At 64.8% G+C, this 115343-nt stretch carries 58 protein-coding genes and 1 pseudogene (1 of these 59 only partly in view); 21 read left to right on the top strand and 38 right to left on the bottom strand.

Annotation, left to right across the window (positions count from 1 at the left end; genetic code table 11):
* Positions 1-551, top strand: the 3' portion of a protein-coding gene (locus LVJ94_33185; protein WXB01758.1) for a serine/threonine protein kinase. Its footprint begins 445 nt before the window's first position; the window shows 551 of its 996 coding nt (coding positions 446-996); its start codon lies beyond the left edge, outside the window; it ends in the stop codon at positions 549-551.
* Here LVJ94_33185 and LVJ94_33180 read toward each other — a convergent pair.
* Entirely contained in the window at positions 548-1897 is a 1350-nt protein-coding gene (locus LVJ94_33180; protein ID WXB01757.1) for a hypothetical protein, read from the bottom strand. The genes LVJ94_33185 and LVJ94_33180 overlap by 4 nt on opposite strands.
* Positions 1898-1918: 21 nt before the next feature.
* On the bottom strand, positions 1919-3370 hold the full coding sequence (locus LVJ94_33175) for a hypothetical protein (GenBank protein WXB01756.1): 1452 nt from the start codon (positions 3368-3370) through the stop codon (positions 1919-1921).
* A 1025-nt stretch (positions 3371-4395) separates the two neighbouring features.
* On the opposite strand from LVJ94_33175, the gene LVJ94_33170 reads away from it, so the two are divergent.
* Positions 4396-4752 carry a four helix bundle protein gene (locus LVJ94_33170; GenBank protein ID WXB01755.1) on the top strand — a complete coding sequence of 119 codons (357 nt, stop codon included), beginning with the start codon at positions 4396-4398 and terminating at the stop codon, positions 4750-4752.
* Between the two features lie 81 nt (positions 4753-4833).
* Here the strand turns inward: LVJ94_33170 and LVJ94_33165 are convergent, their stop codons facing one another.
* The 3 genes from LVJ94_33165 to LVJ94_33155 are packed head-to-tail and all read right to left on the bottom strand — an operon-like array spanning position 4834 to position 7038.
* Complete coding sequence (locus LVJ94_33165; GenBank protein WXB01754.1) at positions 4834-5205, bottom strand: nuclear transport factor 2 family protein; 372 nt, start codon at positions 5203-5205, stop codon at positions 4834-4836.
* Positions 5206-5224: 19 nt separating this feature from the next.
* A complete protein-coding gene (locus LVJ94_33160; protein ID WXB01753.1) occupies positions 5225-6028 on the bottom strand; it encodes an SDR family oxidoreductase in 804 nt (267 codons plus the stop codon).
* Entirely contained in the window at positions 6025-7038 is a 1014-nt protein-coding gene (locus tag LVJ94_33155; GenBank protein ID WXB01752.1) for an alpha/beta hydrolase family protein, read from the bottom strand. The genes LVJ94_33160 and LVJ94_33155 overlap by 4 nt, the downstream gene beginning before the upstream one ends.
* Positions 7039-7080: 42 nt before the next feature.
* Between LVJ94_33155 and LVJ94_33150 the strand changes: the two genes are divergently transcribed.
* Positions 7081-7692 (top strand): TetR/AcrR family transcriptional regulator, encoded by a 612-nt coding sequence (locus tag LVJ94_33150; protein WXB01751.1) that lies wholly within the window; start codon positions 7081-7083, stop codon positions 7690-7692.
* 1360 nt (positions 7693-9052) lie between these two features.
* On the opposite strand, the gene LVJ94_33145 is transcribed toward LVJ94_33150, so the two are convergent.
* Positions 9053-9367: a hypothetical protein gene (locus tag LVJ94_33145; protein WXB01750.1), complete on the bottom strand. Its 315-nt coding sequence runs from the start codon at positions 9365-9367 to the stop codon at positions 9053-9055.
* 665 nt (positions 9368-10032) lie between these two features.
* Between LVJ94_33145 and LVJ94_33140 the strand changes: the two genes are divergently transcribed.
* Complete coding sequence (locus tag LVJ94_33140) at positions 10033-10482, top strand: DUF4145 domain-containing protein (protein ID WXB01749.1); 450 nt, start codon at positions 10033-10035, stop codon at positions 10480-10482.
* A 1788-nt stretch (positions 10483-12270) separates the two neighbouring features.
* Here LVJ94_33140 and LVJ94_33135 read toward each other — a convergent pair.
* Entirely contained in the window at positions 12271-19971 is a 7701-nt protein-coding gene (locus LVJ94_33135; protein WXB01748.1) for a hypothetical protein, read from the bottom strand.
* Positions 19972-21021: 1050 nt separating this feature from the next.
* Between LVJ94_33135 and LVJ94_33130 the strand changes: the two genes are divergently transcribed.
* Complete coding sequence (locus LVJ94_33130) at positions 21022-22176, top strand: VWA domain-containing protein (protein WXB01747.1); 1155 nt, start codon at positions 21022-21024, stop codon at positions 22174-22176.
* Between the two features lie 36 nt (positions 22177-22212).
* On the opposite strand, the gene LVJ94_33125 is transcribed toward LVJ94_33130, so the two are convergent.
* On the bottom strand, positions 22213-22782 hold the full coding sequence (locus tag LVJ94_33125; GenBank protein ID WXB01746.1) for a GNAT family N-acetyltransferase: 570 nt from the start codon (positions 22780-22782) through the stop codon (positions 22213-22215).
* Positions 22783-22904: 122 nt separating this feature from the next.
* On the opposite strand from LVJ94_33125, the gene LVJ94_33120 reads away from it, so the two are divergent.
* Positions 22905-24524, top strand: coding sequence for an inorganic phosphate transporter (locus tag LVJ94_33120; protein ID WXB01745.1), 1620 nt, complete (start codon positions 22905-22907; stop codon positions 24522-24524).
* On the opposite strand, the gene LVJ94_33115 is transcribed toward LVJ94_33120, so the two are convergent.
* On the bottom strand, positions 24499-25140 hold the full coding sequence (locus tag LVJ94_33115) for a PQQ-binding-like beta-propeller repeat protein (protein WXB01744.1): 642 nt from the start codon (positions 25138-25140) through the stop codon (positions 24499-24501). The two genes, LVJ94_33120 and LVJ94_33115, sit on opposite strands and share 26 nt — an antisense overlap.
* Before the next feature lie 11 nt (positions 25141-25151).
* Positions 25152-26384, bottom strand: a complete 1233-nt coding sequence (locus LVJ94_33110) for a helix-turn-helix domain-containing protein (protein ID WXB01743.1) — start codon at positions 26382-26384, stop codon at positions 25152-25154.
* 58 nt (positions 26385-26442) lie between these two features.
* Here LVJ94_33110 and LVJ94_33105 point away from each other — a divergent pair, with 58 nt between their 5' ends.
* From LVJ94_33105 to LVJ94_33085, 5 genes are all read left to right on the top strand, one after another.
* Positions 26443-27159, top strand: coding sequence for a DUF899 domain-containing protein (locus tag LVJ94_33105; GenBank protein WXB01742.1), 717 nt, complete (start codon positions 26443-26445; stop codon positions 27157-27159).
* Positions 27156-27398, top strand: a complete 243-nt coding sequence (locus LVJ94_33100) for a hypothetical protein (GenBank protein WXB01741.1) — start codon at positions 27156-27158, stop codon at positions 27396-27398. The genes LVJ94_33105 and LVJ94_33100 overlap by 4 nt, the downstream gene beginning before the upstream one ends.
* Before the next feature lie 65 nt (positions 27399-27463).
* Positions 27464-27775: a hypothetical protein gene (locus LVJ94_33095; protein WXB01740.1), complete on the top strand. Its 312-nt coding sequence runs from the start codon at positions 27464-27466 to the stop codon at positions 27773-27775.
* A 255-nt stretch (positions 27776-28030) separates the two neighbouring features.
* Positions 28031-30406, top strand: a complete 2376-nt coding sequence (locus LVJ94_33090) for a heparinase II/III family protein (protein ID WXB01739.1) — start codon at positions 28031-28033, stop codon at positions 30404-30406.
* A 33-nt stretch (positions 30407-30439) separates the two neighbouring features.
* Complete coding sequence (locus tag LVJ94_33085) at positions 30440-31594, top strand: phytanoyl-CoA dioxygenase family protein (GenBank protein WXB01738.1); 1155 nt, start codon at positions 30440-30442, stop codon at positions 31592-31594.
* Here LVJ94_33085 and LVJ94_33080 read toward each other — a convergent pair.
* The 15 genes from LVJ94_33080 to LVJ94_33010 form a co-directional block, all read right to left on the bottom strand.
* Positions 31591-32361, bottom strand: a complete 771-nt coding sequence (locus LVJ94_33080) for an enoyl-CoA hydratase (protein WXB01737.1) — start codon at positions 32359-32361, stop codon at positions 31591-31593. The genes LVJ94_33085 and LVJ94_33080 overlap by 4 nt on opposite strands.
* A complete protein-coding gene (locus tag LVJ94_33075) occupies positions 32358-32792 on the bottom strand; it encodes a MarR family winged helix-turn-helix transcriptional regulator (protein ID WXB01736.1) in 435 nt (144 codons plus the stop codon). The genes LVJ94_33080 and LVJ94_33075 overlap by 4 nt, the downstream gene beginning before the upstream one ends.
* A 101-nt stretch (positions 32793-32893) precedes the next feature.
* Positions 32894-34033: a hypothetical protein gene (locus tag LVJ94_33070; protein ID WXB01735.1), complete on the bottom strand. Its 1140-nt coding sequence runs from the start codon at positions 34031-34033 to the stop codon at positions 32894-32896.
* Positions 34034-34327: 294 nt separating this feature from the next.
* Entirely contained in the window at positions 34328-34660 is a 333-nt protein-coding gene (locus tag LVJ94_33065; GenBank protein WXB01734.1) for a hypothetical protein, read from the bottom strand.
* Positions 34661-34751: 91 nt separating this feature from the next.
* Positions 34752-35291 (bottom strand): HD domain-containing protein, encoded by a 540-nt coding sequence (locus LVJ94_33060; GenBank protein ID WXB01733.1) that lies wholly within the window; start codon positions 35289-35291, stop codon positions 34752-34754.
* Positions 35292-35321: 30 nt separating this feature from the next.
* The gene (locus LVJ94_33055) at positions 35322-41201 is read right to left on the bottom strand and encodes an amino acid adenylation domain-containing protein (GenBank protein ID WXB01732.1); all 5880 of its coding nucleotides are present in this window, start codon (positions 41199-41201) and stop codon (positions 35322-35324) included.
* A 7-nt stretch (positions 41202-41208) separates the two neighbouring features.
* The gene (locus LVJ94_33050) at positions 41209-44319 is read right to left on the bottom strand and encodes an acyltransferase domain-containing protein (protein ID WXB01731.1); all 3111 of its coding nucleotides are present in this window, start codon (positions 44317-44319) and stop codon (positions 41209-41211) included.
* Positions 44303-48157, bottom strand: a complete 3855-nt coding sequence (locus tag LVJ94_33045; GenBank protein WXB01730.1) for a type I polyketide synthase — start codon at positions 48155-48157, stop codon at positions 44303-44305. Before LVJ94_33045 ends, LVJ94_33050 begins: the two co-directional genes overlap by 17 nt.
* A gap of 35 nt (positions 48158-48192) precedes the next feature.
* Positions 48193-49653, bottom strand: coding sequence for a polyketide synthase docking domain-containing protein (locus LVJ94_33040; GenBank protein ID WXB01729.1), 1461 nt, complete (start codon positions 49651-49653; stop codon positions 48193-48195).
* The gene (locus LVJ94_33035) at positions 49650-54914 is read right to left on the bottom strand and encodes a type I polyketide synthase (GenBank protein WXB01728.1); all 5265 of its coding nucleotides are present in this window, start codon (positions 54912-54914) and stop codon (positions 49650-49652) included. Before LVJ94_33035 ends, LVJ94_33040 begins: the two co-directional genes overlap by 4 nt.
* Complete coding sequence (locus tag LVJ94_33030; GenBank protein WXB01727.1) at positions 54911-67558, bottom strand: SDR family NAD(P)-dependent oxidoreductase; 12648 nt, start codon at positions 67556-67558, stop codon at positions 54911-54913. Before LVJ94_33030 ends, LVJ94_33035 begins: the two co-directional genes overlap by 4 nt.
* A complete protein-coding gene (locus tag LVJ94_33025; protein WXB01726.1) occupies positions 67555-68844 on the bottom strand; it encodes a LeuA family protein in 1290 nt (429 codons plus the stop codon). The genes LVJ94_33030 and LVJ94_33025 overlap by 4 nt, the downstream gene beginning before the upstream one ends.
* 55 nt (positions 68845-68899) lie before the next feature.
* Complete coding sequence (locus LVJ94_33020) at positions 68900-69997, bottom strand: zinc-binding dehydrogenase (GenBank protein WXB01725.1); 1098 nt, start codon at positions 69995-69997, stop codon at positions 68900-68902.
* Between the two features lie 6 nt (positions 69998-70003).
* Positions 70004-70255, bottom strand: a complete 252-nt coding sequence (locus LVJ94_33015) for an acyl carrier protein (protein WXB01724.1) — start codon at positions 70253-70255, stop codon at positions 70004-70006.
* A gap of 12 nt (positions 70256-70267) precedes the next feature.
* Positions 70268-71209: a ketoacyl-ACP synthase III gene (locus tag LVJ94_33010; protein ID WXB01723.1), complete on the bottom strand. Its 942-nt coding sequence runs from the start codon at positions 71207-71209 to the stop codon at positions 70268-70270.
* Positions 71210-71999: 790 nt separating this feature from the next.
* Between LVJ94_33010 and LVJ94_33005 the strand changes: the two genes are divergently transcribed.
* Positions 72000-72959 (top strand): phosphodiester glycosidase family protein, encoded by a 960-nt coding sequence (locus tag LVJ94_33005; protein ID WXB01722.1) that lies wholly within the window; start codon positions 72000-72002, stop codon positions 72957-72959.
* Here LVJ94_33005 and LVJ94_33000 read toward each other — a convergent pair.
* The 6 genes from LVJ94_33000 to LVJ94_32975 form a co-directional block, all read right to left on the bottom strand.
* Positions 72902-75040: an FkbM family methyltransferase gene (locus LVJ94_33000; protein ID WXB01721.1), complete on the bottom strand. Its 2139-nt coding sequence runs from the start codon at positions 75038-75040 to the stop codon at positions 72902-72904. The genes LVJ94_33005 and LVJ94_33000 overlap by 58 nt on opposite strands.
* Positions 75037-76194 (bottom strand): acyl-CoA dehydrogenase family protein, encoded by a 1158-nt coding sequence (locus LVJ94_32995; protein ID WXB01720.1) that lies wholly within the window; start codon positions 76192-76194, stop codon positions 75037-75039. Before LVJ94_32995 ends, LVJ94_33000 begins: the two co-directional genes overlap by 4 nt.
* Positions 76195-76374: 180 nt before the next feature.
* A complete protein-coding gene (locus LVJ94_32990) occupies positions 76375-82239 on the bottom strand; it encodes an amino acid adenylation domain-containing protein (protein WXB01719.1) in 5865 nt (1954 codons plus the stop codon).
* Positions 82240-82250: 11 nt separating this feature from the next.
* Positions 82251-85154 carry an acyltransferase domain-containing protein gene (locus tag LVJ94_32985; GenBank protein WXB01718.1) on the bottom strand — a complete coding sequence of 968 codons (2904 nt, stop codon included), beginning with the start codon at positions 85152-85154 and terminating at the stop codon, positions 82251-82253.
* A 29-nt stretch (positions 85155-85183) separates the two neighbouring features.
* Positions 85184-91354, bottom strand: a complete 6171-nt coding sequence (locus LVJ94_32980; GenBank protein ID WXB01717.1) for an amino acid adenylation domain-containing protein — start codon at positions 91352-91354, stop codon at positions 85184-85186.
* Between the two features lie 19 nt (positions 91355-91373).
* On the bottom strand, positions 91374-93521 hold the full coding sequence (locus LVJ94_32975) for an AMP-binding protein (GenBank protein WXB01716.1): 2148 nt from the start codon (positions 93519-93521) through the stop codon (positions 91374-91376).
* Between the two features lie 466 nt (positions 93522-93987).
* On the opposite strand from LVJ94_32975, the gene LVJ94_32970 reads away from it, so the two are divergent.
* Positions 93988-94572 (top strand): TMEM165/GDT1 family protein, encoded by a 585-nt coding sequence (locus LVJ94_32970; GenBank protein WXB01715.1) that lies wholly within the window; start codon positions 93988-93990, stop codon positions 94570-94572.
* 42 nt (positions 94573-94614) lie between these two features.
* Positions 94615-95706, top strand: coding sequence for a hypothetical protein (locus LVJ94_32965; GenBank protein ID WXB01714.1), 1092 nt, complete (start codon positions 94615-94617; stop codon positions 95704-95706).
* A gap of 155 nt (positions 95707-95861) precedes the next feature.
* Here the strand turns inward: LVJ94_32965 and LVJ94_32960 are convergent, their stop codons facing one another.
* Entirely contained in the window at positions 95862-97427 is a 1566-nt protein-coding gene (locus tag LVJ94_32960) for a sigma 54-interacting transcriptional regulator (protein WXB01713.1), read from the bottom strand.
* Between the two features lie 204 nt (positions 97428-97631).
* Here LVJ94_32960 and LVJ94_32955 point away from each other — a divergent pair, with 204 nt between their 5' ends.
* Both LVJ94_32955 and LVJ94_32950 read left to right on the top strand, forming a co-directional pair.
* A complete protein-coding gene (locus tag LVJ94_32955) occupies positions 97632-99068 on the top strand; it encodes a catalase (GenBank protein ID WXB10769.1) in 1437 nt (478 codons plus the stop codon).
* Between the two features lie 4 nt (positions 99069-99072).
* A complete protein-coding gene (locus LVJ94_32950; GenBank protein WXB01712.1) occupies positions 99073-99660 on the top strand; it encodes an ankyrin repeat domain-containing protein in 588 nt (195 codons plus the stop codon).
* On the opposite strand, the gene LVJ94_32945 is transcribed toward LVJ94_32950, so the two are convergent.
* Entirely contained in the window at positions 99654-100001 is a 348-nt protein-coding gene (locus LVJ94_32945) for a hypothetical protein (protein ID WXB01711.1), read from the bottom strand. The two genes, LVJ94_32950 and LVJ94_32945, sit on opposite strands and share 7 nt — an antisense overlap.
* Here LVJ94_32945 and LVJ94_32940 point away from each other — a divergent pair.
* On the top strand, positions 100000-100386 hold the full coding sequence (locus tag LVJ94_32940) for a LysR substrate-binding domain-containing protein (GenBank protein WXB10768.1): 387 nt from the start codon (positions 100000-100002) through the stop codon (positions 100384-100386). The two genes, LVJ94_32945 and LVJ94_32940, sit on opposite strands and share 2 nt — an antisense overlap.
* A 204-nt stretch (positions 100387-100590) precedes the next feature.
* On the opposite strand, the gene LVJ94_32935 is transcribed toward LVJ94_32940, so the two are convergent.
* The 3 genes from LVJ94_32935 to LVJ94_32925 all read right to left on the bottom strand — a co-directional run bounded on the left by LVJ94_32935 (position 100591) and on the right by LVJ94_32925 (position 108260).
* Entirely contained in the window at positions 100591-100752 is a 162-nt protein-coding gene (locus LVJ94_32935) for a Flp family type IVb pilin (GenBank protein WXB01710.1), read from the bottom strand.
* Between the two features lie 304 nt (positions 100753-101056).
* The gene (locus LVJ94_32930) at positions 101057-104989 is read right to left on the bottom strand and encodes a protein kinase (GenBank protein ID WXB01709.1); all 3933 of its coding nucleotides are present in this window, start codon (positions 104987-104989) and stop codon (positions 101057-101059) included.
* A gap of 1459 nt (positions 104990-106448) precedes the next feature.
* The gene (locus tag LVJ94_32925; protein WXB01708.1) at positions 106449-108260 is read right to left on the bottom strand and encodes an FG-GAP-like repeat-containing protein; all 1812 of its coding nucleotides are present in this window, start codon (positions 108258-108260) and stop codon (positions 106449-106451) included.
* Positions 108261-109203: 943 nt separating this feature from the next.
* Between LVJ94_32925 and LVJ94_32920 the strand changes: the two genes are divergently transcribed.
* Positions 109204-109830: a transposase gene (locus tag LVJ94_32920; GenBank protein ID WXB01707.1), complete on the top strand. Its 627-nt coding sequence runs from the start codon at positions 109204-109206 to the stop codon at positions 109828-109830.
* Positions 109831-109882: 52 nt separating this feature from the next.
* Complete coding sequence (locus LVJ94_32915) at positions 109883-110494, top strand: hypothetical protein (protein WXB01706.1); 612 nt, start codon at positions 109883-109885, stop codon at positions 110492-110494.
* Between the two features lie 674 nt (positions 110495-111168).
* Here the strand turns inward: LVJ94_32915 and LVJ94_32910 are convergent.
* Complete coding sequence (locus tag LVJ94_32910) at positions 111169-112203, bottom strand: hypothetical protein (GenBank protein ID WXB01705.1); 1035 nt, start codon at positions 112201-112203, stop codon at positions 111169-111171.
* Between the two features lie 1088 nt (positions 112204-113291).
* Between LVJ94_32910 and LVJ94_32905 the strand changes: the two genes are divergently transcribed.
* Complete coding sequence (locus LVJ94_32905) at positions 113292-114185, top strand: hypothetical protein (protein ID WXB01704.1); 894 nt, start codon at positions 113292-113294, stop codon at positions 114183-114185.
* Positions 114186-114242: 57 nt separating this feature from the next.
* A pseudogene (locus LVJ94_32900) lies at positions 114243-114605 on the top strand (hypothetical protein).
* 56 nt (positions 114606-114661) lie between these two features.
* On the opposite strand, the gene LVJ94_32895 reads toward LVJ94_32900, so the two are convergent.
* Positions 114662-115300 (bottom strand): NAD(P)H-dependent oxidoreductase, encoded by a 639-nt coding sequence (locus tag LVJ94_32895; GenBank protein WXB01703.1) that lies wholly within the window; start codon positions 115298-115300, stop codon positions 114662-114664.
* Between the last annotated feature and the right edge of the window lie 43 nt (positions 115301-115343).

Here is a 115343-nt window from a genome sequence, read left to right as displayed (position 1 = left end):
TCGATTTCGGCGTGGTCAAGCGCATGTCCTCGCTCGCAAATATCTCCAATGCGACCGATCCCATGGAAAAGACGCGGACCGGCATCGTCATGGGAACTCCGCTCTACATGGCGCCCGAACAAGCGTTGGGCGATGCCGTGGACGGGCGAAGCGATCAATTCGCGTGGGGTACGCTGGCCTACGAGCTTCTCAGTGGGGGAATTCATCCCACGACGACCAACAATCCGCGCCGTCTTCCCGTCGCATTCGCGATCTTGCGCGAGCAACCGCGGCCGCTGTCCGAGGTGGCGTCTCGTCTTCCCGACGGCGTGGCGGCCATCGTCATGAAAGCCCTCGCCAAGGCGCCGTCATCCCGATTCGCCACCATGGCGGAAATCTATTCGGCCCTCGATGCGATCATCCTCAGAATGGACGGCGCCTCGAGCCGCACGACCCCGACGACTCCGATCCAGCGTGTGCGAAGAAGCCGTTTCCGGCAATTGGGCCTGGCGGCCGCCGCCCTGGGGCTCGTGGCGGTGGTGCTCTTTTTGAGCCACATCTTCGGTCCCTAAAAGACAATGGCCGAACCCAAATAGGGCACGAACTCGTAAAAGACGACGTCCGTCGACTTCGGAACGAAGCCTGCTGATTGGATATCGTACGTGCGCGCCTCGCCGATTCCGACGGCGGCGCGGATGGCCAGGGTCGTGGTCAGCACCAGGGGCTCATTTTCCGCCTTTCCGCTCATGCCGATGAAGGTGCGAAGTTGGCCTCCGGCGGTGATTCCGTAATAGTCGATGCGATCGGCGGAAAGGCCGAGGGCCAAAGGGCTCATGGCGCGATCGCTGAAAAGCCCCGCGCCGAGCGACATCGTCGACGAAACGGGGGCGATGCCGCCGATCCGCGCGTTGAACGTGGTTTCGCGGTCGATCTGTTGCGACACGATGCGCAGCGGCGGTTGCACGTCGACCTCGGCCGAAACGAAACCGCGGTCGAATTTGTGGGCAATCGACGCGAGGAAATGGGGCGGTCTGCTCAAGGTCACCGAGTTGGCCGCATCGTCCTCCGTGACGACGAAGGTCGGCGGTGAGGCCTCGTTCGTGACCGAACTGCCCGTCGAAACCACGCTGAGTTGAGAACCCCACGCGATGAGTTGCACTTCCGGGCTGCGGGCGACGGCCGCGAGGGTCCACGATGGAAGGAAGTCCCACTGCATGCCCACCGTGGCGCGTGCACCAATGCTCGAAAGGCTCCCGCGGGAGTGAAAGAAGAGATAGGCAACTTCGCCATTGCCCCCGGCCTGTCGCGATTCATCGAGAAAGATGCGCCCGCCGGCGGTCTCCGTCGCGTACGTACCGTAAACGCCGACGCCCAAACGAAGCCCGGGCACGAGCTGCCATCCGATGGCCGGCCCCACGAGGTATTTGCTTCGTTGCAGATCGAGGTCGACATGGTGGCGAAGTGGATTCCCATTCTGCGGGTTGGTTTGCGTCGTCGTATCTTGGCCCGTGCGAACGTCGTAATCGATGACGTAGATGCCAAAGCCCGCCGACGTGTGTTCGCCGAAGCGGCGGGTGATGCCTGCAGCGTGGGGCGTGGAAATGATGTCCACCGTGCGAAGCCGCACGGACGGGTTGCCCTCCACCAGCCGGTTGGCCATGATGGGATCGATCGACCGAATGCGCACCCCGAGGGCCGATGCATTGAGGTCCGCATGCGAACGCCGATTGAGGGAAAGGCCCGCTGGGTTGTAATAGATTGCCCCCGAATCGTCGGAGGTCGCCGCGACCGCCCCGCCGGCGAGCGCCGCGTCGTCGGAGAAGAAGAACTGGTGGTCGTGCTCCTGTGCACGCAGCGTCCGCACGGACGACACCGTCATGAGAAGGGCCCCCACCGTCGCGCCAAGTCGCCTGCTCACCAGCTGATGGATATCATCGTTTCATTCTACGTGCGGAGGAAGTTCGACGCGGTCGAAGCACGCAAACGGTGAAGCTACGATCTTGCGGGCCCGTTCGATGCCGCCGAGGCGCGCGAGGTCGGCCTCGAAGTTGTCCATCTCCTCGGTCAGTCCCAGGTAGTAGTGGGCGAGCGGCGAGAGGGCGAAGGGCTCGCGGGCGCGCTCGCCGGAGCGAATCTCTGCGATTACGCGGAAGATGCCCGGATCCTCGCGGAGCCATTGCTCTTCGAGAATGGCCGAACACGTTTTGGTTCCAATGCGGTTTGCCGACTCCAAGGTAATCGAGAGAACCTCGGCGCATGTTGCCGATTCCATGGTTTGAATACGTGCCGTCGAGCGCTTGTATGCTTCGGCGAGGTTGCGTATATCGAACTTCGTCACACCCTCTCGGACCAGCGCATCGTCGCCCGGGGGCGTGAATGGATCGGTCATGCGGCAGGGCACGCCGAATCTCAGGGTGCCCCGCTCGGCGAGGGCCTTCCACTCGTCGCGGTCCGGCCGGAGGTCCGAACGGTCCTCCGCCAGGGTAGGGGGGCGTTTTGGCATCGTGTCCCGCGCGAGGCATTTGTACTCGACATAAGGGTCCACGGGCCGGCCGAGCCGGCGATAAAGCCGTCTCGAGAGGCGCCTCGTTTCGGCTTCCGCCTCCATCACCTGGTCCCGGCAGCGAAGGGTCAGCTCGTTGGCGGAGGCGGAAGCGTACCGCCGCGGGTGCGGATTTCGAGGGCCCCTGCAGAACGAACCCGAGCGCGCGACGATGCGCGCCGTGTCGCTGCCGATGCGGCGCGAGAGGTCACCCTCGAAACGATTGGCTTCGTCCAGCCGGGCCAGAACGTATCGGCCAAGCGCGGAAACGTAATCCGTGGCCATCTCCGAGGGGATGCGCCCTCGGACTTCCGCCACGTAGCGTAGAAGGTTGGGATCTTCGCGCGCCTGCGCGTCGAGCACTTCGGAACAATGGGTGAGGCCGAGACGATCGGCCGCATTGGGGCCGATGCTCAGGGCCTCGGCACAAATCGGTTTTACCTTGGCCCAGAGCCGCACACTCGAGGCCCGATACATCTCGCCCAAGGCCTGGGTCTCCGCGGGGGAGAGGCCGAGCTCGGCGCGGTCGCGATCGTCGGGTATCCAATCTTCCCGCACGGGGCATGGCAGATAGAATTGGACGTGTTCCTGTCTTGCGAAGGCTTTCCACTCGTCCCTGGTGGGCTCGGAGATATCCTCGGGTGCCTCGATGCGCGTGCAGGTGAAGGATTGGCACTTTGGCGAGGCGGACGCGTCACCCTCCTGGAGAAACTCCAGCAAACAGGCATTGTTCGTCGTCTTTTCGAGAAGCTCCTCCTGGCAACGGGTCGTGGTGTCATTCACGGAGCCCGCGTCGGGGGCTACCGATAGGCGAGGGCGCGCCCGAGGCTTGCCGGGTATCGAACCCATGCCTACACCAACGGCCAACCCCACGATTGCCCCGGACAAGACCAGGATGAAATGACGAAATGTCATGGAGTCCCCTACGCCCCCCGGGAGAGACCTGACGACTGCATGTGCGTGGCCGCGGTTGTGCGCGAAAGTTCGCTGCAAGGCGGCGACTCTCAGTTTGGTGGTGGTTGGGCTTCCATCGAAAAGGCCCCCTTTTCGTGGATGCAAAGCAGCATGAAGCATACCACTTGAAAACCACATTCAACTAAGAGCCTGTCCCGCTAAGAGGGAGTCTCGCGAGATGGACTCCTAAGCCTGAATGGCCGGCGCGGTCGCCCGAGTCATAAAAGTACCGTGATCAGGTGGATCGCACTTCGGTCGCGGATGGATAACGGACGAATCAGGCGATGCCGTCCCGTTCTTCGTTTTTCCATCGCACGTGCTTACTTGCGCGTCGACACTGTCCCGAAATTCGAATTGGTCGACGAGCGCCACGATGCTGCATTCGGCAACGATAGGGCGGGGCCGAGCATGGCGAGCTCGAAAGCATCGAAGGCGTCGAAGGGGACGCCTCGGGGCGAGACGGCTGGGCCAGTCGGGGGGCGCGAGTGCCGGACGCTCGAGGGCAATGACATCGCGTGGCCATCGTGCAGTGCGCGCGCGGCCAGTGTCGCGTCGCCCAACTTGGCGTTGACGAGTCGTGGGCAGAGGTTCGATGTCGGTCGGGTAGACGGCGAGCGCCGATTCCGAGCGCCGACGCCGAGCGCCGACGCCGAGCGCCGACGCGGATTCCGATTCCGATTCCGATTCCGATTCCGATTCCGATTCCGATTCCGATTCCGATTCCGATTCCGATTCCGATTCTGACGTCGGCGTCGGCGTCGGTCTTCGGAATTGCCGTCGAAATCCGCCGCGAGAAACTGCACCCGGTGCGGTGGGGTGGTTTTGCTTGCCTGCCGAACGCGAAAGAAGCGCGCCAGCGCCAGTCGGTGGTCGGCATTCGAAAGCGAGGGCGCTGTCACGCTTCTTTCGCTTGAAGGGGCATGCAAGCAAAACCACCCCACCGCCCCTCTGGCTTTCACGTCCTCGAACTCACGATTCAAGCCATCGAGCTTCTTCGCCCCACGGTGGCTCGCATCCGGTGCTGCGATCGCGATCTGGGCGAACAGCTTCGAAGAGCCCTCAGCTCCATCGCTCTCAACATTGCCGAGGGCAACCGCAGCCAAGGTGGTCATCGCATCGCCCGTTTCTCCACGGCGGCGGGCTCCAACGGCGAATCGCGCGCTGCTTTGCGCGTGGCCGTCGCGTGGGGCTACGTCGACGCGCGTGAGATCGAAACCGGTGACGAACGGCTCGATCGCGTCGCCGCCATGCTTCACCGTCTTGGCGCGAGAGGCTAGTGCACACGGCAGGAGCTGGACGACGGCGTCCGGCTCCTTGCCGGTGTCCCACCGGCGCACGTGGCCTGGGCGAGCCTCGCGTTAAGACGTGAGTCCGAGCTCTTTGCCGACGGCGGCGGCGAGGGCTTGGGCGGCGGAGAGGGGGCGGACGAAGACGGTGAGGTGGGTGACCAGATCGGTGGAGGGATCGGCGGTGAGCAAGTCGATGCCCTCGAGTTCGAGGGTGCCGACTTTGGCGCGGAAGACCAGGGCGGTCTCGCCGCCGCCGTGCAGTTCGTTGGTGTAGTGGAAGTCTTTGAAGACGCGCATCACGGCGCGAAGAACGGTGCCGACCGTTTCGCGCCCCTCGAAGGCGTGGAAACGCACGGGGCTGTGAAAGACGACGTCGGGGGAGAGGCTTTGCACGAGGGCTTCGATGTCCGAGGCTTCGACGGCTTGGCGAAATCGTTTCATGGAGAACTCCTTTTCTTGATTATCCGAGGACGGCGGCGGTTCCGAATCCGGCTTGGGCGTGCCCGCCGTCGACGGCGAGGACGGTGCCGTGGATGTACGCGGCGGCGGGGCTCGCGAGAAAGAGCGCGACCTCCGCAATTTCGGCGCGCGTGGCAAAGCGCCGCAGCGGGATGCTCTCGGTGTGCTTGGCCAGGATCTCGGGCGTGGGGGCGAGGCGACGCATGCCCTCGGTGTCCTCGACGCCGCCCGGCGCAATGGCATTGACGCGAACGCCGGCGGCGCCCCACTCGAGGGCGAGCACCTTGGTGAGCATTTCGATGCCCGCTTTGGCGGCGCACACGTGCGCTTGCATCATCGATGGGACGCTGCCTTGCGTGGCCGAGATGGATAGGACGCGCGCGCCCGGCTTGCGAAGGTAGTCGAAGGCCGCGCGGCAGGCGTTGAAGGTGCCAATGAGGTCGATGTCGACGACCGCCTTGAAACCGTTCGAGGAGATCCCCATGGCGGGTGCGGGGAAGTTGCCCGCGGCGCCATTGATGAGAATGTCGATGGGGCCATGCGCATCCATGCTGGTGCGGATGGTACCTTCCAAGGCGGCGTAATCGCGCACGTCGGCCGTGACGGCGAGCACGTGGGGGCCAAAGGCGCGCACTTCGTCGGCGGCGCGTGCGGCCTTTTCCGGATTGCGCCCCAAGATGGTGACCTTGGCTCCAGCCTCGGCGAATCGGCACGCGATGCCGAGGTTGATACCGCTGGTGCCGCCGGTGATGAAGGCCGATTGGCCAGCCAAGAGTCCGTCGCGGAAGATACTTTGTGTGCTCATGGTCTCCTCGTGTCGTTGGGCAGGCGTTCGAACGCGTCGCGGACGGCGGCGCGAAGGGCCCGCCGCTCGGTGAACAAGGCGGAGATATGCCCGGCGTCGATCCAGCGAAGGACGCTCTTGGGCCAGTGGGCGTGAAGGGCCCGCGTCTCGCTCGCGGGGACGTAGCCATCGCGCCGGCAGCCGAGCAAGATGGTGCTCTCGGCATGCACCGGTGCGGGCCACTGGGTGATGCGCGCGGTGTCGAACAGCGCGTAGAGTCGTTCCCGGGCGCGGGCGTCGCCCAGGCTCGGTGCGCCGAGCTTTGCGAAATCGATGGAGTGGGACAACCCACCGCGGACGAACACCGGTGCGGGTGATGAACCCGCGGCCAATGCCGCCACGGCCAGCGGCGCGTCCGTGAACACGGCCGTGAGGGCCGCCATATAGCCGCCCATGCTGTAGCCCGCGATGCCCAGCCGCGCGTAACCCTCCGCCCGTAGCGCTGCAAGCAGGGCATGCGCTTCGGCGACGATGGCGACATTCATGAGTCCATGCTCGGCCACGGTGCGCAGGTTGGCGCCGTCTTGCCCTGCCGGACGCCGCAATCCGTAAAAGGGATTCTCGAGCAGCACCAGGTCGATGCCTTCCGTGGTGAGCGGGCGGTAAATGGACTCGCGCAGCGCGAAGCCTTCCTCGCGCGAGCCCGCGAGCAGGACGCACGCCGTTCGCCTCGGCGAGCCTGCGGCGCGCAACCGACGCACCCGCGCCGTGCGCACCTCCGCCGGCAACGCGTCGGCAAGCGGGGAGGCGAAATGTCCGTGGTCGCCCTCCCAGGTGATGGTGACGTTGGCCGGCGAGGGACGAAAGACGTCGGCACTCAGCCGCTCGAGCAACGCGTCGTCGCCCCAGCCGTGCGCGAAGAGGCGCTCGCCGCGGCGTCCGAAGCGCGCATAGAGCCGGTCGACGATGTGCCCGGAGATGACACTGTCATCTGCATGGACCGTCGAAAATTTCGCATCGATATCGATCAAAGTGCGATACAGTATACATCGAAAGTAGACAGTGTAAACTCCATGGAACGAACCCGTGCAGCTCTGCTTCAGGCCGCAATCGAAATTGCCGAGGAGGACGGCGTAGGTGCCATTGGCTTGCGCGAGGCCGCGCGGCGGGCGGGGCTGACGCATGGCGCGCCCTACCGGCACTTCGACAACCGCGAGGCCTTGGTGGCCGCGGTCGCCGAGGAAGGTTTTCGCGAGCTGCTCGCCCGCGCCACGGAGGTGCAGGCCAGCGCGGGGGACGATCCTCTGGCGCGGTTTCAGGCCCTCGGCGTGGCGTACTTCACATTCGCCTTTTCACATCCAGGGCAATTTCGCGTGATGTTCGGCGTGGAGGCCGCGGGCAAGGCGGCCCACACGGAGGCCATCCGCGCCGCCGAGGCCGCCGTCTTTGCCATTGCCGTAAACGCGATAGCCTCGGCCCAGAGGGAAGGGGCGGTGGAGGCGGGCGATCCGCAGGAGCTGGCCATGCTGGCCTGGTCGTCCATCCACGGTCTCGCGGTGCTGGTGCTCGACGGCCTCGCCCAATGGGTGGGGCTCGATGCTTCGTCGCCGGAGAAGCTTGCCCGCCGCTACACGTCGCTCATGTTCGACGGCCTGCGCCCGCGGAAGCGAAGTCGTAACGCATGACCGGCCGCGTGTTCATGGCCAATCGAACCAGTGGCATTGGCCTTTGACGCAACCGCAGTGTATGCCATCCGCCGAGGCACCCCGCGACCCATAATCCGGAGAGGCGGAGGCAACTTCAACGCTCACGCACTCTCCGTTGAGCGACGTGCATTCGCCGTCGTAGGTGCACGAGCCGCGGGGGTGCACTCGGAGCCCGCTCATCCCGAGGAACACGGACACCGGCCGCCGCGTCCAGGTACGTGTGGCAGCCAACGATGCACACTCGGAGATTTCATCATCCACGCTCCGGCCAGCGGGGATAGGTCCACAATTCGGATCGTTCGGTGTACACCGCGCGTCGCTTGGACCACCGACGAAGAGATACCTCAGGCCCACCCGTGCGCCCATGAGGTCGCGACTGGCGAGACTCCGTTCGAGGACCTCCGCGAGCTCGTCTGGGGCCGTGTTTCTGGTCGAGCGATCGATGACGAGACACGCTCTGCCTGGAGGCTGCCCGATGAGTGAGCCGCAACATGCGTCGGGCTTTACTTGCCATGCGGTGTCGAGCTTCACCAGCTCCCTTTCGACCTGCATAGCCCACGCATGGAACGCTTTGGAATCCGCATCATGGTTTCCTGAGCGCCACATGAAAGAACTATGACTTTCAGGGCACTCGGCTCGTTCGAATTCCATCGCCTTCAATCTCGCGTTAAGCCGATTGAACGCGGTCCTATCGATGGGGGCTCGATACGCGCAAGGCACGAGCGGAGGCCTTCCGTGCCCACACGCCGCAGACAGTATCGAGATCGCGACCCCGGCCAATGCGAATATCACGATATTTCTCGACGTCGCATGAAGGCCGGCGCCACGATTCACCGAGGTCATGTGGGATAGAATGGCAGTTCACCCGTGAGTCGCAATCCTCGATTCGAAGGGTTGGTGGCGCGAGCCGCGAGCGCTTCGCAAACGCGCGCGATGGTGGTGGTGGCTCGTTCCCCTTCAGCCCCCCGCGAGCTAGCGGCGCCGGACAAGGGAGAGGCGGTGCTCGAGGTGACTGCTGAGCCGCCGCACCCGATGTGTCGATTCCAACATATCCAGTCTACGGGTATCGGCACTCGACTACCTCGGCTTGCTCGCACGGTGGTATCCCGCGGCCATCGAACGCGCCAAGCACGGCGATGCGCTCGGCTTGCCTCTCCGGCCGTCGTTCACCGCTCGACGGCCTACGCGTGGTTCGTGTGGTCGGAGGGCGGCGGCGGGCGGTGGGAAATTCTCGATCTCGATGATGGAGAAGCATGTCGCCCCTACGCGAAGGCGTGCAGCCGCCGCGAACCGCGCGAGCCAGAGAGTCCGCGGCTTCGCGTCTCTCCGCTCTAGCGAGTCATAGAAGGCGCGCGTGCGGAAACCGCTCTAGGAGAGCCTGGAAGGCTTCATTCATGCGGTCAATACCTTGCCCACCACCCGTCGCGACATCTGCGATACGTAGTTTGACCTCTGTTGCGGCGGCCTTGTCGTCAGGGTCCCTAGACACAAACTCGACCACCATAGAAGCGACTGCCTTGGCGCGTGCGGCGGACGCGTTGATGGCGGCAGTTCCCTGCTCCTGCGCCGTGCCTTCGCGAAAGTGAGATTGTAAGATCAATAGTTCCTGTTTCAGAGACGTGAGTAGAAACGCATGGCTCGGTAGATCTGACATGTTTTCCTCCCCAAAGTGGACGGCGGTTGGCGACGATGCATCGTATATCTCGGTGGCAGGCAAAGGGAAGCGGGCATACGGCCCAACCGCAGGCGGGCCGTCAGTCCTTGGCTGTCAATCCGTAGCCGGTTCAGCTCGATCTTCATCGAGTGTGGCAGAGTTTAACCATGGCGCGCGATCCATTTACCGAGCTCTCTGAACAATTCCAGCGAGAATACCGTGAAGGACTTCCGATCGGAACGAAACCTTACCACGCTTGCAAGTGCGGCACCGGCTACGCGTTGACGGCGTCCTCTCTAACGATGCGCGACAAAGACGAAATTCGCTGTCACGTATGCCCGGAGATCTTGGTTTCGTGGAACGGGGCCTGTATGTGGAGAGCGACGCGCATCGGGCCGTTCCTGGCTCTTCACGCGAATAGCTGAAAAGCTTCCCCTCCGTTTCCATCCCAGCGCGGCGTGAATGCAACGGACGGGTATGTGCCAGCGGTGTACGATGCTGCAATGCTGACATATATCAACTGTGGTCATTGTGGCGGGAGGACTTCGCCGACACCGGCGCGACACCCTCACAATGGTGGCTCTGAAGCCGTATGGCGCTGGGACGATCGCAACAATAATGAGGAATTTTACAGGATTGCGACTTGCACGAAGTGCATGCGGCCGATGTTGTACCTAGACGGCGATCCGCCGGTCGTCTACCCGCCTGCCATGCCGCGGCAGGTGAGCGAGCACGTGCCCGCGGCGATTCGCGAAGAGGCCCACGACGCGCAAAGGTGTCTCGTAAATGGCATTTGGCGACCGGCCGCACTAATGGCGCGTAGGGCGCTTGAAGCCGCATGCGACGACAAGAGCGGGGGCCAGGCTACGGGGATGCTCGCCGCCAAGCTCAAATGGCTCAAAGAAAATGCCCTCATCACGAACCGCCTGTATGAACAGGCCGAACCCTTGCGGGTCGTCGGCAATTCTGCCGCGCACGGCGGTCCCGAGATCACGGAGGATGATGCCATCACCACCCTTGAGGTGCTGCGCCGCGTGCTAGAAGCGCTCTACGACGACGAGAAGATCGGTGACGATGTAAAGGCGAAACACGCATACGTGAAGAAGAAGCCTTAGAATCCTCTCAATCGAGTACCGAAAAACATGTACGGCCGCCCTACTCAAGGGCCCCGGCGTGTCTATCTATTTTGACTGTTCTTCGCGTATTCGTCGATCTCGCTCTTTCATAACTCCCGACACGACTCCGAACCTCTTTTCATCACCTAGAGGTCGCGACCCTCGATAGGGTGGTGACCGTAGGCGATGACATGTTTTATTAATTATCGCAAGCGCTTAGGCGGCTCTGTCAACGCCATCATCGCCCAAGTGCCCCCTTAACCCTGTATGATGTAATATGCATATAGTATTGACCTGGTTATAGGTAGTGACGGGTGGTGACAGGGAGAGGGGGAGCGACGCCATCGTTCGGCGCTGGCGACTTCTCCGATTCTGGCTGCACGACGCCGCTGGCCGTTCAGTACAAGGCCGCATGCCTTCCCGACGCTCGTTTTCCATATCGCCTGACGAGCCCGACCTCATGCGGGCAGGGCAAGTCGATCTACCGAGTGACCAGCGTGCACGCGGGGCCGGTCTACCTAGGCGACCCGTCATCGTGTCGGCAGGACACAACGTCGAGTCAAACCTACCGCTTCTTCAATGTCGGCGCCGAGTCCGCGCCGGGCACGTTCGTCGCTGGCTCTCGCGAATAGCCGATGACCAGCACGTCGCCGGCGAAGTGCACCGCTCTCTGGTCTCAGTTTGAAGCGCATCACCCCATCCTCGCGCACTCTATCGAGGGTGGAGCTCTTCCTAAGAGGCGAAGGCAGGCATCAGTCACCACGTAGGCCTATCGACCGCCCTACTTTGCAGCTACCATTCATCAATGACGAAAAGGGTTCCAGCTAAGGTCACGCCAAAAAGCCTAAAGAAGATAGCGAAGAAAACTGTGGTAAAAAAACAGACTGCCAAAAAAACAACCGCGAAGCCCGCAAAGGAGAAAGCTGTCAGTCATACAACAAAGAAAGCAGCCGCGAGGCCCGCAAAGAAAGCGGCCGTGAGAAAGGTGGCATTCAAAAAAGCGGCGAAAAAGCCCCTTACGCGCGCCATGGCTAGTAGAGCGTGTCCCGAGATTTGCCAAGAGGACCGCACTACGTGCATTCGCGCGAGCAGCCACGCGCGCCACGAGTGCAAGCACGGACACCGATGGGAGGAATAAACCACGTTGCGATAAACGTCCCCTCGGCGCCGGTTACAGCATGGGGGTAATTGAGGTAACGCATTACTGGCCAAGGAAATAGAGTCGTTCCGTCGTTGCTCGGTCACGTAGAGTGTTTAGTGTCGGGGACCACTGGTCTTTTTGACTAAGGAGATGCTGGAGCTCATTGAGGTCTCGCCGCTGCCGAGCGACTTCGCTAAGGAGGACTTCATGATTGGTGACCTGCTCCGCGTATTTCGGATCATCTGGCTGAATTCCGACGTGTCGGGCAATATAACGATCCAAGGCGTCTGTGACGTGACGCGCGGCGGACACGGGCCCCTCAACGTCACTCGGATTGCTTGGGGCCAGTGAAAGAAGAGCGTAAAGGATCGAGATTGCAGCGTCCTGCGCGTACTCGGTTCCGCGCTGATCTGGTGGTATCAACGATTGCGAGTCGCTCTCGAACATGGCTTGGATTTGGCTGGCGGGCGGAGCGGGTTTCGTGCCCAATACAAAAGACCAAACGAGTTCAAGGCGCTGCTCAAGGAGCCGCGGGAGCTTTAGTCGCGCACAGTACAGATGGTATGCAGGAAGCAGCCTCTCGGCACAGCACGCCGCGAAAGCGGCCCGAAGCCGAACGGGGAATTGTTGAAGTTGGTTCTCTATGCTCATAGGCTGCCCGGGAAGGAGAAGGTCCTATCTCCGGTAACCATACCGCCAATCTGCTCAATATGGGCACTACAACCACTGCAGATGTCCCGGCTGGTGGCACCCCGAAGCGGGGTCAGGCCTCGACGGGCTGCCTCCTGTATAACCGTGATCTCGGCGTCTTCGCCGGGAAGGGCTACCGGAACCCATCCGCGTGCGGTTGCAAATGCGCGCTGAGCAGGCGTTAGGTCGACAGCGCCGCCACCCACGAGTGTAATTCCCTCTCTCGTTTCCAGGATCGCCGCTGTTCTCTGGTCGGCGGCGATTCTGCCGGCGACGGCATTGAGTTCGGTGGCCGCAGCTTCGGTTGCTAAAACGCCTTCGACAGCTAGCTCACATGGGTTGCTGTTGTGCACGAGCACGTGCATCGGGCCGACGAAGTACGAATGATTCGCCTCGACCGCAAAGTTGTAGACGAGGGCGGACGCCGATTTCCTTGGCGCTTCGCGCAGCCCGACCACAGACGCGCCATCGTGTACGCGGATGTGGTCCCCTACGGCAAGGTCGCCCGCAGCGGTCCAGCCCTTCTCCTCCACCCAGAAAGGATGGTCCGCGGTGGCATGAATGACGTCATTGGGCCCGTCCGAATCAGCTACCGCAACGTCGACGAGCGCGTTCGATGCTCGCACCCACGATCGGAGCACGTCGCGGCACTCGGCTTGCCCGGTCGCTTCGTTCCAGGAGAGCACTGAATCCCCGGCACGAATCGTTTCGATGGGTTGCGTACTCCCATCGCAGGTGGCGACGAGCGTTCCCGCAGTAAAGCATCCTCCGTTGAGCAGCGTGCTTGCCGTCGGGTTGCCATTCAAGCCACTTGCGACGGTCGTAGTAGCGGTGGCTGCCGTTGCGGTCCACGGCAATCTCGCTGCGACCCATTGGCCCGCCGATGTCCACGTGCGCCCCGCGGCCGAAAGCGAGGACGTGACGAAGGCTCCTAGTTCTGAAGCCCCCGCAATGACGAGCGTCTGCAGCCCGGCGAGAATGCCGGCTCCTGCGATAACGGTCGAGTGCTTGTCGATGCCGGCCCGAAGGTTGTCGCGGGCCGCTTCGAAGTCTTTGGTCGAGCCTCCGGCCATCGTGAGATCGATATAGCCGCGCGCGCTACCCGGGACGGGTGCCGGGGCGCGCACACCCGGTCGGCTCTTGACTCCGGATCCGCCAATGGGGTTGCCTTCGCCACTGCCGCTCCCACCGCCGCCGCCACCTGTGCCGCCGCCGATGATTGGCAACGGCGGTAGTCTCCAATTGCACCCTAGCTCGTCATTGCAAAGGCCGATGCTGTCGGTGCCCTCCATCGGCGAGCCATTGACGTAGGCGTACGGATTCAGATCGCCCGCAGCTTGATGCACCGTAAGCGGGTCTGCGCTCATCCAGCGCCCGATCCCGGTGTTGTAGTAGCGTGCGCCGAAGTACGTGAGTCCTAGCTCGATATCGGCTTCTTTACCCGTGAATTGGTACAGCTCACGATGGTGCCCCCAGCGTTCCGGCCGGTAGTCGGAGTCGACGGTGCCGTACGGGTGGTACTGGATGCTCTCTGCAAGCTCGCCGGACTCGTGGTCGATGACCACGTTCGTGGAACCAAGCCGGTCGCCCATCGCTAGGAAGACATGGCGTTTGGAGCCTGACATCGAGGGAAGGTCCTCCTCGGTCACCACGACATGAGCCATCCCGCCGAGGTAGGCACTTTCGGTCGCGGCCGTGCGCTCGTAGTCCTTCGCGTGGCTCTCGAAGTCGTACTCCCAGTCGGCGTTGTCGAGCCGGAGCGAGCCGAACACTTCGACGGAGTGTTTCTCGCCCGCGCGTTCTCCTTGGATCGACTTCAAAACGCGCTGCCCCTGGCTGTACGCGTAGCGCACGTCCACATTCAGATTGAAGGACGAGGGAATGGCGGGGTAACGCGGCTCGTTCGCGGGGATCGTTTTGTAGTCCCACCGACGTGCGCGCACCAACTGCCCGACTTCGTCCCAATTGAAGATGAAGTGATGGGAGCACTTCTCGTCGAAGGTCGTGCATTCCCCGGTGCGTGGCACGAGCATCTCGATCACGTTGCCCGCATCGTCGTATTTCACTTCGACGCCGACCGTTGCGCCGGTGAGACGATTAGGGTGACCCTCGCTATCGCCGTTCGTGATGGTTCCGAGGGCCGCCCGGTCGAACACCGTCGCGTCCGAGTCGTTGAGCGAAACGGTGTTTCCGCTGAAGTCGTAGGCGATGTCAAACTTGGTAGAGCGGCTCGTACGCCCAAGCCGCGGCATCACCGGCGAAAACGAATCCTCGTGCTCCGGTGCGAACGGGGACACCTGTTGGTCCTTTTTGCTCGCCGTCGCGTATTCGGATCGTTCCGACGTAAGCCGATACAGTCCATCGTACGTGAGCGTTTGCGTTCGCGGACGAGCGCCATCGGGCCACGCGGCAGGGGCGCGGTTGTCGATGATCTTGGTCGCGTTGCCTACAAGATCGTACTCGAACGACAGATCGGCGAGCACTTCGGTGACGGCGGGAGGTGCGCGCCAGATCTTGTAACTCTTGACGTCGTGCCGATCGTAGGTTGTCTTGACGTGCGTGCTCGACTTATCGCCGTAGATCGCCTCATCGAGTCGTTCATCGGCGTTGTACGTGACGTTCGCGAGGAGCGGCCCGTAGCTGCTCGAAACGCTCTTGAGCATGCCGCGCGTCGCATACGCGTAGCTGACGCGGCTCTGGCCGTTCTGGAGCAACTCGTCGACGTCAGCGCCCGAGTCTTCGCCGATCACCCGGTTGACAAGATCGTACGATGTGGACTTTCGGTACAGGTGCGGGGCGTAACGGTCGCCCGAGACCTGCGGCCCTCCGGCATCGGCTCCCGCATCACCGCCGGAACCACCACCACCAGCGCCGCCGCCGATCACGATGACGATTGGGCCGAGGCCCACCTCGATGTCCAATCCCCCGAAATCGCGCGAGCTTGACGGCCCGCTCGAGGCCGGGCGCGTGATGCGTCGAGCGGTTTCGCTCACACGTCCTCGGCCGTCGTAACTCAGGTACGTCACGGCGCCGCGGTCGGCCACCGTGGTCATGCGGCCGAGGGAATTGGGGGACTGAAGCAACCCCGGCTCATCATACAGATAGACCGCCTCGAACCCCTTTCCGTTCTCGACCTTCGTGTAGAGCTCGTGATGTGCGAGGCAGGGCGAGTAGTCCTCGGCCAGAAGGCGTCCCATGCCATCGTAGAAGCGGTTTTTGCCGCACCCCCTCGGATCCGACGTGCCGACGAGTCGACCCGCATCGTCGTAGGCATAGCGCCAAGCCCGCATCGAGGTGAGGGCCGCACCATCTTGCGGGTTTGGGACGAAATTCTTCGCCGTATTCGGTTCGGCGTTGAGCACCATCCGCCCCATCGAGTCGTATTGCATCCAACGAACAATCTCCTCGGGGCCGAGGCTGTGATGCCGTCGAATGCGCAGGACTTGGCCCGCCGCGTTGTAGTCGTAGCTCGTGAAAATCGCGTCGGTCTTGTCACCGACGGTGTTCACCTCGCGCACTTGCGACACGCGCCCATGGCCGTCGCGGAACACGGTCGTGGGCGTGTTCTTGTTCGGGCCGCTGCCAACGTCCTCGCTGTCGTAGTAATCCGTCGACAGCGCGTGATGCCGAAGGAACGTTGTCCGACCGCGATCCGCGATGTCGAGGACGCGTCCGAGACCGTCCAGAGCGTAGTGCGCATCCGGTTCTGTGGAGGGGTAGTTGAATGCAAGTTGCGCAGGATCGCCCTGGCTCCAGTACGGCTGAAAGCCCGAAACGGGAAGGCCATAGGCGTAGCGGGTCGCCCGGCGGACGACCCACGGCGCGCCATCTCCCTCGGCGGGATCGGCTTGACTGATCGTGGCGAGGGCCTGACCAAAGGCGTCGGTGTACTTCCAGCTCGTGACGCTTCGATCGGCACTCGTCGGGAACGTGGCGGAGACGCCGGTGATGTTGCCTCGAGGAAGAGGATACGCAAAGCTCGCCGAGCGCTGCGACAGCATGCCCATCACGTCGGGATCGGGGGCGGTCGTCGAGGCGACGCGGCCGAACATGTCGTAGTCGATCTGGCTGCGCGTGCCATCGGGGAGCATCATGAGCCGAGGCACATCGAAGCGCGGGTCGTAGACGATCGATTCGGCGAGCGAGGCTCCGCTGCAACCGGAGATGTATTGCGTTGTCGTGTCGAGAAGCTGCGCGTAGTCCTTATCGTATTGGCGCACAAGGCACGACGTCTGCGCGGCGCCGTGTGATTTTACGAGATTTCCCAGCGGATCGTAGTCGAAGTGCGCGATGAAGACCGTGCCCGCGCTCGAGGCGCCCGGGGGAGGTGGCGCGAGCGCCGCGCCGCTCGTCTCGTGCGAGCGAACGAGCGGCAAGGTCCCCTCTAAGTTGGTCCGGATGTCCGTGACATCGCCTTGGTTGTTGTACACGTAAGCCACGGTGCGATCGGGATCGAACGCAAGGCCGGGGCGGTTCCCGAAACCGGTCGTCACCTGCGAGCTCGGACCGAACATGTAGAGATCGGGGTTACCGGCGAAGCCCATGCCAATCGTGTGCATCTCGAGCATGGGGTCGACGGCCGTGCCATCGTTCTTAATGCGCCCATGGTCGCGGCGGGCGATGACGTTGCCGTAGACATCGCGATCTTCTTCGACACGCAGATGTTCTCGGCCCTGAAAGGCGGCCAAGGTGACGCTGACCTTCGAGACGCGCGAATCGTCCACGAGCTCGACGGCATCCGTTTGCGGGGCGGGAATGAACGGGTGCGTGTCGTACAGGTACGAATCCACCCGATCGGCGTAGGCGAAGCTGGCGTCGCGCTCGGAGTTCGGTTCCTTATAGAGACGGACGGTCTTGTAATGGCGGAGGACCGTAGAAACGGTGTACTCCGGGCCCAACGATTTGGTGTCGACTTGATAGGGCAGGCCCGAAAGGGGCTTTTCATAGTCGATATCGCTGGTCCCGTCGCACGCCTGGATGGACTCCTGGCAACGACCAAAGAAGTATTTGCTCACCGTAGCCGCGTAGTCGCTGCGTGCTTCAATCTCGCGGAAGCCCAACAGCCGCTGTTCCCACGCGTCGAACGCGGGATTGCGGTACGTGTAGTGGGTGTTGATCGAGTCGACGGTTCCGTCCGGGCGCGTTTGGGACTGGACGGCATCGGTCACGACATAGTCGACAGCTGCCGAGTGCTGGCTCCACGGCCTGCGTCCCTTGGCGGCCTGCCCATCGAGCGAGTGAACGCTCGAATAGGTGAGCTTCGTGGTGGCTCCCGCTCCAGAGTGAACCTCGGTGAGCAAGCCAGGGAAGATGTGGAAGTGCTCGGAGAAGGACAGGCCCGGAACACGTCCATCGCGTGAGGCAAAGATTAGATCGGGTGTGCCGTTACCATTGATGTCTCCGATGGCCACACGGACGTGATCGCGAAACATCGCAGTATCTTTGCCCGCGTGGTGAAAGCGGTGCCCGTCGTCGTTGACCCAGACGTCTGCCTCAACGTCTGTTCCGCCGTCGTGCGGAGTGAGCTGGATGATATCGGTCAAGCCATCTTGCGTGACGTCCGCGAGGAGGGTGGGGCGATCCGCGGAGCGGTTGAACAAGGGGGCTGACGGAAGCTCGATCCATGGACTCGGACACGTCTCATTTGGCTCGCCAGACGCTCTCCAGCAAGGAGGATTTGGCGTCGTGCAGGTGTCGGAGCCCTTGTCGCATGCGAAGAATCCGGTGTTGTTTCCGGGCACGTAGATCAGCGTGTCCGGCGACGGCGCGTTAGGATCGACGCCCGGCATCCACGAGATCTGCTGGCGCACCGTGACGAAATCCTCGGTGCCGTCGCCGTTCATGTCTGCGAAGGCATAGAACGGCACGTCCTTGCGGAAGGTGGTCGTGTACGTTCTCTTTGTCGGATCAAACGGCTCTTTGATGACGTTCTGGGCCGGAAACGCGTTTGGATCTTGGGGCGACGTGAAACGGTTGAAGAGCCGAAATTGGCCGTTGTAGACGACGACCTGCTGTCCAGTTTGGGGATCGATGGCGATTTGTTGCGTAAACTCGAACAAATCCACGGCGCCATTGGAATCGAAGTCTCCCGCCGCGACGATGGCGTCGGGCAGCTGCCCCACCTCGGCGGAGGTCTCCATCGTCCAGCGTGGGGGCCGGATGGGGCCTTGCGTATCCCGCACGCGGGCCTGCGAGACGCGGAAGCGCTTGGTCGCGTCGTCCCACCGCGACCAGTACGCCGAAACCACCCCCGTGGTGTCGAGGGGCTTGAGGAGGGTCAGATCACCCGACGTCCGGAAGATGTTCGAATTGGGCGAATAGAGATTGGCGACATCGATGAAGACGTTTCCTCCTAGGGGGAGGTTGGATGTAAAATAGACGCGCCCCTCGCCGCCTTCGCCGGGTGGGGGCTGCGAGATGACGTCGATCGAGCCGTCGTGGTCCACGTCGGCGAAGGAGACGGTACCCAAGTCCCCGAAGAGCGATCCCGGTGGAGGCGGCGAAGTTTCGCCGTCATACACCCCCAACGAAGGTCCGAAGAAGGGCTGCGGGCGGGTGTACTCGAAGGTCGTGGCCGGAAGCCGCGGGCAGTTGGTTTCGGGGGCCTCGTTGGGGGGCGATGGGTTCTCCTCGGTCACCGCGCACGCGCCTTCCTCGGCGATCGATGTCAGTAAAGATCGATGAAGGTAGGACTCGTACGTCAAGTGATAGCGGCGCACGACCGCGCGATTCTTGGAGGCATTGTGGCCATTGGCGGTGATGTCGATGCGCTTGACCCGCGCATTCGGTTTGCGCTGCCACGGTTGGGCGTAGCGGCTGCCCCAGTTGATCGCCTTGTCGTCGTGCGCCTCGTAGACGATGTGCGTGCGATGGGCGGCTTTCGACAAATCTTTGGACAGAGGTACCGTGTCGTAGATGTCGGTCAAGACTTCGCGACCGCCGCTGGAAAGCGACCACTGGTAGATCACGGCGTTGCACACGCCGCCGTCCGGTTGGCAATGGCCATCGTTTTGCTGCGTGAGCCGCCATGCAGACCCCAGCCAGGTAAAGGTGAGGTCGATCCCATCACCGTTCTGAACGATCCAGGTGCCTTGGTCGGCGCTGCGGAAAAAGCGCATGCGCCCACCGCCCGCTTGCAGTCGGTAATAGCGAAACCCCGTGGCCCACGAGGGCATCGGTTCGACCGTGCCGTCGAGCATCGCCATAGAGGGCGAATTCACCTCGCCGATGAAGACAAGCGGCTCGCCGTTGTACACGACGCGTTCGTCCTGATCGCCTGTCGGATTGCCGCCCTGGATGGGTTTACGCTCGATGGCCGGCAGATCGAAGCCCCAATTGGCCCCCGCTTCGCGCACCTCGTTCGAGATCGACGAGGTGTATGAAAGGCTCAATCCGGGTTGGACGCGCCCCCGAGCCGCCGGAAGCTGGAAGGTGTACGATGCCGAGCCCCGACCGGCCGCCCCCACCCCGGCGGTGACGGAGCCGCCGAAGGTGCCCGTGCCTGCGAAGTTCGAGAGAATGATTGCTTGGTCGGCCCCGGCGAGCAGAGGGGTGAGCAGGAGAAACAACGTGGCCACGAGCCATGCGGGCATGCGCACACGTCGCGATTCGGGAGGCACGCTCCGTGGGTTCTGGCCGAAGATGTTGCCTACTGACATGACCGCTCCATTTGCTCCGTTGCATGAACGCACTTGGTCCTTAGTTCCGCGAGCTCGCCCTCTCCGCCGCCGGCCTTGTGAGCCATCGAGGTGCGCGCCGCTGCGAGTCGTGTTGCGATTTGGTCTGGGCTCATTTGCGTTTTGGAAAGGCACCTTCGATAGGCCTCGACGTAGGAATCGCACGACGCAATTCCGGTGGTCTCTTCCGACCGAGAGGAACATCCGAGCGCCAGAAGGAGCGCGGCGCAAACGGGGCCAATCATCCGCCGTTTCCCAGGCGCAAGTCTGGCGCGACAACGCAGACCAAGCACTTCTCCCACACGGGTTGAAGCTACATGCTGTTGCATCGACTAACCCTCAAAACGATGTTTCAGTGCGCCCTTCTCGGGTAGGGACCGGGCGCACGGGTTTCTCAAGCGACGCGGGCAAGGTAAGCGCGTGCGTAATGCGACTCTAGCCGGTCCATCGCACGCGGGCTCGGCGCAGTCAATCGCGAATTATTCCCGCAACACTTCATCCTTCCCGGCCGAAATGGAACGAATGCGGTTTGCCGCCGCTTACTCGCGGATACTGTCGGGGACCGTGTGCCTCGAGCGCCAGGTTGCTGCGTGTGCCTATCGCGTTCCCACCACGTCACGTGCTCGTGGCGCTCGCGTTCAGCATGGCATTGTGCGAAACGCGGTCCTTTTCAATCAAAGCCTGATGCTCAATCCAGTTTACTATTCGCTTTTCCGACTGTCGGCGGCCGGTTTCCTTGCCGACCGGAAGTCCAGAATGACGGCGTAGAAGTAGTCGGCGTCTCCCATACAGCGGTCAAATCCGACGGTACCGCGCCGACTACGGATATGCGGCGTGCGGCATATCGCTCATGCCGAACTTTCAGGCTGCGCATGTTCTCTTTGGACTATCGCCGCCACTGCGCCATTCATCGGAGCTGACCGGCAAATCGCGTCATAATTGTCGTGCCTGGATTCTTCATGATGGACCAGTCGTGCGCTCGAATTGACTAGATTCTCGTCGACCCCGTCTATCGCGAAGAGGAACCACTCCATGAGCAAACGCATGGCCGCAGCCGCTGGCGTATTCTTGGCATCTACATGCATCCTCGTCGCCGCGTGCGCGGAGGACGCACCGTCACCGAACGGAGAGCCACCTGGACCGGATAGGGAAGATTCAGGCAGCGGGCCGACGCCGGACGGCGGTGCCGGGGTCGGTGATGTCGATGGAGGTGGTCCGGGAGGAAGCGACATCTGCGCACACTCCGAAGCAGGGGGCCCATCGGCTTCCGTGAGTGCCGTCTTCATGCTGGATCGCTCTGGAAGCATGGGCGATACGTCGGGCGGCGAGCAAAACATGCAGACGCGCTGGATACCGGCCACGCGTGCGTTGAATTCGTTCTTCGCCGATGCGCGCACGGTCGGTTTGAAGGGGACCCTTCGCGATTTTCCGCAAATGGATGCGACGTATCCCCGTGAGCCTGTGTGCGAGCCCGACGTCTACAAGATGCCCAAGGTGGGGCTCACGGCTTTGCCAAACAAGTCCTCATTCAAGGCGGCCATCGAGCAGATGGGAAAGCCCGCGGGCTCCAGCACGGTCCATTCCGCACTACAAGGCGCGATTCTTCAGGCGAAAGAGATCGCACGGGCACGTCCGAGCGAACGGGTCGCCGTCGTCTTCGTCACCGACGGCCTACCGGAGGATACGAACCCTCCGCGCGATCCCTGTCAGAACGCCACGTACGACCAAATCCAGGCGGCAGCCAAAGCCGCCCACGACCAGAGGCCGTCGATTTCGACGTACGTCGTCGGTGTGGGCACGACCCGCTACCGCGACCAAATCGAGGGCATCGCCGTCGCCGGAGGAACGGGGCGGGCGTTCTGGGTCGACGTCCGTGACCCCACCAAGCTCACGGGCGAGCTTTTGAGCGCGATGAATCAGGGCCGACAAACACTCCCCTGCGATTTCGGCCTTCCCGTACCACCCGCCGGAAAAAAACTCGACATCGATGCGGTCCAAGTAACGTACACCAACGGAAATGGCGCGGCGAGTGCGCTCGCCCGCAACGATGCGTGCACCGGAAACCAAGGTTGGCATTACGACAATGCCCAAAAACCGACCCGCGTCGTGCTGTGCGCCGGCTCCTGCACGACCGCTCAGAAAGACAATGGCGCCAAGATCGCGATCGACGCGAAGTGCACGCCCTAAGCGCCGCGCGGTCGAACCTTGCAACGGGTTCGTCGCTCACGTTCGACCGCCTGCGGAAGCGAAGTCGTAACGCATGACCGGCCGCGCGGGTCTGCGCCGCGCGATCTCGCGAAAGCCGAGTCGCTCGAAGGTCGATAGGAAGCCGGTGAACGGATCGGACTGCACCGACTTCGAGGCATCCCACGGATAGGCCTCGACGGCGGGCGCGCCCGCGGTTTTGGCGGCCTTCAAGGCTGCCTCGATGAGCGCGCCCGTGACGCCGCGCTTGCGGTGGCCGCGGCGAATGTAAAAGCAGGAGATGGCCCACACGGGCATGTCGTCCACCCGTGCGAACTGGCCACGATCGAGCCATGGCAGATCGTCCCTCGAGGTGAGTTGGCACCAGCCCACGGCCGTATCTCCGTCGAACGCGAGAAGCCCTGGGGGCGGTCCGCGTTTCACGAGCTGCCGCAGCGCCTTCTTGTTCTCCTCGCGCGGCCTTTGCCGATAGAGGCTGCCGATCCGCCAGTACATGCACCAGCAACCGTTCGAGGCGCCGCTCTTTCCGAAAAGATCTTCCAGGACAGGCCATAAATCCGGCGTCACGGGACGGATTGCGAGATCCATGTCCCATTCTTACGCCCAACCGACCTCGAGGTGGGGAAGAGTTCACAGACTTGCCACCGTGCGCCACGCTCAATGCGCGCGATGCTCCGCCCTTCGCGATTGGCGCGATTGGGAGGCATGTCATGGCCGTTTCGGCACCCGAAGAATTCGTCGACTCGACGCTCGAATCGAAATTGAAGGTCTCGAAAGGGCCCGGTAGGGCAGGGGCCATCGGTTTTGCCGTTGCGCTCGTGGGTGGGGCGACCTACGTGCTCGCGCAGCTCGTGGGCGATCTGGCCGGCGATAGGACGTCGTCCATGGTGTCCTACGTATTTCTGGGCATCGCGCTGTTGATTGCGCTCGGCTTCGAGTTCGTCAATGGCTTTCACGACACCGCCAATGCCGTCGCGACGGTCATCTACACGCACACCTTGCCGCCGCATGCTGCGGTGATTTGGTCGGGCATTTGGAACTTCATCGGCGTGCTCGTTTCCAGTGGCGTGGTGGCCTTCGGCATCATCTCGCTCCTGCCCGTCGAGCTCATTCTCCAGGTGGGCAGCGGTGCGGGTTTCGCCATGGTGTTTGCGCTCCTCACGGCCGCCATCCTTTGGAATCTCGGGACATGGTATTTCGGCCTGCCATCGTCGAGCTCGCACACGCTGATTGGATCGATCATCGGCCTGGGCATCGCCAATCAGCTCATGGGCAACCGGAGCGGCACCAGCGGCGTCGATTGGGGGCAGGCCAAACACATCGGTGAATCGCTGCTCATCTCGCCCCTCGTCGGGTTTGCATGTGCCGCCGGGCTGCTCGTTCTCATGAAGGTGCTCGTGAAAAACAGGCGCCTTTACGAGGCCCCCGAAGGCACCAAGCCTCCGCCGTTTTGGATCCGCGCGCTGCTGCTCTTCACCTGCACCGGCGTGAGTTTCGCCCACGGCTCCAACGATGGGCAAAAGGGCATGGGGCTCATCATGCTGATCCTCATCGGCACCGTCCCCACGGCCTATGCGTTGAACCATGCCATTCCCGCGAGCCACACGCAGGATTTCATCGCGGTTTCGCACCAGGCCGTCGAATCCCTAGAACATTACGCGCCGGTCGACACAGTCGTCGAAGATGCCCGCGGCGAGGTGGCCAGTTACATTCGCACGCGCAAGGTGACGCCCACCACCGTCTTGGCGACGCAAAAGATGGTGGGCGACATTTCGGCGGACATGGGCCTCTTTCAAGAATTGGCCAAGGTGCCCGCCGACAAGACGCGCAATTTCCGCAACGACATGTACCTCGTCAGCGAGGCGTTGCGTCTCTTCGAAAAGACGGGGCAGCCCGCCATCAACGCGCGCGACAAGGCCGTTTTGAAGAATTACAAAAAGCATATCGACGATGCGACCAAGTTCATTCCCACGTGGGTCAAGGTCGCGGTGGCCATCGCCCTCGGCCTCGGGACCATGGTCGGATGGAAACGCATCGTCGTGACGGTGGGCGAGAAGATCGGCAAAGACCACCTCACCTATGCCCAGGGCGCCTCCGCAGAATTGGTGGCCATGGCCACCATCGGTGCGGCCGACGCATTCGGGCTTCCCGTCAGCACCACCCACGTTTTGTCCTCCGGCGTGGCGGGCACGATGACGGCGAACAAATCCGGTTTGCAGGTTTCCACGGTTCGCAATCTTCTCATGGCCTGGGTGCTCACCCTGCCCATTTCGATTGTGCTCTCGGGCACGCTCTTTTGGCTCTTCACCCGTCTTGGCGGTGGCGTTTGACCGCGCGTATTTTGCCAGTGGGGCCGCCGCCGCAATAAAAGAGATCGGCCCCGTTCGACTCCAGGCCCGATACCGCGGTTCCCTTCGGCATGTCGAGGCGTTCGAGCACCTCGCCGGTCGTCGGGTCGATGCGTCGAATGTCGCTGTCGTCACCTTCCCAGGTGCCGTGCCACAAGTCGTGGTCGACCCAGGTGACGCCGGTGACGAAGCGATCGGACTCGATGGTGCGGAGGATTTTTCCGGTCTCGGGGTCGATGCGGTGGATCTTTTTTCCGCGGTACTGACCCACCCAGAGCGTGCCCTCGGCCCAGGCGAGGCCCGAGTCGGCGCCGCCGCCGGGGGCGGGGATGCTCGCGAGCACGTTCCCCGTTTTGGGATCGATCTTGTGAATGCGATCTTCGGAGATTTGATAGAGATGCTGCCCATCGAAGGCGGTGCCCGCATTGGCGGGGACGTCGAGGGTGCGCTCTTCGTGCCCCGTTTTCGGGTCGAACGCGATCAGTTTTTCGCCGGTCGCGAACCAGACGCGCTCTCCGTCGAAGGTGACGCCGTGCACCTGGGGGGAACCTTCGAACGGGCCATATTCTCGGACGATGTCTGCGGTTTGTCGTTTCATGGGAAATAGTCTTAATCGATGGGCAATCGAACGGGGAGTAACAAGGGCGGCGTGAATCCCGCCATGCCTGCCAGGGGCGAGGCCATCCAGCGACGCGCCCGCGCGCTGCCCACCGATTGCACCTTTCCGGCGGCGGCCAAGGTGCCCAGCGTGCGCTGCAAGGTGCGTTGACTCCTTCCCAGCGCGAGCGCGAGCGACGAGGTCGACCACGATTCGCCGTCGGAAAGCAAGGCCAGCACGACGGTGTCCTCGGCGTCGGTGGCGCGCGCCAAGACGACGACTTCGCGCGCGGCCAGCTGCGGCGAGAGCGCGAACCCACGCGCTGTCGCGCGAATGTCGGCGAGCTCCTCGAGCACGCGGCGCAACCGGCCCATTTCGACCCGCAGGCGCACCCGATGCGACTCGTTGATTCGCTTCGCGCCGAACACGCGCGCCAGCAGATCCTCACGGGGCACGTCGTCGGGCCATGCTTCGGCCAGCGTGCGCGCAATGCCGAACAGCACCGGGCGCCGTGCGAGCTCCACCCGCGTGCGGCCCTGCCGAACCTCGTGGCGCCATGCATCGATCACCAGATCGTTCGAGGAGAGGACGGCCTCCACCTCGGCGAACGAGAGCGCCCGTTCCCCGGCTCGTGCGATGAGCCGCCCCACCGGCTGCTCGAGGATGCGAAAGGCCTTTTCGGCTTCCGCGAGGAGCGCAGGAATGCGTGCGCGCATGGCCGCGGTTCGTGCGCGCTCGAGCGCGGCGCGAAGCTCGTTGGCCCGAAGGCGGCGCATGGCGATGTCGGCCGTCAGCAGCTCGTGCACGGCACCCATCGCCGGGGGCAAGCCCGACGGGTCGATGGCGTCGAGCGCGCGTGCGGCCTCGTGCACGTGGCCGGTGAGCAGGAGCCAGCGCACCTCCAGTTGCTGCGCGTGCGCGGCATTGATGCGGTCTCCGTGCGCCTCCAAGGTGGCGCGGGCCGCGCGCAAGGCGGCCGGCGAGCGCACGAGATCGCGCGAGGCCAGCGCAATTTCGGCCTCGGCGGCGACGCAGCGCGCCCGGGCCACGGCCTCACGCGGGCCAAAGGCACGGGCCGCCTTGCGCAAGAGCTCCTTGGCGCGTGCGAACTCGCCGAGCTGCGCCATCGCGATGCCCCGCAGGGCCAGGGCCGGTGGATCGTCTCGCAGAGCCACGCGCTGCAGCGCGCCGAGGACATCGCCCGCCGCCAGTGCCAGCGCTGCCGCCGTGATCAACGAGTCCATCGGAATCCCGCCACCCTTGTAACTCTCTCCTTCGAACGCACGGCGCTAAGCCTTGGACATGAACCTCGAGCAACACGAAATCGTATCGCGAGACGAATGGCAGAAGGCACGCAAAGAGCTCCTGGCGAAGGAAAAGGAGTTCACGCGCCTTCGCGACGAGCTGAGTGCCGAGCGGCGGCAGCTGCCCTGGGAGCGGGTGGAGACCCCCTACCTCTTCGAGGGGGCCGACGGTCCGGAGACGCTGGTCGATCTCTTCGGGGGAAAGAGCCAGCTGGTGGTCTACCACTTCATGTTCCGACCGGAGGCCGACCAAGGGTGCAAGAACTGCTCGTTCTGGGCGGACAACTTCAACGGCATCGTCACCCACCTGGAGCATCGCGACATCCGCTTCGTGGCCATCTCCCGCGCGCCGGTGGCCAAGCTGCTCTCCTTTCGAAACCGCCTCGGGTGGAGCTTCAAGTGGGTTTCCTCCGGCGGTACCACGTTCAATCAGGATTATGCCGTTTCGTTCTCCGAGGAGGCCGTCGCCAAAGGCCATTATCGGTACAATTACGACGACGCGCACCGCGCCTACCATGTCGACATGCCGGGGATCAGCGTCTTTTACAAGGACGCCAACGGCACGGTCTTTCATACGTATTCCACGTATTCGCGCGGTATCGATATGATGAATACGGCCTACCACTATTTGGATCTCGTCCCCAAGGGCCGGGACGAGGAAACGGGCGGCGGCATGTCCTGGCTGCGCTATCGCGATCGGTACGGCCGGCCATGAATGCGAAATGTGCATGCCGGACCGGCTCGCGGGCCGCGTTCGTCACCGGTGTTCTCGCCATGATCGCGCCGAAATGCCCGCTGTGTCTCGCGGGTTATCTGGCCTTTCTGGGCCTCGGCGGCGCTGCGGCACGATCGATCGCGCCATTCCTTTTGCCGATGGCCATCGTATTTCTCGTAGCCAGCGTGGCCATGTTCGGTATTTATCGTGCCAAATCCGATCGTGTGCGCCAAAGTTGAATAAAAATAGAGGTGCGACGCAACATCGAATACCGACCCGCGTCCTAAAGGGCATGGAGGTATTCATGAAGAAATCGGTATGGGCCCTTGCTTTCGTCTTCGCCGCTCCTCTCTTCGCGTGTGCTGCACAATCCGACGACGAATCGCGTGATGATTCGGCCAAGGTGAATCAATCGGTCGATGTGGAGTCCGCGGCGGCGTCGTGCGGTCAGGTCACCCTCGACTTTTGTCGGGATCCGAGTTTCCCCTCGCAGATCACGGCAACCTGCCATCCGCAGCAGCGATGCAGCTGCGCAGAGGAGAGGTCCATCTGTGAGAGCCTCGTTCGCGAGAACTGCGGGCCAGTCGAGAACATCGTCGTTTCGAACTGCAATTGATCTGATCGCGAGAAAGGTCGACGGAATTGGTGCGCGTGCGCAATGAACAAATGCGCACGACACCTCCTCTGATCCGGCAAAACGCGTCAACGTGCCGCAAAAGGCGACATTTCATGGGGGCGCCTTTCTTTATCCTGGGCGGATGTCATTCACGGTAAAGGTCTACAAGCGCGCTACGCGTGGAGGAACTTCTGCATGACATCGTCGAGCCGTCGACACCGTCTTTTCTCTTTCCTGTCTCTTATTCCATTGTCCGTGTTGGGCGCCGCCCATTGCTCGAGTGAGCCGCAAACTCGAGACGAGGCGCCCGCACCGCGGACTCGCATCTCGCAGAGCGATGCGACGCTGCGGGAGGTCGACATTCCGAAAGGGCCCGTCGACCCGATGTTCCTGGCGGCGCTCGATGCGACGCCGCCGCCGCACGCAGGCGGCCCTCACCCGCGGCTCCTTTTCTCGGAGGCCGATCTGCCGGCGCTCCGAGCCAGGGTGAACGAAGCCGGCTCGATGCGCAAACAGGCGCTCGAGCGGTCCAAACAAGGGATGGACGAGTACGTCGTTCCGGTGGTGAACAATGCCATCGAAGGGCAGGGGAAATTCGGGCGCGAAAACATGGCCGGCGCCGCACTTCTCTGGCTTTTGACCGAGGATTCGCGATACCTCGACAAGGCAAAGGCCATTTTGGCCCAGCAGATGAAGGCCGCACCCGCGTACGGCGCGACGGTCCTGTTCGATGCGCAAGAGTATTACACCGAGCGCTCGTTCATCGTGAGCGGACTCTCGCTGGCGTACGACTGGCTGTACTCTGCACTTGGTGCGGACGAACGGAAGCAGCTGCACGATGCCATCGTTGGCTTGGGTTCCGAGCTTTACCTGCATGCCAACACGGCCTGGTGGGCAATCGTCACGACGGCGTCGAACTTCACGGGAAACAACGGGACCGGGTTCGGGACCGCAGGTCTCGCGCTTTGGGGCGAGGAGAACGCGGCACCGCAATGGGTGGCGCGCGCGACCCAGCTTTTGCGTAGCTATGGGCAGAGCGGCTTCGATGCGGCGGGCGCGTCGAACGAAGGCGCCCTTTATGGCAATTATGGCCTGCACAACCCTGCCATTTTCTCGCAGGCGCTCGAACGCGCCGGCGGACCCAATCCGTTGCGGGAGGGCCATCTGGCGCACCACGACGAGTGGTTCGCGTACGAGGTTCTTCCCGGCGGCGGCGCGCTGAATCCCATGAACGATGCCCGTTACGAGGAATTGGACGAGACGTACGTCGCCTGGGCATCTTCCCATGGCGCCAATCCTCCTCTCGCGCAGTGGATCCAGAAACAATGGCGCAAGCCCGACGTCGGGCCGCCGAACGTGGACGATCTTTCGTCGCTCAGCGAACTGTTGTTCTACGAGGAGCCGTCCGCATCGTTTTCGCCGGAGCAGCAGCTGCCGCTCGCGAAGTTCTTCCCCGGACGCGGCTTGGTGCACGTTCGCAGCGGCTTTTCCGACAAGAATGACTTCATGGCCGCGTTCGAGGCGCGCCAGACCAACGTCGGCCAAGGGGTGCATCAGCAGGCCGACATTGGCAACTTCGTTCTTTATGCGCAGGGCGCGCGCTTCGCCATCGACAGCGGGTATTGCAACTATGTCGATGCCATTCTCGCGGGCAATGCCAACGCCGTGCGTTCGTGCGAAACCAAAGGGCACAACGCCGTGGAGGCCGACGGGCGCAGCCAGGACTACCTTGGCCGCGGTACCGTCCGCACCTACGCGAGCACCGCCGCCGTGGGCGAGCCCGGTGCACTCGACGTGGCGGTGAGCGATGCTCGAACGGCGTATTTGCTCCTTGGCCCGGCCCGCGCGGATCGCTTCTTCCTGCACGTGCGTGCGGAGGGGGCATATCCCGAGTACCTCGTGGTATCCGATGCCTTTCGGCAAGATGGTCTCTTGCAACACGATTACGCGTCGTACCTCCACACCGACAAAGCCAACCAGGTCACCACGTCGGGCGGCGGCGCCGCGGTGTCGGCGCGCATCCTCGCGCCGGGTGGTGCGGCGCTGAGCGGCACCTGGGTTGGTGCCGGGCTCGGCATCGGCGTGGACCAATTCGTGGCGGACTACGAGGGGGCGGGTACGCATCCGCGGGTCATCGTGTCGTCGAAATCGGTGGAGTACGACGCGATTGGCGTGCTGATTCCGGCGCCCGCAGGCCAGAACGCACCGCCGGTGGGATCCGTCGCGGCGACCGGTGGCGTCGGCGCGAAGGTCGCACTGGATGCATCGACGGGCGACGTCGTGTTGGAGCGCACCAGCGGCGAAGCTGTGACCGCTCAGGGCGTCAAGGCCGTTGGCGCATTCGCATGGCTGCGTCTCCCTTCCTCGGGATTGCCGCGGCGCTATGCGCTCGTCGAAGGCACCCGCCTGGAGGTCAATGGGCAGGTGGTCGCCAGCACCAATGGCAAATTGGGAACGGTGCTCGTCGGCGCCGGTGCCGTCGCGGTCAGTGGGAAAGACGTCGACGCGTTTCGCGTTCAGGTCGGCTCGGTGCCGTCGCGCGTGACCCTCAATGGAAGCGTGGTGAGCGTTCGCGATTGTGGCCAAGGCGTGGTGGTCTATCCCGCGAGCGCCAGCTGCACCTCCCCGTAGACGCTCCCGGCGTGGGCTGCAAGAATGGCGGATATGTCCGACATTCGCTGGTTCACGGACGACGCCTGCAAGTTGGACGAGTTTCGCGCGCTCGTCGAGCAAACGCCCGATCCGCGCGATTACCCGTATGCGGAGGCCTTCGCCCAGAAGGCCATCGTGTACGACTGCGCGCACGTGCGCGGCGTTCTGGAGACGGCGTCGGGGCGCGAGGGGGTGGCGCGCGAATGGGTTTCCGCGCTGAGCGATGGGCCGGGACTCATCCTGCTGCACGGCGCATTCTCCGCGGAGGTCATCGATCGGGCCACGGAATCGTTCTTCGCGATGATTGCCGATCAGCGTGCGCGCGGCGTGGCCGCGGGCGATCACTTCGGCAAGCCAGGGGACAACGATCGCGTCTGGAATGCGCTGGAGAAGCTGGCGGTATCGTCGCCCGAGGTCTTCGCGGACTACTACGCGAACGACATGCTGGCACTCGTGTCCCTGGCGTGGCTCGGGCCGAACTACCAGGTGACGTCGCAGATCAACGTGGTGAATCCCGGCGGGCAGGCCCAGCTTCCCCATCGGGATTACCATCTAGGTTTCCAATCGGACGATTTTACGGCCCGATGCCCGCCGCACGTGCACCGTCTCTCCCCGGTGCTGACGTTGCAGGGGGCGGTGGCCCATGGACCTATGCCGTTGAAGAGCGGGCCTACGCTGTATTTGCCCTATTCGCAGAAATACGAATTGGGGTATCTCGCCTGGCGCCGGCCAGAGTTTCGCGCGTATTTCGACGAGCACCGTGCCCAGTGGCCGCTGGAAAAGGGGGATGCGGTGTTCTTCAATCCGGCCTTGTTCCACGCGGCGGGGCACAATCGCTCGGCGGACATCCGCCGCATGGCGAACCTGCTGCAGGTGTCGTCCGCGTTCGGGCGCGCCATGGAGAGCGTGAACCGCGAGCGCATGGTGAATGCGCTCTACCCGGTGCTTTTGCAGCGCAAGGCGGCGGGCGCAGGCGCGCTGCACAACGTCATCGCGGCCTCCGCGGAGGGGTATCCCTTTCCCACGAACCTGGATCGCGATCCGCCGATCGGCGGTCTCGCGCCTGCATCGCAAGCCGAGTTGGTCTCACGGGCCCTCGACGAGGGGTGGGAGCCTGCACGATTGCGCAGCGAGCTCGCGTCGGCCCGAGAGCGCACGGATCCTTAGGAGAAATTCGCGAAGTTGGCCGGGCGTCGTTCGATGAAGGCGGTGAAGGCTTCGCGCGCTTCGTCCGAGGTGAGGCGGTCGGCGAAGTGTTTCGCTTCTTCGTGAACGCGGGCGAGGACCTCGGCTTGCGGGCTGCGCGTGAGGGCCTTGGTGAGGCGGACGGCGCGCGGTGGTTTGGCTGCGACGTCGTTGGCGCGTTCGCGTGCGACGGCGAGAAGGTCCGCGGGGGCGCGCACCACTTCGTTCACCAGGCCGATCGCGGCGGCGCGCACGGCATCGATGACGGTGCCGCGCAGCAGCAGGTCGCTCGCCGCGGCCGGGCCAACGCGCCGGGGCAAGAGGAGGCTCGATGCGGCCTCGGGGACGAGGCCCAGGCCGACGAACGGCACGGAGAAACGGGCGCTTTCGTGGGCGTACACGAGATCGGCATGCAGGAGCATGGTCGTGCCGATGCCCACGGCCGCCCCTTGCACTGCGGCGACCAGCGGCTTGTCGAGGGCCACCAGGGCCTCGATGAAGCGAATCGTCGGCGCGGTCGTTGGGTCGAGGTTCGTGCCGGAGAGAAAGTCGTTGATGTCGTTGCCGGAGCAAAACGAATCGCCCGTAGCGTGCAATAGGACGACGCGCACGGCGGGGTTCTTTTGCGCGGATTGCAGCGCCTCGGCCAGCGCTTCGTACATGGCAAAGCTCAGTGCATTCTTCTTCTTTGGACGATCGAGCGTCAGCTCGAGAACATGGTCATTCTGCGTGACGATGATATCGCTCATGGTTCTTCCTCCGCATCCGCGCACTTGTCGATGATGGCATTCAAGAATCGGTAAATGACGTCCACTTCTTCCGGGGTGAAGCCTTCGGTCATCTCCGCCGTGGCGCGCCGCACGAGTGGCATCGACTCCGCCCGCACCGACTCCCCCTTCGGCGTCAGCCACAAGAGGGTGGCCCGCCCATCCCGCGGACTAGGTTCCCGCTTCACGAGCCCCGCCCGCTCGAGCCGCGCCACCATGCCACTGACCCCCGACTTGTTCAAATCGAACAAGTTGGCCACATCCGTCATCGTCGACCCCGGCTTCTTGGCCAAATACGCCAACGTCGCCAACTGGGCCGACGACACCCCGAGCACCCGAATCGTCGCGTCGTTGGCCCGCGCCATCACCATGCGGGCCGCCCGCGGCAGAAGAAAAAAGAGCCTCCGATCCATCGCCACACGAACAGCGTGACAGAAATGGTTCGCATGCGCAATAAATAGTGCGCATGCGTACTAAATTTCCTTAGCAAGGCCTCGATCAGCGGTGCGATCCCTTACGTCAAGAGGGAGATCGTCTCACGGAGCACGGTTTCGAGCGGTGGAGGCATGTCGGCCCACCGCTCTTTGACCCGTGCGAGCGCGCGGCGCGCTTGCTGCTCCTTGAAGCCCAAGGAGGTCAACGCTCCGAGGGCCATGTCGGACTCGTAGTCGCGCTGGCGCGGTGCCATTCTCTTCTCGGCTATCTTCTTCGCGATATGTTCACGTCCGAAGTCCAGTTCGGCGGCAAGAGCGTTATGCGCTTTGCACCGTATTCTCAGGTTTGTTGCCCCATTGCTGCCGCCGAGGGCACGTGCTTTCACGTGATCGAGCTCCAGGAAGGCACGCGACTCGCAACGACGGCCAATCTCGTCGCGGAAGGTGCATTGCGCGCCATCGCGTTCGAACACTTGGCGGCGTACCTCCCTCGTCACGTAACCCGGCCGGGCGTTTCGGTTGGTCGTCGTCGATGACGGGCGATTGACTTTGCCGAGCCTGCGCTTCTCGAGTTCTCCGATGAGAAGATCGAGTGCGCGCTCGACGATAACCGAAATATCCCCATTCGGGTTTACGTGTCGCATCAGGTTCGTGGCATGGTCGAGTTTTTCCTGCAGCTCCTTGCTCGCGGTGAACTGCACCTTGTACCGTTCCGGCGAGAGCGGCTCGACGAGACCCGCCTTCGCGGCCACCGCGGGAGTGCTTCCAGCGGTCGGTGGGGTTGACTCGCTGGGCAGCGCGCGAATTCGCGAAGGGACATCGGGGCGCGGAAAGCGTTCGGCAAGAAGCTCTTGGACCTGAATTTTCGTCTTGCCTGCCGCGGCCTGAAGAAGCTCCTCGTGATTCGCTTCCGTCAAGTGCTCTCGAAGTAAGAGAAACGCCGTAAGGTGAATCTCTCCCCGCTCCAGCATCCCAAGCGCGATAGGAAATCGTCGTGCAAGGCGCGAGGCCATCACGCGGCGCCCGGCCTCATCGTCGCTCATTCCGAGTCTGTGAACGCAGAAATCGAAAAGTGACGAGCACGCCGCCTTCAGATCCAACCGGCGTTCCTCGACTTCACCAAGGTATGCCAGCAGCCTCGCAAGAATCACGCGCCCACGGCCGACCAGGGCGTGCAAACCCGATAGCACCTGTTCGTTCGAGAGATCGGCGAGCTTCATGAAGCCATTCTATCATCGACATATTTGCCCTTCGTATTGCCTCACTATCGCGCAATTCGAAGCTTCGGAGGCCTTGTCGCCCACAGCGCCCAGGATCTCGCGGTGGTGCGACGCAAGGGGGCCCGCGGGCGCCTGAATTTATCTGCCTCGGCGAGATGCGAAATGTCGACTGCTAGAATGTGTCAAACGAATTCGTCGGTATTTCCGTAATGGACGCTCGAGCTAGTGCTTTGGTGGCTTGCCGAGCGCGCATGTCTTGCGCACAGTGACCGGTGTGCCTTCGAAGGGGGATTTTCACTTTTTCGATGTAGGCGTAGTCGTTGGTTGCGGCGACTCGTTCGACCAACTCGTACTTCCCACTCGCCTCCAGAAGGGCCGCCATCGCGCAGCGCACGCCGTCCTCGTCGACGAAGATGGGGTGGACTCGCTCTTGGTGCGATTGGTGGGATACCGTTCCGCAGCGATGTACGCGTGCAAGTTGTCGATCACGATGGCGCGCCGCTCCAGCTGATCGAACGTGAGCCCGGCGGGCGTTTGCGCTTTCAATTCGCGTTCGACCCGCGCGAGATGCGCGTGAATTCGCCCCACTTCGCGCGGGCGTGCATCGTCGTCGCTTTGGACGGCCATGGATCGAGCGGATTCACGAATGGCGTCTTCGGAAGCATCGATGTGCGAAGCGTACGGCGCACTCGCCCGCGGTCACCGGACCAACGGCACCTCAATACGAGGGCGGGGGATAGTCGGCAATCTTACGGGAAAGCCGCTCCGCGAGAGTCGCATGCGCCGCGCCGAGACTCGCGAGGATGCGAGCGGCTTCGTCACGGTAGGCTTCCACCTTGTCGGCTCGCCAGTGAGGCGGGGGCGGGCCCAAATTGGTGATTCGATCGGCCAACTTGACGGCCCATACTTCGACGGGCTGCTCGCGAATGCGACGTAGGCTGTCGTCCATGGCCTCGGCCTTCGGCAGAGAGGCATCCTTCGTCAAGGCGCGAACGCCCGCAACGACCGCCGGATCGAAATGCGCCAAGAGGGCCTTCTCGTCGACGTCGGTATCTTCCAACGTGTCGTGAAGCAACGCGCATTGCACCGCCAACCCCGGTCGTGCAAACGGCGAGCTCTGATGGGCGGCAAGCACCTCCATCCCGACCGCGCCGAGATGGATGAGATACGGTAGCTCGGTTCCAGGCACCTTCTGGCCCGCGTGGGCCTGCGCGGCAAAGTACCAAGCCTGCAACCATCGTTCCTGTATCTCGTCCATTTCGTCGGTAAGATTATTCCCCTTTCGTCGTCACCCCAAGCGAATCGACGCGAGCACGTCGGCTACGGGGGCCTGTTCGCATTGGCCGAGGCGCTCCAGAAGATCGCACGTGGCCTCGATGAGCGGCTCCAGGACGGAGTTGGGCAGTTGGGCCTCGTAGTGGAGAAACTGCAAGGTCAGGCTGGGGCCTAGGGCGAAGCATACGAAGCGGAGGGGGTGCTCGGTCTGGGTTTGGCCGTCCATGAATTCGAGCGATGGGCGCTGATCGCCCGGCGCCACGTCGGCGCTCGTGGGCCAGTTGACGAAGACGAAGCACGAGTCGTAGAGCGGCGCGTCTTCGGGGCGGCCGGACCAACGCCGGATGTCCGAGAGGGACGCGTGGTGGTGCGTGTTCAGATCGGCCTGGATGCGGGGTAGCTCCTGCAGCCAATCCACCAAAGATTGCTCGCCGGCGACGGGAACGAGCATGGGCAGGGCGCTGGTGAAGATGCCCACCATGCGCTCGTAGCCGGCGAGGCTCGCGGAGCGGCCGGACATCATGCTTCCGAACGACACGCGCGTGCGGCCCGTGAATCGCGCGAGGATGAGCGCCCACGCGGCCTGCACCAGGTTGTTCAAGGTGATGTGCGCGCGCTTGGCGAGTGCGCGGAGTGCGGCGCTGGCCTCGGGCGAGATTGCGCGATCCTTGCGCACGTAGGCACCGCCCTGCGAAGGCGCCAAGCGTGTGCCGCCGAGCGAGACGACCAGCGGCGTCGCCCCGTCGAACGAGGACATGGTGCGGCGCCAGAAGGCCTCGGTCTCGGTGAGGTCCAAACCGCGCTGGTATTCGATGTAGCGGCGATACGGATTGGCGGGGGGCAGCTCCACGGGAACGCCGCGCAAAATCGCATCGTAATGAACGACGAAGTCGCCCAGGACGAACGACGTGCTCCAGCCATCCGAGAACATGTAGTTGTACAACCAGACCATGACCGCTTCGTCCGGTGCCGTCTGGAATACGCCGATGCGGACGTGGCCCGGCTGATCCAGGACGAAGCCCTCCTTTTGACCGGCGCGGATCCACTCCTTCCAGTTCGAGCCCTGGTGGCGTTCGACCTGGATCGGTGCCGGGCGGTGAACCACCTGGAACGGCTCCGGGAGTCCTTCCCATTGCAGCGACGCGCGAAACGTCGGGTGGCGCTCGGCCACGGCTTGCCACGCGGCGTCGACGGCGTCGAGATCCAGCACGCCGCCCGGCGCCGCCCGGAGCCGAGTCACCATGAATTGCACGTAGAGCCCCGCGGAAGGATTCGCGCGCCGGTGGAGCAGCAGCTCACGCTGGTACGCGGAAAGCGGAAACCCGTATTCGGCCGGCCGCGTCCGCGCGGAGATGGCCTCGAGCTCCGCGGGCGAGAGCTCGACGAAGGGTCGCGACGGCACCGCCGGCGCCGCGGCTTCCTTGCTGCTCGCGGCGGCGGCGAGCTGTCGGATCGATTGGTACCGAACGATGTCGCCCGGCGTGACCGCGAGGCCCGCCTCGTTGGCGCGGGCCACCACCTGGATGCTGAGCACCGAATCGCCACCCAGCTCGAAGAAGCTCGCCTCGACCCCGACGCGCTCCAGTCCGAGAATTTGCGCCCAGATGGCCGCCAGCGTCTCCTCGGCGGCGGTGCTCGGCGCATCGCCCGCGGTCGCCTCGGGCAGCACGCGGATGGGCGGCGGCAGCGCCTCGCGATCCAGCTTGCCGTTCGGCGACACCGGCAGCCGATCCAGGAGCATGAAGGCATTGGGGATCATGAACTCGGGCAGCTTGTCCCCGAGGTAGCTGCGCAACTCCGGCACCAGCCGGCGTGCCAGCTTCGCGTGCAGCGGATTGTTGCTTCGCGCAATGCGCGAGGTGTTCTCGCGGCCCGGCACGGAGAGAACGCTCGCGGCAACGACGCTCCCCGCGTGCCGTCCGCGTGGCGTCAGCACGACGTCGAAATGCTCGGGGCCATCGAAGCCCGTCCACAGCACGTCGACCTCGTAGGGAAGGCGCCCGGCCAACTCGAAGAACGCCTCGGGCTCCTCGCCATCCGCATCCCCCGCGCGCGCCGGCTCGAGCACCGCGTCAAGGTGCGCATCGCCGTCGGCCTTCTTCAGCGCGTCGAGCGCGCGTGCGTCGCGGGCCAATCGCCGGTTGATCACGCGTCGCACATGAATGGGGCCCTGGGCGTCCGCGAGGATCTGCTCGAGCTTCCCCAGGTTCAGCCCGTCCTCGGACCAGTCGAGCGGTACCACATCGGCCGCCGCGTGCTCTTTCTGGTCATTTCGCCCCACATCGATGCGCACGTCGTACCGGAAGCGCGTGAGCTCGTTGGTGGCGCGCCCGCGCTTGAGCAGAATGCGCACGCCCGCCGCTCGCGGCAGTTGCTTCACCAGCTCGAGGAAGAACAACGGCGAGACCGCGAGCTCGTTGTCCTGGAACGAGCGGCGGTCGATGCGCTGACGAAGGTGCTCGATCTCGGCCTCGGGATCGGCATTCGCGATCTCCACCGACGCGTGGAACGTCTCCAACCGCGCGTGGTCGCGGATGTCGCCGAGGAAAATGGTCCCCCCGTCCTGCACCAAATCGATGCACCCTTCGAGCACGCGGGAGAGGTAGTCCGCGCTCGGGAAGTATTGCACCACCGAGTTCAACACCACGGTGTCGAAGCTGCCGGCCTGCATCCCTTCGAAGCGCTCGGCCGCGCGGTGTTCCAGGGTCACGTTGGACAGCCCCGCCACGTGCGGACGCAGGTAGTGCAGCGCCTGCGCCGACGCATCGGTCCCCGCGAAGTGCTCGCAGTGGGGCGCGATGCGCAGCAGCAAGAGCCCCGTACCGCACCCGATTTCCAGCACGCGGCGCGGCTTGGTCTCCAGGATGCGCTCCACGGTGCGTTCGACCCACTCGCGCATCTCCTCCGTGGGAATGGGCTTGCCGTCGTAGCTGCTGTTCCAGCCCGCCAGATTCAACGCTGCGTCGACGGGGGTCTCCCCCGCGGTGTACGCCTCGTTGAAAACGCCCTCCCATTGCGCCACATGCTCCTCGGTCGCGGTCAGTCCCTCGAGCGTCTCGTGCGTCGGCACCAGGTAGGCCGCGAGCTGTTTGCCCCGCACCACCACCGCCGCATCGGCGACATGGTCATGCTTGCGCAGCGCATGCTCGATCTCCCCGAGCTCGATGCGCAGCCCGCGCAGTTTGACCTGCGAGTCGAGCCGGCCCATGAATTCCACGTCGCCCGAGGGCAGCCACCGCGCGCGATCGCCGGTGCGATACATCTTCGACACACCGTTTAGGAATGGATCGCGCACGAACCGCTCGGCATCGAGCTCCGCCCGATTCAAATACCCGCGCCCGACGTTCGTACCACCGATGTAAAGCTCCCCGGGAACACCGACCGGTACCGGCTCTCCGTGCGTATCCAGAATGTAAATCTGGGTGTTCGCAATTGGCTTGCCGATCGGAACCACCGGCGACGTGTCCTCTCTGCGGCATTGCCAGAACGTGACGTCCACCGCCGCCTCCGTCGGCCCGTACAGATTGTGTAGCTCACTCGAGGGAAGCTTCGCGAAGAAGCGGTCGCGGAACTCCGCCGGCAACGCCTCGCCGCTGCACACGACGCGCACGAGCGAGGTGCACTCCGACACCCTGGGGTGATCCAAGGTGGCCTGGAGCATCGACGGAACGAAGTGCATCGTGGTGATGCGCTCGCGCAGGATCGTCTCCACGAGGTAGCCCGGATCTTTGTGCCCCTCGGGGCGCGCCACGACCAGGCGAGCGCCGGTCATCAAGGGCCAGAAGAACTCCCACACGGAGACGTCGAAGCTGAAAGGCGTCTTCTGAAGCACGCTGTCTTCGTGGGTCAGGGCGTAGGCCTCTTGCATCCAGAGCAACCGATTGCAGATCCCCCGGTGCGTGTTCATTGCCCCCTTGGGCAGGCCCGTGGAGCCCGAGGTGAAAATCGTGTACGCCAATCGATCCATTGGCATGCGCACCGCCGGACGGTGCCGCGGCTGCTTGGCAATCTCCGTCCAATCGTCGAGGCTCACCGTGTGCGTGGTGACGTCTGCGAGGCGCGCGCTCAGTCTCGCCGGCAGGCCGCGATCGGTCAGCAGCACCGGCACGGCGGTATCGCGGATCATGTGCTCGATGCGCTCGTCGGGGTACGACGGGTCGAGCGGCACGTAGGCGCCACCGCTCTTGAGGATCGCGAGCAACGCGACGACCAGCTTCGTCGAGCGCTCCGCGTAGACGCCCACCAAGGTGTCGGGCTTCACGCCCGCGGCGATCAGGTAGTGCGCCAGCTGATTGGCGCGTTCGTCGAGGGCGGCGTACGTCAAGGTTTGCTCTTCGAACGACACCGCGATCCGGTGGGGCGAGCGCTCGACTTGCTCTTCGATGTGCTCGTGGAGCAGGCGCTCGGTGCCATAATCGCGCGCCGTATCGTTGAACGCCGTCAGCACCACGTGCCGTTCGGCCTCGTCCAACAAGGGAATGCGCGACAGCGCGAGTTCGGGCTGCGTGGAAACGGCTTCGAGCACGGTCAGCAGGTGCTTGGACATGCGCGCGAGGGTCGCCTCGTCGAACAGATCCGTGGCGTATTCGAAGGTCGCCTGCCACGTCCCCGCGACCGGCAGCAATTGAAGCCAGATATCGAACTTCGACGTGCCCGACGGCGTCTCTTCGAAGGTGGATTCGAGCCCGGCGAACGGAACCCGCTCGCTCACCGAGTTTTGCAGCACCATCATGACCTGGAAGATCGGATTGCGGCTCGTATCCCGTTTGGTCTCCAGCTCGTTCACCAGCTGCTCGAAGGGCAGATCCTGGTGCTGAAAGGCGCCGAGGGAGCGGTTGCGGATGCGTGCGAGCAACTCCCGAAAGGAAGGATCATTGGACAGATCCGTGCGCAGCACGATGGTGTTCGAGAAGAAGCCAATGAGCCCCTCGGTCTCCACCCTCCCGCGGTTCGCGATGGGCGAGCCCACCGCAATGTCATCCTGGCCCGAGTAGCGCGACAGCAGCGCAGTGAAGGCGCCGAGGAAGAACATGTACGGCGTGACGTCCTCGCGCTTGCACGCCTCGCGCACCGCGGAGGTGATGCCCTCGGGCACCACGAACTCCATTCGGGCACCGCGGAAGGTCTGCACCGCCGGGCGCGGACGGTCCGTCGGCAGCGACAGCGGCGAAAGTCCCTCGAGCTCGCGCTTCCAGAAGTCGAGATCCGGTTTGCAGGCATGGTCGGCGAGCCGTTGCTGCTGCCACGCCGCGAAGTCGCCATATTGAATGGGCAGCTCGCCCAGCGGGCTCGGTTGGCCTTGTGTGTAAGCTGCATACAATGCCGCGAGCTCTCGATTGAAGATGCCCAGCGACCACCCGTCGGAGACGATATGGTGAATCGTAATGAGGAAGAGATGCTCGTCGGCGGAGAGACGCACGAGGCGCGCGGCGAAGAGCGGTCCGCGCTCGAGCGAGAAGATCTGCTGCGCCTCCTCGTGGACGACGGCCTGGGCCCGCGTGTCGCGCTGGGCGGCGGTCAGGTCGCTGAAGTCCTCGATGGGGAGCTCCACGCGAAACGGTGCGCCGATGATTTGCTTGGCGCGACCCCCGACGGTGGGGAACGTCGTCCGCAGGGTCTCGTGGCGGCGAACCATCTCGGTCAGCGCGCGCTGGAGTGCCCCCGCATCGAGATGGCCCGTGAGCCGGCCCACGAACGGCACGTTGTACGCAGGGCTGTTCGGGACGAGCTGATCGAGGTACCAGAGACGCTGCTGCGTCGAGGAAAGCGGTGCCTCGTGCAGGGTGGCGCCGTTTCGCTTCATGCGCGGGATATCCGTCTTCGCGGCCTCCGCGCCTCCGCGCTTCCATCGTTCGAGCAAGGCGCGTTTCGTGGCGGACATTTCCTGAGTCATGGGGTCCTCAATGGGGGGCTGGGTTGTAGGTCGCCAGGAGCCGCTCCGCTTCGTCTTCCGGGAGCTCTTCGAGGGCCGCGATGAGGCGCTCCTCGATGCGGGGTGCCAAGGCGGCGATGGTCGGGTTGCCGAAGAAGAGGTCGAAGCGAATTTGGATCGGGAAAGATCTCTTGAGGCGCGAGAGCACTTGGCCCGCGATGACCGAGTTGCCGCCGAGCTCGAAGAAGTCGTCGTGGACGCCGACCTCGCGGATGCCCAGCACTTGCCCCCACGCGTCGGCGAGCACGCGCTCGATGTCCGTCGAGGGCGCCACGTACGCGCTGGACAAGGGCGGTCGCGGGTGCAGGTGCTCGGCCGACGTGGACGCCCTCGTCTCGGGGGCGCTCTGCACGTCGCCGTCGACCATGTCCGGCCAAAAGCGGCGTCGCTGAAACGCGTACGTGGGAAGGGCGACGCTTCGCGCGGGCGGTAGGACGCTCGGCCAATCGAGGGGATGCCCGTGCGCGTGGAGTTCGCCGGCCGAGAGAAGCAGTCGATCGAGCGTGCCCTGGCTCCGCTGCACGGAGTCGACGACGGCGCCGGAGATGCGATGCGTCTCGAGGGCCTCTTGCAGCACCAGCTTGAGCACGGGGTGAGGGCTCACTTCGACGAAGAAGCGATGCTCGTCGGCGAGCAGCTTCTGGACCGCCGCGTCGAAGGAGACGGGCTGCCGCAAATTTTGGTACCAGTATTCGCCATCGAGCGAGGCACCCTCGACGCGCGCTCCGGTGACGCTCGAATAGAGCGGGACGGTGCCCGCTCGCGGCGTGAGGCCTCGGAGCGCGTCGGCGAGCCCTTCGCGAAGGGACTCGATTTGCGGGCTGTGCGAGGCGCAGTCGACGCCGATTTTGACCGAGTAGACCCCTGCGGGCAGCTCGGCGAGGAGCTCGTCGATGGCATCGGGATCGCCCGAGACGACGGTGGAGTGCGGGCCGTTGATGCCGCCCACCGCGAGGCGCTTTCCGAAGCGCACCACCCGCGGCTCGAGCTCGCGCACTGGCAGCTCGATGGACGCCATGGCGCCCTTGCCGCGAAGGGTCGCCAAGGCACGGCTCCTCAGCGCCACGACCTTGGCCGCATCCTCGAGGGACAGGGCGCCGGCGACGTACGCGGCGGCGATTTCTCCTTGGCTGTGCCCCACGACGGCGTCCGGCTCGATGCCCAACGCGCGCCATGCGGCCGCCAGCGACACCATGACGGTGAAGACCAGCGGCTGCACGATGTCCACGCGCTTCAGCGCCGAGGGCGGTGCGCTGCGCAAGAGCGCGAGCAACGGTTCGTCGAAGTGCGGTGCGAGCGCACGCGCGCAAGCCTCGGCGTGCTCGCGAAAGGCCGGCGACTGCTCGAGGAGCACGCGTCCCATCTCGGCCCATTGCGAGCCGTGCCCCGGAAAGACGAACGCGACTTTCCCCGCCGGCTTGCGTTGACCGAGCACCACGTTCGGGGCGAACTGCCCCTGGGCCAGCGCATCGAGGCCGCTCACCAGCGATGCGCGATCGCGCGCGACGACGGAGGCTCGGTGCGCGAAGTGCGTTCGCGTGGTGGCGAGCGAATGCGCGACATCGTCGAGCGCCATGTCCGGGCGCGCGGCGAGGTGCGCGGCGAGCTTCGAGGCCTGCGCCTGCAGCGCCGTTTCGGAAATGGCGGAGAGCACGAAGGGCAACGCGGACGCGGGCCCTCGAGGCGCCGGCGGTGCTTCGGGGGCCGGCGGCTCCTCCAGCACGAGGTGCGCGTTGGTGCCGCTGACGCTGAACGACGACACGCCCGCACGGCGGGGGTGCCCGTTGGTCTTCCAGGGCACGCCCTCGGTCAAGAGCCGGAGGGAGCCCGAGGACCAATCGACGTGCGGCGACGGCGTATCCGCGTGCAGCGTCTTGGGCAAGAGGCCGTGCTGCATGGCGAGCACCATCTTCATCACCCCGCCGACACCGGCCGCCGCCTGCGTGTGCCCGAGGTTCGACTTGAGCGAGCCAAGCCACAGCGGCTTCTCGCGCGTGTGGGCCTCGCCGTAGGTGGCGAGCAGCGCGTGCGCCTCAATGGGATCGCCCAGCGCGGTGCCCGTCCCATGGGCCTCGACGGCGTCGACATCCGCGGGCGTGAGCCGCGCACTCTCGAGGGCCTGGCGGATGACGCGCCGTTGCGCGGTGCCATTGGGCGCCGTGAATCCTTGGCTCTTGCCGTCCTGATTCACCGCCGAACTGCGGATGACGGCCAAGACCGGGTGTCCGTTCTTCTGCGCATCGGAGAGCCGCTCGAGCAGCACCAGCCCCGCGCCCTCGGCCCACCCCGCGCCATTGGCGTCGCTGGAGAAGGCGCGGCTGCGGCCATCCGGTGAGAGGACCCCGAGCTTGCAAAACTCGATGAACATGGCCGGCGTCGCCATGGTGGTGACGCCGCCCGCGAGGGCGAGGGTGCAGTCGCCGTGGCGCAGGGCCTGGCATGCGAGGTGGATCGAGACGAGCGAGGAACTGCACGCCGTATCGACGGTGATGGCGGGCCCCTCGAGTCCGAACTTGTACGCGATGCGCCCCGACGCGGTGCTGCCTGCGCTGCCGAGGAGCGAATCGTCGGAGCCCGAGATGCGCATCAGGTAATCGTTGACCATCACACCGACGAAGACGCCGGTCAGACTTCCCTGAAGGGTCTGCGGCACGATCCCCGCGCGCTCGAAGGCCTCCCAGGCGGCCTCCAAGAGAAGGCGCTGCTGCGGATCGATGGGCGTGGCATCGTGCGGGCTGATGCCGAAGAACGCCGCATCGAACTGGTCGGCGTCATGAAGGAACGAGCCATGGCGCACGTACGACTTTTTGGCCTTGCCGGGCTCGGGATCGTAGAGCGCGTCCACGTCCCAGCCGCGGTTCTGGGGAAACTCGGTGGTGGCATCACGCCCCTCGCGCAGAAGGTCCCAGAGTCCTTCGGGGGAGGATGCGCCGCCGGGAAAGCGGCAGCTCATGGCCACGATGGCAATGGGCTCTTCCGACTTTTCCTCGAGCTTGCGCAAGCGCAATTTGGTCGCATGGAGCTCGTGGGTGAGGCGCTTCAAGTACTGCGCGAGCATCTCTTCACGGTCCGCTGACATGGGCGTTTTCTCCGAACTCCTGGTCCAGGATGTGGAGCAGCTCGTCGACGTTCGCGGCGTCCACCTTCTCGGTGAAGTCCGCATCATCGTGGCCCGTCCACTTCTTCAAGAGGGCCTGCAGGCGAATGGTGAGTTCTCCCCGCAGGGCTTCGTTGGCGTGCAACGTCGCAAGGGTGCTTTCGACTTTGTCGATCTCGGTGGGGGCCGGCGGCTGGGCGCCGGCGAGTCGATCGAGCATGAATTGGGTGAGCGCGGCGGGCGTGGGGTGCTCGAAGAGCAGGGTGGCCTGCACCCGTGACCCCATGGCGGCGCCGAGTCGGTTTCGCAGCTCGAGGGCCATCAGCGAATCGAGGCCGAGCTCCTGGAGCGGGGCGTGGGGATCGAGGCTGCCGGGGGAGCCGATTCCCAGGACGGCCGCGATTTCGCCGCACACGACGTCGAAGAGTGCGCGCTCGCGGTTTTCCGGTGGCAGGGCGAGCAGGCGCTGTGGAAGGGATGCCGCGGCGGGGGCATTGGTGCGCGTGAGCGCGCGAAGGTCGAGGGATGCCGGGATGAGGGAGGCATTCGAGGATGCGAGGGCGGCGTCGAAGAGGGCGAGGGCTTCGTCGGTGGAGAGGGAGCGGATGCCATTGCGGGCCATGCGTCGAAGGTCGGCGTCGGAGAGGTGGGCGGTGAGGCCGCTCTTGTGAGCCCAGTGTCCCCAGTCGAGGGAGAGCGCGGGAAGGCCGCGTGCTTTGCGGTGATGGGCGAGGGCATCGAGGAAGGCATTGGCGGCGGCGTAGTTGGCTTGGCCCGGTCCACCGAGGACGCCGGAGAGGGAAGAGAAGAGGATGAAGGCGTCGAGGTGGAGGTGTTGGGTGAGCTCGTGCAGGTGAAAGGCGGCGTCGAGCTTGGAGCGCAAGACGGAGTGGAGGCGCTCGGGTGTGAGGGAAGCGAGCAAGCCGTCGTCGATGGTCCCTGCGGCGTGGAGGACGGCGTTGACAGGGTGTTCGGCGAGCAGGGATTGCAAGGCCGCGCGGTCGGAGGCATCGCAGGCGACGATGGAGACGGAGGCGCCGAGGACTTCGAGTTCGCGTTGAAGGTCGTTGGCGGCGGATGCGGCAGGGCCTTGTCGGGAGGTGAGGAGGAGCTTGCGAACGCCATGCTTGGAAACGAGATGGCGGGCGAGCAAGGCGCCGAGGGAGCCGGTTCCACCGGTGATGAGGACGGTGCCGCGGAGGCTTGGCGTGGGAAGGTCGGTGGAGGGGGCGCGGGCGAGGCGAGGGACGAACCGTCGGCCGTTGCGGAAGGCGACGTGGGGCTCGGAAGGATCGAGTTCGATGGGTAAGTCGTCGTCGGAGTCGACGAGAAGGATGGTTCGGTCCGGGTTTTCGGCCTGTGCGGAGCGGACGAGTCCCCAGATGGGGGCATGGGCGAGATCGAGCACGTCCTCGTCGGGGCGCGTGGCGACGGCGCGACGCGTGCGCAGGACGAGAGGGCGCGAGGTCGAATCCGCGAGCCACGTTTGGACCTGCGCGAGTGCGCGCTCGGTGGCTTCATGGGCGCCGGCGACGACGTCCGTGGAGGGCGGGGCGGAGAGATTCACGACGAGGGGATCGCGAAGAGGTGCCGCGTTCGTGGCCGGGGCTTCGCTCCAGGTCAGGCTGTAGAGGTGCCGCGCGGTTTGGCCCGGGAGAAAGCGCTCGGCCGGCGCGCGTCGGGCGGTCAAGCTGGTGATGGTGGCGACGGGCGAGCCGTTCGCATCCCAGAGTGCGATGTCGCCCACGGCGCTGTCGGCGTCGGTTCGGGCGCCGTCGCGCAGGAGAAAATCCGCCCAGCAGGGCATCGTGCGGTGCCCGTACCAAACGAGCCGCTCCACGCCAAAAGGCAACAACGGCACATGGCTCGTGCCGAGTGCCTCGATGCCCCCGGCCATGGCGACGCCGGCGAAGGTGTTGTCGATGAGGGCACCGGGCAGGGGCGCATCGTCGGTGCTGGCCCCCTCGGGGGCTTCGAGGTAACTGAGCACCGCGCCCGCCCGCACCGTGCCGATGCGCCGGAGCCACCGCCATTGCGCGCCCCAGTCGATCGAGAAGGTGCGGAGTGCGTCCATCAGCTCCGTCGCCGTGCCGGAATCGTCGTCGAGCGACAAGGGATGGGCCGCCGTGCGCACCGGCAGCTCGCTCGGGTTCGCCGACGCGAGGATCGCCGTGGCATGCGTGGTCCAGACGTCCCCGCGCCGCGAGGCGACGGTGGCGGAGAATCCCTCGCCGGTGGCCGTGAGCTGGACCTGGAGGCTCACGATCTCGGACGCATGTTCGAACGCCAGGGCGCGCACGAACTGCACATCGCGCAGCTCGATCGGGAACCCCGGCCAGTGCGATTCCGCGACGGCCAGCAGAATGGCCAAGTGAAAGGCGCCCGCGAGCACGACGCGTCCGTGCACGGCGTGGTCGCCAAGGTACGATTGCACGCCGGGGCCGACGTCGATGCTATGCAGGGCCGAGCCATCGGGAAGATCGATCCTTCGTCCCGCGAGCGGATACCGCCCCGCAGGCACACCCGCGCGGTTGCCGAGAAGCGATCGCGGCGCATCGAGCCAAAAGCGCTCGCGCTGGAAGGCGTAGGTGGGGAGGGGCACGCGGCGTGGTTGGAGGGGGGCGAAGAAGGTATTCCAATCGAGGGAGGTACCGCGCGCGTGCAGGGCTGCGAGCGCCGAGACGAGGGAGAGGACGTCATCGTGCTTGTTGCGCAGGGCGGGGAGGAAGGAGCCTTCTTCGGAGAGGGTCTCGCTGGCGAGAGCGGAAAGGACGCCGTTGGGCCCGAGCTCGAGGAAGGTGGAGACGCCGTCGGAGGCGAGGGAGCGGACGCCGTCGACGAAGCGCACCGCGTGTCGGACATGACGGACCCAGTATTCGGGGGAGCAGAGGTCGTGGTCGAGCGCGCGCTTGCCGGTGAGGTTGGAGACGATGGGGATGCGGGGAGGGTGAAAGGTCAGGCCTTGGGCGACGCGACGGAAAGCGTCGAGCATGCCGTCCATGAGGTGGGAGTGAAAGGCGTGGCTGGTGCGCAAGCGGGAGGTCTTGCGGCCGAGTGCGGAGAAGTGTTGGGCGATGGCGAGGACGTGGTCTTCGGGGCCGCTGATGACGGTGGAGGAAGGGGAATTGAGGGCGGCGATGGAATGGCCATGGCCCAGGGCGAGGAGTTCGTCCTCGGAGGCTTGAAGGGCGATCATGGCGCCAACTTGAGGGAGGTCTTGCATGAGGCGAGCGCGCGCGGAGACGAGGGTGCAGGCGTCGTCGAGGGAGAGGACGCCTGCGACATGGGCGGCGGAGAGCTCACCGATGGAGTGTCCGAGCAAGACATCGGGAACGAGTCCCCAGGATTCGAAGAGGCGAAAGAGTGCCACTTCGAGAGCGAAGAGGGAGGTTTGCGCGAAGAGGGTCTGATGGAGTCGCTCGTCGTGGGAGAAGACGACGTCGCGGACCTGGGGGTCGAAGCGGCTGCAGACGGCGTCGAAGGCGTCGCGGAAGACGGGGAAGGCGTCATGGAGGGCGCGGCCCATGCCGTGGCGTTGGCTGCCTTGGCCGGTGAAGAGGACGGCGAGCTTTCCGCTCCCCCACCCCGACCCTCCCCCGGGGGGGAAGGGAGCCGTAACGGCTTTCGCCAGTGCGTCGAGCAAGGCGTCGCGGTCCGTCGCCACGAACGTGGCCCGATGCTCGAAGTGAGAGCGCGTGGTGGCGAGCGAGAACGCCACATCGACGGTGGTCAGCTCGGGATTCCGCACGAGGTGCTCACGCAGCCGCTCGGCCTGGGCCCGCAGCGCGGCCTCATTCTTCGCGGACAGCAGCACTGGCACGGCACCCGCCGTTACGGCCCCTTCCGGGAACGCCGTTACGGCACCCTCCCCCCCCGCCGGAGGTCCGCCGCTTGCGGCGGCCGACTTTCAACGCAGGGGCTGGGGAGGGGCGGCGCTTCTTCCAACACGACATGCGCATTGGTCCCGGAAACCCCAAACGACGACACCGCCGCCCGCCGCATCTGCCCATAGGCTTCCCAAACCACCGGCTCGCTCAACAACCGCACGGTCCCCGGCGACCAATCGATGTGCGGCGACGGCCGCTCGGCGTACAGCGTCTTCGGCAAAAGCCCATGCTGGAGCGCCAAAACCATCTTCATCACGCTGGCCACCCCGGCGGCCGCCTGCGTGTGCCCCAAATTGGACTTCAGGCTCCCCAGCCAAAGCGGCTTCTCCTTCGAGTGTGCCGCGCCATACGTCGCAAAAAGCGCCTGCGCCTCGATGGGATCGCCCAGCGCGGTCCCCGTCCCATGCGCCTCGACGGCATCCACGTCGGCTGCGGAAAGCCGCGCGCTCTCGAGCGCCTGGCGAATGACCCGTTCCTGCGCGGGCCCATTGGGGGCGGTGAGCCCTTGGCTCTTTCCATCCTGATTGACCGCGGAGCCCCGCACGACGGCGAGCACGGGATGCCCGTGCCGCTGCGCATCGGAGAGCCGCTCCAGGAGCAGCATGCCCACACCCTCGGACCAGCCTGCCCCATTGGCGTCGGCGGAAAACGCTTTGCAACGTCCATCGGGGGCGAGCCCGCGCTGGCGGCTGAATGCGAGGAAGATCCCCGGGGTGGCCATCACGGTGACGCCCCCCGCGAGCGCCAGCGAACATTCTCCCTGGCGCAGCGCATGGCAGGCGAGGTGCAGTGAAAGCAACGACGAACTGCAAGCCGTGTCGATGCTCACCGCCGGTCCCTCCAGCCCCAGCGTGTATGCGATGCGCCCCGAGGCCACACTGGGCGCGCTGCCCGTGCCGATGTAGCCCTCGATGTCGCCCGGCGTCTGCTGCAAGCGCGTGCCGTAGTCGTCGTACATGATGCCGACGAACACCCCCGTGCGAGAGCCTTGAAGCGACGCCGGCGCGATCCCTGCGCGCTCGAGGGTCTCCCACGCCGTTTCCAGCAAGAGCCGCTGCTGCGGATCGACGGCCAGCGTCTCCCGCCGACTGATCCCGAAGAACGCCGGATCGAAATGATCCGCGTCGTAGAGAAACCCGCCCTCCCGCGCGTAGCACTTGCCGGCGGCGTCGGGATCCGGATCGTACAGCTCGTCGACACTCCAGCCGCGAGCCTCGGGAAACCCCGAAATGACGTCCCGGCCTTCGAGCAAGAGTTGCCATAGATCGTCCGGCGTGCGCACGCCTCCGGGAAAGCGGCAGCTCATGGCCACGATCGCAATGGGCTCGTGCGCATCGCGTTCCACGGCCTCGAGCCGCTGGCGCGCATGCCGAAGCTCGCTCATCGCCTGCTTGAGGTACGCGCGGAGGTTGTCCTCGTTCGTCGTCATTGTCCCAATCCTGCGAATTCCTCGTCGAAGGACGCGAAAAGTTGTTCGTCGCTTGCAGCTTCGAGATCGCTATCCACAGCACCCCACCGCGAGAGCAGCGTGCGCAAACGCGTCACCACGGTGGCGCGCGCATTGTCATTTCCGATCATGGAGTCGAGCACGCGTTCGAGTCGATCGAGCTCCGCCACGAGAGGCGGCTCCGCGTCGGTCTCATTCGGCACGAGCTTTTCGAGAAACAGCTTCACCAACGCCGCGGGCGTGGGATGGTCGAAGAGCAGCGTGGCAGGAAGGCGCAACCCGACCGCCGCCCCGAGTCGATTCCGCAGTTCGACCGCCATGAGCGAATCGAGCCCCAGCTCCTGAAGGGGCTGATGGGGCCCCACGCCACTGGGCGAACGAAGCCCGAGCACGGCGCCAATCTCGGCGCGCACCAGCTCCAGGAGCATGCGCTCCCGCGCCTCGGGTGCGAGCGGGAGCAAGCGCTGTTGGATGGACGCGGGCGCAGGTGCCTTGGTGGTGCGTGTGAGTGCGCGGAGGTCGAGGGATGCCGGGACGAGAGCGGCGTTGGGAAGGGCAAGGGCGGCGTCGAAGAGGGCGAGGGCTTCGTCTGTGGAGAGGGAGCGGACGCCATTGCGGGCCATGCGTCGAAGGTCGGCGTCGGAGAGGTGGGCGGTGAGGCCGCTCTTGTGGGCCCAGTGCCCCCAGTCGAGGGAGAGCGCGGGAAGGCCGCGTGCTTTGCGGTGATGGGCGAGGGCATCGAGGAAGGCATTGGCGGCGGCGTAGTTGGCTTGGCCCGGTCCACCGAGGACGCCGGAGAGGGAGGAGAAGAGGATGAAGGCGTCGAGGTGGAGGTGTTGGGTGAGCTCGTGCAGGTGAAAGGCGGCGTCGAGCTTGGAGCGCAAGACGGAGTGGAGGCGCTCGGGTGTGAGGGAAGCGAGCACTCCGTCGTCGATGGTCCCTGCGGCGTGAACGACGGCGCCGATGGGGTGTTCGGCGAGCAGGGATTGCAAGGCCGCGCGGTCGGAGGCATCGCAGGCGACGATGGAGACGGAGGCGCCGAGGACTTCGAGTTCGCGTTGAAGGTTGTCGGCGGCGGGTGCGGCGGGGCCTTGTCGGGAGGTGAGGAGGAGGTTGCGAACGCCGTGCTTGGAAACGAGATGGCGGGCGAGCAAGGCGCCGAGGGAGCCGGTTCCACCGGTGATGAGGACGGTGCCGCGGAGGCTTGGCGCGGGAAGGGCGGTGGAGGAGGCGCGGGCGAGGCGAGGGACGAGTCGCCGGCCGTTGCGGAAGGCGACGTGGGGCTCGGAGGGATCGAGCGCCGGCAGCTCGGAGGAGGGGTCGTCGTCGGAGTCGACGAGAAGGATGGCCCGGTCTGGGTTTTCGGCCTGGGCGGAGCGGAGGAGCCCCCAAATGGGGGCGTGGACGAGATCGAGCACATCCTCGTCGGAGGAGGTGGCGATGGCGCGGTGGGTGACCACCACGAGGGGGCGTGAGGCCGAGTCGGCGAGCCACGCTTGGACCTGCGCGAGCGCGTGTTCGGCGGCCCGGTGCGCGTCGGCGACGACATCGGTGGAGGGTCGGTGGGCGAGACGAACGATGACCGGCTCGCGGAGGGGCGCCTCGTTCGCGCGTGGGGCCTCGCTCCACGCGAGCTCGTAAAGATGGCGCGCGCTCGAGTCCGGAAGAAAGCGCTCGGCCGGGGCACGGCGAGCGGTAAATCCAGTGATGGTGGCAACGGGCGAGCCACCGGCGTCCCAGAGCGAGATATCGCCCACGACGGCATCGGGATCCGCCTGCACCTGGTCGCGCAGAAGGAAGTCGGCCCAGCTGGCCGAGGCTCGGTGCCCGTACCAAACGAGCCGCTCCACGGCGAAGGGCAGCAACGGAACATCGAGCTTCGCAAGCCCCGTCGCCCAAGCGATGCCCCCGAAGGCGTTGTCGACGAGGATGCACGGGAGAGGCGCATCGTCCGTGGGCACGCCTTCGGGCGCTTCCAAGTACCCGAACCCGCCGCCTTCCCGCACCGGCGTGATCCCTCGAAGCCACGGCCACCGCGGTCCCCAATCGACGGAGAGCCTTCGCAGCGACTCGAGCAACTCGTCCACGGCCCCCGAATCGTGGCGCGCATTCAAATCATAGGGCGCGACGCGCGCCGGTGGCGCATCACGAAGGTACCCGACCATGGCCGTGACATGCGTGGTCCACACGTCACCGCGCCGGCTGGAAATCGTCGCCGCGAACGCTTCCCCCGACGGAGTGAGCTGCACCTGCAGCGAGATGCTCTCGGACGCGCGCTCGAAAACGAGCGCCCGCGCAAACTGCACATCGCGCAGCTCGAGAGCAACATCAGGCCAATGCGATTCCGCGACGGCGAGCAAAATGGCCAGATAGAACGCGCCCGGTATGGCGATATGCCCATGGACAACGTGATCGGCCAGGTAAGGTTGGACGGCCGGCCCGACGTCGACGGTATGGAGGACGGAGCCGTCCGGAAGATCGATTCGTCGTCCCGCGAGTGGATAGCGGCCGGCCGGCGTATGCGATGTGGCTTTGGGGGCATCGAGCCAGTAGCGCTCCCGTTGGAAAGCGTAGGTGGGGAGAGGCACGCGGCGTGGTTGGAGGGGGGCGAAGAAGGTATTCCAATCGAGGGAGGTACCGCGCGCGTGCAGGGCTGCGAGCGCCGAGACGAGGGAGAGGACGTCATCGTGCTTGTTGCGCAGGGCAGGGAGGAAGGAGCCTTCTTCGGAGAGGGTCTCGCTGGCGAGAGCGGAAAGGACGCCGTTGGGCCCGAGCTCGAGGAAGGTGGAGACGCCGTCGGAGGCGAGGGAGCGGACGCCGTCGACGAAGCGCACCGCGTGTCGGACATGACGGACCCAGTATTCGGGGGAGCAGAGGTCGTGGTCGAGCGCGCGCTTGCCGGTGAGGTTGGAGACGATGGGGATGCGGGGAGGGTGAAAGGTCAGGCCTTGGGCGACGCGACGAAAGGCGTCGAGCATGCCGTCCATGAGGTGGGAGTGAAAGGCGTGGCTGGTGCGCAAGCGGGAGGTCTTGCGGCCGAGTGCGGAGAAGTGTTGGGCGATGGCGAGGACGTGGTCTTCGGGGCCGCTGATGACGGTGGAGGAAGGGGAATTGAGGGCGGCGATGGAATGGCCATGGCCCAGGGCGAGGAGTTCGTCCTCGGAGGCTTGAAGGGCGATCATGGTGCCGTCTTGAGGGAGGTCTTGCATGAGGCGAGCGCGTGCGGAGACGAGGGTGCAGGCGTCGTCGAGGGAGAGGACGCCTGCGACATGGGCGGCGGAGAGCTCACCGATGGAGTGTCCGAGCAAGACGTCGGGAACGAGTCCCCAGGATTCGAAGAGGCGAAAGAGTGCCACTTCGAGAGCGAAGAGGGAGGTTTGCGCGAAGAGGGTCTGATGGAGTCGCTCGTCATCGGAGAAGACGACGTCGCGGACCTGGGGGTCGAAGCGGCTGCAGACGGCGTCGAAGGCGTCGCGGAAGACGGGGAAGGCATCATGGAGGGCGCGGCCCATGCCGTGGCGTTGGCTGCCTTGGCCGGTAAAGAGGACGGCGAGCTTTCCGCTCCCCCACCCCGACCCTCCCCCGGGGGGGGAGGGAGCCGTAACGGCGTTCGCCAGTGCGTCGAGCAAGGCGTCGCGATCCGCCGCGACGAACGCCGCACGATGCTCGAAGTGGGAGCGGGTGGTGGCGAGCGAAAAGGCTACATCGACGGCGCGTAACTCCGGATGCTGCACCAAGTGCGCACGCAGCCGCTCGGCTTGGGCCCGCAACGCCGCTTCACTCTTCGCCGACAGGAGCACAGGGACGGCAAACGCCGCAACGGCACCCTCCCCCGGAGGGGGAGGGCCGGGGAGGGGGGGCGCCTCTTCCAACACGACATGCGCATTGGTCCCGGAAATCCCAAACGACGACACCGCCGCGCGCCGCGCCCCATCCCGCGCCGGCCAAGGCACCGCGTCGGTCAACAGCCGCAACGTCCCCGTCGACCAATCGATGTGCGGCGACGGCTGCTCCGCATGCAGCGTCCTCGGCAAGAGCCCATGCCGCAACGCGAGCACCATCTTGATGACACCCCCCACCCCCGCGGCACCTTGCATGTGCCCCAAATTGGACTTCAGGCTCCCCAGCCAAACCGGCTTCTCCTTGGAGTGCGCAGCCCCATACGTCGCCAAGAGCGCCTGCGCCTCGATGGGATCCCCCAGCGCCGTCCCTGTCCCGTGCGCCTCGACGGCATCCACGTCGGCCGCGGAAAGCCGCGCGCTCTCGAGCGCCTGCTGAATGACCCGCTTCTGCGCGGGCCCATTGGGGGCGGTGAGCCCTTGGCTCTTTCCATCCTGATTGACCGCGGAGCCCCGCACGACGGCGAGCACGGGATGCCCCTGTCGCTGCGCATCGGAGAGCCGCTCCAAGAGCAGCATGCCCACCCCTTCGGCCCACCCCGTCCCATGGGCGTCGGCCGAGAACGACTTGCACCGACCCTCGGGCGACAGCGCGCGCTGCCGGCTGAACTCGACGAACATCCCGGGCGTGGCCATCACGGTGACACCACCCGCGAGTGCGAGGGAGCACTCACCCTGACGCAACGCCTGGCACGCGAGATGGATCGACACCAACGACGAACTGCACGCCGTATCGATGCTGATCGCCGGCCCCTTGAGACCCAACGCGTACGCAATCCGCCCCGAGGCCACGCTCGGCGAGCTCCCTATCCCGACGTACCCTTCGAGATCGTCGGGCGAGCGCACCAGCCGTGCGCCGTAATCGCTATGGCAAATGCCCACGAAGACACCGGTCGGCGTGCGCTGCAGCGCGGCCGGGTCCAACCCCGCGCGCTCGAGCGTCTCCCAGGCCGTCTCGAGGAGCAGCCGCTGCTGCGGATCGATGGCCAACGTCTCGCGCGGGCTGATCCCGAAGAAGCCCGGATCGAAGCGGTCCGCATCGTAGAGAAACCCGCCTTCGCACGCGTAGGTCTTCCCTGCCGCATTGGGATCGGAATCGCAGAGCCCATCGAGATCCCAACCTCGGTTGTCGGGAAAGCCCGAGATGGCATCTCGGGCTTCGAGGAGCAGCGCCCAGAGGTCCTCGGGCGCCTGCACCCCACCCGGGAACCTGCACCCCATCGCCACGATGGCAATGGGCTCGCGCGCCTTCTCCTCCGCCTCCTTCATGCTCTGTCGGCGCTGGTGCAGCTCGACGATGGCCTGCTCGAGCCGTTGGCGAAGCTGGGCTTCCATGGGCGTCATGCGTTGGGTCCCTCGGCGAGGGCAAATTCCTGGTCGAACATCTTCAAGAGTTCCTCGTTGCTGGCCGATCGCAGCTGGTCGGCGAGCTGGCCGTCCGCGGGCGCGTCTTGCTGCACGGACCATGTTTGCAAAAGCGCTTGCATGCGCGTCATCAGCCCATCGCGCAGGCTCTCGTTCGCATGCAGCGCCAACAGCGTCCTCTCGATGCGATCGAGCTCCGACGCCGCGGCAGGCGCAGCCACCTCATCGCGCACGTCGAGCTTCTCGAGAAGGAGATTCGTCAGATCCCGCGGCGTGGGGTAATCGAAGAGCAACGTGGTGGGCAGTTGCAGCCCGGCCGCCGTCCCGAGTCGATTCCGCAGTTCGACCGCCATGAGCGAATCGAGCCCCAGCTCCTGGAAGGGACGCTGCCCATCGAGAGGCTCCGACGCGGGCAAACCGAGCACCGTGCCCACCTCGGTGCGAACCAACTCGAAGAGCGCTCGCTCCCGCTCGGTGGACGAGAGCGAGCGAAGTTGCTGATGCAGCGATGCGCGTGCGGGGACCTTGGTGGTGCGTGTGAGTGCGCGGAGGTCGAGGGATGCCGGGACGAGAGCGGCGTTGGGAAGGGCAAGGGCGGCGTCGAAGAGGGCGAGGGCTTCGTCTGTGGAGAGGGAGCGGACGCCATTGCGGGCCATGCGTCGAAGGTCGGCGTCGGAGAGGTGGGCGGTGAGGCCGCTCTTGTGGGCCCAGTGCCCCCAGTCGAGGGAGAGCGCGGGAAGGCCGCGTGCTTTGCGGTGATGGGCGAGGGCATCGAGGAAGGCATTGGCGGCGGCGTAGTTGGCTTGGCCCGGTCCGCCGAGGACGCCGGAGAGGGAGGAGAAGAGGATGAAGGCGTCGAGGTGGAGGTGTTGGGTGAGCTCGTGCAGGTGAAAGGCGGCGTCGAGCTTGGAGCGCAAGACGGAGTGGAGGCGCTCGGGTGTGAGGGAAGCGAGCAATCCGTCGTCGATGGTTCCTGCGGCGTGAACGACGGCGCCGATGGGGTGTTCGTCGAGCAGGGATTGCAAGGCCGCGCGGTCGGAGGCATCGCAGGCGACGATGGAGACGGAGGCGCCGAGGACTTCCAGTTCGCGTTGAAGGTCGTCGGCGGCGGGTGCGGCGGGGCCTTGTCGGGAGGTGAGGAGGAGGTTGCGAACGCCGTGCTTGGAAACGAGATGGCGAGCGAGCAAGGCACCGAGGGAGCCGGTTCCACCGGTGATGAGGACGGTGCCGCGGAGGCTTGGCGCGGGAAGGTCGGTGGAGGGGGCGCGGGCGAGGCGAGGGACGAACCGTCGGCCGTTGCGGAAGGCGACGTGGGGCTCGGAGGGATCGAGCGCCGGCAGCTCGGAGGAGGGCTCGTCGTCGGAGTCGACGAGAAGGATGGCCCGGTCCGGGTTTTCGGCTTGTGCGGAGCGGAGGAGTCCCCAGATGGGGGCGTGGACGAGATCGAGCACATCTTCGTCGGGGGATGTGGCGACGGCGCGGTGGGTGACCACCACGAGAGGGCGCGAGGCGGATTGCGGATCCGCGAGCCACGTTTGCAGCTGCGCGAGGGCATCCTCGGTGGCCCGGTGCGCGGCGGAGACGACGTCGGCGGTGTCGGGCGCCCGGACGTGCACCACGAAGGGATTGCGCAGCGGTGCATCGCCCGAGCGAGGGACCTCGCTCCACGCGAGCTCGTAAAGGTGGCGTGCCGTTTGGTCCGAGAGGAAGCGCTCGACGGGCGCGCGGCGGGCGGCAAACCCGGTGATGGTGGCGACGCGCGAACCGCCTGCATCCCACAAGGAGATGTCGCCCATGGCGCCGTCCCGCAGGAGAAAATCGGCCCAGCACGGCGTCACGCGGTGTCCGTGCCACACGAGCTTCTCGATGCCGAAGGCCACCCAGGGCGCTTCGCCCTCCGCCACACCGAGGGTCGGGATCCCCACGCCGAACGCGCTGTCGAGGAGACCTCCCGGAATGGGCGCATCGTCCGTCGGCACGCCGTCCGGCACACCCAAGTACCCGAGCGTCGTATCCGCCTGCACGTGGGTAAGCCGGCGAAGCCAGTGCCATTGCGGCCCCCAATCGACGGCGAGCCGGCGCATCGACTCGAGCAACGCCTCCACCGCGCCGTCGTCTTGACCAACGGTCAAATCGTACGGCGCCCCGCGCACCGGCGCATCGTCCTGCGCGGGAGCGATGGCGGCCGTGACATGGGTCGTCCAAACGTTGCCACGATGGGTGGACAGCGTGACCGCGAAGCCCTCCCCCGCCGGCGTGAGCTGGACATGAACCGCGACGACCTCCGTCGGGTGCTCGAAGATCAGTGGCCGAACGAACTGCACATTGCGCAACTCGAGCGCGCGATCGGGCCAGTGCGATTCGGCGACGGCGAGGAGAATCGCCGTATGGAACGCACCCGCAAGAACGATGTGCCCATGCACGGAGTGGTCCGCCAGGTAACGCTGCGCGCCGGGGCCGACATCGACGGTATGGAGGACGGAGCCATCGGGAAGATCGATCCTTCGCCCTGCGAGCGCGTAACGCCCGGCCGGTGTATGCGATGTGGCTTTGGGGGCATGGAGCCAGTAGCGCTCGCGCTGGAAGGCGTAGGTGGGGAGAGTCACGCGCCGTGGTTGAAAGGGGGTGAAGAAGGCATTCCAATCGAGCGCGACACCCCGCGCGTGGAGCGCTCCGAGCGCCGAGACGAGGGAGAAGACGTCGTCGTGCTTGTTGCGCAGCGAGGGGATGAACGTGCCCTCGTTGGAGAGAGCGGAGAGGACACCGTGGGGCCCGAGCTCGAGGAAGGTGGAGACGCCGTCGGCGGCGAGGGAGCGGACACCATCGACGAAGCGCACCGCGTGGCGGACATGACGGACCCAGTACTCGGGGGAGCAGAGCTCGTCGTCGAGTGCGCGGGTGCCCGTGAGGTTGGAGACGATGGGGATACGGGGAGGGTGAAAGGTCAGGCCTTGGGCGACGCGACGGAAAGCGTCGAGCATGCCGTCCATGAGGTGGGAGTGAAAGGCGTGGCTGGTGCGCAAGCGGGAGGTCTTGCGGCCGAGTGCGGAGAAGTGTTGAGCGATGGCGAGGACGTGGTCTTCGGGGCCGCTGACGACGGTGGAGGAAGGGGAATTGAGTGCGGCGATGGAGTCTGCGTGGCCGAGTGCGACGATTTCGTCCTCGGAGGCTTCGATGGCAAACATGGCGCCGTCTTGGGGGAGGTCCTGCATGAGGCGAGCGCGCGCAGAGACGAGGGTGCAGGCATCGTCGAGGGAGAGGACGCCTGCGACGTGGGCGGCGGTGAGCTCACCGATGGAGTGGCCGAGCAAGGCATCGGGAACGAGGCCCCAGGACTCGAAGAGGCGAAAGAGGGCGACCTCGAGGGCGAAGAGGGAGGTCTGTGCGAAGAGGGTCTGATGGAGTCGCTCGTCATCGGAGAAGACGACGTCGCGGACCTGGGGGTCGAAGCGGCTGCAGACGGCGTCGAAGGCGTCGCGGAAGACGGGGAAGGCATCATGGAGGGCGCGGCCCATGCCGTGGCGTTGGCTGCCTTGGCCGGTGAAGAGGACGGCGAGCTTTCCGCTCCCCCACCCCGACCCTCCCCCGGGGGGGGAGGGAGCCGTAACGGCGTTCGCCAGTGCATCGAGCAAGGCATCGCGGTCCGTCGCGACGAAGGTGGCACGATGCTCGAAGTGGGATCGCGTGGTGGCGAGCGAGAACGCCACATCGACGATCCCGAACTCAGGCTGCTGCACGAGATGCGCATGCAGCCGCTCAATTTGGGCCCGCAACGCCGCTTCACTCTTGGCCGAGAGGAGCACCACGACGGGAACCGCCGTAACGGCACCCTCCCCCCCCGGGGGAGGGCCGGGGAGGGGGGGCGCCTCTTCCAACACGACATGCGCATTGGTCCCGGAAATCCCAAACGACGACACCGCCGCGCGCCGCGCCCCATCCCGCGCCGGCCAAGGCACCGCCTCGGTCAACAGCCGCAGCGTCCCCGTCGACCAATCGACATGCTCCGAAGGCCGTTCGGCATGCAGCGTCTTCGGCAAGAGCCCATGCTGCAGCGCCAGCACCATCTTCATGATCCCGCCCACCCCCGCGGCGGCTTGCGTATGCCCCATATTGGACTTCAGGCTCCCGAGCCAAACGGGCCTCTCCTCGGAGTGCGCCGATCCATATGTCGCCAAGAGCGCCTGCGCCTCGATGGGATCCCCCAGCGCCGTCCCCGTCCCATGCGCCTCCACCGCGTCGATCACATCCGCAGTCACGCCCGCATTGGCGAGCGCCTGCCGAATCACCCTTTCCTGCGCCGGCCCATTCGGCGCCGTGAGCCCTTGGCTCCTCCCATCCTGGTTCACAGCCGATCCCCGCACGACCGCGAGCACGGGATGCCCATGGCGCTGCGCATCGGAGAGCCGCTCCAAAAGCAGCATACCCACGCCCTCGGACCAACCCGCCCCATCGGCGTCGGCCGAGAACGCCTTGCATCGCCCGTCGGGCGCCCCGGCGCTGTCGGTGTTCATCTCCAGGAACGTCGATGGCGTGGCCATCACAGTGACCCCACCGACCAACGCCAGCGAGCACTCGCCCTGGCGCAACGCACGGCTCGCAAGGTGCAGCGAGACCAGCGACGAGCTGCACGCCGTATCCACGCTGATGGCCGGTCCCTCGAGCCCCAGCGTGTACGCGATGCGTCCCGAGGCCACGCTCCCGAAGCTCCCCGTGCTGATGTACCCGCGCAGATCCTCGAGCCCCGCATGGACCCGCTGCGTGATGTACCCGTTCTCGAAGATCCCCACGAAGACACCGCACGACGTCCCTTGAAGCGTCAACGGGTCGAGGCCCGCGCGCTCGAACGCTTCCCATGCCGTCTCGAGCAGCAGCCGCTGCTGCGGATCGATGGCCAACGTCTCACGCCGGCTGATGCCGAAAAACGCCGGATCGAAGCGGTCCGCGTCGTGCAGGAACCCGCCCGCCTGCGCGAAGCTTTTGCCTGCATCGCGAAGCATGTCCAGCTCCCACCCTCGGTTCTCCGGAAAGCTCGAGATGGCGTCCTTGCCCTCGACGAGCAACTGCCACAACTCCTCGGGCGTGTGCACGCCGCCCGGAAAGCGGCAACTCATGGCCACGATGGCGATCGGATCCTCCGTGGAGCTCGACGCGACCACGGTGCGGTGCTCTCCAGGCTCCGTGCTCGGACCCACGAGCTGCGTCGTCAGAAATCGCACCACCGCCTGCGGCGTGGGATGATCGAACAGCAACGTTGCCGGCAGCCGCAATCCAACAGCCGCGCCCAGCCGGTTGCGCAGCTCCACGGCCATCAGCGAATCGAGCCCGTGCTCGCGCAGTGGACGATTCCCATCGAGCACGCCCGATGCCGGCAACCCGAGCACCGTGCCCACCTCCGTGCGAACGATCTCGAACAGCGCGCGTTCGCGCTCGGCCTCCGGCAACGAGGCCAGGCGCTGCTCGAGCGTGGCCGCCTGCGTATCCTGAGCGACCACCTTGCGGGTCACCACCGTTCGCACCAGACCGCGCAGCATCGGGGCCGGCGTTTCGCCGCGGAGCGCGGCGGCATCGAACGCCGCGGGAACCACCGCCGCATCGAGGCCCGAGACCGCCGCGTCGAAGAGGGCGAGTCCCTCGTCCGACGAGAGCGCACGCAGCCCGCCGCGCGCCATGCGGCGGAGATCCTGCTCGGTGAGGTGCGCCGTCAATCCCGTTCGCTCGGCCCAGTACCCCCAGTCGAGCGACACCGCGGGAAGGCCGCGCGCCCGGCGATGGTGCGCCAGGGCATCGAGGAACACGTTCGCCGCGGCGTAGTTGGCCTGCCCGGGCCCACCGAGCACGCCCGAGATGGACGCGAAGAGAACGAAGGCGTCCAAATCGAGCTCCCGCGTGAGCTCGTGCAAATGCACGGCGCCATCGATCTTGGTCCGCAGAACCGCGTGCAAGCGTTCCGGTGTGAGGTCGGTGATCAGCCCATCGTCGAGCGTCCCCGCCGCATGCACGACCGCGGCGAGCGGGCGGTCCGCGGGAATGGACCCCAGCAGCGCTTCGAGCGCCCCCCGGTTCGAGGCATCGCATGCCGCGAACGTCACGGAAGCACCCGCAGCTTCCAGCTCGTGCTGCAGCGCTTCGCGACCCGGGGCCTCCGGGCCGCGCCGTGAGAGCAGTAGAAGGTGCTTCACCCCATACTGAGTCACCAAATGACGTGCCAGCAGCGCACCCAAGGTTCCCGTCCCGCCGGTGACCAGCACCGTGCCATGGGCCGTTGCGCCGAGGGTTCGCGGCAACGTGAAGACGAGCTTGCCCACGTGGCGCGCTTGCGCGAGACCGCGAAAGGCTGGAACGGCGCGCTGCATGTCGAACGTCGTGATCGGCGGCGGACGAAGAATGCCGCGCTCGAACAGCGCCCGCAGCTCACCGAGCATCTGCTGGATGCGCTCGGCGCCGGCGTCGAACAGATCGAACGCGCGGTACATCGTACCCGGATGCGCGGATGCCACCTCCAGCGAATCGCGGATATCGCTCTTTCCCATTTCCAGGAAACGGCCGCCCGGCGCCACCAGGCGAAGCGACGCATCGACGAACTCGCGCGCCAGGCAATCGAGGACGACGTCGAACCCATGGCCTTGCGTCGTATCGCGGAAGTGCGGCTCGAAATCCAAGGTGCGCGACGAGGCGATGTGGGCCTCGTCCAAGCCGAAGGCTCGCAGCGCGTCCCACTTGCCCGGGCTCGCGGTGGCGAAAACCTCCGCGCCCAGGTGCCGCGCGATCTGCAGGGCCGCCGTGCCGACGCCCCCCGCCCCCGCGTGAACCAGCACGCGCTCGCCGGGGCGAAGGCGCCCGAGGTCGACCAGCGCGTAGTACGCCGTGAGAAACACGATGGGCGCGCTCGCGGCCTGCACGAAGGACCACCCGCGCGGCATCCGCACGAGCCGGAGATGGTCGCTCACGGCGACGGGCGCGAAGGCGGCGTCGAAGAGACCCATCACGCGATCGCCCGGTACGAAGTCGACCACGCCGGGGCCAACCTCGGTGACCACGCCGGCACCCTCGGAGCCGAGCCGCCGCCCCCAATCATCCGGGAGCATGCCCAGCGCGTCGAACACGTCGCGGAAATTGAGCCCTGCTGCGCGCAGTGCGACGCGAACCTGCCCATGTGCGAGCGGGGCCGCGGCGTCGGGGTACGGAACCAGCGCGAGGCTCTCGAGCGTGCCCTTCGCGGGAATGTCGAGGCGCCACGCCGCATCGGGCGGCGGAGCGAGCGCGTCGTCCCGTTGCACGCGCGCCAGCCGTGGAACGAGGCGGTGTCCTTCGCGAAGCGCGACCTGAGGTTCTCCATCGAGCACGCCGTGGAGCGCACGGCGCGAGGCCTCGCTGCCGTCGGTGTCGACCAGCACGAGGGTGCGCTCGGGGTGTTCGCTCTGCGCCGAGCGCACGAGCCCCCAAATCGGCGCATGCACGAGGTCGCGAACGTCGTCACCCGGCCGTGCGGCGATGGCGCGCTCCGTGAGCACCACCAGCGCCGTCGAGGCGAGGCGCTCCTCGGTGAGCCATGCGCGAAGCAGCGCGAGGGCCTCCTCGGTGGCCGCATGGGCATCGCGCACGACGTCGGCCGTTTCCGTCGGGCGGAAGGACACGAGGACGACCTCCGGCAACGAGGTTCCCTTCGCGAGCGCGTCCAGCAAGCTCGGGACATCGTGCTCGCCCCATGCCGGGAGGGGTGCCGACGAACCGGCCGCCTCGATCCAATCGACACGCAAAAGCGCATCCGCCCGCCGCACCCCTTTGCGCGCGGGCCGCAGCGAGAGCGACTCCACCGAGGCCACAGCCTCGCCGCCCGCATCCGCGATCTCCAACGAAGCCTGCTCGGCGGACCGCCGCACGAAGCGCACGCGCAGCGCCGAGGCGTTCACCGCCCGCAGCGAAACGCCCTGCCACGAGAACGGCATGACCGCGTCGAGCGCACCGTCGGCTCCCCGCGGCACCAGCGCATGCAGCGCCCCATCGAGCAGCGCAGGATGCAACCCGAAGAGCGAGGCCTCCTTGGCCTCCGGAAGCTCCGCCTCGGCGAAGAGCTCCTCGCCGCGCGTCCACACCGCGCGCAGGCCCTGGAAGCTCGGACCGTAGCCGAGCCCCACCTCGGCGAGCCGCTCGTACATCCCATCGATCGACTGCGCGACGGCGCCCGGGGGAGGCCACGCCCGCAGATCGAACGGCGCCTCCACGGCGCGCGGTGCGAGAAGCCCGCTCGCATGCCGCGTCCACGGCGCATCGTTGTCGGTGCGCGCATGCACCGAGAGCGCACGCCGGCCCGCTTCGTCCGGCGCGGCGAGCGAAATCTGCACCACGACCGCACCCCGGGTCGGCAGGGCGAGCGGCGCCTCCAAGGTGAGCTCCTCCACTTGCTCGAGACCGAGCCGATGCGCCGCCACCAGCGCAATCTCGAGAAAGGCGGTACCCGGCAGCACCGGCACGCCGAACACCCGATGCTCGGCGAGCCACGGATGGCTCTCCAGCGAGAGCCGCGCCGTGAAGAGGTACCCGTCGGAATCGGCCAGCGGCGTGGCCGCGCCCAAGAGCGGATGCTCCGCGGACGCCAGCCCCGCGGAGGCCACATCGGCATGGCGCGACGACGGGGCCTCCAGCCAATAGCGCGCGTGTTGGAAGGCATACGTCGGAAGATCGACCCGCCGCGGGGCGAACGGCGCGAAGAACGCGTTCCAGTCGACGCGAAGCCCGCGTGCATGCAGCTCCCCGAGGGAGAGCAGCAACCGCGCGAACTCGCCTTCGTTGCGGCGAAGCGAGCCTGCCGCGGCCGCGGTGGTGGCGTGCCCTCCATCCTCGAAGGTCTCGCGCAGAGCGAGGTTGAGCACGGGGTGGGGGCTCACCTCGAGGAAGAAGCGATGACCGTCGGCAAGCAGGCTTCGCGTGGTCTCCACGAAGCGAACGCCCTGACGGATGTTGTGGAACCAATACGCCGCGTCCATCTCGGCCCCATCGAGCCTCGAGCCGGTGACCGTCGAATAGAGAGGCACCGCCGGGGCGCGCGGGGTCAGCCCGGCGAGTTGCTCCCGAAGCTCGTCGGCAATGGCATCGATATGCGCGCAGTGCGACGCGTAGTCCACGCGCACCTTGCGTGCGAAGCGCTGTGCGGCGCTCAACTCGGCGACCAACGCGTCGACGGCATCGGGATCGCCCGACACCAACGCGGAGCGCGGGCTGTTGCGTGCGGCGAGGGCCAGCCGATCGCCGTACGGTTGCAAACGCGCCTCCAGCTCCGCGGCATCGAGCTCCACGGAGGCCATGGCGCCGCGGCCCGCGAGCCGGGTAAGCGTGCGGGCCCGCAGCGCCACGACCTTGGCGGCGTCCTCCAGCGAGAGAGCACCCGCCACGCACGCGGCCGCGATCTCGCCCTGGCTATGGCCCACGACCGCGTCGGGCACGATGCCGAGCGACTGCCACACGGCGGCGAGGGACACCATCACGGCAAAGAGAACCGGCTGCACGACATCGACCCGGTCCAGCGAGGGGGCGCCCTCTTCCCCGCGCAGGACCGCGAGGAGCGACCACGACACGTGCGGGGCGAGCGCACGCGCACACGCCTCGATGCGCGCGCGGAACACGGGCGATGAATCGAGCAGCGAGACGGCCATGTTCGCCCACTGCGAGCCTTGCCCGGGAAAGACGAAGACGAGCTTTCCCGGTCCGGCGGCCAGCCCGAGGGCCGTGCCGGGGGCGCTCCCTTCTCGGGCCAGGCTCTCCAGTGCGTCGCCCACTGTCGTGCGATCGCCGGCCACGATGGCTGCGCGGTGCGCAAAGTGCGTGCGGCGCGTGGCCAGCGAAAAGGCGATATCGGCGAGGGCGACCTCGGGGTGCTGCTCCAGGTGCGCACGCAACCGCGCGGCCTGCGCGCGGAGCGCTTCGTCGCTCTTGGCCGACAGCAGCACGGGCAGCGCGTCCGGCTTCGGTCCGGGCCCGATGCCACGGACGAAGAGGGCACCCATCGTCTCCAGCATCGTGCTGCGCTCGTCCTGTTGCGCGTGAAGCGTGGCGAGCACGGTGACCGATTCCAGGGTCGACTCGATGGCGCGCGCCACCAGCGGGTGCGGCCCGACCTCGACGAAGGTGTCGAACCCGAGCTCCCCGAGGCGCACCACCGCCGGTGCGAACTGCACCGGCTCGACGAAGTTACGCACCCAATGCAGGGGACCGCAATCGTCCGCCTCGAGCCACGACGCCGCGAGCGTCGACATGAACGGAATGGACGCACGCCCGGGGCGAATGCCCTGCAGGGCCTCCAGGAATTCATCGCGCAGCCCGTGCACGAACGGTGAGTGCGGCGCCACGTCCATGTCGACGCGCCGGTGGAACACGCCGCGCTGCGCGAGATCGGCGAGGAGCGCGTCGAGCGCCGCAGGTTCTCCCGCGACGACCGTGGACGCCGTCGAATTGCGGATCGCCGGGAAAATGCGCGCTTGGCCTGCACGATGCGCACGGAGAAGCTCGCCCGTCTCGTCCCAGGACAGGCCGACGAGCGCCATCGCGCCCTGCCCGTGCGTACGCCGCACGAGCCGTCCCTCGTGGCAGGCGACGAGCATGGCATCCTCGAGCCCGAGCACTCCCGCCGCGTGGGCCGCCGCGATCTCGCCGAAGCTGTAGCCCACGACCGCGGCCGGGCGAATGCCCCACGATCGCCACAGCGCCACGAGCGCGATCTCCAGCGACACCAATGTCGGGAGCACCACGCTGACGTCGTCCAAGCGCGAGGCACTCGCCGGCGCGCGAAGCTCGTCGAGCAAGGACCAATCGAGGTGGCGTCGCACCAAGGCATCGCAGCGCGCGATGGTCTCGCGAAACACCGGTTCGGACGCGAGCAGCTCCTGCCCCATGCCCGGCCGCTGCTTGCCCTGGCCCGAGAAGACGAAGACGGGGCCCCGGGCGGCTCGCGCCTCGCCCGCGTGAAGGCCGGGTTTGCGCTCGTTGCGCAGGAACGCGTCCAACAGGTCGCGTCGCTCTTCCCGCGACCGTGCGACCACCGCCACCCGTTGCGGTCCGCGCTCGAACGTGAACAGCTCGGCCCGATCCTCCTGCGGCGACTGGAGAACGACGTGCGCATTGGTGCCGCCGAAGCCGAACGAGCTCACCCCGGCGGTGCGAGGGGTGGCTGCATCGGGCCATGCTTCGGTGGACTGCGGCACGCGCAGACGCCACTCCTCGAACGCGATGTTCGGGTTCGGGCTTTCGAAATGGAGACTCGACGGGATGAATCCCTGATGAATCGAAAGCGCAGCCTTGATGAAACCTGCGATTCCGGCGGCGCCCTCCAGGTGCCCGATGTTCGTCTTCACCGACCCGACGCGGAGCGGCGCGTCCGCGGCGCGATCCTGGCAGAGGACCGCGGACAGCGCCCGCGCCTCGATGGGATCGCCCAGAGGCGTCCCCGTCCCGTGCGCCTCCACGTAGTGCACCGCAGCCGGCGCGACCCCCGCACGCCGATAGGCATCGCGCAACACCGCCTCTTGGGCCTTCGGGTTGGGCGCCGTGAGCCCGTTGCTCGCGCCATCGTTGTTGGTCGCGCTCCCGCGGACGACGCAGTAAATGCGGTCCCCATCGGCCTGGGCGCGCGAGAGCGGCTTGAGCACGACCACGCCGGCACCTTCGCCGCGCACGTAGCCATCGGCCCGCGCATCGAAGGTGAAGCACCGGCCGTGCGGCGAAAGCGCGCCGAACTTGGCCACCTCGATGGTGCTCTCCGGGAGCAAATTCAGATTCACGGCGCCCGCCAGCGCCAACGTTGCCTCACCGCGGTGCAACGCTTCGCAGGCCAGGTGGACGGCCACCAGGCCCGACGAGCACGCGGTATCGATGGACAGACTCGGACCGTGCAGGCCGAGCACGTAGGACACGCGATTCGCCAAAATGCTGCGGTGCAAGCCCGACGACGTATGCACCTGACGCCCGTGCTCGCCCGCCCGCCGAACCACCGTCTCGTAGTCCGCCCAGATGGCCCCCGTGAACACGCCCGTCGACGTTCCCTCGAGCTCCCCGGGCGAGATCCCCGCGTCTTCGAGCGCGGCCCACGACATTTCCAGCATCAGCCGCTGCTGCGGGTCCATGACCGCGGCCTCCCGCGGTGAAACCCCGAAAAACGCCGCGTCGAATCCCTCCACGTCCTCGAGAAACGCGCCCTTGCGCAACGCGGGCTCGTCCCCTGGGGCGCTTCCGAGCCATCGCGTGGCCGGCACCTCGCCCACGGCATCCACGCCATCGCGCAGGAGCTGCCAGAAGCCTTGTAGATCGGGCGCGCCCGGAAAGCGGCACGCCATGCCCACCACGGCGATGGGCTCGTCCGTGCGCTCCGTCGGAGGCGCCACTTCCACCGTGGCGCGGGGCTCCCCCGCGAAATACGAGGCCAGAGCGTCCAGCGTGGGGTACTCCCAAAAGAGCACCGGCGTGCACGGGCGCGGCAATTCCGAGCTCTCCGCGAGCTGGGCCGCCAGCTTGACCGCACGAATGGAATCGAGTCCATAGCGGTGAAACGCGGTATGCAAATCCAGCTGGTCGCCCGGATACTGCAGCGCCCGGCCAAGTGCCTCTCGGAGGAGTCGAACGATACGCTCTTTCATCTTCCGTCCCGCCCCTCTTGCCAAGCCCTCGACGCGCGCAACGACCGTCTCGAGTGCCTTTCCGGGCGCCCCGCGATTGCGAGCAACTCCTCGTCGGTCAAAATGTGGTCCCGCGTTTTGGCGATCTTCAGAATCTCGGTTACCAGCTCTTCGGAAGGCGCAATGTCATGCTTGCGCAGCCAATGAAGTACGTTGGAGGCGCCGCTCATCGCGCCCACGCAGATCTCCTGCGACCGCCCGAAAACCCCCGCAGGAACGCCGCTGTAAATGCGGTCGGCCAACCACGAATCCCCTTTGCCCATCGCCTTGATGATCGCCGCGGCGTGGACGCCGGTGGCCGTGCGGAACGCATCGCGCCCCACGAGGGGGTAATTGATGGGAATGCTCCACCCCACCGCGCGCGCCACCGTTTCGACGTAGTCGATCATGGGGGTGAGATCGCGATCGAGCAAGCCGAGTAATTTCATATTCATGAGCAGAAGTTCCATGGGAACGTTGCCCACGCGTTCGCCGATGCCCAGCGCGGTGGCGTGCACGCGGTCGACGCCGCAATCGAGAGCCCGGACGCAGTTCTCGAGGGCCAGGCCGCGGTCGTTGTGGCCATGCCAATCGATGCCGATGTTGGGGACGCCCGTTTCCGCGATCACCTCTTTGGTGAATCGCACCAGTTGCTGCACACCGTCGGGCGTGGCATGGCCCACCGTATCGGAAAGACAAATGCGCGAGGCGCCGTGCTCGATGGCCTCGCGAAACAGGAGCCGCAACGTCTCCGGGCGCGAGCGCGTGGTGTCCTCGGTGACGTAGGCGACCTCGAGACCCGCGTCCACCGCCGCGTCGATGGCCTCGACACTGCGCCGCACGATGAGGTCGACGTCCCAGTCCTCCGCATATTGCCGAATCGGGCTCGAGCCGATGAAGGCGTAAACCTCGATGGGGATGCCCGCGCGCTGGGAGAGCTCGATCATGGGCATGATGTCGCCCACCATCGTGCGTCCCGCACACGCCACCTTGATCGGCAATCGCGCGCGTTCGACTTCCCGGCAGATGCGCAGGCAATCGTCGAATGCGCGCGGAGAGCTCGCCGGCAGACCGATGTCGGCAGCATGGATGCCGAGATCGTTCATGGCGTGCAAAATCTCGAGTTTTTCCTCGATGGCGGGAGCAATGACCGATGGATTCTGCAATCCATCGCGCAATGTCTCGTCGAAGAGGGAGACGGCTGCGGGGTCGAACCGCCGGCGCGGCTCGAGCTCGTTCCAATCGAAAATGAGGCGTGACTCGTCCATGGTCTCGCTCCTGCGCGTGGCGAATGACCCGAGAAAAACGAACTATCTTTACTGCTTATTCGTTGACGCGGAAGATCGGGAAATACGTCTCGATGCGCCCGCTCGCGTATTCCTCCGCCAAAAGCGGTATTTCGTCCCAGCCGTAGATGCGCTCGTCGGCGGGGGCCATCCAGCCGTGTTCTTCCGCGAAACGCACGGCCGCTTCGCCCTCGTCGTAGCGCGCGTAATGCGTGTGTACGTGCAGATGCCGCCCGATGCACTCCATGGCGCGCACGCTGGCGAAGGTCAGGCCGTGCTTCCATCCCGACGTGGCAATCGTGCCCTGCCGGGCGAGCGATTTGAGCGCGGTCTTGTAATGGATTCCCAAGTTGTCCACGAAAATCGATACGCCGCGTCCGCCGCTTCGCTCGCGGACGGCCTTCAAGAATTCGCCCTCGAAGGTGGCGTCGGTCCACGTGCTGCGATCGATGGGGTCGATCCCCATTTCTTTCAACAGGGCCGCGCGCGAAGGCTGCGAAGTAACCATCGCCGTGCGAAATCCCATCATCTTGGCCAGCGACAACTCGGCCAGCGCCACCCCTCCACCCCATGCGAAGACGAGGGCGTCCTCCGGTGGGCACGCGTCCATCTGTGATCGCCAGCACGCGAGGGCCACGCGCCAATTGGCCCACGCGGTGACGTAGCGCAGGGAAAACGCGGCCCACTGCGGGAGCGAAAAACGCGTCGGTTTGGGAATGGGGACGATCTGCTTGTGATGCAGCTTGATCGTCTTGGCCAGCACGCCCATCGTGCCCGGGGCGTCGTAGCCCAGAATGCGAATGGGGTACCCGTATTCGTCCCAAGTCCCATTGCAGAAGACGATGCCGACGTCGCCTGGGGCGAGTCCTTCGACATTGGCCCCTACATCGGTGACTTCGACGACCCCTGAGTTCCCCAGAACGACGGCGTCCTCCTCGCGGAGGGCACAGATGTCCACGGGGCTTCTCCGAAGGGCATGATCCATATTGCCCTCCCAGCAGCCGTACAATGGCCGGACGAGTACGTCGTCGGGCTGCATGGGAGGTAGATCGATGGTTTCACGACGAAGGGGGCCAAACGTTTTTCCACCGTCGCCGCGGCGCAGGACCCATGCTTCCGTCGATCGATGGCTCATTCTTGGTCATTCATGCCAGGCGCCGGCAGACTGCGCGCGCTCGATGTATCCCGTGATATCACCCAGGGTGCGCAAGCGCGCGGACTCTTCGGGCGCAATCGTGCTTTTGCAGGCTTGCTCGATTTGAAAGAGCAAATTGGCCATATCGAGCGAATCGAGGCCCTGCTGGGCCAACGGAGCGCTTTCGTCCAACGTGGACGCGCTCACCTGAATCTCCGCCGCATCGAACAACCGTTGAATGCGCTCTTTGGCAACCATGAGAAAGCTCCTTCAGACTTTGAACTCGAGGATGTTGCTGCCCCAAGAGAATCCGACGCCGAACCCACTCAAGACCAGCCTCGCGTCTTTCTCGGTTCGAGACATACGCTGCTGGAGCATGATGGGGATGGACGATGAAACGGTATTCCCATAATGGGCGATCTCGAAGGGGACCTTCGAGGGCGGGAGTGCGAGGTTTTGTCGCAAAAAATCGATGATGTACTTCGACCCGGGGTGCAGGAGGAAGCAGTCGACGTCGTCCGCGTTCAGCCCGTTGCGTTCGAGCAGACGGTGGATGCTGAGTGGTACCTCACGGGCGGCGTTGGAGAAGACTTGCCGGCCATCCATCCGGAAGCGGCCGTCGTCGCAGACGAGGCACTGCCAACTATGGGGAACGGTGCCGAAGTCCGAATCGATCAGTTCGTATCCCGATTCGTTCCGACAAATGTACGAGACGGAGGCGGCATCGCCAAAGATCAACGCCGTGGCCTTGTCGTTGCGGTCGACGATGGTGGAATAAGGGTCGCACGTGAAGAGCAGAGCACGCTCGAGTCCCAATTTCTCGACCAGGGCGGTTACCACGGCGATCCCGTGCGTGTACCCCGCACAGCCCTGCGAGATGTCGAACGTGATGCATTGCTTACCCATTCCTAGCTTTTGATGGACGATGGCCGACGTATGCGGAATATTCCGATCGGGATTCTGCGTCACCACGCATACGAGTTGTACCGAGGCGATGTCGATGGATCTGCGCCGGAGCAAATCCTCGAAGGCCTTTTGACAGAGATCGCTGGTGCTCTCCGCTGCGTCTTTGATGGATCGTTCGAAGACGCCGATTTTGTTCCTCAGAAATTCGGAATCGAGTTGAAACTCGGATCCGAGCTCGGTATTCGACGCTCGCTGCGGCGGGATGTAGGTGCCGATGTCCACGATGTGTACGGGCGAGCGCGGCATGCGTGTGCTCCAGGCGTACCGGCCGCTCTCTCAGCATCGAGCAAGGGGGCCGATTCGGTATCCAGGTAATAGCCGCGTGCTCGAGATTTCGCAATGATGTTAATCGTCATTAACAAGCATTTTACTTTTGTCCTGCCCTCGCATCGACCGTTCGGGCACTGCACTGTTTGCTATTGCGCAATTGAAATGAGCGGCTGGATTGACCGTTCCGATTTGCACGATCGACGATCGCAATCGTTTCAACTCGGAGAAGCGGTTCGAGCGCGACATCGCACGAAGTGGCCATTTTTCAGCCCACAAACGCTTGCGCGGCCCGAATCGAGAAGACTCGGACCGCGCAGCGTCTCACTCCGTCAACCGAAGCCTGCGGTCTCGGCGGATATGGACAACGAAGTTGGATAATTGGATGTTGTATAACGTGCTCGTTGTCGTTCGAACTCCTCACCACCGTTGTCGGATTCTGGTCGATGGGACCTGGCAATGCAGGCCTGATGCCATTTCGCGATGAATTTCGGACGTTTGTTCGCCATCCGAACACGGGTCGCCATCGCACATGCACTGCAAGGGGATCAAGCCGCCCAAACGGACGACGAACCTCACGCTTGCAACGACGCGCGCGATGTTCACCTTGCTATCGCCGTGCGCGCCTGCGGACGATTCCGTCCGCGGGAAGGGACGGAATCGTCCGTTCGGCGATGCACGAACGTTTCGGCGTGATGCGACGACATCGCACCGCCAAACGGCCGGCGCCGTCCGCCGCTCCTCGGAGGCGTGCGAGCATGTCTCCACCATGCCCCGAACTTCGACCCGTCCAGGTGTTCTCGCTGCCGCCCTTTTCGCTTCGCTGGCCTTGGTCACGTCCGCTGCGCGGAATGCGGAGGCCGGCATCATCGAAAGCCAAACGACGAGCCACCCCTTTCCCGGGGTGCTGCTCGTCGAAGGAAAGACGCGTGTGCCCTCGAGCGCCTTTCACGCGAGCATCGTATCGCTCTGCACGAGTGGGATCCGCCTCGATGCTACGGCCACACCGAGCGCGCTGCGCACCGTTCCCTCGTGGGCCACGCGCGTGGGGGCCAAGCTCGCGCTCAACGGCGACTTTTTCAAACCGGCGCCGCGCGTGTACGGCATTGCCGTGGGCGGCGGTATCGAATGGCCTCTCGAGAAGATGGGGATCGATCCGGCCGTGTCCGGCGAGTGGTACTATGACCACTTCGGATGGATTGCCGTAGGCCCCGGGTGGGTTGACTTCACGCACACCGGTGAGGCGAAAGCGCACGCCGAGCAACTGGGGCTCGCCCACGGCTTCATGCCCCGGACGATGACCCACGATATCCCGCCGGGGACCCTGGCGCTGGTCAGCGGCTTTCCCGAGTTGGTGACCGAGGGGACGCGCTACACGTGCGCCAGCCCCACGGCGAGCACCTGTTTTCCCGATCGCGCCGACATGCGCACACGAAATCCGCGCACCGCCATGGGCCTATCGTTCGACCGAAGCATCATCGTATTCGCCGTCGTCGATGGGCGGACCACCGTCTCCGCCGGCATGTACGGCACCGAGCTCGCCGAGCTCATGGAGGAACTCGGCGCGTGGCAGGCCTTCAATCTCGATGGTGGCGGCTCGTCCGAAATGTGGCTCGCGGGTCGCGGCACGATCAGCGCGCCCTCCGACGGCCGCTCCCGCGCGGTGGCCAATCACTGGGGCGTCTTCGTCGAGGACGCACCGGCGGCGCATTGCGCATATATGAGGTAGATGCCCGAGTCTCGATAGAGCTCGTCCTGCTCGGTCGTCACGTCGTACCCCTGTCGGACGAGCCATTGCTCGATGTGCTGCACGCGGCCCTCGATGTCGTGCACTTCGATGGCGAGCGCGCGGATCTTGGGCCAGTCGGCGGGCTCGATGCCCAAGAGGACATCGAGTTCGCTCTTCTGGACATCGATTTTCAGAAGATCGATGCGCTCGATGCCTTCCTCGCGCACGATGCCCGACAGCGTACGCAGGCGGCATGTGAGGTGCTGCCCCTTCACGCGCTGGGAAAGGAGCGCCTCCGAGTGCTCCATGACCTGGTTCATCCCGTCGGTGCCCTGATCCATCTGGTTTTGCAGGATGGCGCGAAGAACGGCCTTCTCTTCGTCCGCATTTCCGTACACGGACGACATGCCCGACGAATGCGGATAAAAGGTGAAATCGGCCGTTCGTTCGGCATTGGACAATCCCATGTCGAACAATTTGGCGCGCACGCCATGCTTGGAGAGGTTGCGGCGCAAAATGTCGAACGTGGGGGCCGATGGCTCGAAGGCATACACCGTCGCATTTCGCCCGAGGCCGTGAACGAAGAGCGAGAACAGTCCAATGTTCGCGCCCACGTCGAACACGCACGCGTTCTCCGGCAGCTCGTTCAAGTGGCGGGTGTAGGTGCGGTGCTCGAAGATATCCTCGTAAAAATGGTCGGTTTCGGCCTTGTTTTGATGCGTGATCTCCCAGCCATTGGGAAGGCGGTAGGGGAGTGAGTGCGCTGTCGGCTCGCCGTGGGAGGCCGGCCGGACGACATGCGCAGGGTTCACCGCACGGGCGAACTGCGCGATCGTGGGGTGCTCGAAGAAGAGGCTCAAGCTGGCCTGGATGCCCCACGCGTTCTCCAGGCGCTGCAGGATGGAAATGGCCAACAGCGAGTGCCCGCCCCGTTCGAAAAAGTTGTCATGAATGCCCACGCGATCCGTCTTGAGAACCTCTTGCCATGTGTGCACGAGGCGCTGCTCCCATTCGTCCTGCGCCGGCGCGTAATCGGTAAAGAGCTGCGGCCGGTCCAAGGAATGGAGGCGCTCCCATGTCGTTTTCAGCACGTCTTGGTCGGAGGTGCCTTCGTACGAGGCCGGCAGCGAAGGAAAAGCCGGGCCGTGTTGCACCGCCAGGGTGCTTAGCGCGCGACCCGGACCCACCTCGAGAAAGACGCGACCCGGTGCGTGCCGGAGCACCTCGAGGCCGGCGCCGAATCGGACCGGTTTGCAGAGGTGCTCGACCCAATAAGCGGGATTCGTCGCCTGCGCGGCGGTGATCCAGGTACCCGTGACGTTCGAGATGTACGGAATGCGCGGGGCGCGCAGCGAGCAGGCTTTGACGAGCTCGAGAAAATCGCCCGCGGCGGGCTCCATCATTTTCGAATGGAATGCGTGGGTCGTGGGGATGCGCACCGCCGGTTGCTGGCTGCCGCCCCACCGGGCCTCGATGGCCTCGATGGCCTGCGTCGTTCCCGCAAGGACGCACAGCGACGCACCATTGACGGCGGCCAGGGAGACGCGCTCGCCCAGCAGGTTCTCGATCGCGCGTTCGGGGAGCGGCACGGCGAGCATCGCGCCCTCGGGCAGCCGTTGAATGAGCTGCGCACGCCGGGTCACTAGCCGCAGCGCTTCGGGAAGCGACAGGACCTCCGCCAAGCATGCGGCAACGTATTCGCCGATGCTGTACCCGAGCATGGCGTCCGGCTGAACGCCCCGCGCCATCCAAAGTTGCGCCAGCGCATACTCGACGACGAAGGTGGCCGGTTGGGCCAGGTCGGTTCGATCGAGCGCGTCGTTGCGAGGGCCGCGGCGGAGCATGGCGCGCAAATCCAACTTTGGCGACGCGGGCAGTGGCTCGCACCGGGCGGGATAAAGGACCGTGCGCAAATCGATGTCCAGAAGCGGGGTAACGATGTCGCAGCAGGTATCGATCTGCCCGCGAAACACGGGTTCCGTCTGGTAAAGCTCCGCGGCCATGTGAACGTACTGCTCGCCGAGCCCGGGAAAGAGGAACGCGATGCGCGGAGAGCAAATGGAAGAAGAGGAAGAACTCATAGGAATGCCTGAACGCCGGTGATTTCGCGGCCAACGATGAGCGACTGCATATGGTCCGTTCCCTCGAGGGTGAAGATGCCTTCCATGTCCGCCTGGTGCTTGGCCACGTGGTACTCGAGCAAGATGCCATTGCCGCCGAGCAGATCGCGCGCGTCGGCCACCACCTGCCGCGCCTTCAAACACGTGTGCATTTTGGCCATGGCGGCGATGCCCGCGGTCATTCGGGGGGAGTCCATCAATTGGCTCATGCGAAGACAGAGCAATTGCATGCCGGTGACCTCCGCCAGCATGCGCGCGAGTTTTTGCTGCACCAGCTGAAAGTGCGCAATGGGCTTTCGAAATTGGACGCGCTTTTGCGCATAGGCGAGCGCGTGCTCGTAGCACGCCATGGCATGGCCCAGCGCAATCCAGGCCACCAGGCAACGCGAGTTCGTCAGAATATGGGTGAAGTCGTTGAAGGTGTTGGCGTTGGCCAAGCGATGGCTTCCGGGGACGCGCACATTCTCGAGGGTGATCTCGGCCTGGAGAACGGCGCGCTGGGAGACTTTGCCGGTGATGACCTTGGTATGAAAGCCCGGGCTGCCTTTTTCGACGAGAAACGCGCCCACCTGATTGGCATTCAGCCGCGCCCAGACGATGACCACATCGGCGATGGAGGCGTTGCCAATCCATTTTTTCGATCCGTGAAGGATCCAGTCCTCACCGTCGCGACGGGCGCTCGTCTCGAAGAGAACGACGTCCGATCCATGCTCGGGTTCCGTCATGGCGAACGCCCCGATTTTCTCGAGCCGCGCCATGGCGGGCAGCCAGCGGTCCTTCTGCGCCTCCGAGCCGCATCGATCGATGGTGGCCATGGCCAACCACGAGTGCACGCCGAAAATCGTGTTCAAGCTGCCGTCCCCGCGCGTGAGCTCGGCCGCGGCCAACCCCACCGCCGTGGCGCTCAGCCCGGGGCATCCGTAACCCCGGATGCTGCCCCCCGCAAGGTTCAAGCTTGCAAGCTTTGCGAGGAGCTCCACGGGCATCTCCGCGCGCTCCCAATACTGCGCGGCTACGGGAAGCACTTCCCGATCGCAAAACGCGCGCATCCGCCGCCGCACCTCCCGCTCCTCGTCGGTGAGCAGAGCATCAATATGATAAAAATCCGGAACCATGAAGCCTCTCGCGTGCAGCGCAGTGAAACGGTTAGGGGATTTACAGGAAGACGGGAAGACGGGAAGTTTTTGTGGTTTCCAATGCTCCCAATGCGCCAACTGGAACCCCCCAAAAAGCGTTCCGCGCGAGCGCACAGGTTCCCTTCCCGTCTTCCCGTCTTCCTGTTCAATCTCTCTCTTTTAGGCGGCCTTGCCGCTGCCTGATTTGCGGCGGAGTTGCTCCTTTAGTTCACTGAGGGAGCGGCGGGGGTTGTCGTGAATGAGTTGGAGGAGGAAGGCGAAGCTTTCGGCCATGCGGGGGATGGTCTCGGGGGCGAAGCAATCGCGGTAGTATTGGAAACGAAGTCCGATTTGCGCGATGGGGAGTACCTCCAGTTTCAAGGGGATCCCGGTGCGCGCGGTCTTCATATTTCCTTGGGCCCAGTGGCGGCCGGTGGTGAGGGCGTAGGTGTCGAGGGGCTGGCTCTGGTAGGTGATGTAGCTCTGGAAGGGGAGGGGCTCGTCGCGTAAATCGCTTTCCTCCCAGATGGTGAGCGCCTCCGCGTACTCGTAATTCTTCATTTCCCAAAGGACCGGCTGCAGCTCCTTCATCCACGAGAGGAAGGAGGCATTGGGGCGGACGCGCAGTCGGAGTGGCAACAGGTTGATCATGTTGCCCACCGTGTACTCGATGCCTTCCATGTGGGCGGGGCGCCCGGATACGACGAGGCCGAACACCACGTCGTCGTCGCCGGTCTCCGCGGATACGACCAGCGACCAGACGCCCGCAATGAAATTGGAGAACGTCATTTGATGCAGTTTGCAGAGATCGTACAGCCCGCTCGACAGTTTGGGCGTGAGGAACACTTCTCGGCAGAGTGCCTCGTTTTCCGCCTCGAACGGGGCATCGTAGGTGACCAGCTGGTTCGGCCTGGAGAACCCCGCGAGCATGTTGCGCCAGAACTCGTGCGCCTTGGTGCGATCCTGTTGCCAAGCCCACTCGAGCACGTCCTTGTACGGGCGAGGGGACGCCGGCTCGGGGGCACGCTCTTCCAGGCGCGTTGGCCGCAGCGCCGCATAGTGAAGCAGCGCATCGCGCAGGAACATGGACATCGACCACCCGTCCTGGAGCAAATGGTCCAGCGTGTAGACGAAGACGTAATCGTCGTCGTCCAGGCGGATCAGGCCGATGCGAACGTGGGGCGCCTTCTGGAAGTCGAACCCGCGTTGAAAGTCCTCCTCGAGGTACGCCTGCAGCGCCTCTTGCTGCGCATCGTACGGGAGATGTCTCAGGTCAATGTGGTTGACCTCGGGCGTGGCCCGCTTGAAAACGACCTGAACCGGCTTGGGCAGGCCTTCCCAGAGAAACCCCGTGCGCAGCGCGGAATGGAGGGCCACCGTCTGCTGCCACGCTTGGCCGAAAAGGACGGGGTCGAATTGCTCGTTGCGAATGCGGTAATGCGGCTGCGTGAGGTACAACGCGGGATCCTGGAGCGCCTGGTAACGGCGTATGCCCCATCGCTGGTACGACGTCGTGGGGTACACCGCCTCGACCTCGTCGAGGTTGGGAACGAGCCCCGCGATGTCCTCGACGCTGGGAAGGCGCGGCCCGGCGGTTTCCTGCCGCGGCGCCTCCTCGCGTTGCCCCATCGCCTCGAGAAGGGCCGCCACCGTGCGAAACTCGAAGAGTTGTTTGGAGGTGAAGACGAATCCTGCCTCCCGTGCGCGCGAAATGAGAAGGATGCTGCGCACCGAATCGCCGCCCAGCGTGAAGTAGTCGTCGTCGCGGCCCACGCGCTCCAGACGCAGCACGTCGGCCCAAATCTGGGCGAGCCGCCGCTCGTCGTCGTTTCGGGGCTCGACGTACGCCGCCCGCAGCGTCTCCTGGAGCTTCTCCGGAGGCGGCAGCATGCGCCGATCCAATTTGCCATTGGGGGTCAAGGGTAGTTCGTCGATGGACACGATGGTGCCCGGGACCATGTACGCGGGCAGGCATTGCTGAAGATGATGGCGAATCTCGGCCACGAGCTCCGCGAAAGGCCGCTGCCGCGGGGGATTCGTGAAGCCCTGCCAGAACGAGGGGGGCCGCGGCGCAGGCGCTTCACTCGAACGAGGCGCGGCCTCGTACCGCGCCGGCATGCGCCGCAGGGTCACGTGGTATGTGCCATCGGCGCCTTCGTCGGGCGAGGACCACGTCATGTCCACGTGATACCCAAGTTGCTCGCCGAGCGCCCAGATGTCCTCGGGCTCGATGCCCGCCGGCGGCTCCGCGTCCAAGCGCGCGCGAACCTCGCCCGCCGTGCGCAGTTCCGTGGCGCCCGCCAAGAGCGCCATGGCCTTCATCTCACGCGCGAGGCGTGCATCGGGCACCCGCTCCAGGTGCACGACGGCGGGCGACTGCTCCTGCAAGCGCGCGCCAAGGTTCGCCAGGTTCAGCGCGTCGCGCGACCAGTTCCACGTGGGGGCGGGCTCCACCACGGGCTGTCGGCCCATGCGCAAGAGCGCGTCGTACCGAAAACGGGTTAGCTCATTGTGCGCACGGCCGCGGCGCAAGTGAATCTCCACGCTCCCGATGGCGGGAACCTGCTCGCGCAGTGCCGCGAAGAACCCCGGGGCGACGAGCAACTCGTTTTCGAGGCGAATCTGCTCTTGGATCTGCCGTCGAAGCTCCTCGCAGGGCAGCCCGTCGGGGGCTTTGTGGAGCTGCACCGACGTATGGTAGGCCTCGAGGAGCTGGCGATTGCGCACGTCGGCCACGACGATGGTGCCCTCCGGCAGCACCGTGTGCGCGGCCTGCTCAAGTACGTTCAGCAGGTAGCGAACATCGGGAAAGTACTGAATGACCGAATTGATGAAGATGCAATCGAAGCGCGATTCCTTCAAACCTGCGAGATCGTGCGCTTGCCGCTCCTGCAGCTCGACGTGCGCGGGCAAATCCGGTTGGCTCTGCAGCGAGGCGAGTGCGCTCGCGGAGCCATCCGTGGCCAGGTAATACTCGGTGTGCGGGGCCAAGCGCGTCAGGTGCAAGCCGGCGCCGCAGCCCAATTCGAGCACCCGCTCCGGACGAAGCGCGAGAACGCGACGGGCCGTGTGCTCGACTTGCTCGCGCATCTCCTCTTCGGAAATGAGTTCACCGGTGTAGCTGCTATTCCAACCAATGGTGTTCAGCGTGGGAACGGCCTGTTGGTAAACCTCGTTGTAGAGGGCGAGCCAGCCCTCCACGTGCTCTTGCTGCGTGCTCCGCTCGTCGAGCGAATACGATGCATCGGGCACCACGTACGCCACCAACCGCGCCTCGCCCGGGGCATCTTCGCGCAAGGCCGTGGCGGCCTCGCGCACGGCCGGGTGCTCGCGCAGGGCGATGTCGATCTCCTCCAGCTCGATGCGGTATCCATGGAACTTCACCTGTTGGTCCTTGCGGCCCAGAAATTCCAGGTTCGCATCGAATCGAAGCCGCGCCTGGTCTCCGGTGCGGTAAAGGCGTTCACCCGACGGGCTTTGCACGAAGCGCTCGGCCGTCAATTCCGGCGCATGCAAATAGCCTCGCGCCACACCGCGCCCGCCGAGGTACAAGTCCCCCACGCCGCCGAGGGGAACGGGCTGCAGCGCAGGATCGAGCACGTACGCGGTGGTGTTGGCAATCGGGCGGCCGATGGTGATGCTCTCCGCCTCCGCCGAAATGCGCGCCGCCGTGGCCCAAATGGTCACCTCGGTGGGGCCGTAGAGGTTCCATAGTTCGCCCCCTGTGGCGAGCAATCGGTCCGCGAGATCTTTGGGCAGCGCTTCGCCACCCACGAGCATCTTGATGCCCCGCGCATTGGTCCAGCCGCTGTCGAGGAGCATGCGCCACGTCGCCGGAGTCGCTTGCAGCACCGTGGCCTGCGCGCTCTCGAGAAGCTCTGCGAGGAGGTAGCCATCCGTCGCCTGCTCCCGCGTGGCGATGCAGACCGTCGCTCCGCACACCAGGGGCAGGTACAACTCCAGCCCCGCGATATCGAACGAGATGGACGTCACCGCCACGAGCCGGTCACCGGCGCTCAATCCGGGTTCGGCGCGCATGCTGGCGAGGAAGTTCACCACGTTGTCGTGCAGAACCTCGACCCCTTTGGGGCGGCCGGTCGAGCCCGAGGTGTAAATGACGTACGCCGCGTGCTCGGGCGCGGCCCGATCCTCGACGGACTCGGGGCTCTCCTCCGCCATATGCTCGATATCCATCACGGGCGCGTCACACTCCGGGAGTGCACCCCGCAGCGGCCCCTGGACGAGAAGCAGCGACACGCGGGCATCCTCGAGCATCAGGGCCAGCCGATCCCGCGGGTACTCGTGATCGAGCGGCACATAGGCACCGCCGGCCTTGAGAATGCCCAGGAGTCCGACGAGCAACCATGGCGATCGCTCGATGCAAAGGCCAACGCGCGTCTCCGGGCCCACGCCGCGTTTTCGCAGGGCACGGGCCAGGCGATTGGCCTGCGCATCGAGGCGCGCGTACGTCCACGATTCGTGGCCGCAAACGATGGCCGTCGACTCGGGGGTGCGGGCGGCTTGCTCTTCGAACAGGCGATGAATGCAGGTTGCAGGCAGTTCCACGCGCGGTCCCTGGCTCCACTGCGCGAGCAGCTCGCGTTCGCCGCCGGCGAGGAACGGCAGCTCGTCGAGCCGCTTCGTCGGATCCTCCGTCACCGCGCGGAGGATCACCAGAAAGCGCTCGGCCATCATCGCGATGGTCTCTTCGTCGAAGAGGTCCGAGTTGTACTGGAGAACGTCGCTATCGCCCTCTTCGTAGAGGAACGCGCTCAATTCGAACATCGATGTGCCGTTGTCCAGGTGGCACGACTCGAAGGTGAGCGACTCCGTATGAAACGGAGGCATATGGCTTTTCTGGGCGGCAAAGAAGATCTGGAAAAGCGGCGAGCGGCTGGTATCGCGCTCGAGGTGCAACTCGTCGATGACCCGCTCGAAGGGGAGGCTCAGATTGTCGAGGGCACCGAGCAACGTGTGCTGCACCTGCCGGAGCAGTTCCTGAAAGGTGAGCTGCCCCTGCGGCTTGACACGCACGGGCAGCGTATTCACGAAATAGCCAATGAGCGGTTCCGTCTCGGAGTACGGCCGATGCGCCACCGGCGTACCCACGATGACGTCCGACTGCCCGGTGCATCGGTAGAGAAGCACACTGAAGGCCGCCAGCGTCGTCATGTAAAACGTCGTGCCCGCAGTCCGGCCGAGATCCTTGATGGCTTGTTTGAGCTCCGGCGGAATGACGAATCGATGCAGCTTTCCGCGGTAGGTCAAGTGCGCGGGCCTCGGATGATCCGTGGGAATCTCGAGCACGTTCTCCCGGTCGGCGAGCTGCCGCGTCCAATAGGCCACCTGCTTGCGGTGTTGGTCACTGCCAATCTGTGCGATCTGCCACGCCGCAAAGTCGCCGAACTGGAAAGGCAGATCGGGCAGCGAGCCCTCTTCGCCGCGGGCGTAGGCATCGTAATAATGGAACCACTCGCGGAGGAAGATGCCGAGCGACCAGCTATCGTAAATGATGTGGTGGATGAGAAAGAAGAGAACGTGGTCGTTGGGCCCGAACTGGTAAATCCTGGAGCGAAAGAGCGGCGCCTGATCGAGCGGGAGGGGATTTTTGGACTCCTCCTCGATGAGATTCTCCAAGAACGCATCCCGTTCGCCCTCGGGGAGCGACATGGGCACCACGGGGATCTGCACGGTGAGCTTCGGAAGAATGACCTGACTCGGCTCCCCGCGGAACGTGGAGAGCAAATACGTGCGCAGGACTTCGTGGCGCTCGATCAACTTGTTGAGGGCGCGTTCCAGAAGGGAAACGTCGAGCGGCCCCGAAATGCGCAATGGGATGCTGACGTTGTAGACAGCCGTGCCCGGATCCCAATGCTCGAGAAACCAGAGTCGCTGCTGGGCAAACGACAGCGGGGCGACATTGCGCTGCGCGCGCGGGGCAATCTTGACGGCGGCCGCGGGCGGCTTCTTTCCCGAGAGGCGCTTCTGCAGCAGGGCGCGCTTTTCGGCGCTGAGTTGGGCGATGCGGCTGGATTGGTCGAGCATGACGTGGGCACCTATTCGTGGACTTGCAAGGATTCGATTTCTTCGAGGATGGTCAGCTCGACCAAGTCGGCCATACCGGCGACGGTGGTCTTTTCGAGAAGCTCTTTCAGAGAAATTTCGACGTCGAATTGCTCTTTGAGTCGGGTATGCAATTGAATTCCCAAGAGGGAATTGCCACCCAGGTCGAAGAAGTCGTCGTGAAGGTCGATGGTGGGGGTACCCAGGAGTTCCTGCCAGAATTGCAGGATGACCTTTTGGGAGTCGGTGATGTCCGTCGCTTGGATGAACGAGGCTGGCGGGGAGGAGGCCTCCGACTCCTGCGGATGGATATCGGGCGCGTCGATCCAGCAGCGCTGGCGTTCGAACGGATAGGTGGGGAGCACCAGGCGGGAGCGGCGGGTATGACCGAGGAGGGCTTTGCGGTCGATGGCGCCACCGGCCGTCCACAATTTGCCCAAGGCTTGCAGAATGGCCTCCACTTCGGTCCCCGGTTTGCTCGAGGGGATGGACGCGAGGACGATTTGTTCGCTGCCGCGCTCGTGCGGATGGATGAGCGAGGACAACGTTCGGCCGGGGCCCACCTCGAGGAGAATCCAATTCGAATCGGCGAGAAGCTGGGCGATCCCTTGGGAAAATCGCACCGGCTCGCGCAGGTGGCGAACCCAGTATTCGGGATCCATCGCCTCGTCGGCTGTGATCCATTGGCCGGTGACGTTGGAGAGGTACGGTGCCTCGGGGCGGTGCAGTGTGACCTGTTCGAGGACGCGCCGGAACGCGTCCACGATGGGATCGACCATGCGACCATGCGAGACGAGGGACGCCGGCAATCGGTTGTGGACGATGTTGCGGCGCTGCAAATCCGTTTGCAACGCATCGATGGCCTCGATGGGGCCCGAAATCGAGTAAACGCCGGGGGCATTGAAGGCCGTGATGGCCACACCCTCGCCCAGCGGGGGCAATTCGGATTCGTCGCGCGCCAAGACGGTAAGGATGGCTCCACGGGCCAGCCCGCGAAGAAGCCGCTCGCGCGCGGCCACCAGGCGAAGCGCATCGGCGAGATCGAGCACGCCGGCCAAGGTCGCGGCGACGTATTCGCCCATGCTGTGACCCACGTACGCGTGCGGCGCGACCCCCCACGAAAGCCAAAGCTGCGCTAGCGCGTACTCGAAGGCAAACAGCGCGGGTTGGGTCAGCGTTGCATCGACATGCTCCGCGCACCGGTCCATGGCCGCGCGAAACACCGGCTCACGCTCGCAGAGTTCGCGTCCCGCGTTGTCGTCGAGCGGCACTTGGCCGGGAAACAAGAACACCACGGGTGTTTCGGCCTGATGGCGCTTGCTGAACACGCGCTGGGGCGGCATCGCCCTCAACGTCGCCACGGCATCGCGGGTATCGCGGCAAACGACGGCGCGGCGATGCTCGAACGCCTTTCGTCCGACCTGGAGGGTATGGGCGACGTCGGCCAGGTTCGCGTCGGGGTGCGCCTCCAAATAGCCGAGCAGGTTGCTCGTGCTCTGCTGCAACGCCGTTTCGCTCTTCGCCGACAGGAGCACGAGCTGCCAGTCCGTCGCCGGATCGGACGGCGCCCGCAGGCACGGCTCCTCGAGAATCACGTGCGCATTGGTCCCGCCCACACCAAAGGCGCTCACCGCCGCGCGCCGCGGGTGCTCTCCGCGTTCCCACGCGCGTGCGGGCTCCGTGTTCACGAAGAAGGGACTGTGCACAAAATCGATTTGCGCATTCGGCGTCTCGAAGTGCAAGCTCGGCGGAATACACGCGTGGTGCAGCGCCAACGCCGTCTTGATGAAGCCCGCCGCACCCGCCGCCGTGTCCATGTGACCCACGTTGCTCTTGAGGGAGCCGAGTGCGCAGAAGCCTTCGCGATCGGTGCCGGCGCGAAAGGCCTTGGTCAGCGCGGTGACCTCGATGGGATCGCCCATCTCGGTGGCGGTGCCATGGCACTCGACGTACTGAATCGAGTCGACGGGAACGTCGGCCAAAAGCTGCGCCGTGCGAATCACCTCGGCCTGTCCATCCACGCTCGGCGCCGTGTAACTGACCTTGCCCGCCCCGTCGTTGTTGATGGCCGAGCCGAGAACCACCGCGTAAATCGTGTCGCCGTCCAGCAGCGCATCGTCCAGCCGCTTGAGGAGCACCAGCGCGGCCCCCTCGCTCTGCACGGTGCCCTTGGCGCGTGCATCGAACGTTCGCGTGTGACCATCGGGCGAATTCTTGTTGTTCTCCTGATAGACGTATCCGGTTACCTGCGGAATGCTCAACGCCACCCCGCCGGCCAAGGCCATGTCGCATTCTCGATTCAACAGCGCTTGGCAGGCCATATGAATGGCCACTAACGAGGTCGAGCAGCCCGTTTGCACGGTCACGCAGGGGCCCTTGAGATTCAGCTTGTAGGCCAGGCGCGTGGTCAGATGGTCTTTGTCGTTGGCCAGCACCAAGTGGTACGGATCCACCGAGCGCACCAGATCACGATTGGGCCATAAATGGTTGAGCAGGTAGCTCGAAATCGCGGACCCCGCAAACACGCCCACCGAGCCGGCGTACGCCTCGAGATCGTAGCCCGCCCGCTCGAACAGCTCCCAGGCGCACTCCAGAAAGAGCCGTTGCTGCGGATCGGTGTAGGCGGCCTCGCGCGGCGAAAAGCCGAAGAACGCCGGGTCGAACATTTTGATGCCGCGGACCATCCCGCGCGCTTTGACGTATTTCGGGTTTCGCAGGGAGGCTTGGTCCACGCCGGCATCGGACAGCTCCTCGTCCGAGAAGAAGGTGATCGATTCTCGACCGTCGCGCACGTTCTTCCAAAAGGAGTCGACGCCGTCGGCCTCGGGGAAGCGACCGTTCACGGCCACCACGGCGACCAAATCGTGCTGCTCTTGTTGCTGAACCACGTTACCCATCGATGTTCCTGTCCATGGATGAATGAGAGTTAGGGCGCGGTCTTCCGCCGCCGCTGCGCCTGGCGTGACCGAGAAGCACGCATCGTGTCCGCCGTTTCCTTCGTTTGGATGAAGGGACCGGGGGCTGTATCTTGCCGGCTCGTTTCCCGAGTGAGGAATTTCGCCAGCGACGAGATGCTGGGGTACTGAAACAGAGTAATCAGCGCGAGCTTTTTATCGAGTACTCCATTTAGCTTACTCAAGGTGCGTGGCACGAGAAGCGAGGAGCCCCCCAGATCGAAGAAGTTGTCGTGAATGCTCACGTCCTTGCGATGGAGGACGTCTTCCCAGACGGCCGAAATCTTTCGCTCCAGTTCGGATCGGGGGGCCACGTAGTCGCTTTCGCGGCCCGAAATGGGGGAGTCGAGATTTCCTATTTGGGCGAGGTGCTTTCGGTCGATCTTGCCGTTGGGGGAGAGCGGCAGTGCATCGAGCACGATGAAGTGCGCGGGCACCATGAAGCTGGGAAGCTGCTCGCGGACGTGCCGGCGAAGGTCGGCCGCTTTGGTTTCGTGATGGGCGGCGCGCCCGACGTAGGCGACGAGAAGCTTCTCGCCGGGCGTGTCCTCGCGCACGAGGACGGCGGCGTCGGAGACCGATGGATGGGCGCGCAACGTGGCCTCGATCTCGCCGAGCTCGATGCGGTAGCCGCGCAATTTGACTTGATGGTCGAGCCGTTCGAGAAATTCGAGGGTGCCACCGGGCAGGTAGCGCGCGCGGTCCCCCGTTTTGTAGAGGCGTATGCCGCCGACGGTCACGAAGCGCCCGGCGGTGAGGTCCGGCCGATGCAGGTAGCCCCGCGCCAGGCCCGCGCCCCCAATGTAGATTTCCCCGGGAACGCCGACGGGCACGGGCTGCAGGTGCGCGTCCAGAACATGGATCTCCGTGTTGGAGAGGGGGACCCCAATGGGGACGATCGTGCCTTCGTTCGGCGGCTGGCGGACGTGGTAATACGTCGCAAAGGTGGTGCTCTCCGTGGGGCCATAGACATTGAGCACCCGCCCGGGCGGCCCATGCTCGAGCACCGCCTTGACGCAGCCGCCATCGAGCGCATCGCCGCCAATGAGCACGTCGCGCACGGAGCGGAGGCCCGAGGGCGTCGTGTGGGCAATCAGATGGAACAACGCCGTGGTGAGAAACAGGACGGTGATGCCGTGTTGCCGAACGTGCTCGGTGAAGTCTTGGGGCGAAATCGCCACCTCTTTGTCGATGCCCACGAGGCAGGCGCCGTGGAGAAGCGCCCCCCATATCTCGAAAATGGCGGCGTCGAAGGAGGCATTCGAGGCTTGGGCGATGCGGTCTTCCGGCCGGATATCGATGTAGTTCGTACGGAACACGAGCCGGTTGATCGCCCGGTGTGGGATGGCCACGCCCTTGGGGTGGCCGGTCGAGCCCGAGGTGTAAATGGCGTACGCGAGATCGTCCACCTGGCCTCGGTGCTGCGGATTCTCGGCGCTTTCCGCGTGCAGCGCTCCACGGTCCGTGTCCACGTTCACGACCGTGGCGGTGTGCGCCGGCAGCGCAGAGGCCAGTCGTCCATGCGTGAGCAGCACGCTCACGCGCGCGTCCGAGAGCATGAAGGCGATTCGCTCCTGCGGATAGCCCGGGTCGAGCGGCACGTGGACCCCGCCGGCCTTGAGGATGGCGAGCAGGCCCACCACCATGTCCAGCGAGCGATCCATGTAGAGCCCGACCGGTGTTTCCGCGCCGACGCCGCATCGGAGCAAATGGTGCGCGAGCCGATTGGCCTCCTCGTTCAATTGCCGGTACGTCCGGTGCTCCTCGCGCCACACCACTGCGGGGGCATCGGGGGTGCGCTGCACCTGGGCCTCGAAGAGCTCGTGCACGCACGCGTCTTGGGGGTAATCGGTTCGGGTGGCATTCCACGCGCGGCGCTGATGCTGCTCCTCGTCGGTGAGAAGGGGCAGGGCATGGATCGGCTGATCGGGATTCTGGACGATGCCCGCGATCAATTGGTGGTAATGCGCCAGCATGCGCTCGATGGTGCCGGCGTCGAAAGCGTCAGTGCTGTATTGCACGCGCACGGAGAGGCCGTCTTCCTGCAAGCGCAGAAGCAGGACCAAATCGAACTTGGCAGTCTTGTTGTCCGTCTCCGAGATGCGCGCCTCCAGGTTCCCGATGCGCGAAGGCATGGGGGCCGTGTCTTGCAGCGCGAACATGATTTGCACGAGGGGCGCTTGGCCGCGGTCGCGGGCGAGCCCCAGTTCGTCGACCACGTTCTCGAAGGGAATGTCCGCGTGCTCGTACGCCCCGAGCGCCATGCTGCGCACGCGCGTCAAGAGCGCGCGAAAGGTGGGCTCGCCCGAGGCATCCGTTCGCAGCACCAGCGTGTTTCCAAAGTAGCCGACGACATTCTCGACGTCGCGCGGGCCACGGTTGGCCACAGGGCTCCCCACGAGAAGCTCGGTTTCGCCCGTGTAGCGATGCAACAGTGCATTGAATGCGGCCAAGAGGGTCATGAACAGCGTCGCATTCTCACGGCGGCCGACTCGCTGAAGTGCCTCGACCAGCGCCGTCGGAAGGCTGCGCGAGGCACTATCCCCCGCGCCGGTGCGCTTCGTCGATCGCGGTCCCACGGCCGGGAGGTTCAACGGTGGTGGCGCATGCGCGAGTTGCTTGCGCCAATAGGCGAGTTGCTGCGTCAGCACATCTCCTGTGAGCCATTGCCGTTGCCACGCCGCAAAGTCTTTGTATTGCACCGGCAAGTCGGGCAATGGTCGGCCGGCAACCAGCGCGTCCAGATCTTCGAGGAGGATCCGCAGCGAGCGGTCGTCCGCCGCGATGTGGTGAATCGTCAAAAGCAGCACATGGTGCTGCTCGTCGCAGCGTAGCAACGTCGCCCGAATGGGAAGCTCGTTGGCCAAGTCGAACGGCCGCTGGGCCTCCCGCAGTGCCGCGGCGTGCACGTCATCCTCGAGAACCGCACATTCGAGAGGCCCTGTACCGAGAACGGCCTGCGGCACGCCCTCCACATCGACGACCCGGGTCCGCAACGCCTCGTGACGCTCCACCAACCCGCCAAGCGCCGCGCGCAGCCGTTCGACATCGAGCGCCCCCCGCAGCTCAATGACCGCGGGGATATTGTAATCCGCCCGACCGGGATTCAGCGCATAAAGAAACCAAAGCCGCTCCTGCGCAAACGACAGCTGCAAGGGCTCCCTCCCCCGGACGCCGGAGGTCCGCCGCTCGCGGCGGCCGACTTTCAACGCAGGGGCCGGGGAGGGGGGGCGCTCGGCATGCTCCAGCCACCCGGCCAATTCCGCGACCGTCGGCCGCTCGAAAATCGCCGAAAGCGGCACACTCCGCCCAAACGCCTCCCCCAACCGCGATACCACCTGCACCGCCTGCAGCGAATGCCCGCCCAGCCCGAAAAAATCCTCCCGGACCCCAACCCGATCGACCTTCAACACATCGGCCCAAATCCCAGCGACAACCTCCTCGGTGACCGTCGTCGGCGCGTCGTATCCATCGATGCCGCGTTGCCCCACATCGAGCCGCGCGAGCGCCGCTTTGTCGATCTTGTTGTTCGTCGTGAGCGGAAGGAACTCCATCGCCAGGCACACCGCCGGCACCATGTACGACGGCAGCTTCTCCTTCACGAACGCACGAACCTCCGTCGCCGAGGCATTCCCCGCGTAAAACGCTGCCAGTGCATCGTCCTTGACCAGGACCACGGCTTCCCGCACCCCGGGATACTGCAACAACGCGTTTTCGACCTCCTCCAGCTCGATGCGAAACCCACGAAGCTTGACCTGGTCGTCCGTGCGTCCCAGAAAATCGATGTTCCCATCGTCCAGATACCGCCCGAGGTCGCCCGCCCGATACAGACGCCCCCATGGGCTATCGATGAACCGCTCCTTCGTCAGCTCGGGCCGCCCGAGGTACCCGCGTGCCAATCCTACCCCGCCGATGTACATCTCGCCCGGCACGCCGAGCGCCGCGGGCTGCAAGCGCGAATCCAAAATATGAATCCGAGTATGCGCAATGGGCCGCCCGATGGTCACGCGCTCACCGGGATGGCACCGCGCCACGGTGCTCCACACGGTAGCCTCGGTCGGCCCGTACGCGTTGAAGAAGCGGTGTGCGCCCGCCCAACGATCCACGAGACCCTGTGGGCACGCCTCGCCGGCGGTGATGATCGTTTCCAGCGCCGGCAGCTCGGCTTCCGGCAGGTGCACCAGGACCGACGGCGGCAACGTCGCGTGGGTGATTGCCTGGCGCTCCAGCAATTCGAGCAGACGCGCGCCCACCGTGAGGTGCTCGGCCACCACGAGCGTCGCCCCGGTGCCGAGCGCCATGACGATCTCGAAGATCGACGCGTCGAAGCTCATCGACGCAAATTGCAGAACGCGGCTGCGCTCCGTCACGCCAAAGGTCTCGATTTGCGCCTGCAGAAGGTTCAAAAGCCCGGCATGTTCGACCTGAACGCCCTTGGGCTTTCCCGTCGAGCCGGACGTGTAAATGACATACGCCAATTGGTGACTGTCTTCGTCGTGATCGAGCGTGCCACCCACCTCGTCGACATCGACCTGCGCAAGCACCAGACGCGGGCGAGCATCCTCCAGCAGAAACGCGATGCGCTCCTCGGGCAACGTCGGATCGATGGGCACGTACGCGCCGCCCGCTTTGAAGATGCCCAAAATGGCCACCACGAGATCCAGCGAGCGATCCATGCGGATGCCGACCCGATCGTCCCGGCTCACACCGTGCTGCCGCAAATACCGCGCAAGGCGGTTCGCCCGTGCATCGAGCTCCCCGTACGTGAGCCGCGCGTCCCCGAAGATCACGGCCGTCTTGTCTGGATCTTCCGCGGCGCGCGCTTCGAAAATGCGGTGGAAGCAGGCCTGGGGCGCCGCAGGCGTCTCCGCCGTCTCGAGAAGTCGTCGTTCGCGCTCCGTAAGCAGCGGTAAGGTGGCAATCGAGCGATCCGGCTGCTCGATCGCGGCGCGCAAAAGGATGACGAAGTGCTCGGCAAAGCGCTCGATCCGGGCCCGGTCGAACAAGTCGGCATTGTATTCGATGAGCGCGAGGAAATTCTCTTCCTCCTCCTCCATCGACCAACTCAATTCGAACTTGGCGACGCCGCTGTCCACCTCCTTGGGGCGGCTCATGGTCAGCTCGGGCAGCGGATACACCGGCACCGGGGCCTTCTGCCGAAGGACGAACATGATTTGCACCAGGGGTGCGTAGCTCGTATCGCGATCGGGCTGCAGCTCCTGCACCAGTTTGATGAACGGCACGTCCTGGTTGGCATATGCGCCGAGCGCCACCTCGCGCACGCGCTTCAACAGCTCGGCGAACGAAGGCTCGCCCCCAAGATGCACGCGCAATGGCAAGGTATTCACGAAGAAGCCAATCAGCCCGTGGACCTCGCGCTTGCCGCGGCCCGCGAAGGCGGAGCCCACGAGAACGTCTTCCTGTCCCGTGTAGCGGTAGATCAGCGTCTGAAACGCGGCCAAGAGCGTCATGAACGGCGTAACGCTCGCGGCCTGGCTGAACGCCTTCACGGCATCCATCAACGGCTTCGGAAGGTAAAAGCGGTGCAGGGCGCCCCGGTGCGTCTGCTTGGGTTGGCGCACGTGGTCGGAGGGAAGCTGAATCACCGGCAATGGGCCGGCCAAATGGGATTTCCAATAGGCCAATTGCGGTTCGAGCCGCTCCGGCCGAAGCCATTGCCGTTCCCAGATGGCATAATCCGAGAACTGCAGCGGCAGGGGCGGCAACGACGGCGGCCCGCCGCGCACGAAATCGGCATAGAGCGCCGCAAGCTCCTGGGTGAACAGCTTGAACGACCAGGCATCCGAAACGATGTGGTGAATCTGCAGCGCCAGAAGATGCTCCCGTTCCCCCTTGCGCACCAGTTCGACGCGAAAGAGCGGGCCCTTGGCCAGATCGAACGGTTCCGGCGGCGTCTCCGCGTCGACCATGCGCAGGCGCACAGGGTGAAACGGCTGCACGATCTGGTAGGGGCTACCCTTTTCCTGCAGAAATACCGTGCGAAGTGCCTCGTGGCGGCGCACGATCTCGTTCAGCGCCGCCTCCAGCGCATCGACCCGCAGCGTCCCCGCGAGGTCGAACGCCGCGGAAATCGTGTACATCGGGTTGGCCGGCTCCAGCTGGTCGATCAACCACAGACGCATTTGCGCGTAAGAAAGCGGTTTACGCACGACCGCTGCCCTCGAGCGAGAGCATGTCGTCGAGCAACGAGGTCACCTCGGCATCGGACAGTCCTCCCGCGGTTTTCCGCACAGCGTCGGTGCTGGCCGTGCTCGCGGCGCGAAGGATCTCCTCCGAGAGATCGCGCAACGACATGTCCATCAACGTCGGAATGGGGAACGCCAGGCCAAGGTCGTCTTCGAGGGCACTCCGCACCTCGGCCACGCCGAGGGAGTCCAGACCCATTTTGACGAGCGGCTGGTGCACATCGATGTAGAAGAAGCCCTGCCGAATGCTTCGCAGGGTCTGAATCAGGTAAAGCTCCACCTGCGCCCGGCATTCTTCGGCATCGAGCCGTTGAAATCGCTCCAGGAATGCCGCCCTGTCCACCCGATGCCGCTTCGTCGCGACGGCGAACGTCGTTTGCTGCAGGACCTGGAACGAGCCCTCCTCGTAGCGTTGCCGGCACGTGCTGCGCTGAATCTTGCCGCTCGAGGTTTTGCTGATGTTCCCGTCGGCAATCAAAAGAAGCGCATGGAGCGATAGCTCGTGCTCCTCGGCCACGGCTCGAAAGATGTCCGCGGCGAGCGGCTCGAGGTCCACGCCGGCGTGGTCGCGTTTGAGCTCCTGCACGACGACGACGCGTTCCTCGCCCTGCTCGCGCACGGAGAATGCGGCCGTGCAATTGAGGCGCAGGGCAGGGTGCACCGTCTCCACGGTTCGTTCGATGTCTTGCGGATAGTGATTCCTCCCTCGGACGATGATGAGATCTTTGGTCCTGCCGGTGACGTACAACTCGCCCTCGTGCAAGAAGCCCAAGTCGCCGGTGCGCAGGAAGGGGCCCTCTCGGGTGTCGTCCAAAAAGGCGCCGAACGTTTGGGCCGATTCCTCCGGGCGCTGCCAGTAGCCCTGCCCCACGCTTTCGCCTTTCACCCAAATTTCGCCGATCTGATCCGGTTTGCAGCGCGTGTGAAGGTCCGGATGAACGACCGCGAGCTCCTGGTCGCCGGCGGCGGGGCCGCACCCGACGACGTCTTGCGTGTCGTGTTCCGTCGCTCCGGCGGCGCGCACGACGAGGTGCTGCTCGAGGGCGGCCTTGGACAGGGACTTCACGTTGGGGCCCTTCGGCAGCCGATGGCTCGTGGTCACGAAGACGGTTCCCTCGGCGAGCCCGTAGCCGCCGCGGAAGGCACGGATGTCGAAGCCGCACGGGCCGAAGGCCTCGGCGAAGTTCTGCAGCGTCTCGGTGAGCACGGGCTCGGCCCCGTTCATCACCGTGTCCAGGGAGCTCAAATCGAGCGTGGCACGCTGCTCGGGCGTGACCTTGGAGACGCAAAGGTCGAACGAGAAATTGGGCCCGCAGGTGGTGGTGCCGCGGTACCGCGATATGGCCTGCAGCCAGCGAAACGGCTTTTGAACGAAGGCCGTTGGTGACATGAGCACCGCCTTGTAGCCAACGTACAATGGCTGCAAGATCCCGATGATGAGCCCCAGATCGTGAAACTGCGGGACCCAGCAGATGCCCACGCTCGATGGCGAATGCCCCCAGCGTTCGCGGATGCACTCGGAATTGTGCACCAGGTTGCGATGGGAAACCATCACGCCGCGCGGCGTTCCCGTGGAGCCGGACGTGTACTGCAAAAAGGCGATTGCATTTTTCGCAATCGAGGGATTCTGCCAGCTCGCGGCGGTCGCCCCGTCCAGCGTGTCGGTGGCGATCCAGTGCAACTCCGACCAATGGCCCTGAATGGAGTTGCCAATTTGCCGAGTGCTCAAAGCGACGACCGCCTGGCAGTCGCCGACGATGTCGCGAAGACGTGACAAATTGCGATTGGCCTTCGGCGGATACGCCGGTACGGCGATGACCCCTGCGTACAGGCAGCCGAAAAACGCCGCGATGAACTCGAGCCCCGGCGGGTAGAGCAAGATCGCACGGTCGCCCGGGCGGCACGTGCCCTGGAGGGCCGCGGCGACGGTTCGCGCCTGCCGGTCCAATTCGCCGTAGGTCACGCCGATTTCGTCGAGCTCTCCGCCTTTGAGGTAGATATAGGCCGTGTCGTCGGGCTGCTGGCGCGCCCTCCATTGAAGGATAGCGCCCAGGGTTCGATCGTCGTCGGTCATCATGAGTTCCAAATCAATATTGGGACTCATCGATGATCTTCAACACGCGATGCGTCACCCAAATAGGCGACCTTCCACGCGATGACACCGTCGATGTCCAGGTTCGCTAAATCGATATTAGTATCGAAAGCTGAAATCGCGGAAAGGTTTCAGGGAGCTCGCGCGCAGGCGTGGCTTCGTGGTGACCCCGCCCACCACGTTGCCGGGCTCGGTCGAAGTAATTTCCGCGCCAGGGCTTGCCAGTCGCGGACTCGTCGCCTAAGGTGTCGCTCACGCAAGGGGAGTAGTTCCGCCGCAAAAGCGGCGCGGGGAGATCGACACACTGGCATCTTCTCTCGTAGAGGGAAGGGCCCGGTCCCCCACCTCGATGTTCGAGGCGAACGAGACCTTCGGACCAGCAAGCAACATGCAGGCTGGCCGAGGTCTCGTCGTGCTTCCGGGCAGTCATCCCCCGTACAAGGCGCGTCCTCGGTTGGCCGAACGAAAGGCCTCGAGAATGTCCGCGCTTCATATTTTCCTCTCCGTCTTTGGCGTCATCTTCGTCGCCGAACTCCCCGACAAAACCGCCCTTGCGGCCCTCGTGCTCGCCACGCGTCACAAGCCGTGGCCGGTATTTCTAGGCACCGCCCTGGCGCTCACCGTGCAGAGCCTCGTGGCCGTGCTGGCGGGTGGCCTGCTCTCGCTTCTGCCCGCGCGTCCGGTGCACATCGGTGCGGGGTTGCTCTTCTTAGTGTCCGCCGTGTTCATGTGGCGTCGCAAGGCGGAGGAGCCCGACGACGCGCATGCCAAGACCCTTGCCGTTGCGCCCACGTTTGGTCGCGCCCTGGCCACCAGCTTTGGTGTCGTCTTCATCGCCGAGTGGGGCGACCTCACACAACTCGGCACCGCCGCCTTGGCCGCGCGCTACCACGAGCCGGTTCTCGTGTTCAGCGCGGCCACGTTGGCGCTATGGGCCGTCGCGGGACTCGCGGTCTTCGTCGGCAACCGCGCGGGCAAGTTCCTCGACGCCGCCCTGACGAAGCGCATCGCCTCCGCGGTCTTTGCCGTCTTGGGGACGGCCCTGCTCGTGGGCGTGGTGTAGGCTCGAATACGGCCGGTACATTTCCGTCCATCCGAGATGGCCATGGGCATTCGATTGGCGCTGTTTGCTGCAGCGGTTCTCGTTGGTTGCGGTGCGCATGTGCATGAACCTCACGTGGCCCCGGCGAAGCCGGTCGCCGTGCCCGCGAAGCCGTTCACGCCACCTCCACCCGACGAGAGCCCCGCGGCCGAGGGACCGCTGCGCGTGGTGCGCGTGTTGGGAGACGGTGCGTGGCGCTTTTCGTGGGCCGTCACGCTCGGTCCGAAGACGGCCGATGGGCGCTCGGTGCTTGCCTGGACGTGGAAATCGGTGTTCGTCGTGGACGTTGCCACCGGTCAACCTCAGCGCACGTACCCGCTGCCGCCCACCCCGGATCCCTACCGCAACGCGGTCGTTGCAGTGGCCGCAGGCCCTGCCGGGGCGCATGCGGCCGCGCTCTTGGCGGATGGCACGTTGTTATTCTGGCCCCGCCCCGACGAAGCTCCGGCGTCACTCGTGCGTGGATCGCCGCCCGATTCCGAGCGCCGAACGGGCGACGAAGAGCGCATCGCGGCCATCGTCCAGCGGCGCCTGTTCTTTTCAGCGGATGGCGCGAGGCTGGTCGCAGGGATGCGCATCTACGGCGTCGCGGAGGAACGTTTCCTCCTCGAACCGCGCGCCGACGAGATGGTGGTCGACGTCGACGGCGAGGGGCGCGAGGCACTGGTGGCGACGGTGAACCGGTACCGCGAATCGCGGCAAATGGGATGTGTCGGCGAAAGCATCCCGCGCATCGGTGTCGAACGCCTCGAAACGCGGCGGCTCGGCGGCGGTACGAAGTCGCTCCCGCCGGATCTGTCGGCGGCATTCCTGCCCGGTGGGCGCCTGGTCCAGCATGAATCGCGCAGCTCGACCCGGCTCGCCGTCGTCCAGCAGGATACTGGTGTGCGTGTCACGAGTCTCCCCTCGACATGGCGCGACGCGCTCGCAGTATCCGTGCCCTCCAATGGCCACGGCTTCTGGTACGACGACGGAGAAACCTCCGCCCTGGCCGCGCCCGATGGCACGGAGCTTTGGAACAGGCGCGGTTACATCGGGCCCAATCCTCCCGTGCAGCGCGGAGATAAGTGTTCGATGCCAATGGGCGGGCGTTGATCGATGACCTACCCGCCGATTCGGCCACGTGGCTCGATGGGACACCACTTGCTCGTGGCCCGAGGGCAAGCCATCCACACGATAAGCGTCGTCCGCAACGAACCGTATCGGTGGCAGGGGCCACAAAACGCCGGAATTCGAGCCCAAGGGGCACCTTAGCGGTCGCTTGCGCGGGGCATGCCGAGGCGCTTCATGCGGCTTTGCAGGGTGCTCGGCGGGATGCCGAGGATCTCCGCCGCGCCGCCTTGGCCGTAGAGGCGGCCGCCCGTGGCTTCGAGAACGCGGGCAATGTGGAGGCGCTCGTTCTCCGCGAGCGATACCAGCGCGTCTCCCTCCGAAGGCGGCGAGCTGGCGCGCGCGCCTTTGCCTGCGGGCTTCGTGAGCCGCAGGTGCGCCACATCGATGATGCTCGAATCGGCGCGAATGGCCCCCCGTTCGAGCACGTTGGAGAGCTCGCGCACGTTGCCCGGGAAATCGAGCCGCTCCAGGGCCTCGAGGGCTGCGCGTGAGAGACGGAGTTTGCTCTTGCCCACGCGCGGCGCAAGCTCGCGCAAGAGTGCTTCGGCCAAAAGCGGTACATCGTCTTTGCGCTCGCGCAGAGGAACCAAATACAGAGGATACACCGATAAGCGGTAATACAGATCTTCGCGAAAGCGCCGCGCGGCCACGGCGTGTTCCAAATCGACATGGGTTGCGGCGACGACCCTCACGTCGACCTGAATGGTCCGCTCCGAGCCCACCGGGGTGATCTCTCCGCCCTGCAGCGCGCGCAGAAGTTTGCCCTGCAGCTCGGGGGGGAGCTCGCCCACCTCGTCGAGAAACAGCGTGCCGCCGTTGGCCGCCCGAAAGAGCCCCGAGCGGGCGCGCACCGCACCGGTGAAGGCACCGCGCTCGTGCCCAAAAAGCTCGCTCTCGAGCAGGTTCGACGGCAGCGCGGCACAATTGACCGGGATGAACGGCCGCTGGCTGCGCGGGCTCGCATCGTGGATGTAGCGCGCCAGCCGCTCTTTGCCGGTGCCCGTCTCGCCGAGAAGCAGCACGGTCGAATTGGTCGACGCCACCAGCCGCGCCTGCCGCGCCAGATCGCGCACCTTGGGCACGCGGCTGCCTTCGAGAATGCCGGCTTGCTCGGTCATGGCCTCGAGATGCCGATCGAGCGCCTGAATGCGCTCTTCGCCATGCAATGTCGCCTCGGCGAGCTTCTGCCCTTGCTTGATGCATTGAATGGACAACGCCAGCAAGCGCCCGAACACCTCGGCCAAGTCCACCACCGGACGCGGGTACGTCTGGCACTCGGTGCGGTCGAGCGACATGATGCCGAACACTTCGCGGCCGGTCGTCAGCGGCACCACCATGCACGCGTGCCCATGGGGAAAGTCCATGAGTCCATCGAACGGGTCGCCCTCTCCGTGCGCGTGGTCCTCTTCGGTGAAGACGCGGCTTCGCCGTTCCTCCACCGCCAGGCGAATCGATGGCCAGTCGTCCAAGCGGATGCGATGGGTGCGCACGTCGGGCGAGGCCAGCGCGCCCCGTGCCGCCCGCGCCCGCAGTTCGGCCCCCTCGAGCTCGAACACCACCGCCAGATCGTACGGAGCGATCCGCCCGAGCCACTCCAGACCGCGCTGGAGAAGCTCGTCGAGTGCGGCCTCCGTCCCATCGGCCAGCCGAACCACGTCGGCCAGCTCGTGGGCGCCGGTCGCCACCCAGTCGTCGAGATTCATGCGTGTACGGTACCGACATACCGGTGACGTGCAACCGAAATATCGTTGCACCGAAATGTCGGTGCGATGCTTGAGCGCGATTTGCCGACAAATTACCCATCTCGTGCATGGCACGGGTGGTGCTTAGGTCGGGACGAGAACGGAGATCATCCATCCATGAAGACGAAATTTCTCGCGGCCCTCGTGCCAGCTTTTCTCGCGGTGATGGGCATGGCCCACGCGGCGCCGAGCCTCACCAAGGAAAATGGAGCACCGGTCGCGGACAACCAAAAGAGCCAAGCGGCAGGCCCGGGTGGTTCGGTGTTGCTTCAGGATTTTCACCTCGTCGAGAAGCTCGCGCGTTTCGATCGCGAGCGCGTTCCCGAGCGCGTCGTCCACGCGCGAGGGGTCGGTGCCTACGGCGAATTCGTCAGCGCGGGTGACCTGTCGGCGTACACGCGCGCATCGATGCTGTTGCAAAAAGGCAAGAAGACGCCGATGTTCGTGCGCTTCTCCACGGTCATCCACCCGTCCGGCTCACCGGAGACTTTGCGCGACCCCCGCGGATTTGCCCTCAAGTTCTATACCGATCAAGGCAATTGGGACATCGTTGGCAACAACCTGGACGTCTTCTTCATCCGCGATGCCATGAAGTTCCCCGACATGGTGCACGCGCTCAAGCCGTCGCCGGTCACCAACCGACAAGATCCGAATCGCTTCTTCGATTTCTTCCAGCACGTGCCCGAGTCCACGCACATGCTGACGCAACTCTATTCGGATCTCGGCATTCCCTCGGACTATCGCCATGTCGATGGTTCTTCGGTCCACGCCTTCAAGCTCGTGAACGCGAAGGGCGAAGTGTACTATGCAAAGTTCAGCTGGAAGACGCGCCAGGGGCTGGCCTTCCTGGAGACGCCCGAAAAGGTCGCCGCTGCGCAGGCCAAAGACTTTTCGCACGCCACGAAAGATCTCTACGATGCGATCGGCCGCGGTGATTTTCCGAAGTGGGATTTGCGCGCCCAGATCATTCCGGCGTCCAAAGTGAATGCCTTTCGCTTCAATCCGCTCGATGCGACGAAGCGGTGGCCGGAGAAAGAGATCCCGCCGGTGCTGTTGGGCACGTTCACGCTGAATACCGTCCCGCCGAATTTCTTCCAGCACTCGGAGCAGAGCGCCTTTTCGCCGGGCGTGCTCGTTCCCGGGGTCGAGCCGTCCGAGGACGCGCTTTTGCAGGGGCGGCTTTTCGCCTATGCGGACACGCAGCGTTACCGCGTGGGCCCCAATTACCAGCAGCTCTCGGTCAACGCCCCGCGCGTGCCCGTTCGCAGCAACATCCAAGATGGCGCGATGAATTTCATCCTTCGCTCCGGCGACGTGAATTACGAACCGAGCTCCGTCGCCCCGCTCTCGGAAACGAGCGCAACCGCGGCCCCGACACCGCCGGAGGCCCGCGAGGCCGCCGCCAAGACGGAGAACTTCTACCAAGCGGGCGAGTTCTATCGGTCGCTCGCGCGCGATGCGCAAACGCGCCTGGTGAACAACTTCGCGGGCGATTTGAAGCAGGTTCGAAGTGCCGAGATCAAGACGAAGATCGTCGGGTATTTGCGTCAAGCCGACAAGGAATACGGCGACCGCGTGGCCGCCTTGGTGGGGATTCGGTGAGGCCATGAAGCTTGCCCTGAAAGCCTTTCTCGTTTTGACCCTCGCCGCCTGCGGCTCCTCGGGCCGCACAGAGCCCACACCCACGCGCACGTCCGCCGCCGAAGCGCCGCCGTCGAAGGTCCTCAGCGCCGACGAGGCCAAACGCTACGTGCTGGAGGCTTCCCGCGAGGGCGACGTGGAGGTGCTGCGCGGTTTGATCGCCGCCAAAGCGGAGGTGAACGTGGCGGACGACAAGGGCTACACGCCCGTGATCCTCGCGGCCTACCACGGACACCTCGCTGCATTGGAGGTGCTGCTCGCCGCCGGCGCCGACGCCTGCAAAGGCGACAAGAACGGCAACACGGCGCTCATGGGCGCCGCCTTCAAAGGCCACGATCTGGTCGTCGAGCGCCTAAGCCGCGAAAAATGCGACATCGATCAAGGCAATGGCAGCGGCCGCACCGCCTTGATGTTTGCCTCGCTCATCGGCCGCACCGGCATCACGCGCCTCCTCGAATCGCGCGGCGCCCACAGCGACAAGCGCGACACCACGGGCAAAACCGCCGCCGACTGGGCCGCCACCCAAGGCGCCGATTTGCGCACTCCTCAATAGCTCTGTCGCTGGCCCGTTCGTGCGGCATTCTCGATGGCCGCGATCATGCGATGTCGCACGAGGGCATCGGCGAAGGCGGGGCAATCGGTGGTTCCTCGCTCGAGGTCGTTGGCCAGGAGCATGTACGTTTGGGCAACGTTGAAGGCGGCATCGTGCGGCATGGATTCGGGCACGAGGGTGTACGAGGCAGGTACCTCCATGCGGCGGTACGAAGGATGGGCGGCCGAGCTCTCGCTCAGGGTCAAACTGGGATCCGCCGTGTAGAACGCGTCGCCCTCGAGCAAAAGGTTCTTCCTCGTTCCCTGGATCTCCCATCGAAATTGATGCCACGCGTGCATCATCTTCGGCCGCGGTGGCCGGACCTTCCCGTGGGAATTCGTCGGCGCGGACGGCGAACCGGTGCTCAAGTCCGTCCACGGGCGGTTCACGTTCAACCACGGAGGCGCCATTCTCCACGCCGCCGTCGAAGGGCATGGCCTCGCGTTGCTTCCGAATTGGATGATCGCCGACGCCATTCGGAGCGGCCAGCTCGTGCCCGTGCTTCCCGGGGCGACGACGCGCGGCTTTCCCCTTCATGCCGTGTGGCCGCGCACCCCTTATCTTTCCCCCAAGGTGCGCGTCATGGTCGATGCGCTGGTGCGCCGCTTCCTACCGACACCCCCGTGGGAGCGCACGCAGAAAAAGCCTGGACGAAAGGAGATGTCCCAACGACGGGCGCACGCCTAGGAAGAAGGGACGCCATGATTGCCGCCTTGGACGGCAAGGTGGAGCATGTCCTTCTCACCGCAAAGGGCGGTGAACCCCTGCCGCTTCTCCATCTTTCGCCACGCGTGCCCTGAGGGCGGAGCTTATTTTCATTGAGCAACGTTTGCTCATCACGGCGGGCCATTGTGCAGAACATGCTCAGTACTCGAGACTCAGGTTAAGCGCTCAGAACTCGGCCAAAGCGTCGTTGACGGCGCGGTTGATGATCTTGCCGAGTTTTCTGTAAGTGCCACTAACGACTAGGATAACGGACACGAGGATGAGCGCGTACTCGACGGCTGCTGCGCCTTTCTCGTCCTTGACTAGCTTCATGATGTCTTTCGTCATAAGAAATTCTCCTGCCTATGGCCTTCGCTCAATACAGGATTCATGCCACTGCATCTCGCCGGCGCGAGGTCCGCGAAATCGACGAAGCGCCACTAAATTCTAGCGACACGCTGGAACGACCCTCGTTCATTGGGGGGTCGTCGGGGATCCAAGAATCGCAAGTACAACCTTGCAGAAGCCCATTCGAGGTGTCGCTGATTCATCCAACGACACGTTCGCAAGATGGATATTGTGGCTCCCGCGGTTCGGTGGCCTTGCGACATCACCGCTTCGATGGCGCGATTCGATGAGCTGCACGCAGTCGTCAATTCCGTGACGCCATCCAGGAGGAAAAAAGGGCGTGCGCCATACGAAGGTCGCGGGTTCCGTGACCTTCGGTGAAGGTGGACAGAATGAGAGCAAGAAGCTCTCTTGCCTCGGAAATGCGGTCTTGGCTGGCAAGCAAACGACCGTAGCTGCAAGCAAGCCGCAGCTCCCAACTCCTGGCATTCTGGCCGCGTGCGCGTTCCAGGCCGCGCTCGAACGAGCGTGCTGCGTGATGGGCATTCGATTCGCCCATGGCGAGCAGTATTTCGCCTTTCAATCGAAGGTGCTCCGCGTCGCAATAGCGTTCGCCCGTCCGTTCCGAGGTCTCCATCGCTTTCTCGACCGAAAGCATGGCCTCGTCGAGGGCGCCCAGTTGTAGCTGCCCCTGGGCGAGGACGGAAAGATAGCGCGTGAAACCGATGGTCGAGCCCATCGATGCTCGACCGCCCAGGGTTGCTTGGAGCTCGTCGACCCCCTCGCGCTCACCGCACTCGATTTGCGTCCACGCTTGACGGAAGCGGGCTTGGGCAACGAGAAAATGGAGGCCGTATTCCTCGCACAGACGCAATGTCTCCTTGAGCGCAGTGCGAGCCTCGGGGTACTCCCCGCGTTCATTGTGCAGCGTGGCGAGGAGGAACAACCGTATTGCGAGGCTGGCAGGATGATCCTGCTTACGCGCGATGCGCACCGCCTCTCGCGAATGGTGAAGCGCTCGGTCAGGCTCGCCCAGTAGCCAGAGTATCTGTCCAAGAGACATGTGCAAAATCGCGCCGACGTCGGACCCCATATGGACGCGATCCGCTCCGCGCGCCTGCGCCTCGTAGAGCCGTATCCCGGCCTCTGCATCCTCGCGACTCGCGGTGAGTTCGCCGCAAGAAAGCGCCGACGCGACCGTGGCCGTGTACGCGCCGAGTATCATGCCATGATGCCCGGCTTTCTTGGCACGAGCCATCAGTTTGGCCGCCAAATCGTAGCTGGTGCGATGCTCACCGCGAACGTGGTTCAATTGCTGAAAGGTCAACAGCGCCCAGAACGATTGTTCGTCACCGTCATACCTCTCGGCGAGCTCACGAATTCGCGAAAGCGTTTCCCTCGTACGGCTTGATTCGAGGCCATCCTCGGCGATATAGACGCCCGCCAGCTGGGCCTTAAGCAAAAGCTCGCGCCGGTCCCGCACCAAACTCGATGGCAGCAGATCCAGTTGCGCCATCGCACGAGCGTAGTGGGTGAGTGCGTCGGCGCTCGCCGACCTTTGCATAGCCTGTTTCGCCGCCCTTTCGAAGTAGGTGCAGGCCTCCTCGGGGCGCTTCGCCTCGGCGAAATGTCTGGCCACGATTTCGGGGTTTTGCTCGGCAATTGGAGGAAATTGCGAGACCAGCACTTCGGCGGCGCGCCGATGCAGCTCCTGCCTCTCTTGCTTGACGAGGGATTGGTACGCCGCTTCTTGCACGAGGGCGTGCTTGAACCGAAAATGCGCGCGCGATATGCGCCCCATGGGGCGAAAAATGCCTGTCTCGACGAGTTGGAGAAGCCCGATTCGGAGTGAGTCTTCGGACAGTGGCCACATGACCCGAACCAGATCGAAGTTCATCTCGCGCCCGAGCACGGAGGCAACCCGCGCCAACTCCCGGCCCGGTTCGGGCAAGGTGTCCAGGCGCGCGCGCAAAAGGGCCTCGAGGGTCGCTGGCACCGCGCCGCCCCACGACGAGGGCTCATCTCCTCCCTTTTGCAGCGCGTCCAACACACTGTACGTGAGCTCCTCGAGGAAGAGTGGCACCCCATCGGCGCGCTGCACGACTTGCTCCACGATCGCCGTGGGCAGATGGCGCCCGCGACCGGCAAAGCGGACCATGGCGGCACTCTCGCTCGGCGAAAGCCGACGTGGAGTCAGTTGATGCAGAAGCGAGGAACGCGCCCAGAGCGGCTGAAATTCGGGGCGCGCGGTCACGAGCACCATGGCGCGCACCGCCGTGGGCCCCGATAGCCAGCGCTCCAGCAACTCGAGCGTAATGGAGTCTGCCCAGTGCGCATCCTCGACGACGAGCAGCAAGGGCTCCTCCTCGACCAGCCGCTGGAACAAGCCGAGGAGTGCCTCGAGCATCTGGTGCTTGAGCAAATTCGCACTTCGCGCCATATCCGGAGCGGATGCATCTTGCGTGGGAAGCCCCAGGAGAGCCGCTTTCTCGAGCGGAGAGGCATCCGGGTCCAATCCCATCGCGTGCTCGAGGCCTTCCAGAATGGGCTGCAGGGCATTGCTCTGGGAATGCGGCCAGCATTGGCACCGCACCAGCCTGTATCCTTCCGTCGCCAAACCTTCGAGGTGCTGCTCGAGCAGGCGCGACTTGCCGATTCCCGCTTCGCCGACGATGAACGCGAATTGGCTTTTGCCGCTGATCGCCAATCGCCAAAGGCGATGCAGTTCATCGAGCTCGTCCGTGCGTCCCACCAGTGGAGTGATGGTGCCCGCCGCAATCGGATTGAAGCGAATCCGGTTCTCTTTCGGACGCAACAATCGATACAAATATTGTGGTGCAATGCCATTCTCGGCCGCCACGTCATCGAGCAACCCGAGCTCGAAGGTGCCCTGCACGAGCATCTGTGTTGCCCGTTCCGTGAGAATCTCGCTCGGCTGGGCGCGGCGTTCGAGCGATTGCGCGGTGTCCAGCACCTCTCCCTGCATCCTCGGGGGAGCGGCTTTCGGGCCAACGGCAAGTGGAATGCAGGGACCTGTCGCTACCCCCACGCGGGCGCCACCGGAGCCCACACGGTCATCGGGCCGAAAAGCGTCGACGATCAGCAGCGCCGCGCGCAATGCGCGCTGGGCGCTGTCTTCGTGGGCGCGAGGATAGCCAAAGCACGCGACGACCTGTCGGCCCAGGGAGAATAGAATCGTGCCCTCCAACTGGCGCACAATCGTGGCACACGCCTCGAAGAATTCGCCAATCGAGTCGTCGAGGGCCTCCGCCGAGGTCGTGGACGAAAGGGAGCAGGCCATGGCGGTAATCTGACGCCGCTCGGCATTCGCGACGAGCGTTCGTCGTCGCGGAAAGCTCGGGTGCGACGTCATCGCCGCCTCCGTGCCGCCGGATTGTCCGCGCAGGGCGTGCACGAGCAGCACCTCCAATGCAACCAATGCGTCCAGCAAGTCGTCGGCGCTGCCGAATCGCGCATCCTTCTCTTTCTCGAGCGCGCGCTCGACGATTCGCTCCGCCTCCTCGGGCAGCTCGGGCCGCGCCCCACGCAGCGACGGCGAAGGAGTCGACGCGATGACGGCATTTCGCAGTTCGGAGATGTGATTCCCGGCGAACGGAGAAACTCCGGTGAGCAATTCGAAGAACATCACCCCCGCAGCCCAGATGTCCGTTCGGCCATCTTGAACCTCACTGCGCCATTGTTCGGGGGACATGTATTGGGGGGTCCCAAGGAAATGCGCGCCAGCGACATCGCCACCCGCGGTCATTTGTGCCACGCCAAAGTCGAGGACCTTGGCCGTTCCGTCCCTGGTGATGAAGATGTTGCTCGGCTTCAAGTCGCGATGCACGATTCCGGCCCGGTGTGCGTGCGATAACCCCTTCGCGACGTCGATCATGAGTCGGACGGCTCGCCGGACGTCGATGACCGATTCATTCGTCTCGTGCGTACGGCACATGAGGACATTGAGGGGATATCCCTCGAGGTGCTCCATTACGAGGAAGGGACGCCCCTCGTCTTGCCCGATGTCGAACATGCGCACGATGTTCTCGTGATTCAAACGCGCGCACGCCTGCGCCTCATGCTGAACACGCTCGAAGGCCTCCGCCGTGTTCAAATCTTTGCGCGTGAGAAACTTGATCGCCACCTTTCGATCGAGAACGGTGTCCTGCGCGAGAAACACGAGCCCCATCCCTCCGCTACCGAGGGGCTCGATCAGCTCGAATCGGGTTTGGGTCATTCCGCCAAACCTTCGTCCGGGCTGCAGGACACTCCTCACCGTTTCCGCGGGGTCGAGCGTGTCATCCCGCTGCCGATCCGGCGCCCGACGAGCACCGTCCGTCAACGTCCCGACTGCGCTCTCCGGCTCGGCGGGCCTACCTAGGCTCTTTTTCCTCCTGGTCCCCATCTCGGCTGCCGCGCGTAGGATGCCACGTCGCGTCGACGATGACTGCGCCGAAGACACCAATTCGTCGACGGTAAGGATGCTCGATCCACATCAAAATTGGTCTGCGTGACCGCATTGTCGCGAGGTGTGGGACCGAGGGGTAGCGACGTTCTAGTACATCGTCGCACTTCGGACGGAACGCGCGTCGGCTGCGGACGCGGAAGTTCGTTGGCTTCGGGGCCCAGCTCCGCCCGAATTTGCCCTGCACGGGCTGGTGGCAACCTACAGGGACTCGAGTGCTCTTGCGGACGAACCCGTCACCATCTTTGGATTACGAACCCGAGATTTTTGCAAATAGCTTGATTCGATAACGAATTATTATGGCCTAATTCAAGATGAAGCGCGCAATGAGGCCGGTGCAGGCGGTGGTCGGTGGGCAGCACGCAGGGCTGTCGCTTCCGACGGCGCTGTCTACGAGCGGTCATAGCCCCCCGATACCAGCAGCCATTCGCTTACTGCCCGTAGCCGACCGGTGTTGGCGATGGCTCCCGGGTGCACCGAAAAGGCGCGAATGCCTTCCGACTTCCCACGGTGGTCGAGGGAGACTGCAAACAGCACATTGGCAGTCTTCGATTGGCCATACGCGAGCCAGCGGTCGTAATCGCGATGCCTGAAGTTGGGGTCGTCGAACAGTATCGGCGAACGGCGATGCCCCCATGATGAGACCGAAACGATGCGCGCCCCGTCGCCTTGTAGAGGGCTGGCCAAAGCCCCCACCCGCCTACGTGCCGGATGATGACCCATTCTCCGATGTACTGAAGCTCACCGCTGCTCAGTCCGTCGCAGCAGGCGGCTTCATCATCGATGGGCCATGGGCGTTGCGCTTTCCGGCGCCGATGAAAGATAAGTTCTTCGGTGTGGTGAGGGGCCAGTGTTGGCTCCGCGTCGAAGGGGAGGATGCACCTGTACAACTTCGTGCCGGGTACGTGTTCCTTCTTCGGCGAGACGCTCCTTCGTCCTCGGAAGCGACTTGGCGATGCAGCCAGTAGATGCCCTGCCGATTTTCAACGAACGGCGGGAAGCCATCATGAAGTTGGGGAAGCGCGATGATTGCATGATCATCGGCGGCTACGTGCAGTTTGGTTCGCCGAGCGGCCAAATTCTCCTCGACGCACTACCTCCGCTCATCGTCGTTGCCAACTCGACGTCGCAAGCGACCATCTTGCATTTTATTCTCGAGCAGCTTGTGCGCGAGTGCGTCGAGGACCTCCCGGGGGCGAGCGTGGTGTCATCGCAATTCGCTCTTCTTCTGTCAGGGCTGAACGCCGAAGAGCACGCCGAACGAATCGCTGTAGAAATATTGAAGCCCGGAAAGCTGTTCACGCTGCACGGCGCCGAAGCCGGTACGCGTGCCGGAATACAGGCGGACGCGGGGAGGGATGTCCCGCCAGTCCCGGTACGGATGCGTACCGTACGAGCCCACGAGCAGATCGTCGAACCCGTCGCCGTCGAAGTCACCCGCAAAGGCAAGGTCGATCCCGTATCGTGCATCGCCGCCCACTTCGTCGGCGTCGGGCCCGGACATGACCTGCACCGAATTGGCACTCGGCCCATCGGCCGTTCCTCGGTAGACGAAGACGCGCCCGCGTGAGGGCCATCGTTCGCCAGCAGGCGCGGGTGCGTATGTGGAACCCTGCATCACCAGATCGGTGAAGCCGTCGCCGTCGAAATCCCCGCCTCCCACGAATTTGCCTCGAACCGCACATCGGCCTGGCCGGCTGAAAGGAACACCGGTGGGGCGAAAGCACCAAGGATCGGAATACGGCGTCTCGGGGAAATTGAAGTCGACCCCGCGTTCCATGCGCAGACCGTCGGGCCCGCCGCGCAGCAATCGTGGATGGGTGTGATCGGGCGCCCAAGGGTCGTTGGGCTGGTCCGTGCGGTACGCATTGATGGTCACCACCACGTCTTCGTAGCCATCGCCGTCGACGTCCCCCACCGCATACGGGTCCCTGACATTGGTGAACGAAGCCGTCGGTGTCGCGGCATAGCCCTGCGGGGCAGCGAGGTGCACTTTGAGGGTTCCTGGCGCAGGGTTTCGCGCATAAATCGCCACGTCCGTAAGACCGTCCCCGTTCAAGTCTCCGAGAGAGTGGACCTCCGTGGCGTTGGAAAGCCACGGCTCGTCGAATTGCGTCCGCACGAAGCGCGAGGTGAGACCTCCGGGCCCGCCAAAGTAGATGAACGCTACGTACGGCGAGCCCGCCGCCAACGCCGGTTCGTTCATCTGGATGGCAGCCAGGTCGGCATAGCCGTCGCCATCGACATCGCCGGCCCCCACGACGAGGTCCACGATGCCCGGCTCGGGCAGCGTGATCCGCTGCGGGTAATACGTCAATCGCTCCGGCCCGCCGTAGGCCGTAAGCAATTCGGCCTTTCGGTACGTGGGCGGCGTCGTCGAGTAATCCGTATTGTAATGGTTCTGGGCTCGTCCCAAATCGACGTAGCCGTCGCCGTTCAGGTCCCCCGCGAGTGCGGCCTCCGTAACCTTGTGATCGTAATCGTTGTAGCCGATGACGGACTCGTTCCGCGTGTTCGCCGTGGTGACCAGCACCTTCGCACTGGGGGCGGAAATGGCATCGCTTCTCATTACGATGTCGCCGAGTCCATCACCGTCGAAATCCGGAATGGTGACCGACGCACGCGTATCGATGCCCGTGCGATGTCCCACGATGATTTCCCACGTCGCGCTGGGAGCGGTGCCGTCGACGGGCGACTGGCCCGGCGCCGTACGCCGGCCGAATCCGCGAACGAAATACGCGCCCGGCCCGAGATCCGCCGCGGGTTGCGCGCTGGTGGTGCCCGAGAGGGTCGCAACCACCTCGGTGCACGCCCGGCTTCGGCAGATCTGAAGGGTCGCGCCATTGGCGTTGGCGCTGTTTGCCCACGTGAAGGTGGGCCGCGAACGGTGCACGGTTCCCGGCAGCGGCGAGAGGAGCTTTGGCGCCCCCGGCTCCGTGGCGTCGCCTGCGAGCGCGGACGCCGCTGGGTCCGAATGGGGCGACGCATCGACGGCGCACGCCCCGAGAATGAGAAAAAGCGGAAGGAAGATCGATCGATGCACGGTTCTACCGCCGTGATACGGCCAGGCCTGAGATTTCTTCCCTGCTTCGGTTCGAGAACGCGACAACGGAGCGGACCAGATGCAATGCATGCCCCTAAGAGGCTCGTCACCCCTCCAGGTCGCACGAAAAGTGACGCGAAAAGGCACCGGCATCCGGCTCGTGCGGGTGCTCGATCCGAACGGCGGGCGAGCATTCCTCGACCAAGCCCGGATCCATTCCTTTCCCCCAGCGACATTTGGGCCGTGGGGTCGAACGAAGCGTGTGCACGGAGGTGCCGCCGGGGAATCACGGGCGGCGCGTAGCAAAATTGCTGACAGGTATATGGGGTTCTGCGCAAAATGACATTTGGGCCGTAACGCCGAATTGGATCGCGCGCGTGCCCCATTACAATGGCGCGACCTGGACGACCGAAAATCAAACGGCGAGCGGCAACAGCATGAACCCGTTCAATCGGATTTATGCACCGCAGGCCGGCGAGGTATGGGCAACATCGAGCACAGGCGTCCATCATTACACCGGCGGCAAATGGCACGACGTCCAGCCGGCCCTTCCACCCGGCGACAATGATTCGTACTTTAGGGATCACCGTCGGCCCGAAGCGTATATGGGTCGCGGGTACGAACGGCGTCTGACTGGCTCGTGGCCGGTAGCGACGGTTCGGCAATTGCGCGGTCGACCGTCACCTCTAGTACGGACCCCGAACCCTCGAGAATAGCTTGATTTGGGTCTCAGTTATTTATAGCCTGATTCAAGATGAAGCGCGCAATGAAGCCTGTGCAGCTCGAGCTGCCGGCTGTCCGCTCGTGGGGCGGCCGGCGGCGAGGGGCGGGGAGAAAGCGCGATCCGCGGTCTGGAGTGCCTCACCGCGCACGTCCCGAGCATAAGGCGTCACATCCCGTTCACGCCACGTTGCGAGCGAGAGAAGGTGTGTGCGGCCTGCGAATGGCCCGTGTGTTCGATTTGCTGGTGCAAAGTATCCGCGAGGCATCGCGCGCAGAATTTCGGGTCGTCCAGTTTTCCGTTCAGTACGACCATATCCATCTCATCGTCGAAGGCCACGACAAGGAGAGCCTGTCGCGCGGAATGCGCGGGCTCTCGATTCGACTGGCTCGTGCGATCAATCGTGGACTCCTGCGCCGCGGGCCCGTGTGGAAAGGGCGGTACCACGCTCATCCCCTCACGCGGCCCCGCGAGGTCCGCAACGCTCTTCTTTACGTGCTGATGAACCATCGAAAGCACGGAGCCTCCCCTGCTTGGCTCGACCCTCGCTCGTCCGCTGTGTGGTTCGATGGATGGCGAAGAGACGCTCTTTTCGAGCCCGCGTTGCGCGACCTTGACTGGGTTGCTGGACTCACCCCACCGGTCCGACCTGCGCGAACGTGGCTCGTTCGCGAGGGATGGCGTCGCCACGGCTTGCTCGGCATCGACGAAGGACCGGTGCCCGCGATGACCATCGCCGCCCCATGGCAACGACCGGAAAGAGGCGGGGCTTGCCAGCGCGAAATTCGGTTCGAAGCCTCCCTGACGGGAAGGCCGCCCAGACTGGCCGGAGATGCGCCGAAACGGTAGTAGCACCCTCGGAGAAATGACTGTGGACCTGTCACCTCGAGCACACGCATTCTTGGCGACCCTTCCTCGACACGAGCCACTGTCCGTCGACGCCCTAGTGGATGCTCTGCATCGAGACGGACTCCAGCCGTGTGACGCGTGGCTCGAGTTCCAAGCTCGTTATGCCGGTTACGAAGAGAATCTCGGCAACGAGTCGGCAATCTGGGGCATTGTCCATCGAGACCCCTTCTACCTTGCTGCGAACGAGGTCGTAGCGGGGCAGGTCCGTGGACGAGTGGTCGTCATGTGCGCTGATGTCCACCCGTCCTTCGAGTACAGCCTCTACGAGAACGGGGAGTTCTATGTGTGCGGATGGTTTGGGCGGAGCGAGACATTCGACTATAAAGTTGAACGGATGGCGGTCGTGTGGGAGGCTAACGAGGAGCGTGCTTGGGTATCCGGGGAGGCTTTCGCGCCTAGATCCCCGAACGCGATGCGTGCCCTGCTCGGACAGTTCGGTGCAGAGAAGGTCCCCGAGGCATCCGATCGATTCTATACGACATGGCGAGCCACGGACATCATCGCATTCGAGAGTCAAGACGACCGTCCAGGCATCCTGGTGGCGGCGGATGCCCGTGAATGGATTGCCGAGTACGCGCGTAAGATCAATGAAGAAGTGAGCTAACTTAGCTTCATGATGTCTTTCGTTATAAAAATCTCCGGCTACCGTCTTCTTACACGATCCTTGCCAGTGCACTCGCCCGTGTCCCAATTCGGCCGTCAAGGCCGGGTGGGCAACGAATTGTGGACCGTCTGGGGCGCCGGGGAGCAGGAGACCGCGCGCTCCGAAGCACCACCGTCGCGATTGGCGTTCAAGCGATTTCACGTGACGGCCATGTTTGTTCGAAATGGCGCCACGCAGTCATTGACGCGTCGTACGGGATCTCATGCAGGCGGACCGACCAAGCGCCATCGTGTCGAGAAAGACATACGATACGGCTATGGGCGAAGCGAAGTTCAGAATCGCGCCTTGGCCCGAGCGGTACGCTGAAGTCATTGTCTCGCTCGGCGTGATCCTCAACGCCATGGCATGTGCCGCGCCCCCGAGCCCACAGCCTCTCGGTCCCCCGCACCCAACATCGTCCCGCGGGCGGTCCTCCGCGAAGAGCTGCCAATGGCTCAGTGCTCAGCGACAATTACATCGCCCCATTGACGTCGCTTAGATCGCCCCATCCCAAGAGGCGCGGTTGGTCGGCCGGATGGCCCTCTTCGGGATGGAGAGGGGTCACTTAACGCGGGCGCGGCGCCGTGGCGACCCGGCGCCGCGCTACGCCCCGGCGGAAAAAAGCGCTTCGTCGCTCAGCGTAGATTAACGAGATACGAATAGAGCGAGCTGTCGTCCGAGGATTTGGCGTTCGACTCGAGCCGCCAATCGATGGCCCAATCGCCTGCGACGATCGGCGACGCAACGTGCGTCTTCGCGCGGACCGTCGTATAAAGCCCACCTTGTTCACTGGTTCCCGCGACCAAGGTAGAAAGCAGCACGGCGGGAATGCTTCCCGTGCGAGCGGCCCCCGCGAAGGTGCACGTGATCGTGACGAGCCGAAACGACGACGGTCCGGTGGATGCTTGCTGCGAGAGCGACACGTCGACCTGCGCGGGCCCCGCATTGGCCCACTCGAAGTCGATGGACGAATCGCGCGCGAACTGCATCCGCGTAGAGCCGCCCGACGGCAACGGCGCGGGGAGCGGCTTCATGATGACGGCTTGATTCGGCGCCCTGAGAGATCCGTGAAATTCCGGTACGTCGGCGCCCTCGGCGTCAATCGTGAGGGTGCGGTCGACTCCCTCGTACCAAAACGTACTATTTTGCGAGAAATAGTTGGCATAGAGACCGCTCGATGTGGGCGTGAGCGTGATCGGAGTTGACATGCCGGACAAGCGAATACCGCCCGCGTGCGGGAGCCGTACAACGGGTATCCCCGCGTCGCTCGACGGATTGCCGTAGGTGTAATTGCACGTCCGCACCGTGCACCCCGAGCTCTCGTGCTCTTCGCAACTGGGCAACGGAGCTTCGACGAAGCTCGCCGTGAACGACGATTCGTACGCTTGCGAGCGGGAGGCGGTGCCCGAGCTCGTCGTCGTCGTCATGATGTAGTTGTCGCTGAGCACGACCACGGAGCCTTTCTTCGTGGGGGCGGCCGCATTGTGCTCATCGCCGGCGGCCCCTGGCTCGCCGCCCTTGCCGGGTGAGCCGTCGGGGGGGCCCGCATCGCCAGTATCGCTGGCGCTGTGTGTGAGCCCGGACGCCGAATCGTCGGCATCGTTGCACGCGACCACGAGGGCTGCGCCAAGGGGAAGGAGAAGCCACGCCGAATGGAGGGGTGCTCGCATGACGCTACATACGGTGGCGGAACGCAGTCCTTCCCATCGCAATTCGGCTGCGCGAGGATTTGTTCTCCGTCGTTAACGACACCCCTGGGTATGTCGGGTCCACACGGAGCACCTGCTCGGGCAACTGGTGGTCCATTTCATTGTTGCCGGCACTTCAGGCTGGACGGCAACCGGATCCATAACGCTGAGTTTGCGGACGAATTCGTCCACCCTCCGTATCTCGCCGGGCGCTCCGCCCGGGGCATCGAGCTCGGTTCTTCTAAGGGCTCTCTTGAAGTGAGCCAATGCCTCGCGAGAAAGGGACCCCGTTGAGGAACGGGATGTCGCCACGGAGGCGGAATGCTCCTTAAGTGAGGCAGTCAGTGTCCAAGCCAAGGACTTGGGCGTCCGCAAAGCCGAGTGCACTGCCTTCAGGGAGGCCGGCGGAGCTAATCCTCGAATATTCGCCACGTCACGACGGTCTTAGTGCCGAGTACAGGCACGCTCCGCGCGTCGATGGCTGTGCGCTCGACGAACTTGTTTCCGCCGTCGGAGCAATGCAGATTCAAGTTCGCACGTCGTGACCGGGTCACGGGTGCATTCGCGCCGAATCCAGCTCAGCCTTCACGAACACATATCCGACCGTATTCTCTTGAAAGATCGCCATGACCGGCCTCCTGCTTGCACTTTTCAAAAGGTCCCGAATTGCCACGGCACTATTCTGCGGTGCGGTCGCCCTACTCAGTGCGTGGGGATTCATTTACTGTGCGCGTCAGCTCGCCCACTTCGGTGATGCGCCGATAACGATCGACTGCTCGCAGGTACCCTCCGCCGGTGCGCAGGCGTTCGCGCCATGGGTTACACTGGAAACGGGCCTGGATTGCTCACGCGCTAGGCGGAGCTCCGATGCGACGTTCGCGCCGGCCCTATGTGAATCTGGTGGGGCCGCGCTGGAAATTGGCTTCTATGGGGCGTGTCACCAGGAGCCCCTCGCGTACACGGGAATTCTTTCTTTTCAGGCCACGACGAACCTGACCACTTTGGTGACGTGGGGAGGCCCAAGCAATTCCCGCATCGGGTTATTCCTATGCTCTGGGTTCATTGTCGCCATGGCCTTTCTGTATCGGGCATTGGAAAAGGACCGACGTAAACGGCAATTGTCATCCCAAGAACCGCACACGGGCGCGCGCATTGCGGCGTTATCGGATCCAACGCTTCCCCAATCTCCGTACAAGCTGCGCGCATCGTTCTTCGTGGCCACGGCGCTCCAGGTACTCCTCTTTGCCGCATTCGCGGCGCTCGGTATCGCGCTCTTGGCGCGCACCGTTTTTCCAGAAGGCCAATCCATCGCGCGCGAGCGGGCCATTTGGCAGCGGGGCGTCACGGCGGCAGAAGTTAGCGTCGAGGGAACCCACACGATGCGAAATATCGTGTTTCACGAATACAAGCTCGACGTCACCTACCTCGATTCGAGCGGCGAAGGGCACGCCGGGCAGCTCGCGGTCACGACCCTCGGATCGCAGCTCGAGTTGACCGATGCCGTCGAGGTGCACTTCGATCCTGCTCAGCCCGACCAGTTCGCACTGAGCTCCGCCATCGACGTTGGGTCGGCGCGGTGGGCATCCGTTTCGGTCTCCGCCGCGGTCGCGCTCACTATGGTAGGTGTATTCGGCTTCGCGGGGATCAAGATGGTGCAAAAATTAGGAGACGCTCGACGCACAGCGTGCGGTGGCGAGTGGGTCGAGGTCACCCTCTCGGCCCCTCCCGTGCGCAATGACCACTACGGGTACACGACATATTCGTTCCGCGTCGGACCGTACGATGCCAGAGATCGTACGGCCGTATTTGGCCGCAAGCGGCAGCCAGTATTCATTGGCGATGACTGCTCACGCTTGCTCGCGTTGCGCAACCGGGAGGATCCCGAGGGGATCATCGTGCTTCGATCCGATTTATACCCCCTTGCGCTCTCCGCCAACGAGCGCGAACGATGGGGGAGCCCGTGACACGCTGCTCGCCGCGGAGGCGCGAGCCTACCTACGAGCGAGCCTTCAACGGGAGGCCTGGTCAGCGCGCTCGGCCACGAGCTCGTGCAACGGGGCTACCGCGTGCTCTTCACAGCCACCTTTGCGCTCGTCCAGCGGCCTCTCGCAGCGAAACGCGACCTACGGCTCGAACGCGAGCTTCGGGCGCTCGATGGTTTCCACGCCGTCATCCTCGATGAGGTACGAGCGGAAAAGCGTGATCGCCTCGTCCACCACTCCGTCATCCTGGAGATGACCGGCACCAGCATCAGGGCTGAAGAAGCGAAAAAGAGAGGTGATGCAACGACAATTACCCCGACGACAACTACCCCCGATACCTCAACGACAACTACGAGCAGCCCCGGGAAGAAGTCAGGCAAGAACGAGGATGGGGAGATCTAATTGTCGTTGATGGGAAAGTGCAATTGACGCCGAGCACGCCGTCGTTGCGCCCGACCTCACGGCGACGCGCACTCTGCGTCCGTCGCAGCGGCGCGTTCGATCTCGGGCTGCAGCTTCGCCACGAACGATTCCATCGTGTCTTGTCGCATATCGACGGCCTTCGCACCTCCGCCAGCGATTGTCGTGATGTCGGTAATGCCGATCACTCCGAGAATCAGTCGGAGATAGTGGGGAGCAAAGTCCCGATCACGAATCGGAGAGCCCTCGGTATAGACGCCGCCCGAAGCCAGCAGGATTGTGGCCTTCTTGTTCTCGACGAGACCCTTGCCGTCGAAGCCTAGGGTCATTCCCTTGCGAACGATGTGGTCGATCCACGCCTTCAGGGCTGCGGGAATGTTGTAGTTGTACACGGGAGTGGCAATGACGACATGATCCGCGGAGAGCAGCTCGCGGACGAGTTCGTCGGAAAGACGTAGGGCGTCCTTCATCTCGGGGGACTGCTGCTCCGGCGGCGTGAAGTAGGCCCGGAGCCACGGAGCGGTAACGAATGGGAGATCGGTCTCCATCAGGTCGCGCTCGACGACATCGCCGCTCGGGTGCGCGACGCGCCATTGGCTCACGAAGCTCCGCGTCATGTTCCGTGAGATCGAGTGTTCGCCGCGGGGGCTGGTTTCGACGACGAGAAGTCTGGTCATGGAGGTCTCCTTCACGTGGAACGTCGCGACGGCGACGCCGCGA

It is taken from the genome of Sorangiineae bacterium MSr11367, from assembly GCA_037157805.1.
GTDB lineage: Bacteria > Myxococcota_A > Polyangia > Polyangiales > Polyangiaceae > Pendulispora > Pendulispora rubella.
This window is presented reverse-complemented; position numbering and strand designations above follow the sequence as displayed.

What these genes read in the sequence shown, in the direction of transcription:
- LVJ94_33175 (WXB01756.1), bottom strand. Translation starts at nt 3,370, where the DNA reads ATGGGTTCGATACCCGGCAAGCCTCGGGCGCGCCCTCGCCTATCGGTA.
- LVJ94_33170 (WXB01755.1), top strand. Translation starts at nt 4,396, where the DNA reads ATGCAAGCAAAACCACCCCACCGCCCCTCTGGCTTTCACGTCCTCGAA.
- LVJ94_33165 (WXB01754.1), bottom strand. Translation starts at nt 5,205, where the DNA reads ATGAAACGATTTCGCCAAGCCGTCGAAGCCTCGGACATCGAAGCCCTC.
- LVJ94_33160 (WXB01753.1), bottom strand. Translation starts at nt 6,028, where the DNA reads ATGAGCACACAAAGTATCTTCCGCGACGGACTCTTGGCTGGCCAATCG.
- LVJ94_33150 (WXB01751.1), top strand. Translation starts at nt 7,081, where the DNA reads ATGGAACGAACCCGTGCAGCTCTGCTTCAGGCCGCAATCGAAATTGCC.
- LVJ94_33145 (WXB01750.1), bottom strand. Translation starts at nt 9,367, where the DNA reads ATGTCAGATCTACCGAGCCATGCGTTTCTACTCACGTCTCTGAAACAG.
- LVJ94_33140 (WXB01749.1), top strand. Translation starts at nt 10,033, where the DNA reads ATGTTGTACCTAGACGGCGATCCGCCGGTCGTCTACCCGCCTGCCATG.
- LVJ94_33135 (WXB01748.1), bottom strand. Translation starts at nt 19,971, where the DNA reads ATGTCAGTAGGCAACATCTTCGGCCAGAACCCACGGAGCGTGCCTCCC.
- LVJ94_33130 (WXB01747.1), top strand. Translation starts at nt 21,022, where the DNA reads ATGAGCAAACGCATGGCCGCAGCCGCTGGCGTATTCTTGGCATCTACA.
- LVJ94_33125 (WXB01746.1), bottom strand. Translation starts at nt 22,782, where the DNA reads ATGGATCTCGCAATCCGTCCCGTGACGCCGGATTTATGGCCTGTCCTG.
- LVJ94_33120 (WXB01745.1), top strand. Translation starts at nt 22,905, where the DNA reads ATGGCCGTTTCGGCACCCGAAGAATTCGTCGACTCGACGCTCGAATCG.
- LVJ94_33115 (WXB01744.1), bottom strand. Translation starts at nt 25,140, where the DNA reads ATGAAACGACAAACCGCAGACATCGTCCGAGAATATGGCCCGTTCGAA.
- LVJ94_33110 (WXB01743.1), bottom strand. Translation starts at nt 26,384, where the DNA reads ATGGACTCGTTGATCACGGCGGCAGCGCTGGCACTGGCGGCGGGCGAT.
- LVJ94_33105 (WXB01742.1), top strand. Translation starts at nt 26,443, where the DNA reads ATGAACCTCGAGCAACACGAAATCGTATCGCGAGACGAATGGCAGAAG.
- LVJ94_33100 (WXB01741.1), top strand. Translation starts at nt 27,156, where the DNA reads ATGAATGCGAAATGTGCATGCCGGACCGGCTCGCGGGCCGCGTTCGTC.
- LVJ94_33095 (WXB01740.1), top strand. Translation starts at nt 27,464, where the DNA reads ATGAAGAAATCGGTATGGGCCCTTGCTTTCGTCTTCGCCGCTCCTCTC.
- LVJ94_33085 (WXB01738.1), top strand. Translation starts at nt 30,440, where the DNA reads ATGTCCGACATTCGCTGGTTCACGGACGACGCCTGCAAGTTGGACGAG.
- LVJ94_33080 (WXB01737.1), bottom strand. Translation starts at nt 32,361, where the DNA reads ATGAGCGATATCATCGTCACGCAGAATGACCATGTTCTCGAGCTGACG.
- LVJ94_33075 (WXB01736.1), bottom strand. Translation starts at nt 32,792, where the DNA reads ATGGATCGGAGGCTCTTTTTTCTTCTGCCGCGGGCGGCCCGCATGGTG.
- LVJ94_33070 (WXB01735.1), bottom strand. Translation starts at nt 34,033, where the DNA reads ATGAAGCTCGCCGATCTCTCGAACGAACAGGTGCTATCGGGTTTGCAC.
- LVJ94_33065 (WXB01734.1), bottom strand. Translation starts at nt 34,660, where the DNA reads ATGGCCGTCCAAAGCGACGACGATGCACGCCCGCGCGAAGTGGGGCGA.
- LVJ94_33060 (WXB01733.1), bottom strand. Translation starts at nt 35,291, where the DNA reads ATGGACGAGATACAGGAACGATGGTTGCAGGCTTGGTACTTTGCCGCG.
- LVJ94_33055 (WXB01732.1), bottom strand. Translation starts at nt 41,201, where the DNA reads ATGACTCAGGAAATGTCCGCCACGAAACGCGCCTTGCTCGAACGATGG.
- LVJ94_33050 (WXB01731.1), bottom strand. Translation starts at nt 44,319, where the DNA reads ATGTCAGCGGACCGTGAAGAGATGCTCGCGCAGTACTTGAAGCGCCTC.
- LVJ94_33040 (WXB01729.1), bottom strand. Translation starts at nt 49,653, where the DNA reads ATGACGACGAACGAGGACAACCTCCGCGCGTACCTCAAGCAGGCGATG.
- LVJ94_33035 (WXB01728.1), bottom strand. Translation starts at nt 54,914, where the DNA reads ATGACGCCCATGGAAGCCCAGCTTCGCCAACGGCTCGAGCAGGCCATC.
- LVJ94_33030 (WXB01727.1), bottom strand. Translation starts at nt 67,558, where the DNA reads ATGAAAGAGCGTATCGTTCGACTCCTCCGAGAGGCACTTGGCCGGGCG.
- LVJ94_33025 (WXB01726.1), bottom strand. Translation starts at nt 68,844, where the DNA reads ATGGACGAGTCACGCCTCATTTTCGATTGGAACGAGCTCGAGCCGCGC.
- LVJ94_33020 (WXB01725.1), bottom strand. Translation starts at nt 69,997, where the DNA reads ATGAGCCATCGATCGACGGAAGCATGGGTCCTGCGCCGCGGCGACGGT.
- LVJ94_33015 (WXB01724.1), bottom strand. Translation starts at nt 70,255, where the DNA reads ATGGTTGCCAAAGAGCGCATTCAACGGTTGTTCGATGCGGCGGAGATT.
- LVJ94_33010 (WXB01723.1), bottom strand. Translation starts at nt 71,209, where the DNA reads ATGCCGCGCTCGCCCGTACACATCGTGGACATCGGCACCTACATCCCG.
- LVJ94_33005 (WXB01722.1), top strand. Translation starts at nt 72,000, where the DNA reads ATGCCCCGAACTTCGACCCGTCCAGGTGTTCTCGCTGCCGCCCTTTTC.
- LVJ94_33000 (WXB01721.1), bottom strand. Translation starts at nt 75,040, where the DNA reads ATGAGTTCTTCCTCTTCTTCCATTTGCTCTCCGCGCATCGCGTTCCTC.
- LVJ94_32995 (WXB01720.1), bottom strand. Translation starts at nt 76,194, where the DNA reads ATGGTTCCGGATTTTTATCATATTGATGCTCTGCTCACCGACGAGGAG.
- LVJ94_32990 (WXB01719.1), bottom strand. Translation starts at nt 82,239, where the DNA reads ATGCTCGACCAATCCAGCCGCATCGCCCAACTCAGCGCCGAAAAGCGC.
- LVJ94_32985 (WXB01718.1), bottom strand. Translation starts at nt 85,154, where the DNA reads ATGGGTAACGTGGTTCAGCAACAAGAGCAGCACGATTTGGTCGCCGTG.
- LVJ94_32980 (WXB01717.1), bottom strand. Translation starts at nt 91,354, where the DNA reads ATGCGTCTGTGGTTGATCGACCAGCTGGAGCCGGCCAACCCGATGTAC.
- LVJ94_32975 (WXB01716.1), bottom strand. Translation starts at nt 93,521, where the DNA reads ATGAGTCCCAATATTGATTTGGAACTCATGATGACCGACGACGATCGA.
- LVJ94_32970 (WXB01715.1), top strand. Translation starts at nt 93,988, where the DNA reads ATGTCCGCGCTTCATATTTTCCTCTCCGTCTTTGGCGTCATCTTCGTC.
- LVJ94_32965 (WXB01714.1), top strand. Translation starts at nt 94,615, where the DNA reads ATGGGCATTCGATTGGCGCTGTTTGCTGCAGCGGTTCTCGTTGGTTGC.
- LVJ94_32960 (WXB01713.1), bottom strand. Translation starts at nt 97,427, where the DNA reads ATGAATCTCGACGACTGGGTGGCGACCGGCGCCCACGAGCTGGCCGAC.
- LVJ94_32955 (WXB10769.1), top strand. Translation starts at nt 97,632, where the DNA reads ATGGGCATGGCCCACGCGGCGCCGAGCCTCACCAAGGAAAATGGAGCA.
- LVJ94_32950 (WXB01712.1), top strand. Translation starts at nt 99,073, where the DNA reads ATGAAGCTTGCCCTGAAAGCCTTTCTCGTTTTGACCCTCGCCGCCTGC.
- LVJ94_32945 (WXB01711.1), bottom strand. Translation starts at nt 100,001, where the DNA reads ATGATGCACGCGTGGCATCAATTTCGATGGGAGATCCAGGGAACGAGG.
- LVJ94_32935 (WXB01710.1), bottom strand. Translation starts at nt 100,752, where the DNA reads ATGACGAAAGACATCATGAAGCTAGTCAAGGACGAGAAAGGCGCAGCA.
- LVJ94_32930 (WXB01709.1), bottom strand. Translation starts at nt 104,989, where the DNA reads ATGACCCAAACCCGATTCGAGCTGATCGAGCCCCTCGGTAGCGGAGGG.
- LVJ94_32920 (WXB01707.1), top strand. Translation starts at nt 109,204, where the DNA reads ATGGCCCGTGTGTTCGATTTGCTGGTGCAAAGTATCCGCGAGGCATCG.
- LVJ94_32910 (WXB01705.1), bottom strand. Translation starts at nt 112,203, where the DNA reads ATGCGAGCACCCCTCCATTCGGCGTGGCTTCTCCTTCCCCTTGGCGCA.
- LVJ94_32905 (WXB01704.1), top strand. Translation starts at nt 113,292, where the DNA reads ATGGCCTTTCTGTATCGGGCATTGGAAAAGGACCGACGTAAACGGCAA.
- LVJ94_32895 (WXB01703.1), bottom strand. Translation starts at nt 115,300, where the DNA reads ATGACCAGACTTCTCGTCGTCGAAACCAGCCCCCGCGGCGAACACTCG.